Source organism: Streptomyces sp. NBC_01474 (genome assembly GCF_035918215.1).
GTDB classification, from domain to species: domain Bacteria; phylum Actinomycetota; class Actinomycetes; order Streptomycetales; family Streptomycetaceae; genus Streptomyces; species Streptomyces aureus.
This window is the reverse complement of the sequence record NZ_CP109449.1, coordinates 2,225,531-2,340,873: the sequence shown is the minus strand read 5'-3', so window position 1 is coordinate 2,340,873 and position 115,343 is coordinate 2,225,531. Positions and strand designations below refer to the sequence as shown.

Below are 115,343 nucleotides of genomic sequence, written 5' to 3'. Positions count from 1 at the left end.
CCAAGGACCTGGCGGGCTCGGCCACGCCGAGCGCCCCGGTCGTCGACGGCAACGGCTGGGCGCCCACCGCCCAGTACCCGACCGGGATCCTCGGCTCCGTGGTCGGCGTGCACGAAGGCAAGCTGTACTCGGTCGACGGCATGGACGGCGTGACCGTCGCCACCAGCGCGGGGTACGTGTACGACCCCAAGACGATGGTCTGGTCGCCGCTGCCCAAGGGGAACCAGCCGCGGCAGCAGGCCACCGGCGGGTTCATCGACGGCAAGCTCTACGTCACCGGCGGCTGGGACAACTCGGCCCGCGGGCTCACCAGCACCGAGGTGTTCGACCCGGCCGCCGGCACGTGGACCGGCGCGGCGCCCATGCCGATCCAGCGCACCGCCGCCGGCACCGCCGTGCTGCACAACAAGCTCTACCTGGTCGGTGGCATGCCGGACTCCCACTCGGAGCAGTCGACCGACGTCCAGGTCTACGACCCGAAGACCGACCGGTGGACCAAGGCCGCGCCGTACCCGGTGCCGGTCTCGCTGGAGTCCTGCGGCGCCATCGGCGACAAGCTGTACTGCGCGGGTGGCGAGTCCGACAACGCCCTGTACGACAACGCCTACGTCTACGACCCGGTGCACGACGCGTGGTCGAAGATCGCGAGTCTGCCGACGGCCACCTGGGGCGCCGCGTACGCCTCGGCCAACGGCAAGCTGATCGTCACCGGCGGCGTGACCGGCGACCTGACCTTCGGCACGGTCACCAACACCAGTTGGGCGTACGACCCGGCGACCGACTCGTGGCAGCAGCTGCCGTCCCTCAAGAACGGCGTGTACAAGGCCTCGGCCGCAGCCGGCTACTACGTGATCGGAGGCCTGAACGGCAGCTTCACCCCGCGGCGCGACGGCGAGCTGCTCGCCGGGTACGACGCGGACAGCTCCGGCAACGTCCCGTGGCTGGCGACCGACACCCCGCGGCTGACGCTCAAGCCGGGGCAGATGACCGAGATCACCGTGACCCTGGACCCCGGCGGCACCGAGCAGCCCGGCACCTACCAGGGCGCGATCGAGGTCGGCACCGACAGCCCGTACGCCGTCGACGACATCCCCGCCACGCTGACCGCCACGCCCCCGCCCAGCTGGGGCAAACTGTCCGGCACTGTCGACGGGGTGGCTTGCGACAGCACCCATGCACCGCTGTTCGGCGCCTACCTGGAGATCGACAGCGACACCACCGGCTACGCCCGGCGCACCGACGCCGACGGCCACTACTCGCTGTGGATTGACTCCGGCGTCGGAACGCTGAACGCGATCGCCAGCAAGGACGGGTGGCGGCCGGCCCACCGCACGGTCGACATCTCCGCCGGGCACACCGTCACCGCCGACTTCGGCCTGAAGCCCTCGGCGAGCTGCTCATGAAAGAGGCAACGATGAGAAAAGCGGTGCGCGGCCTGGCCGCGCTCGGCATCCTCGCGGCGACGATCGGCCTGACGGCGACGCCCGCGTCGGCCGACGGGGACGCGATCACGGTCGACCCCGGGTCGGTCGCGGTCACCCTCCAGCTGGGCCAGCCCCGGCAGGTGGCGCTGTCGCTGTCCAACCCGACCGACACGGACGCGACCGTGTCGCTGGACGGCGCCTCGAGCGCCGTCGCCCCGGCCGCGGCGCCGGCTCCGGCTTCGGCCAGAACCGCGACACCGGCCGTCACCATCCCCACCAAGACCACCGGGCACATGCTGGGCGGCAAGAAGCTGACCAGCGCCGCGCCCGCGCCCGCGCCCGCCACTGCGACGGCCGACGGCTGGAATTCGCAGGCCGCACTGCCGACCGTGAGCATGGACAGCGCGGTCGGTGTCTACAAGGGCAAGGTGTACTCGGTCGGCGGTGTGGTCGGCGGCGGGTTCTTCCCCCCGTTGACCGCGGGCGGCTATGTGTACGACCAGGCATCCGACAGCTGGTCAGCGCTGCCGGACCTGCCCGGCGACTCCCTGGGGCATCCGGGCCTCCGGGACAAGCCGGCCGGTGCCTTCATCGACGGCACGTTCTACGTCACCGGCGGATGGGTGAACGACGGCTCCACCGAGGGCTCCACCCTGGCCTACCAGCCGGGGGCCGCGAGCTGGACCAATGTGGCCACCAACGAGGTCCCGTACGCCGCCGCCGGCACCGCCGTGCTGAACGGCAAGCTCTACCAGGTGGGCGGCTGTCGTTACACTTGCGGCAGCACCGACGTGCGGGTCTTCGACCCGGTGGCCAAGAAGTGGTCGAACGCTGCGCCGTACCCGGAGCGCACCGCCTGGACCTCCTGCGGCGCCGTCGCCGGCAGGCTCTACTGTGCGGGCGGCTACGTCGACAACCCCGGCGGCACGCATGCGTCCAGCGGGGCGACCTACGCCTACGACCCGGACACCGACAGCTGGACCCGCATGGCCGACATGCCGGAATCGCTGTGGGCCTCCGCGTACACGGCGTCCGCCGGCCAACTGGTGGTCTCCGGCGGCAGCACGGGGAGCACCACCACGACCGGTGTGACCAACAGGGGCTACGCCTACAAGGTGGCCACCGACACCTGGTCGGCGATCCCTGCCGCGCCCAAGGCCCTGTACCGCAGCGGCAGCGCGTGTGGCATGTACGCCGTGGGCGGCTCCGTCTCGAAGGTCAATCCGGTGGCCGACACCTCGTTGCTGGCCGGGTACGGCACCTGCTCGGACTACGTGCCATGGCTGTCCGTCAGCCCCAAGCGGGTCACCGTACCGGCACATGGCTCGGCCACCGTCACGGTCAGCGTGGACACCTCCAAGCTCGACCAGCCGCGCAACCAGACCGCCGCGCTCGACATCACCAGTTCGCTGCCGGGCACCACGCCACCCGTACCGGTCAGCCTCGACGCGACCCCGCCACCCAGCTGGGGCCTGCTCACCGGCACCGTCTCCGGCAAGAACTGCGCCGGCACGGTGGCGCCGCTGGGCGATGCGACCGTGGAGGTGGACTGGGACACCGACGGTACGGTGCTGCACACCAACGCCTCCGGTGAGTACCGGCGCTGGATCGACACGGCGAAGAACCCGCTGACGATGCTGGCCTCCTCCGACGGCTGGCGGGCGCAGATGCGCTCCGTGAGCCTGACCGCCGGCGCGACGAGCACGCAGAACTTCACGCTCGCGGCGTATCCCGGCTGTAAGTAGCAGTCAGGTGCTTCAGGGCCGCGCCCACCAGCCAGGTGGGCGCGGCCCTCGCCTTTCCGGCGCGCAGCGGCGCCGCGCCCGAGGCAGCCTTCGCCCGGGCCGCGGAGCTTCGTCTTGCGGTTGCCCAGCCAGGTCCCGATGCGTCTCGCGCCGGCGCGCAGGATGGCGGCCGGGGCTGGTAGCCCGTCAGGAGAATTGCTGGACCCTTGTTGGTCGGATCCGGTGCGCACTCCAATGACGGGAAAAAATTCAGCAGTTGGGCACGGAGCCGGCTGATCTGCCGGGTGCGGGCACTTACCAGGTCGGTGCGACGGGTGATGAGGATGCGAAGGTCAACCGCTATCGCGTCGCCGGGTGCGCACCGTCCGCCGCGTTGTCGAACAGCTCGATGCCCAGCCTCGGCGCATCCGGCCGCGAACTCCGCACCCTCCTTGGCCTCCAATGACCCACGTCCGCAATTCCCGTCCCCGGTACGTCCTGGCATCGTCGGAGCCGGCACCGCAGCTGCCTACCGGCCCGTGATTACTGGGTGGCCAGCCAGTAATCGCCGACCGTCTCAGCCGCCCGGCTCGGCATGTGCCGGGCGTGAGTCGTCACCCGGATGAAGCCGACGCATTCACCTCATCCCGGTGACGAGCATCGGACTCGGGTAGCTTTGAGCTGCCTGCGATCTGCGCTATCTGGATCCCGAGCTGGAGACGGGTTTTGGCACCTGTGAGCTCCATCAGGCCGTGCACGCGCCGCTGTACTGTGCGCAACGACAGGCCGAGTCGGCTTGCGACCGCCTGGTCGTTGAGGCCGGCGGCGAGCAGGCCCAGGATCCGGCCATCCATATGGTCGACCTTGCCGCGGGCCGACTCCTGGGCCAGCCCTTCGGCGCTGACGGTGACGGGTGAGGCCTGCTCCCAGACCAGGTCGAACAGGGCGAGCAGTGCGTCCAGCAGTGCGCTGGGCCGCACCAGGAGAGCGCCCTCGGCGTCTGATCCGTTCGTGCTGCCGGCGATAGGGACGAGAGCCAGTTCGCGGTCGGCTATCAGTAGCTTCAGCGGGACAGCGTCGACGATACGGAACTGCTCGCCGGCGGCGATGGCGCGATCCACCGCATCCAGCATCTCCGGACCTTCGTCCAGCATCCGCCGCTCCCACACTATCCGGTAGGACACGCCACGGGCAGCGACGACTACTTCGACGTCGTTGTCGGCGATGCCGACCGTCAGCAACGGGCCCTGAACCAGGCAGCGCACCTCGCTGCGTGCGCCGAGCTGCAGCTGGGTGAAGCGCTGCCGGATGGCCGCTGAGCCCCGCACGACTTCGATCACCTCGGGCGAGGCGCGATGGGTGACACCTGTGCGGTAGAGCTCTCCGAGAGAGTCGAGCTCGATCTCTGCCCGCTTGAGCGCGCTCTGGTGCTCCATCAGCAGGGCCCCCAGAGCCAGTTCGGGCGGGGAAGCCGTCAGCTGCTCCCGGGACTCGCCGCTGTGCGCGGCAAGGCCGAGGTGTTCCAGGCGGGCGAGCAGCCGTGCCGCTTGCCCAGGTGCGACACCCAGCGATGCCGCCAACTCCGCAGAAGTACAGGAGGGGCGGCGCAGCAGCTCGCGGTAGGCATTCAATTCGTCATCCGTGAGTCCCAGCACACCGAGATCATGACGGATCCCCGCCATGGTGCAACGGTCCGCGTCTGGCGACTTTGCGCTATGTCGTAATATCGCCACGCTGTGTCCATTGCCGGTGACGCACGCCTCCTGCCAACGTGAGTGCTGACCGTCCGGGGCCAAGGGCCGGGACACGCGCGGTACGTCGGTGCTGAAGGCCGGCAGCGCCTGAGGCCTGTACCGAATCGGCGGTCGACTGGCGGTTTCGCTGGCATGACCAGTGCCGAGAGGCTTGCCGGCTGGGTCGCGGAAATCCTCACCATGCAAGTAGCCCGAGGCAAACGTGCAGTACGAGATCTGGGACACCTCACCGCCCACATCGCCGGAGCTGAGCCGGATAGCCGGCTGGGCGCGCGCTGGCCGCCCTGCTGCTGCGCGACCAGCTCGCCGGGGGGAACCGGAACTGATCGAAGCAGCCAGTGCAGCGGGCACCAGCTGGGCCGACCTCGCCGCCCCTCCGCCCGTTCCCGGACCACGCCGGGGCGGTGGGCTGTGCGTCGTGCGGGTGGACGGTCACGTCCGAACGGACCGCACCAAAGACCTGGAAAGAATCCCCCGACCCCGAGCGCGACACCAGGCTCGACTGCATCGAGCACGTCCTCGACCGCTTCCCGGACCGCGTCTTCGCGTTCGACGAGTTCGGCTCACTGGGGATCCGGCCCGACCGGGTGCCGGCGACCTACCACCGCACCCACGGCGTGCGGTACTTCCACGGCTGCTACTCGGTTGGCGACGACACCCTGTGGGGCGTCAACCGGCGCAAGAAGGGCGCCGGGAACACGCTGGCCACGCTGAAATCGATCCGCGCCACCCGGCCCGACGGCGCCCCGATCTACGTGATCCTGGACAACCTGTCCGCCCACATGGGCACCGACATCCGGCGCTGGGCGACGAAGAACAAGGTCGAGTTGTGCTTCACACCGACCTACGCCTCGTGGGCCAACCCCATCGAAGCCCACTTCGGACCGCTGAGGCAGTTCACCATCGCCAACTCGAACTACCCCAACCACACCGTGCAGACCCGGGCATTGCACGCCTACCTGCGGTGGCGCAACGCCAACGCCCGCCACCGCGACGTCCTGGCCGCCGAACGCAAGGAACGCGCCCGCATCCGCTGCGAGAAAGGCATCCGCTGAGGCGGTCGGCCCCTCGCCACGGCGCTGTGACCGCCAGCGATATGTGGCCAGGGGCGGTCGCAGGACCCCTGGTGACCAGCCTGTACTCACGGGTGGTTGGTCATTTTGCTCAGCCGTAGCTGGTCAGTACGGCAGCGATTCGTCGCATGCTGGGCTGAGGCGTGCTTCGTGGGGCGCAGCGGTCGGCTACTCGCCCGTGACGCCGTCGATGGCCTCGCGGAGGAGATCCGCATGGCCGACGTGGCGGGCGTACTCCTCGATCACGTGCTCAAGGACGAACCGCACATCGGTGTCACCGAATTCCGGGTTCGGCACGATGCGCGCGAGGTCGACGGTCACCTTCGCGAATACCTGCCGCGACTCCTCGCACGCCTTCAGGTAGTCCTCGTAGACGTCCGTGGCCGGCGTAGCGTCCGACTCGTCGTACCAGTCGCCACCGTCAGCGGTGACGGAGGTCCGATAGGGGAAGAAGCGAGGCGTCGTGCCGGCCAACGTCCGCTGGAACCAGGCACGCTCAACCCCCTGCAGATGGCGCATGAGCCCCAGCAGGGTCAACGCCGACGACCGCACAGGATGTAGCCGCAGTTGTGCATCCGAGAGGCCCTCGCACTTCCACAAGAAGGTCGCTCGGTGGTAGTCGAGATTCGAGGCGATCACCTCCAGCCACAGACCCGATACTGCGCGCTCAGGCCGGACGATCTTCTGGACCACCATGTCGCTCACGCTGGAGTCTCCTTACCGGTCATCAAGCTTGGTCGAGTCCGTACGTGCCCACGATCCGAGGACTGGGTGGCGCCTCTACTGGCACCTCGCGAGCACGTCCGCCCAAGAAGACCTCTCTTCGTATCGGAACTCATCGCTCGATGCCGCCTCGGGAGTGGCCATCCACGGCTGCGAGTGGCCAGGTATCGCCGCGAGTCACCGGCGGCCTGAACGCAACCCGGCGAACCTGTGCGGTCACAGCACTAGGCAGGCTTCGGACGCAGTTGGAACATCGCGCGCGGCACCCAGAACGCCGAGCTCCAGCACAGAGGGGGCGTCTGTCAGTCCCAGCACATCGGGAATTGTGGAGGATCCGGGCACCGTAAATATGTCCGGGCGGGGCGAGTTTGCGCTATGTCGTAAGACCGCCTCCCCCTAAGCGTTGATGATCACACAAACTCGCTGGGAACGTCGTAGCTCGCTGCCCGTTCGGGTACGCAACCACGTCTGTTGCGGCAGGAGTCGACGTCCCGATGCAAAGAATCCGCGCCCTGGACCGAAGAAGAACAACTCTGGTCCTGTCTCTCCTCGTTGCCCTCCTGGCGGGCCTCGTTCTCGGCCCGCTGGGAAGCGATCCTGCGAGAGCGGACCAGAAGATCGACGTCGGCCTGGTGGCCGACCTGAAGAAGGATCAGGGCACACCGTTCTGGGTGCGGTTCGGTATGAAGGCCGACCTGCGCAAGGCCTCCGCCATCAAGAGCAGGGACGGACGCGGTAAGGCCGTGCTGAAGGCTCTGCGTGATACCGCCCATGCGCAGCAGGCGGACGTGATCGCCAAGGTGAAGGCCGCGGGCGCTGACTACCGTGCCTTCTGGGCCTCTAACACGGTCTATGTGACCGGGGGTTCGCTGAAACTCGCCGAGGACCTCGCCAAGGGGGCCGAGGTGAGCCGCCTCCAGGGCGACCATGTCTATAAGCTGCCGGAGCCGATCAAGGCCGCCAAGGTCGCGGCCGTGAATACCGCTGCCGACGACGCCCCGGTCGAGTGGGGCCTGAAGGCCATCAAGGCCGACCGCGTGTGGAAGGACTTCAACACGCGCGGTGAGGGCGTCGTCATCGGTTCCATCGACTCCGGCGCCCAGTTCGACCACCCGGCCCTCAAGGCCTCCTACCGGGGCACCCGTGCGGACGGGACGTACGACCACAACTACAACTGGTACGACCCGACCAACACGTGCGGCACCCCCTCGCTCGAGCCTTGCGACAACGTCGGGCACGGCACGCACACCATCGGCACGATGACCGGTGGCAAGGGCACGACGAGCGATATCGGAGTCGCCCCCGGCGCCAAGTGGATCTCCGCCAAGGGCTGCGAAACACAAAAGAGCTGCACCAGTTTCGCGCTGCTCGCCTCAGGTCAGTGGATGCTCGCGCCGACCGACCTGAACGGCAACAACCCCCGGCCGGAGCTGCGTCCCGATATCATCAACAACTCCTGGGGGCTCGACAACGGCATCGCCGTCGAGCCGTTCTACCAGGACATGGTCAACGCCTGGACCGCTGCCGGGATCTTCCCGGTCTTCGCCAACGGCAACACCGGGCCCGGCTGCAACACCGCGGGCAGCCCCGGCGACTACACCTCCACCTACGCCGCGGGCGCCTTCGACGTCAACGGGAACATCGCCTCGTTCTCCTCGCGCGGACAGGGCGAGAACGGTGAGATCAAGCCGAACATCGCCGCCCCGGGCGTGAGCATCCTGTCCGCGGTGCCCGGCAGCACGTACGCCACCATGAGCGGTACGTCGATGGCCGCGCCGCACACCGCGGGCGCCGTCGCCCTGCTCTGGTCGGCCGCGCCGCGCCTGGCCCATGACATTCCTGCGACCCGGGCACTGCTGGACCGCACGGCCGTCGACGTCGACGACACCAGCTGCGGCGGCACCGCGGCGGACAATAACGTGTGGGGCGAGGGCAAACTGGACGCCCTTGCGCTGGTGGACGCCGCGCCCCGCGAGGGCACCGGAACGGTCACCGGCAAGATCACCGACGAGAGCGGCAAGCCCGTCGCCGGCGCGAGCATCCACGTCACCGGCGCCCTTGACCGCCAGCTGGTGAGCGGCAGCGACGGTTCGTACGAGCTGCGGCTGACGGCAGGCGAGTACAAATTCGCCGTGGCCGCCTTCGGCTACACCGGCACCGAGAGCACCGCCACCGTCACCGCCGGCAACACGGTCACCGCGAACATCACCCTGAAGGCGGCGCCCAAGGCGACCGTCCACGGCAAAGTCACCGACGGATCGGGTCACGGGTGGCCGCTCTACGCCAAGATCACGGCGGAAGGTGTGACGCAGGCAGGCCCGTGGTTCACCGACCCCAAGACCGGCGAGTACCAGGTGACGCTGCCGCAGACCGCGGAGCACACCCTGCACGTCGAGGCCGTCTCGACCGGCTACCAGGACAAGTCCGTCCAGGTGCCGTTCACCGGCGACGGAGCCAAGGACGTGTCCCTCGCCATCACGCCCGATCGCTGCGAGGCACCCGGCTATGGGGTGAAGGGCCTGTACGAAAACTTCGACTCCGGGAACAAGCCTGCCGGGTGGCGTGTCGTCACCCACTCCGATCTGAGCGGCTGGGCGTTCGACGACCCCACACCGCTGGGCAACCGCACCCTCAAGGGCCGAGGCGGCTTCGCCTCCGTCAGCAGCCGGATGAGCACCTTCAAACCGCGTGACTCCGAGCTGATCAGCCCCACCGTGGACCTGACCGGCGTCAGCGAACCGGAGCTTTCGTTGGAGAGCCTCTACCGAGCGAATACGGGCTACAACCCCCCGCTCCAGTCCACCATCAGCATCGATGTGTCCACCGATAACGGCGCGACCTGGACCGGCGTCTGGTCACGCGGCCTCGCACTCGCACAGGAATCGCTCAAACTGCCCCTCCCGCAGGCCGCAGACAAGTCCCAGGTGAAGGTCCGCTTCCACTACGACGCGCCAAGGAACGAAGGGTGGTGGGAGATAGACGACGTCCTGATCGGCGACGCGACCTGCACGCCCCTCGACGGCGGCCTCGTCGTCGGCCAGGTGAGCGACCGCAACACCGACGCGGGCCTGGCGGCGGCCACCGTCTCCACCCCGTCCGGGGAGTCGGCCCGCTCAGCGACGACGCCGCAGGACCCGGCGACCGGCGACGGCGTGTACGTCCTGTTCTCCCGCGCCGGAGAGCACGAACTGACCGCCACCCATGAGAATTTCACCGCCGAGAAGAAGACCGTCACGGTCCGCGAGAACGCCGTGACCGGAGCCGACTTCACCCTCGACGCCGGCCGCCTGAAGGTCGCAGAGGACTCGCTGTCCGGCGCGGTCCCCTTCCGTGAGCGCGCCATGAAGAAGCTCACGTTGACCAACACCGGCAAGGCCCCGCTCACCGTCGAGACCGGCGCGGGCGGCGACGCTGCGGCCACCAAGTCGGCGGAGCGGAGCAAGCCCAACCCAGAGGTGTCGGTCAAGGTCAAGACCAGCATGAGCTTCCTCACTCCCGACAGCAGCAGCCCGCTGTCCAGCACCGACACCGGCGCCGCAACCGGCACTCAGGCAGGAACCGCCGGCGACGATGAAGGCGGCGACTGGCGGACCCACACTTCGTACCCGGCCGGAATCTCGGACTCGGCTGTCGCCGTGGACGACGGCAAGATCTACAGCATCGGCGGCTACGAAACCATCCCCTACCCGAATGGTCCCTTCGGCTACAGCGAAAGGAAGACCGTCAGCGCTTCCTACGTCTACGACCCCATTGCCCAAAGTTGGTCGCCCATCGCCCGACCGCACATCGCACGGGTCGCTGCGATGGCGGCGTTCATCGACGGCAAGCTGTACGTGACCGGCGGCTGGAGCGCTTCGCAGACGCTGGCGACCCTCACCGAGGTGTACGACCCGAAGACCGACACCTGGACCACCGCCGCCAGCCACCCCCGTGGACTCACCGGCTCGGGAAGCGCAGTCCTCGACGGCAAGCTGTACTTGGTCGGCGGCTGCGCCGAGCCCGACAACACCCTCGTCGGCACCTGCAACCAGACCGACGTCCACGTCTACGACCCGGTCAAGGACCGCTGGACAAGAGCGGCCGACTACCCCGTGGGGGCGGCTTTTTCAGCCTGCGGCGGCATCGACGGCAAGCTCTACTGCGCGGGCGGCATGAACAAGGCAGGCGTTCTGTCCGACGCCTACGTCTACGATCCGGTCTACGACCACTGGTCGCCGATCGCGAAGATGCCCAACGGCTCCTGGTCCTCCGCCTACAGCACCAGTGGGGGCAAGCTGCTGGTCGCCGGCGGCGTCCGCGACGGCAACACCAACGGGACCATCACCAATGAGGGCGTCGCCTACGACCCCAAGACGAACACCTGGTCGGCGCTGCCGAACATGAAGTATCCGACCTACCGCGCCGGCTCGGCTTGTGGAACCCTCGTGGGCGGCCTGACCGGCGTCATGAACGGCAACGCACGAGTGCAGAACCTGCAGGGACAGGACTGCGACACCGGAAGTGTCTCGTGGGCCTCGCCCGAGCGGACGCGGATCACCCTCGCTCCCGGCGAGCGCACCACGCTCACCGTCGCTCTGGACAGCAAGGCCATGGAGCAGCCCGGCACCTATGACGGAGCCCTCCACCTGCGCACCGACTCCCCGTACGCCACCCCGGCCGTCCCCATGACGCTGCGGGTCACCCCGCCGCCCACCTGGGCCAAGGTGGCTGTGACCGTCAAGGCCGAACAGTGCGACGGGACATCGGAGCAGATTCAGGGTGCCTTCGTGAAGATCGACGGACAGGCCACCCTGGCCCGCAGGTCGGACGCCGACGGACAGGCCTCGGTCTGGCTGCCGGTCAACGACGGCGGCCACGAGGTGACCGTCATCGCCGCCAAGGACGGCTGGAGCTCGGCGAGCGAACGCCTCACAGTCAAGCAGGGCGACACGCAGAGCCCCACGCTCACCCTGAAGCCGGCGGGCGGGTGCGCGGCCCGATGAGACAACGACTGAGACAACGACTGAGACCACGACCCACCACCGCACCCACGACACCTTCGGAAGGGATCCGGGTGACCCTCATGGGCCGCAGACCCCTACTCGGCACCGCCATATCCGTCGTCGCCCTCACCGCTGGGCTGCTCACCGGCTCAGCGGCCGGCGCAGACGGACCCGACATCACCGTCAGTACCGACTCCCTGACCGCCGGCGCAGAACTAGGCGGCAGCACCCAGGAGACCTTCACGGTCACCAATCACGGCACGGATACCCGCACCGTGACGCTCGCAGAGTCCGGCGGCGGTTTCACCATCCAGGACCTGAAGGACACCGGCGCGCCACGCCGGGAGATCACAGGCACACCCGACCCGCACCGGCTCGCCACCGGTGGAGACAGGCAAGCCAAGGCCGCCCCCCAGGAGGCAAGCCCTGCCGAGGCACCATGGCAGGACATCACCGATCACCCCACGCCGGTCATGGACAACCTGGCCGCCACCGGGCCCGGCGGAAAGGTGTACTCGGTCGCCGGCATTTCCGACCGCAAAGTGATCGCCACGGCCCGGGTCTACGACCCGGTCGCGGGCACCTGGAGCACCATCGCACCCCTGTCCCAGCCGCACGAGAAGCCGGCAGGGGCGTTCATCGACGGCAAGCTGTACGTCACCGGCGGCTGGGGCGCCCCTGGCGACGTCCTCAACGTCGCCGCGACCGAGGCCTACGACCCGGCCACCGACAGCTGGGCCACCAAGGCCGCGAGCCCGAAACCGCTCGCCGGGCAGGGCGCTGCCGTCCTCGACGGACAGCTGTACACCGTGGGCGGGTGCGCCGTAGCCTGCGGTTCGACCGCCGTCCTTGCCTACAACCCGGTCACCGACGAATGGTCGAAGAAGGCGGAGTACCCGGAGCTTGTGTCCTGGGCGTCGTGCGGCACGCTCGGCGGGCGGCTGTACTGCGCGGGCGGAGAGGTCGACCAGAACGGCGTCGCCGTACCCATCAAGAACACGTACGCCTACGACCCGGCCACCGACAGCTGGACCAAGCTGGCCCCGATGCCGGAGGGCCTGTTCGGGGCTGCCTCCAGCGCCGCCAACGGCCGGTTGCTGGTCTCCGGCGGCTCCAACGGCCAGGATTCGTACACCAACGCCGGCTACCAGTACGACCCCCAGGACGACAGCTGGAGCGCGCTGCCCAACGCCAACCACATCGCCTTCCGAGGTGGCAGCGCCTGCGGCTTGTACCGCATCGGAGGCACGACCGGTGGTCTCGCAGGCATCATGGCGAATGCTGAGAAGCTCCCGGGCTACGAGGCCTGCGGCGACGGGGTGGACTGGCTGACCACCGACGACGCGGCGTTCACGGTACAGCCCGGCGCGACCCACACCGTCACCGTCAAGATGGACACCTCGGGCTTCTCCCAGCCCGGCACCTACACCGCCGCCCTCCGCCTCGGCACCGATCACGGCGACCATGTCGACCCGGTGAAGGTGACCCTCACCGTCAAGGCACCGCCGCAGTGGGGCAAGATCGCGGGCACCATCACCACCGCCGCCTGCGCACCAGGTGGTGGTGGCCCGCTGGAGAAGGCCTCGGTCACGCTCACCGCCAAGGGCGTGCACCGGGTCATCAGGACGGCGAAGGACGGCACGTACGCGCTCTGGATCGGCGAGCACGAGGGCCCGCTGACCGTCATCGTCTCCAAGGACGACTGGCAGCCGAGCAGAGCGGACGTCACCCTGCAGGCGGGTGCCACCCGGACGGTGCCACTGGCACTGGATCCGTACCCGTTCTGCCCGGTGGCATAGCGCGTGGTCGTGCGCCGCAGCCTGCGGCGCACGACCACCCTTGAGATGCACGACACTTGAGGCCGCCTGTCCGCGCACCGATCGCCGGACGGGCGGCCTCTGTGATCGTCGATGCCGCCGCAAAGCTTCCGCCGGTCAGAAACCTCTGGCCGAGCGTCCTCGGCGCAGGGTGTTGGGCCGGTGAACGCCCGGGCCTGAAGGCGTTCATCGACTCGTCACCGAGGGCAAATTGGGGGGAACGGCATCAGACGAATCGGTCTTTCGCGCTGACCATCCAGGCGTGCTTCTCCAGGGAGTCGGTGATCGCCTGCACCAGGTCAGCCGAGGAGGGATCCTCGCAGTCGGCCTGGTCAGGGGAGGGCCGGGCGCCGCTGGCCGGGCTCGCCCGACTACTACTGCCCCGGCTGCTCCACGGGCACCGGATCGTCACACCACGTACCTTGCTCGCCTGGCACCAGCGCGTGAACCAGCAGCGGTGGACCCAGCCGCCTTCCCCGGCCGCTTGCCGGTATCCAACGAGCTGCGCGACCTGATTAATCATCCGGCTCGCTGGCGAGAACCCACGGTAGGGCGCACGCCGCGTGCACGGCGAACTGTGCCGAGTCGGACACAGGACCAGCGCCGCCACCATCCGACGCGTCCTCCGCACCGCAGGAGTCGGCCCCGCGCCCCGCCGTCACCCGGTGCGCCGAGAGTGGGCCACCTTCCTCAAGTCCCAAGCGAGCGGCCTGCTCGCCGCCGACTTCCCCCACGTGGTCACTGTCGGACTGCAACGGCTGTATGCGCTGTTCGTCATGGAAGCGCGCACCCGCCCGTGCACATTCTGTACGTCACCGCCCATCCGGCGCCGCCTGGGCCACCCAGCAGGCCCATCAGGTGCTCCGGCAACTCGGGGACGGCTCTGCCGACTTCACCCACCTGATCCGGGACCGCTACGCGAAGTTCACCGCAGCCTTCAATGCCGTCTTCGCCGGCGAGGGCATGACCCTCGCCGAGATCCCCCACGCAGCCCCAACAGCAACCCGCACACGGAGGGATTCATACGCTCCGTAGGGGAGGAGTGCACTGCCCGGCTCCTGCTTTTCGACCGAGGCCACGCCGGGAAGATCCTTGATGGCTACGCCCGCCACTTCAACCGGCACCGGCCCCACCAAGAGCGAAACAACTTGAGCCCGGCCTCATCAACGAATACCACCGAGCAAAAGCGGTAAGCCCGCATTTCACACTTGATGAAGCCATTTTGGATCACTACGGGCGCGGTGGGACTGGGACCTCATTGCCCCTTTCGGTGTGATGGCCATGGTCACCGGTCAGCGACCTCTACACGGCAACCTGCGACGCTGCTCAAGTCGGCCTGCCATCCGGCCAAGTTCATGGCCGCACGGCCGGAACCAGCCGATCACCTTCGGGGTGCGGTTCCCGTCCGAGCTCCACTCCGGTCACCCATCCGTTCGCCGCAGCGTGGATGCCGAGTTGGAACCGGGTGCTCGCGCCGGCCCGTTCCATCAGCACGTGCATGCGGCGCTGGAGCGTGCGATAGCTGAGGTCGGCCTGGCGGGCTATTGCCTCGTCCGGCAGCCCCGCGGTCAGCAGACTGATCAGGAGCCGGTCCTCCTCGGAAAGGGCCTGGGAGTCGTCATCGGAGCCCTGTGGGTGGAGTGGCTGGGCGACCACCCACAGGGCCTCGAACAGCGCGGACAGCGCGTCGAGGACCGCCGAGCGGTGCAGGATGACGAAGGAGGGGCTCGGGTCAGGGCCCGCCCCGGCCCGGAGCGGCATCAGGGCCAGCCGGTCGTCGACGAGCGCCATCTTGGTAGGCACATCGGCCAGCACCCGGGCCTGCTCCCCCGCTTCCGTCCACATGCGCACCAGCTCCTGGCGCCCTGGAACGTCGATGCTGTCCGCGTCGTACACGCCCCGGATGATGACACCGTGGCTGAGCAGGTCGAGTTCGGGCTGGTTCGGATCCCGGCCGTCGAGGTAGGGCGGTTTGTCGAATACCCGCAACTGGTGTCGTACGTTGCGCATCAGCTGTTCGCTGCGTTGCAGCACCGACGCGGCCCCGGTGACGATCTCGATGACCTCGGCCGGATCGCGGGTCGCGGCGGCCCGCCGGAACCGCTCGCTGAACTCTCCGGCGCGAACCCGTGCCTTGTGCAGCTCCTCCTGCCGGCGGAGCAGCAGGCCGTCCAGGGCGACTTCGGGGTCGATGGCGACGTACGTGACCGGGCGTCCGGGCCGGCGGCCGGCGAGCCCGGACGACTGGAGCCGGCGCAGCGCCATACGCACTCGGGCCGGTGCGAGCCCGGTGATGCCCGCCAGGTCGTCGAGGCTGACCGGCCGATTGGTGAGCAGCGAGGCGTAGACGGACTCTGATTCGCTGTCGATTCCCAGCACCTGAAGCATGGCGGTCATCCTGACCTGCCGTGCGGCTTCCCACAACAGGGGCGAGCGAGTGGCAAAGACTCGCCATCGGCGACCATCCGCCGCTCTCACATGTTCCGTAAGTGTGAGCCCGTCAGCTTCACTTCCATCGAACACACACCCTGGAGTGCCGCGCCGCATCGCCCCCTGATGCTGTGGCACGTGTGGTGCTCCAGGTGCGTTCACGCCCCGTCCCTGAGAGGGAATCTATGCGCATCTCGTCCCAACGAATACGGCGAACCGCCGCCACCGGGGCGGCCGTCGCCGTAGTGCTGTCCTTGACCGGTCTTCCCGGTGCGGCCAGTGCGGCGCCGCCCACATCGCGTCCGTCCGCCGCGGGCTCGGGACTCCGGCCGTCACCGAGACCGGCGCCCTCGATGCTGACCCTGATCACCGGTGACAAGGTCGCCGTGACGACCGGAGCCGACGGCAAGCAGGCCGTGGACATCGTCAGCGCGACGGACGCATCGAAGCATTTCCAGATCTCCAGCGGGCGGGACGGGGACCTCTACGTCATCCCCGAGGACGCGCTGAACGCCGTGTCCGCCCAGATCGTGGACCGCGAACTCTTCAACGTCACCCAGGCGTTGAAGGACGGCTACGGCGACGCGAAGACCGATGCCGTGCCGGCCATCGTCGACTTCCGAGGCAAGGAGTCCGCCGCGGGTCTCCGGCAGCAGGCCAAGGCTCTGCCCGGCACCGAGGGCGAACACACCATGCCGCGCCTCGGCCTGGCGGCAGTGCACGTCAACAAAAGTGCGACCAAGAATTTCTGGCGCTCCGTCAAGCCAACGGCCGGCAAGGCCAAGAGTGGACCGGACGCCATGGTGCCCGGCGCCGCCGGAGTGACCAAGCTCTGGTACGACGGCCGGGCCAAGGCCACCCTGGACCAGAGCGTGCCTCAGATCGGCGCCCCCGAGGCCTGGGCGAAGGGCTTCGACGGCAAGGGGGTCAAGGTCGCCGTGCTGGACACCGGCGCCGACCTGAACAACGCCGACATCAAGTCCCGTATCACCGCCAGCCAGAGCTTCGTCACTGGCGAGGCGGTCCAGGACGGCCACGGTCACGGTACGCACGTCGCCTCCACCATCGCGGGCAGTGGCGCCAACTCCGGCGGCAAGTACAAGGGCGTCGCTCCCGGCGCCGACCTCCTCATCGGCAAGGTGCTCTCCAACGCGGGCAGTGGCCCGCTGTCGGGGATCCTGGAGGGCATGGACTGGGCAGTCGCCCAGGACGCCGACGTCGTCAGCATGAGCCTCGGATCCCGGGCCACCGCCCCGGGTGGGGACGTGCTCACCAACGCCGTGGACTCGCTCAGCGCCTCTTCCGGCACCCTGTTCGTCATCGCGGCAGGCAACGACGGCAGGAACGGCGCGTCGACACTCGGCACCCCGGGCATCGCCGACGCCGCGCTCACCGTAGGCGCCGTCGACAAGTCCGACGCCCTGGCCGACTTCTCCTCCCGCGGCCCGCGCCTCGGCGACATGAAGATCAAGCCGGAGATCACTGCCCCGGGCGTGAACATCGTCGCCGCCCGTGCCGCAGGTACGACCATGGGTACCCCGGTCGACGCCAACTACACGGCGGCCAGTGGTACGTCCATGGCGACCCCGCACGTCGCGGGCGCCGCGGCGATCATGGCCCAGCGCCACCCCGACTGGTCCGGGGAGCGCATCAAGGAGGAGCTCACCGCCCACTCCAAGAAGTCGGACAACTACACGCCCTACCAGCAGGGTTACGGGCGCGTGGACATCCCTGCCGCCCTGGACCCCGCGCTGGACCTGTCGGGTACGGGCGACTTCGGTCTGGTCGAGTGGCAGAAGGGCACGTACGAGAAGGAGACACGCACCGTCACCATCCACAACTCCACCTCTTCCGCGACCACCCTGGACCTCGCCGCCTCGGTCAAGGACGCCGACGGGACCGCGCTGCCCGACGGCGCGCTGACCCTGTCGGGCCCCGACGTGACCGGTGGCAAGGTCGCCGTCCCGGCCGGCGGCAGCAGCGAGGTGACTGTCACCCTCGACCCGAACGGACTGAGGGCCGGCCAGTTCAGCGGCTACATCACCGCGACCGGCACCGACGGCGAGTCGGTGCACACTCCGGTCGGCTTCGTGATGGCCGTCGAGCAGCACGATGTTACGGTCAAGTTCACCAACCGGTTCGGCAAGATCCCCGGACGGGTCCAGCTGGTCCTTCACGGCATGAACAACTCCACTTTCAGGAACATCTCCCTGGTTGATCAGGGCTCCACGACCGTCACGTTGCCCGTCGGCGCGTACTCCTTCGAGGGCATCACCTACACGGAAGCCCCCGGCGACCCGACCCGCACCTACGCGATCGACGGCTTCTCCATCCCCAACATCAACGTCACGGACCAGGACGTGACTCGCAGTGTCGACGGCACCAAGGCGACCGACTTCACCGCGAAGATCACCGGTGAGAAGCGCCCGCTGGAGAACGCTTCGTGGATGACGCTCGTCAGCCGCAGCGACGGAGCCGGCGGTCACAACAACACCCTCGGCGAAGCCGGTCTCATCAACGGTTCCGACTCGAAGATCGGCGCCGTGCCCACCGAGCAGCCCACCACCGGTGACCTGCATCTGTTCAACGCCCTCACCCAGCGCGAGCCGATCACGCAGCTCAGCGTCACCAGCCCAGGGCGCATCTCCGTCCCCGTGGTGACACCCGGGTTCGCCCAGCGCTTCGAGGGCACGAAGAACCTGCGGCTGGCCGACGCGGGCAGCGGAACCGCCGAGGACATCGCCGCTGCCGACCTCAAGGGCCGGGCCGCGCTCATCACCGTGGCCGACCCGCGCAAGATGGACGATCAGGTACGCCGCGCCTCGGCCGCCGGAGCCACCGCCGTGATCGTGTCAACCGCGAACCAGGGCCCGCTGTTCAACGGTTCGCTCGCCGCCGACCAGACCATCCCGGTCGCCATCGCGAGCCACGACAACGGCGAGAAGCTGCGCAGCCTGCTCGGCAAGGGCAACGTCTCCATCGCCCTCAAGGGTGTTCTCGAGTCCGGCTACGCCTACCACATGCCGTTCGGCACGAGCGGCATCCCGGCCGACCTGACCAAAACCGTGGACGCCGCCGACTTCGTCAAGGTCCGCAGCGCCTACCACGCCGACCGCGTGCGTCACCAGGGCGCCGAAACCCTGCACAGCTGGGCCCCGGGCCAGCCGACCTCATTCCGTGCCGCCCAACCCCTCAACATGGGCGCCACCAGGGACGACTACCAGCTGGCGGGCTCCAACCTTGTGTACCAGCGGATGGTGTACCCCAGCACCGCGTACCAGGCGTACATGACGGGCCCCCGCACCACGTACACGACTGCCGGCAAGACCTACCGGGAGAACTGGCTCGCCGCGCCGATGCACCCACCGATGGAAGACCCGTCGATCTGCGCCTTCTGCCGCAGCGACGTCTGGACCCGGGCCACGGGGACCGTCGCTGGCGACAGCGACCCGACCCACTCGCTGGTGGCCACGCCCCCCACCCTCACCAACACCTGGACGTTCTACCGCAACGGTGAGCAGATCATCGACCAGTCCAAGCTGATGGTTCCGCAGAAGGCCGAGTACCGGTTCGTCCAGGAGGTCGCCCGGGACAAGGACTATCCGGGCGTCACGCTGGGCGGCAAGGTCCGCACGGAGTGGAACTTCACCTCGGCGGCGCCAACCACCATGTCCGTCAAGGACTGCGAGAAGTACACGCCCAAGCCCACGTTCTGCGAGTCCCTGCCGGCCGTCATGCTTGGCTACGACGTCCCCCTGGACATCCTCAACCAGGCACCGGCGGGCAGCCCGTACACCTTCACCGTGAACGCGGGCCGGCCCAAGGGCTGGTCCGGGTCCACCGCGATGGCGGGCGCCAAGGTCTCCGTCTCGTACGACGACGGCGCCACCTGGGAGAACGCCAAGATCGTGCGCGAGGACAACAACTCCTTCCAGGCGTCGGTACATCACCCGAAGCTGTCGGACACCAACGGATACGTGACCCTACGGACCGAGGTGTGGGACGCCGCAGGCAACCGCACCGTCCAGACCATCTACCGGGCCTACGCCCTGAAGTAGACAGCACCGGTCGGACACCCCTTCGATCACAGGCCGCCGCGGCCCGGAGTCCGGGCCGCGGCGGCCGCATGCCCGGGCCGGACACGGACCCGTGGCGTGGATCCACGCCACACGCGTCCGCGCTCCTCGCCATCGACATGAACATCCGGGCAGCGATCGCGCACCGGGCCGCCGAGACCCTGGCCCCGATCGCTGGCCTCCGCGAACGCGCCAGAGCCGCGGGCGTACCGGCCATGACGATTCAGCACCAGGAGACAGGCCGGAGAACGCACCGAGGGCTGGGACATCGCGCCCGGAATCACGTCCCGCCGACGAGGAGGCCGTCCACAAGACCAGCGACAAAGGGCGCGGGCTTGCGGCGGCTGCCGCCGAGTGGTTGCGGCGCACAGTCACGGCAGCCGATCCGCGGCGGACGCCGACCAGTGATCTGCCCAAGCGCAGGCTGCGGTCCGCAGTGTGGTTCCCGAGACGCCGAATCGTAGGAAAGCTCCCCACAGGCGATACCGCCATCACCGTCGAGACCCGGCCGGCACCGCGGGGCTCCGAGCAAGTGACGCTTACATCCGACCGCTGCCAACCAGCGGAACTTCCCCCCATCACCTTGGTGACGGCTACTCGCCATGGCGATGAAGCGCCCCCGAAACGCCTTGTAGCCGTTACCGAGGAACGGCCCTACAGGGCCATCCCCAACTCCTATGAGGTCTCAGCTCATGCTGCGAAATATCAACCGCCGGGCCGCCGTGGTCGGCACCACGCTGGCCGCCCTGGCCGCGTTCGGCGCGGGCACGGCGAGCGCCGCCAGCACACAGACCGCCGACATGTGTGGGTTCGTGCCCGGCAACGTCTGTTACATGACTGCCGACCAGCCGGGCGCGGCGAACCTGATACCCGGCGGTGAGCCGCGTACCTTCTCGCCGGCCGTCGACATCACCAGCATTTCGAACGGCACCGGCAACACGCAGTACTGCGTCAGCGCCGACGTGAACTTCAGCATCGGCCCGGGGCAAGAAATTGATCTTCCGCACAACACGGTGATGTCCATGACCACGGTCTCCATAGACACCGTCTGCCCCACGTGACGGCGAACGTGCGGCCCGTGAGGGCCTGACAGTAGGCGGGCCGCGCGCACTTGACGACGTGCGCTCGCCTGGCGGTTCAGCTCAGCCCTCCTGCTCCGGAGGTCAAGACCTGGAGCGGGAGGGGCTGAGCCGACATGGCGCACGGACGCTTGAACACTTCGACGTCCAAGTGTTGGAGTGTGGTTGCGCCGCGGCGTGACCAGGGCCTTCTGCACGGTCCTCTCGCCGACGCCGTCCTTTCGCATGAGAGCCCGCAGCGACATGTTGGCCTTAGCTCACGGCGGATCGCCGCGTGCAGCTGGGCCTTGGGCTTCCGGTAACGCCCCGTCCCCTCGTCGTGCAGGGCACGACCACGCTCGCGAAGCAAACATGTCACACATGTGCATTGCTTGAGGCGCGGGGATAGTGGCCCATCCACGCAGGGACGACCGACCCGGCCATGCCCGTGCAGCCGAGACGGAGAACGACATGATCGATGACGAACTGGCGGCAGATGCTCATGCTCGAGTGACCCGCGGAACGTGGAAGAGGCCGGAGCCGCACCGCCGACAGTGCAGCTCCGGCCTCGCTCAAGGTGGGCCGGCCAGCCCCTACTTCAGGGCGTACGCCCTGGTGACGGTCTGGACCGTGCGGTTGCCGCCGGCGTCCCACGCCTCGGTCCTGAGGGTGACGAAGCCGTTGGTCTTCGCTAGACGAGTAGATCCAAAGTTCGGGCCCGTCGAAGGGGCGAGGGTGTCCAAGATCCGTGTGTGACGACAGACCTGAACACCCTCTTGACTGCACTGTACGTAAAGGTTGACGACGAGATCGAAGGAACTCGATGCCTCGGCAGGCCGCCGTTGCTCAGCGACTCCGAGCTCGTCTGCCTGGCCGTGGCCCAGGCCCTGTTGGGCTTCCACTCCGAGTCCCGCTGGTTGCGCTACGCGAACAAGCACCTGTCCGGCATGTTCCCGTATCTGCCACAACGCGCGGGCTACAACAAGCGGCTCCGCTCGGCCCTCGGCCTGGTCAAACGCATGATCCGGGAGCTGGCAATGGACAGCGACTTCTGGTTCGACAACCACTGGATCACCGACTCCACCCCGGTGCCGTGCGGCATGTCGCGCCCGACCGTGCAGCGGTCCAACCTGGCCGGCTGGGCCGGCTACGGTTACTGCGCCTCACACTCCCGGTTCTTCTGGGGGCTGCGGTTGTACCTGGTCTGCACTCCGATCGGAATGCCGATTATGTGGGCGCTGGCCGACCCGAAGATCGGCGAGCGCGAAGTCCTCGCCGCGATGCTGGAGGTCGACGCCAACCTGGTCGCCCGGCGCGAGGGCATCGTGCTGATCTCGGACAAGGGCTTCGCGTCCAAACCGTTCGAGAAGGCCCTCGCCGAGCAAGGCATAGAGCTACTGCGGCCCTCTCGCAAGCGGGAGAAGCAGCGATACGGGGAGCCGATCCTCAAGAAGGTCCGCCAGCTCATCGAGTCGGTCAACGACACCCTCAAAGGCCAGCTTGACCTGGAACAACACGGCGGCCGGACCATCGAGGGGGTCGCCATACGCGTCGCTCAACGCATTCTGGCGATGGCCGCTGCGATCTGGCACAACAACAACACAGGCGCACCAGTCACCCGCTCGCTGATCGCCTACGACCACTGATCTTCGGCCGCAGACCTGGTTCATCGCGTGGGCATGCCTCCATGCGGACTATTGACTACCAAGGGCAGTGATCCCTCCACCAGGTAGGGGTGCTCGGGGTAGTAGTCGATGTGGAGGTGGCTTCCGTCTTCGGCCGTGGCCATAGCATGCAGATTTTCGGCCAGGATGGCCCTGGCGTCGGCATCGCCGCTGATCACAAGAGTTTGCCGCTGGGCATCGAGGTCGATGCGGAGACCGGAACCGAGTGCCTTCCCGACCTTGATTCCCGCCAGCGTATTGCTGTCGTGCGAAGACGCGGACGCAGCACTGATGAACCCAGCACCCTCGGCGACCGCGCTTGCCAAGCAGACCAGTTCTCTCGCCGTCGCGGTGAGATCTACCTCGCCATAAACGGGATCGGACAAAAGTCTCACAGGCGTCGCTCCTTCAAAGCCAGCCTCCATGATGCCCGCGAAGATCGCCGCCCACTCACCCAGGTACATCGGAACAACTCGTCTAGTGCAGGCTGCCGCAACGCCACCTCGAAGGCGCCGCCGTGCTCCCGGTCGACCTTCGCGGGCGTCCAGGTTGCCCCGTCGTCGTAAGACGCCGAGACCTTGGCCCCGACGATCCCCGTGGAGCCGGTCCAGCCCTTGGCGCGGCCCTCGTGCACGGTGGTGTCGACGTCTTCGACGCCGTCGGCGTGGTGGGACTCGTGGTCGCGGCGCCGGGCGGGCCGGTCAAGGTCAGGGCGGCCGGCCACCGGCGGCGCGGCCGACGACCACCGCGGATCGTCGTCGCTCACGGGGTCTGTGCATGGGCGGTTCCCCTCATGAGTCGCGGAGCGGCGCCGGGTGACCGCCGCAGGATGGGCAACGGGCCTGGTGCACCGAGGCGTTGTAGTGCTACCGGGACGCTACGAAGGGAGTAGGGGGTAACACCAGAGCCGGGCGTGGCGGCTCCTGCCCCGGCGACAATTCGCCACACCGCGGGCCGGGAGACAGGTCCGGGTCACCGTCTCAGCGGTCCAGGTCACCGCCACCGTGAGCCGGGTCGGCATCCCCACGCCGTGTGACCCACCCACGCTCACTCGCGTACCAGCCGAGGTGGAGCCGGTTCTTGGAACCGCTCAGTTCCATCAGACGCTTGAGGCGCCGCTGTACGGTCCTGGCGCCGAGGCCCAGTTCACGGGCGATGCCCACATCAGTGAGTCCGATCAGGACCAGCGAGAGGATCTGCAGGTCCACGGCGGCCGGGCCGGGGTCCGGTTCCTGCTCCACATGGTCGTCCTCACCGAGCCGGAGGGGCAGCCCTTGGCGCCACAGCGACTCGAAGAGGGCCACGAGGGACACCAGCAGGCCGCTGGAGTGGGCCACCACGGCGGCCGGTTCCGGCGCGGGGCCGGAGTGCACGGGAAGCAGCGCACGGGCTCGGTCGGCGATGACGAGTTTGGTGGGGACGGTGTCCAGGACCCGGACTTGTGTGCCGCGCCGCAAGGCCGCGGTCAGGTCGGCCGTGATCGTGCCGTTCTCGGGGAACATGTCGCGCCCCATGACGACGCGGTAGTTCACGCCACGGGTCGAGGCCAGAATCTCGGCGGCCGCGTTCTCCTCGGATGACACGGCGAGCGGTCGCGTGGTGATGAGGGCGCAGATCTCCCGTTCGGCGCCCAGCTGGAGCTGGGTGAGGCGCTGGGACACCACGCCCGCCCCGGTCACGACCTCGACGAGGTCGTGTGCGAGGGGTTGGTGTTCCTGGGGCCGGTAATCCTCGACGAGCCGGACGGCGGCCAGCTCCGCGCGCTCCAGCTCGTGCCGCTGCTGGGCCAGGAGCGGCGGGAGGGCCACCGACGGGGGCTCCGCCACCCAGCGTTCGGGCGCTTCGGACAAGGCCTTGACCAAGTCCCGCTCTACGAGGCCTTGCAGCGCCACGAGCACTCTGTCCTGGGCGATACCGAGGCGCCGTGCGAGGTCGCCCGTGTCCGCCGCACCTTGCTCGACCAGTTCCCGATAGGCGTTCTCCTGAACACCATCGAGGCCTATCGCATTGAGCACCAGCGTTCCCTTGTCCTTCTCAGCTCATGGGCATGGCCCGGTGCGGTCGTGCCGCGCTCCGGGCCCTACCGCGTTCCTGCTACTTCGTCACGCCGACCGCACGGACGACCTCCTGGCGCACGGAGCCGCCCCGATCGTCAGAGGCCGAGGCCCGCAACGACAAGGAGTGCGCCCCGTCGGGCACATGCAGCGCCCCCTTCCAGGAGGCCGAGCCGCCGCTCGATCGGTCCAAGTGGACCGATGTCCAGGTCGCCCCGTCGTCGTACGAGACCTCCAGCGACCCGCCGCCGATCGTCCCCGTGCCGGCCGCGCCTTTGACGTACTCGGCGCTCAGGCCGATGTCGAGTCGCTGCCCGGCCCGTACGTCACCGTGCAGATCGGTGTCCACGTCGAAGCCGAGGTTGAGCAGCGGCAAGTACGTCCACTGGTCGTCGGGTGTCCGCGCCGACTTGAAGGTCCACTCGGAGTGGCCCTTGCTGGCGAGTCCCCACACGTCCGGGTCGAGGGTGGTGTCGGTGACCACCTTGTAGGTCTGCTCGCCCGGGTCGGCGTTCGGGTAGGTCACACCCGAACCGGTCAACCTGCTGAGCAGCGTTCCGTTCGCGTACAACGCGGTGACCTGGGTCAGCGAGTGCTGGCCCCACACGTCGCCGAAGCCGGTGTGGTCGGGGCCCGAGTCGCCCCAGCCCGGTGTGTTGAACTGGAGGCTGTTGCCGCGGCGTTGCTGGCCCCAGCCCAGGCCGGTGCCCAGCCAGGGGTGCCAGACTGGCTTGAACCAGTCGAGTTTCGTGTGGCTGCCGCCCATGTACGTCACCAGCCCGCTGCGCTCCTCGATCGCGTCCGGACCGTTGGTGACTGTTTCGTGCCAGCGGTCGTCAGGGCCGGTGCTGACGTAGTCGGTGCGCTCGACCGGGAACCGGACCTTCTCCCGGAGGCCCGTCCCGATGGGGAAGGTGTCGCTGATCAGATAGCGGAACTCACTGCCGTCGGCGGCCTTGGGAGCGTGGAACCTGGTGTTCAGTTCCGCCAGTTGACTGCTACCGGGGCGGTACGTCAGGTCGGCTGCCGGAATCGCGCCGGGGTGCGCGTCCGTAAGGTCGTAGACGTACGGGGTGTACTCCGTACCGATCAACTGGATCGGCTCGTCGTGGCGGGCGGCCGCGAGGAGGCGTCCCGCGTCCGCGGTGTCGACGGTGGCAACAGACAGGGGTCGGGCCGAGCCGTCGGCCGCCGCGAAGGAGGCCATCAGCCTGCCGGGCGTGTCGTCGGTGACGAACAGCGCCTTCGCGCCCGCGTCCTGGGCGTTCTGCGCCAGCTGCGCGGGGGTGGTCGCGTTGGTCCGGTGGACGACGACGGCCTTGCCGCGCATGTCCTTGCCCGCATAGTCGGCCGTGCCGCCGGCCCCCGCGTCGACAACGCGGAGAGTCCGCCGTCCGGTGAACAGCTCAGATCCGGGCTGGGCAACGGTTTCGCGCAGGCGCGTGCCGTCCGCCTCGGTGTCGAGGCGCGGTTTGCCGAGCCGCCACACGGTGCGGTACTCGAAGGTGCCGTCGGTGGGCCGCTGGGTGGGGGCGGCGAAGACGCTGTCGTACTTCAGGGGGACCTGCACGGAGTCGGTGTACGAGGCCCCGTTCGCCGACCGGTTGAACTTCATCACCAGCTGGCGGGTCTCGGTGCGCCGGTCCACGTCGGCCCGGACCTCGCGCAGCGTACGTCCGTCAAGGGTGACTTCACGGTCGCGGTCGAGGGTGACATCGGGGGCGCTGAGGAAGCCGAGCGCGAGTGAGTCCTTGCCGTGGCTGCCGTGCACGTCGAGGAAGCTGTCGATGCTGTACGTGCCCGGCTGCAGGCGCAGTTTGACGGTGCCCGATGCGTCGACCGCGGCGGGGAAGGGCGATGCGCCCTTGGCGAGCTTCTGCATGCCGAGACGTGCGGCGACGGGTGCACCATCGCGGTCCTTGACATGCACTGTAAGGGTGTACCGCTCGTCCTCCTTGACCAGGCCGAACGCGGTGTGCGCGACCACTGTGTCGCCGCTCTTCGCGACGATCTGCCCGGAGGTGGTGCCGACGGGTGCGCCGGAGCCGTCACTGGTGACGGTGGTCTGCGCGCTGCCGTGCGCGGGCACGGTGAGCGTCGAGTCGGCGAGCGTGACGGTACCAACGGGCGCACCCTGGGCCGAGAGGTTCAACTCGACCGGCTGGTCGGACGAGTTCGTGTAGGTGAGTGTCTTCGTCACCGGCTTGTCCGCGTCGTACGGCCAGGAGTAGAAGCCGAGGTCGGCGCTGCCGGTCGCGGTGATCTGCGCCGCGGTCGCGGACGGGACGTCGACGCGGCCCGCGCCCAGCGCGTAGGCGGAGGCGTCGAGCTGTTTGGACGTGCTCATCAGGGCGTCCTTGAGCTGGGCGCCGGTCCAGTCGGGGTGCTTCTGGGCGAGGAGCGCGGCGGCACCCGCGACGTGCGGAGTGGCCATCGACGTGCCGCTCATGGTGGTGTACAGGCCGCTGCCGCTGACCAGTTGGGAGCGGGCGGCGAGGATGTTCACGCCGGGCGCGGAGAGGTCGGGCTTGAGGGCGTTGTCGCCGGTGCGGGGGCCCTTGCTGGTGAAGGAGGCGGCCTTGTCCGCGGAGTCGACGGCGCCGACGGTAAGCGCGGCGTCGGCGGCGCCGGGCGCGCCGATGGTGCCGGCTGCACCGGAGTTGCCCGCGGCAATGACGAAGAGGGCGCCGGTGTCCTTGGAGAGGGTGTCGACCGCCTGGGACATGGGGTCGGTGCCGTCGGTGCCCTGCTGCGAGCCGAGGCTCATCGACACGATCCTGGCTTTGACGTCTTTCGCTGCCCACTCCATTCCGGCGATGATCTGCGACTCGCTGCCGGAGCCCTGGTCGCTGAGCACCTTGCCGACCGCCAGGGTGGCGTCCGGGGCGACGCCGCGTTCCTTGCCGTCGGACCCTGCGCCGCTGCCGCCCACGGTGGAGGTGACGTGGGTGCCGTGGCCGTTGCGGTCGGCTACTTCTTGACCGTCGATGAAGCTCTTGGTCTCGCCGATGCGGTCCTTGAGGTCGGGGTGCGTGGCGTCGACCCCGGTGTCGAGGACGGCGACCTTCACGCCCTTGCCGGTGAGCCCGGCCTGCCAGGCCTCGGGGGTGCCTATCTGGGCGTTGCTGTCGGCCATGTCGGCATTGACGCGGCCGTCCAGCCAGATCTTGGCGACGCCGTCGCCGAAGTGGGCGGTGCCTGAGGTGGCACTGCGCGCTCCGGGTGACGCGGCGCCGGATTCGGCCGGGGACGCGGCACCGGGCGCGATCGTGTGCCAGAACCGCCCCGACTTCCCGGCTTCGACGGCCGTGCCACGCACACTTGGCAGGTCCCGCACCCGCTCGGTTCCCCGCGGCGTCGCGGCGCGACTGCCCTTCGTATACGTGACGATCAGGGGCAGTCCGTCGGCGGACCGGTCGTCGAGTCCCTGCTTCATCAGCGCGGTGACATCGAACAGCCGGGGGTCGAGCTCGCCCGCCTGGAGGTAGGGCTGGGCCTCGTCGGGTACGACGGTGATTCGGCCGCCCGACGTCTGCGTGTGGACGGCCCCCGTCGCGTCGTCGGGACGCTCGACGGCGACGGTCTTCCGGCCACCCCCCAGGTCGGTGACGGTGACCTTGTCGCCGGTGATCAGCGTGACGGTGTGCGCGGCGTGGACCGCACGGGTAGGGGCGTGTCCGCCGGCCGACGTGCTGAGAGCGCTGGCCGCACTGGCGGGCAGCAGGGCGAGCGAGAGCCCGGCCGTCGCCAACAGCCTGGCGCCACGCCTCGCGGGTGGTCTGCTCATGACGTTCTCTCCTCGTGCGCCCGGGGAACGGATAGTTCCGGGCGCACGGAAGAGTTAACGGTCTGCCAACTCCAGTGACGACACTCCGGCTTGGCGATTCATCGCCATGACAAGTTGTCGCCAGTGTGAGCTGCGCGTGCGGGAGGGGTACGTGACGCGCGCGTACGGACGCGCACTTCACGCCCAGTCGTGGTGGCGCGTGTACCAGCCGAGCTGGATGCGGGTGGTGACGCCGGCCTGCGTCATGAGGGCCTGGATGCGGCGCTGCACTGTACGGGCCGATACTTCCAGTTGCGCGGCGACCGCAGTGTCGGTGAGGCCCGCGAGGAGCAGCCGGAGGATGCGGGTGTCGAGGGCGTCGAGGCCGTGGTGCGACTCGCCGTAGGGGCGGGCACGTTCCCACACGGCGTCGAAAAGGGACTGGGCGACGGTGGCCAGGCCGCCGCGCAGCACGATGCTCGGGTCGACCTGGCTTCCGGAGCCGTGCAGTGGCAGCATCGCGGCCTCGCCGTCGCACACGATGAGCTTGAGGGGGATGCCCTCGACGGTCCGGATGCTCATGCCCTGCGCGAGTGAGGCGTCGACGTTCTCGACGGCGCCCGGTTCGTGCAGGAACCCCTGGTCGATGACGGCGCGCGCCTGCAGCCCACGAGTGAGGACCGTCTCCTCCTGGGTGTTGTCGGGTCCGACCACCTGGGGCGCGCCGGTGACGAAGGTGTCGATACGGCTCCGTGCGGAAAGCTGGAGCTGGAGGTAGCGCTGACGCACGGCGTCCCGGCCTTCGACGACCTCCACCAGATCGCGTTGTGCTCGGCCCATGCTGCCGGTCCGGTAGGCCTCGACCAGTTCGGCGACGGCGATCTCGGCGCGGTTGAGACGGTCGCGCCGGGCGGCCAGCTCGGCGCCGAGGGCGACCGCGGGTGAGGAGGCGACATAGCGGTCGCCCGCCGGGGTGGGGCCTTCCTCGTCCCGACCGGCCATGGCGCGCGCCACCAGAGAGGTCAGCGCGGCGCCGGCCGCCGCGGGGGCTAGGCCCGACGCCTCGGCGAGCTCGGCGACGGTGGCAGAGCGCCTGCCGACCAGGACGCGGTAGACCGCCTCCTCCTCAGTGCCGAGCCCGAGATCCCTGAATACCACTGTCACCCTCCGCTATGCGTGCCGTGCCGCGGGATTCTCGCAGTTCAGGGGCCTGCCGGAAGGGGCGGGGTACTGGGTAAGTGGTCCAGACCACTGGCGTGCACGGCTGCTTTCAGCGGACCAGCGTCACCTCCGGCGAGGTCCAGGTCTCGGTTCCGGGAGCCCCGTCGGGGTCGCCGAGTGCCTTGTCGAAGACGAGCCGGAGCCGGTAGGCGCCGGCGGGCGCCGGTGTGCCGTTATCGCGGCTGCCGTCCCAGCCGTAGAAAGTGAGTCCCGTGCCGGCACCGGAGTTGCGGCCCACCCAGGCGGCGTCGTACGGCGTGGCGGTCACCGTGCCGTACGCGTCGAGGACCTGGAGGCGCAGACGGGCGAGCATCGGGTAGCCGTCCGAGAGCATCACCCACGCCTTGTCATTACCGGTGGACGTGTCGGTGAGGTCGACAGTGACGGGCACGCTCTTGCCGAAGGTGTAGTAGCCGGGCCGCAGTGCCGGGTTGTCGAGCGACGGATTGATTGCAGAGAACGTGGGGTTGACCGCGGAGACCGCGTCGAAGTCGCCGGCCATGCCCTGATAGGGCACCCGGATCTGGGGCTCTTCGTCGCCGGTCCGCGTGAGTTCGACCCAGCCGCCGAAGAGAGTGCCTGCGGCGACGCCGGAGGGCTGCTCGATGTGCACCGTCATCGAGGCCGAGCCGTGTGCCGGGACACGGAGCCGCCCCGTGCCATCGGCGCTCGCGTCACCCGCCGCGTCCGTCGCCTGCCAGGCGCTCGTGTAGGGCGGCCCGGCGGAGACGGCATTGCGCTGCCCGATCCGGTAGGTCACGGGCTCGGCAGTCGGGTTGCGGACGGTGATCCGGCGGATCCGTACCCGTCCCTCCAGGTCTCCCAGGGCTAGTTCGGACGGTGTGGCTGTGGGGCGGGTGCCGGAGACCGCGTCGAGGGCGGCGCTCACGTCGATCCGGCCGGCGCCCTGCTGTGCGACGGGCTGTGCGCCTCGCGTGTGGTCACCGGTCATGGCGAGCGGCGTCGCCGTGTTCTGCAGGGCGGTGCGTATCCGGTCGGGGCTGAGGCCGGGGTGAGTCTGGAGGAGCAGGGCGATCGCGCCCGCGGTGTGCGGTGCCGCCATCGACGTACCGGACATGACGCCGTACCAGTCGAGGGAGGGCGGCAGGGCGGAGAGGATGTAGCCACCGGGGGCGGCCAGGTCGGGCTTGAATTCCAGCTCGTTTCCCGGTCCCCAGGACGAGGACCGGTCCATCAGCCCGGCGAGGTCCGGGCCCAGCGCCGTGCCCGCGTACGCGCCCCAGGTGAGCCGGACCGCGTCGGGGGCGTTGAGGATGCGCCGCGCGTCGGTCTCCCTGACCGACACCAGCGGGATGCCCGTGGTGCCGCAACACGGCGAGAAGGGGATGCTGTCCGGCGGTTCGGCCGGATTGTGGTAGATCGCGGCAACGGCGCCCGCCGCTGCGACGGTGCGGGCCAGGTCCATCGGACGGCAGGTGCTGCCGCCGGCGCCGGCGACCGGGGCGAAGAGCGCGATCCGTCCGGTGAGACTGCCTTCCGGCAGCTGGGTACAGCTGGAGGCGACCGGCGTGATCGGAGCACCTCCGGTGGCCGGCGCCGCGGCGCCGCGGCCGGACTCCTGGTACGGGACGGGCGTGTCGGAGCCGTCATCGAGGGTGAAGCCAAGGGCGGGGACGCGGGTGTTGTACGTACTGCCGACGGCTATCGCTCCCTTGGCGACCGCGGGGGCCGACGCGTTGAACGGCCCGGCGTAACCGTTGCCGACCGACGCCACGACCGGGATTCCGGAGTCGACGAGGTGGTCCACGGCGAGCGACAGGACGCTGCTGCTGCGGTCCCCGGTCAAGCCCAGGCTCAGGTTGACGACGTCCACGCCGTCGGCGGCCGCACGGTCGAGCGCGGCGAGGATGATCTCGTCGGTGGGAGGGTTCTTGGTGCCGAAGACACGATAGGCGCGCAGGGTCGCGTCCGGGGCGACGCCTTCGATGCGGGAGTCGGAGCCCGCGACGATCCCGGCGACGTGCGTGCCGTGCCCGGCGGCAGGGCCTTGCTTGTCGTCGTACGGGTCGGCGTCGTCGTCGGCGAAGTCGTAACCGCCCAGCACCTTGGCATTGGGGAACCCTCCGCCGCCGAGCGCCGGGTGGTCGTAGGCGATGCCGCTGTCGACAATACCGACGGTGATGCCCGCGCCGGTGTGGCCGTGGCGGTGGGCCTCGGGGACGCCCGTGAGGTCGGTGCTGGTGATGACCTCCCGCCCCGACGGTGTGTCGCCGTCCGCGCCACCCGCCGACTTCGCGCCGTCGGCCGCGCGGTCGAGCGCCTTCTCCAGCACCGCCTTGGGCACGGGCGTCGGCCTCTCCGGCATCGCGTACCTGACCGGCTTCGACACGGACGCAACGCCGGGCAACTCGGCCAGCCGGGACACCTGATCGGCGGGCATGCGGACCACCACGGCGTCGACGACGTTCCGGATGCGCCGCCGCACCGCGACCGCCAGGCCTGCGTCGCGCGCCCTGTCCACCAACGCGTCCTGCACGTCGTCGACCGCCCCGCGCGCCGCGGCGCGTTCGCCCGGCCGCACCTGCTGGGCCGCGGGCGCGGAGTCGAGCGTGACGATACGCGTGACGGTGGGCCCGGACGAGCCATCCGTGGCGGCCTGCGCCACGTGCCCGGGGCTGATGAGTGCGAGCAGCAAGAGTCCGGCCGCCGCGTGAGGGGAGTATCGGTACACGGGCGCGATCAAATGCCACGGGGGCCGGAAGATCAACGCTTCGGGGGTGTCGGGATCCCGCCACGGCGACAACTCGACACAGGGCGTGGAAACCGCGCGTCGGGTACGGGCGACCCGCCAGGAGCCGACGCTGAGACGGGACACCCAGCGCGTCCAGCGTCTCAAGAAGACCGGGCGTCCGCCGACGCGACCGTGGGCCACGACGGCCGCAGTGCTAGCGACGGGTACTGATGGCTCGACAGATGCTCTACCGCGACCGTCCGCACGACGCGCTCGACCTCGTGCGGTTGGCGCAGGACGGTTCCCGCGGCCATGCCGGGCCCCGCGTCCGCGCGATGCTGCACACACGGGAAGCGTGGGCACTGGCCGCGACCGGGCGGTCGGCTGCGTTCAGTCGTGCAACAGCGCAGGCGGCCGAGGAACTCACGAATGCCGTTCCGGGTGAGGAGCCCTATTGGATCGCGTACTTCGATGAGGCCGAGCTCGCCGGGGTTACCGGCGGGCGCTTGCTCGACCTCGCCCGCAAGGACCCTCACGTCCACGCGGAATCGGCCGCCGACGAGATCCGGACGGCGATCGCCACGCGTGGGGCGGACGCGCGGCGCAGCCATGCACTGGACTGGATCGGGCTTGCCGAGCGCTCGTTCCTGCAAGGGGATCTGGCCGAGGCGGTAGGCCAGACGCACCGCGCGGTCGAGGCGGCGCAGGAGACGCAGTCAAGCCGTGTCCGTACGCAGCTCGGGAGCCTCTACCCGTACACGGTGGGGCACTCGGCGTCGCCGCAGGTACGGGAGGCGCGGGATAGGCTGCGCGGGTTGTTGGCGAGCTGACGAGAGCGAGGGACAAGCATGACGACTCTCGCCGTTACCGGGCATATGGACCTCACCGACGGGAGTGTCGGGCTCGTTCGTGAGGCACTGCGAAAACTGCTCGCCGAGCACTCCGACGACAGCCTCATCGGCGTTTCGTGCATCGCGAAGGGCTCGGATTCGATCTTCGCCGAGGAACTGTTGAACGCGGGCGGCCGCCTCGTCGTCGTGCTGCCGTCACAGGACTACCGGCAGAACAACGTCAAGCCCGACCATGCCGCACTCGACCGGCTAATCGAGGCGGCCGACGAGGTCATGGTGATGCCGCACGAGACTGCGAACCGCCAGGCGTACGAGACGGCGAACACGGCCGTGCTCGAACGCGCCGACCGGCTCCTCGCGGTATGGAACGGTGAGCCGCCGTCCGGCAAGGGCGGGGGAACGGCCGACGTCGTCGAGGACGCTCGCGCCCGCGGTCTCGCTGTCGACGTGGTGCGGCCGGATGGCGCGGCACGCAAGAGCTGACCGGAGCCCAGACGCACGAATGCGCCCCTGCCCGGCCGTGAGGCCAGACAGAGGGGCGCATGTTTCATGGGCGGCGCCGATCCGCCGGCAGCCCGAGGACGCTCGGGCCCGGTGCGGGGTTGGGGGAGGGCTCCGGCGAGGTGCACTCGTAGCGCGGATCGTCGGGGTCGAATCCCGCCGCCAGGCGGCAGGCGTACATCATTCCTCCGTACTGGAACGTCCAACTCGACGGTGGCAATACCGTCGCTGCCGTCCTTCCCGGTGGCCTTGCCCTGCGGGGCCCTTTCGCCGGGCACACCGAGTACCGCCTCGACGCGGTCCGGCAGATCCTGTGGGGCTCGAAAACTCGTCGCTGGTCAGGCTGTGTATCTGTACTCGTTGATGACGCCGCCGAACACTTGGGTGCGCAGGAGTGTGAGGCCTTCGAGGTTGTGCACGGTGGCGGGTGCTCGTGGGCGTTTGGCGGTAGCTGGTTACGGGCCCGAGTAGCGCCGCTGGTCTCGCTGAGAGCGCGGTGGGCATGGTGGTCTGATCCATTCTCCTCGCCCGACGGCGCCCACTTCGAGGCGGCAGGCGATCCACTAGATCACGATGGCCGACGTCACGCGCCGCGTGCGCTGCTGGATCGTCTATGCAGCGATCGGCGGAGTGGTCGTTGTCCTCGACGTGGCCGGGGCACCTGACGGCTACCGTCGGCTGCCCTGTTCGGTCGCCGACGGCCAAGGTGGAGACAGGCCCAACAAGCCTGAAGCGTAAGGTTCGGCGCGCGGGCACCGACCGCCTGGAGAACGAGGGCCGCCTCCTCCCGGCGTTCGTCGGGCGGACTCGCTGCGTTTCTTGCTCCGAGACCGGGACGCGAAGTACACCGAGTCCTTCGACGCGGTCTTCGCGGTCGACGACATCCAGATTGTGAGGACCGCGCCGCGGGCTCCTCGGATGAACGCCCACTGCGAAAAGGTCATCGGCACCCTGCGGCGCGAGGCCCTCGACCACCTCTTGATCTGGAACGAGTTCCACGCCCGGCACGTCCTCCATGAGTACGCCCGGCACTACAACGGTCATCGCCCCCACCAGGCTCGCCTACAGCTCCCTCCCCTCGCCCAGGAGCACCCGGCACCCATGGTCGCCCCGTCCGCTCACCGGGTTCTACACCCGAATGCTCGACGGCGTGATCAACGAGTACAGATATGCCGCCTGACCAGGGGCGATGAGTTCCCGAACGGCGCACGATGCGTACGGTCCGAGGGGCACCGAACCCGCGATGTGGGACGAGGCGATCCCGTAAATGACGGGCACGCGCCTGACGTTGTGGCGGGCCGTCGTCACGGAGATCTCGCTCCTCCGACGTCGGCGCCGATACTGACCGCTTCGCCCCGGCGCTACGGGCGTCGGCACGTTACTTGACGATCTCCAGCACCGCCATCATGCCCGCGTCCTCATGGTTGAGGATGTGGCAGTGAAGCACGGTCTTGCCGGTGTAGTTCCTGAATTGGGTCCGAAGGACGAGCTTCCCCTTGGCGGGCACGCTTGCCGTGTCCTGCAAGCCGTGGCCGTGGTGCGGTCGGCCGTTGATGCTCATCAACTGGAATTTGTTGACGTGCACGTGGAACGAGTGTTCCTCGTTGCTGTCGTTGCGCACGGTCCACTCCTCGACCGTGTTCAGCTTGGACCGGACGTCCACCCGGTTCGGATCGAACTGCTTGCCGTTGATGAAGAACTTGCTGCCGTCCTTGTTCTCGGAGAACACGAGGGTGCGCCGGGCGGCGATCGCCGAGTGGCTCAGATCCGTGACCGGCGCGAAGGCTGAGGTGGGCAGGGCCGCCGGGTGCGCGGAAGGTCCTTCGGAGACCAGGGTTGCCAGGGTCGCCTGCGGGAACTTGTTGCCGGCCGGCCCGGTGTTGTACGCGAGCGTTTGCAGCTGGGTACGGCCGGTCGGACCGCCTTGTACGAGCACGTCGAAGCGCGCGCCTGCCGCGAGCAGGAGCGAGTCGGCCGTCCAGATCCGGTCGACGGGGGTGCCGTCGTGGGCGATCACATGGAACCGCTGACCCTGCAGGTGGATGTTGTAGTAGATGTTGGCGCTGATGTTGGCCAGCCGCCACAGCTGGGTCTCACCCGGCCGGATGCGGATGGTCGGGTTCAGCTGACCGTTGACGGTGCGATTGGTGGACGCGCCGATGTGCAGGTTCTGGGTCCTGACCGCATCACCCTGGACCTGGAAGTCCTTGAGCCCGATGACGTGCTCGGTGATGTGGTGCAACTTCGCCGGAAGGTACTCCTGCAGCCCGTCGACGATCAGGACGCCCGACATGCCCCCGGCGACCTGCGGTGCCGAGATCGAGTGTGCATGTGAGTGGTACCAGTAGGTGCCGGGCCGTAGGGTGTTCGGAAACTGGTAAGCGTAGTGAAACGTCTGGCCGGGATGGATGTGGACGAAGATGTTGTCGGAGTTGCCGCTCGGCGACACATGAAGTCCATGAACATGCAGATTGGTGAACTCCTTCAGCGAGTTCTTCATCGACAGGTCCACCTTGTCCCCCGGCCGGATGCGCAGCGTGGGAGGCATGTAACTGCCGTTGTAGGTGAGGGCCCACAGCTTGCGGCCGCCCACCTCGACCTTTCGCCTCTCCACGACGAGTTCCACCCGTAGGACCCCGTTGCGGCTCACCATCTGCGCCGGCTCCTTCAGCGGCGCGCCCTGCGCAACCGCCGGCGACTGCAGGGGGACAGCCACCGGCTGCGCCTGCGCCGGTTCCCGCTCCGGCGGCTGCTCGCCGGAACAGCCACCGACCAGGAGGGCGATGACGACAACGACGGCAGCGGCCAGTTCGGGCAGCTTGAACCGAGACCTCATTACCTCTCCACTCCTGGGACTCCCACATCGCACGTAGCTCACTCCCAGCAAGCACGTGGTCCCGCCTGTGCGCTACCCCGGTGGAGCGTTCGCGCGACACAGCCACCCCCGATGTACGGACGTCGCCCGGGGCAGCGGGCGCGGACGACGGTCCACTGAGGTGTGGGCATTCCTGTGGTTGGGATCCGCCGAACCCGGAGGATGCGGAGACCGCGGGCCTGATCAACCGCGGATGCCGGGCAAACCGAGTGCATCCGCAAGATCCGTCCACGCCACAGGGTTGTTCTCGCCGCCGCGCGCTCGACGGGCCGCGACCCCAGCGCGAGGTCGGTCGTGAGAGAGACTGATCAAACGCCTCTCTCCAAATGGCGCGAGCCTGATCGTCCAATATATTCGTTTTGCGGAACAGTTAGACCGTGGCCTGGGTGGGGGCAACCGATGCCGAGGAGGCACGGGCCAACCTCCGGGCGTCCCTGCGGGGACCGCTCCCCTCCGTGTTGGAGCGGGACGACCTGCCCGAGCGGGCGACCGCGCTCCTGACGTACGTCTGGGAGGAGACCGTCCAGCCGGACTGGGAGCGTCGGCGGCGCGTCATGGAGGCCGACATGGCCGCGCGGACCGCACGAGTCAATCAGGGCGGCTGGGCGGCCGTCCTCGACTCGCTGAAGCCGGGGACGCGGTGGCTCGGGGAGAGCCGCTTCCAGGTCAACCGCAACGCCTACCCGCCGCGGGAACTCGCCGCCGGGGCCCAGCTGCTGTTCATGCCGGTCACGCCAAGAACCAGTTGGGTGTCAGGGGAGGGACGGGAGCGGTATGCAGTCGTCTACCCGTGTCTCGGGGCGCTCTCCGAAGACTATGACCGGCGACCCGCCCCGGACGGGCTCGGCGCGCTCATCGTGACCGTGCGAGCCGGGTTACTGACGCTGCTGGGGACGCCCATGAGCACGACCCAGCTGGTCGCCGTGACCGGGCGGGCGCTGGGTTCGGTGGGCGGACATCTGCGGGTGCTGCTCGACGCGGGGATGGTGGAGCGGCGGCGGGCGGGGCGATCGGTGCTGTACGTCCGGACGGCGGCAGGGGAAGTGCTCATGGATGCATCCGGATCCGGTACCGGTGATCAGGAGCCGGAACCGGGGATCCACGAGGTGTCCGACAGATCACGATGATTCGAGCGACCACGGCTGGCGCCCTGGGAAACCGCTCCCACCTGCACGGATGAGGTATTCGGCAAGGCAGGGCACGGTTCCGCGCTCTCGTTGCGGAAGCGCACCCGTACCGTCTCTTCACTCCGGCCTCGGCCTGCGAGGCGCTCGTCGTCAGCGTCGGCGGTGCGGGCGTCTGGGTGTCCCGGGCTGTGTAGACGCAGGCATGTCCGAGGGTCAACCAACCGTCGGCATGAACGCCTTGGCGTGTGCGAGATGGGCTTCCAGGAGCTGGGCCGCATCCTCGCCTTTCGCCTGACGGAGCAGCTCCACGATCGCCCGGTGCTGCTCGACCTGTGCGGGCAGATCGTCGCTGGTGCGGTCTGTGGTGGCCACCGCCAGCTTGATCTCCGACATGAGATCGCGGGCCGTCGTCGTCAGGCGGGGGCTGCCCAGGAGCCCGACGATCGCCACGTGCACGGCGAGATGCGCCTCCGTGACGACGCTGGCAGCGGCCGACGAGGCGACAGCCTCTTCGAAGTCGCGCTGGACCGCGATGAGCGTCATGAGGTCGGTGCGAGTTGCCTGCACCACCGAGCGCGCCGCGGCCGTCTCCAGGACGCGCCGAGCCTTGAAGACGTCCTCGATCTCCGCCTCGGTGAGCTGCCGCACCTCCACCCCGCGATTCGGCCGCCGTACCAACAGGCCCTCGCTGGTGAGGATTTGCAGGGCCTCGCGCACGGTGCTGCGCGAGACACCGAGGCTCTCGGCGACATTGCTCTCGCGCAGCGAGGTGCCCCCTGTGAGGGTTCCCCGGTACATCTCCTCGCGCAGTGCGTGAGCCACGCGGTCCACGGTGCTGGAGCGATCGATCTCTATGGGTCCTAGGGCCATGACGTACTTCCTCAGGGTCTTGGTCGGACAGCCGGACAATCTGGGACGACAGCCTACTGGCCAACAGGAGTGGGGAGTTGGAAGGCCCTATTCCCTCCCGAGCTCTTGACGATCACTGTGCTTGCTGAAATTGTCCGACAAGCGGGCAGTCCGACGAAGTGTGTCGGTGGTCCGCTCTGCCCACCTCCTTCCGCGCCCTCTCCATGTGATCGAAACCTCCCGGCCACGGCCGTCGAGCCGCCCTCTCACACCAGGGAGACCTGTTCATGACCGATACCGCTGACACCACACGCCTGTGGGGCGGGCGCTTCCGCAGCGCTCCGGATGAAGCGCTGACAACGCTGTCCCGCTCCGATCCCAGCTACTTTGCTATGGCGCCCTACGATCTCGCCGGTTCCCGCTCCCATGCCCGCGAGCTGCACCGGGCCGGTCTCCTGGACGACGCCGAGCTGGCGACGCTGCTCGACGCCATCGACGTACTCGACGGCGAGTACCGGCGCGGGGAGATCCACCCGAACCTTGAGGACGAGGACGTCCACACGTTCCTGGAGCGGGTGCTCAGCGAGCGGCTCGGCGCGGTCGGCGGCAAGCTGCGCGCCGGACGCTCCCGCAACGACCAGGCCGCCAACGACCTGCGGCTCTACCTGCGCGACCAGGTGCGCAGGCTCGCCGAGGCCACGGCGGACCTGATGGACGCCCTGCTGGCCCAGACCCGGCGGCACCGCGCGACCCCGGCCCCCGGCTTCACGCACCTGCAGCCCGCCCAGCCGATCACCTTCGGGCATCAACTCCTGGCGCACGCCCACGCGTTGGGCCGTGACATCGATCGGCTGTGTGACTGGGACCGCCGCAGCGCGCGGTCCCCGCTGGGCGCCGCGGCCCTCGCCGGATCGGCCATCGCCCTGACCCCGGAGCACTCCGCACGCGAGCTGGGATACGAGCGCACCTGCGCCAACTCCATCGACGCGGTGGCCAGTCGGGACCACGTCGCCGAGTTCCTCTTCGTCGGCTCCATGCTCGCCGTCGACGTGTCCCGGCTCGCCGAGGAGATCTGCCTCTGGGCCAGCCGCCAGTTCCGCTGGATCGCGCTCGACGACCGCTTCGCCACCGGCTCGTCGATTATGCCGCAGAAGAAGAACCCGGACATCGCCGAGCTGGCCCGCGGCAAGGCAGGCCGTCTCACCGGCAATCTGACGGGCGTCCTCGGCGCGCTCAAGGGCCTTCCGCTCGCCTACAACCGGGATCTTGCCGAGGACAAGCGCGCCGCCTTCGACACGGTGGAGACGCTGCTCATGGTGCTGCCCGCGATGTCCGGGCTCGTCCGCACCTTCGTCGTCGACGAGAAGGAACTGCGCGCGCAGGCCACCGCCGGATTCACCCTCGCCACCGAGATCGCCGACTGGCTGGCGCGCCGCGGCGTCCCGTTCAGCGAGGCCCACGAGATCACCGGGGCCGTCGTGCGGCTCTGTGAGGAGCGCGGGGTCGACCTGGAGGAGCTGAGCGACGAGGACTACGCGGGCGTCGACGCCCGGCTCACGCCCGAGGTGCGCTCCGTCCTCGCCGTGGAAGTGGCCCTTGCCGCGCGCAGCGGACAGGGCGGAACCGCGCCTGCCCGAGTCGACGATCAGATCCGGGAGTTGGTGGCACTCGTCGCCGAGCAGCGCGCATGGGCCGCCGAGTACACGGGCCCCCGCACATGAGTACAGGCCGGTCCCTGCCTCCCACGCCTTCCCCTCCTGTTTGCCCACCGACACCGGGACACCCGGAGAAGAGAGCCAGGCCATGTCCGAAGCAGTAGCGGCGGGCTCCGAAGCCGTGGACACGAGCGAGCTCGTCGCGGTGCCGCGCACCCACTACGGCCGGTGGATCGGCGCCCTCGGGGTCGTGGCATTCCTGTGCTGGCTGGGCTACGCCCTCGCCCACGCGGCGATCGACTGGGGCGTCGTCAAGGAGTACTTCACGATGGGCGTGCTCCTCAAGGGGCTCCTCATCAGCCTCGTCCTCACGGTCGTCGGCATGGTCATCGGCATCGTCCTCGGCGTCCTCGCCGCGGTGATGCGCCTATCCCGCAACCCGGTCACCTCCGGCGTCGGCTGGCTGTACGTATGGGTGTTCCGAGGTACCCCGGTCTACCTGCAGCTGCTCGCCTGGTTCAACATCGGGCTTCTCTTCCCCTACGTGTCCCTGCCCGGCATCGGCGGCGCCCGTACCGTCGACCTGGTCACCCCGTTCGTCGCCGCCGCCATCGGTCTCGGCCTCAACCAGGGCGCGTACACCTCCGAAGTGGTGCGAGCCGGCATGCTCTCCATCGACGAAGGGCAGACCGAGGCGGCTCAGGCGCTCGGAATGTCACGCCTGCGCACCCTGGGACAGATCGTGCTGCCGCAGGCGATGCGGGTGATCCTGCCGCCGATCGGCAACGAGACCATCGGCATGCTCAAGACGACCTCGCTCGCCTCGGCCATCGGTGTCAGCGAGATCCTCTCGGAAGCGCAGCACATCTACTTCGTCAACAACCGGATCATGGAACTGCTGATCGTGTGTGCCGTGTGGTATCTGGCCGCGGTCTCGGTCCTCTCGGTCGTCCAGTACTACCTGGAACGGCACTTCGCCAAGGGCAGCAGCAGTCGCGCGCTGCCCGCGACGCCTCTGCAGCGGCTGCGCACGGCCCTGAACCAGAAGAAGGCGGTTTCGTGATGAGCGTCACCACGACCACCGAACGCGCCCTGGTGCGGGCCGAGTCGGTGCACAAGAGCTACGGCGACCTCCAAGTCCTCAGGGGCATCGACCTCGAGGTGCACCAGGGTGAGGTGGTGTGCCTGCTCGGCCCGTCCGGCTCGGGCAAGAGCACCTTCCTGCGCTGCATCAACCATCTCGAGCAGGTCAACTCGGGGCGGATCTGGGTCGGTGACGAAGTCATCGGCTACCGGCAGCAGGGCAACAAGCTGCACGAGCTGAACGAGCGGGCCATCGCCCGGCAGCGCCGCCGCATCGGCATGGTCTTCCAGCGGTTCAACCTCTTCCCGCACATGACGGCCCTGGAGAACGTGATGGCGGCGCCCGTCGGCGTCAAGCGGGTGGCCCGCGAGGCCGCCCGCGAACGCGCCGTCGCCCTGCTCGGCAAGGTCGGGCTCAAGGACAAGGCGGACGCCTACCCGCGCCAGCTCTCCGGCGGGCAGCAGCAGCGGGTCGCCATCGCGCGTGCCCTCGCCATGGAACCCGACCTGATGCTCTTCGACGAGCCGACCTCCGCGCTCGACCCCGAGCTGGTCGGTGAAGTCCTCGACGTCATGAAGGACTTGGCGCGCAGCGGCCTGACGATGATGGTCGTCACCCATGAGATCGCCTTCGCCCGCGAGGTCGCCGACCGGGTGGCGTTCATGGACGGCGGCAAGGTCCTGGAGATCGGCCCGCCATCCGAGATCCTCGGGAACCCTCAGCACCCGCGCACCCAGTCGTTCCTGGCGCGCGTCCTGTGAGCCGCACGTCGGCAGGAGAAGTCATGTCCCGTCCGATCCGCGCGCTCGTGTCCGTCGCCGTCTGCCTCGGTGCGACGGCCGCCCTGACTGGCTGCGTCAGCACCACCCTGCCCGCGTCCGCCGACGGCAAAGGCGGCCTCCCGCCCTCCGTCGTCGACGGCAAGAAGCTCAAAGTCGGCCTGTCGCCCGACTTCCCGCCCATGGAGTACCGCGACGGGAAGACCAATCGCCTGGTGGGCGTCGACGTCGACCTGGCGCGGGCGCTCGGCGACGAACTCGGCCTCAAGGTCACGTTCGTGGAGCAGCGCTTCGACCAGCTGATGAACTCGGTCGCGACCTCCCGCGTCGACCTGGTGATGTCCGGCATCTCGGACACGGTGCAGCGTCAGGAGACCGTGGACTTCGTCGACTACTTCGACACGGTCGGCCGCCTCTACACCCTGCCCTCGCGGGCCGGCGACTTTCGCACCGCCGCAGACGTGTGCGGCCGCAAGCTGGCCGTCAGCAAGACCACCGACTACTACGGTCAGGCCCTCGCCTTCAACAAGAAGTACTGCACCGGCAAGGGGAAGCCGGCCGTGCAGATCCTGCCGACCGACTCCGGCGCCGCGGCCCGCCTCCAACTGGAGCAGAAGCGCGCGGACATCGCCATCCAGGGCGGCGAGAACTTGGCCTTCTTCGACCGCACCGAACCCGGCCGGTTCCGCGCGGTGCTCGACCCGATGCCCGCAAAACCGTTCGCCGCCGTGGTCAAGAAGGACGACAAACCCATGGCGGCGCTGGTGATGAAGGGGCTGCGCAAGCTGCGGGCCGACGGAACGTACCAGCGCATCCTCAAGAAGGCCGGCCTGTCCTACGGGTCAACCGCGCCGAAGTTCAACGGAGTTGAGGGCTGACTCATGCACACCCCCGCAGACCCGCGCCCGCCGCGCTGGCCGCACGGGCGCCGCAGCGCGGTCGCCCTCGCCTTCGACCTGGACGGCCCCACAGGCGGAGCCATGCTCGACGGTTCCCTGTGGGACCGGCCCGGCTACTTCGCCCTGGGCGGCTACGGCCCGCACCGGGCGCTGCCCCGCCTGCTCGACCTTCTCGATGACGGCGGTGTCCCTGCCACGTTCTTCACTCCCGCCTGGGTGGTGGAGCACTGGCCGCAGGCTTGCCGTCAGATCGTCGAGCGCGGTCACGAGGTCGCCCACCACGGCTACCGCCACGAGTGCTACTACGACCTGACGGCCGACGAGCAGGCGGACGTCATCACCCGCAGCCAGCGCGTGTTCCGCGACGTCCTGGGCACCGAGGCCACCGGCTTCCGCTCCCCGTCCGGCGACTGGCACCCCGAGACCCCGCGCATCCTGCGCGACCACGGGTTCCGCTATTCGAGCTCGATGCGCGGCGACGACCGCCCCTACCGGCACACCGTCGACGGCGTCACCACCGACCTGGTGGAGATCCCGGCGCGCTGGGACCTCGACGACTATGCCTTCCTCGCCTACCACCGCAACCCCGACTACCCCAGTGGCCAGGACCGGATCGCCAGTTACGCGTTGACGCTCGACAACTGGAAGCGCGAGTTCGACGGATACCGCGCCGAAGGGCTCTGCCTGACCACTCTCTTCCACCCGAAGGTCTCGGGCAGGCCGGGCCGGCTGCTGATCCTGGAGGAACTGATCGCCCACATGCGGGCACACGACGACGTCTGGTTCGCGCGCTGTGACGACGTGGCCGACTGGTGGATCGAGAGCGGGCAGGGAGCGCAGGTGGCGGCCGCATGAAGGACATCCGAGGCCGTTGGCCGAACGGCGCCCGCGCCGCCGTCATGATCAGCGTCGACCACGACGCCGATCTCGCCATCCTCAGCGGCTCGCCCGCCACCGCGGACCGGGGCAAGACCCTGTCCGTCGGCAGGTACGGAACCGACCGCGGCATCGACCGGCTGCTCGGCCTCTTCGCCGAACTCGCCGTCCCCGCCACGTGGTTCGTGCCGGGACGCAACGCCGAGCGGCACCCAGAGGCAGTGCGACGCATCGCCGCGGCCGGACACGAACTCGCCTGTCACGGCGACAATCACGAGGACTTCCAGGACCTGACGCTCGACGAACAGACCCGCGCCGCCCGCGACGGAGCCGACCGGCTGCGCCAGGCGACCGGCTCGAACGTGCGCGGATTCCGCACCCCGGCGGGGGAGTGGAAGCCGGGTCTCGGCAGCCGGCTCGCCGGATTCGGCATCGACTGGTCCTCGTCCTCGCCCGGCGACGACCTGCCCTACCTCCACCCCGGCACGCACGGGGTCGTCGAGATCCCGGTCCAGTACGAACTCGAGGACCACCAGTACTTCTTCTTCAACCTCGAACCGCCCTTCCCGACAGGTCAGTCGCGCATCGCGTCGTACGCACACGTCCTCGGCAACTGGACCCAGGAGTTCACCGCGTACCACCGCTTCGGGCTCTGCTACGTGCTGCGCCTGCACCCCGAGGTGACGGGCACGCCGGGCAGGATCGGACTCGTCCGGGAGCTCATCACCCACATCCAAGGCCACCCGGACGTCTGGCTCGCGACCGGATCGCAGATCGCCGACCGGTGGCGAGCGCAGCACCCGGCCAACGACCCCGGACACCCGGCCGACCTGTTCGCACGGCTGACGGCGGACCGGGAGGGCACCGCATGACCGCCGCGCCGTTGCACCATCTCGCGGACCTGATTGCCGACACCACGTACGAAGATCTGCCGGACGCCGTCGTGCGCAAGGCGACCGTTCACCTCCTGGACACGCTGGGCGCCGGGCTCGCCGGGGCGCACAGCGAGGAGACCCGGATCGCACTGTCGGGTCTCGGTGACGAGCGGGGCGACTGCCCGGCGTGGGGGACGGGAGAGCGGCTCACCCCCCGAGCGGCCGCTCTGGTGAACGGCATCTCCAGCCACGCCTACGAGGTCGACGACACCGGCGGCTGCGACCACTCGGGCGCGGTCGTCGTACCCGCCGCGCTCGCGGCTGCCGACGCCAGTACCTCCCCGGTGAACGGCGCCCGCCTGCTCACCGCGATCGTCCTCGGCTACGACGTGGGCCGCCGGATACTCGAAGCACTCGGCGGCTACGAGGCGCACAACGGGGCCGGCTGGCACTCCACCGGAACCTGCGGTCCCTTCGGTGCGGCAGCCGCGGCGGCACACGTCCTCGGCCTCCCCGCCCGAGAGGCGCAGGCGGCACTCGGCCTGGCCTCCAGCGGCAGCGCGGGACTGTGGGCCTTCATCCGCGACGGAACCATGGCCAAACGCCTGCACGCGGGCCGTGCCGCTGAGAGCGGTCTGCTCGCGGCACGCCTCGCGGCCGCCGGGATGACGGGCCCTTCGGCGCTGCTCGACGACACCTGGGGCGGTCTGCTCACCACTTACGCCGGCCAGGAGGCCGAACCAGCTGCGCTGACCGAGGAGTTGGGCCGCAACTGGAAGATCATGCGCAGTTCTCTCAAGCCGTACGCCTCGTGCCGCGGCACCCACTCGTCCGTCGACGCGCTGCTCGCGATCATGGCCGAGCAGCGGCTGGACGCGGCCGACATCGCCTCCGTCCACGTGCGCCTCAGCCCGTTCCTGCACGGCATGTGCGGGGGCCGGTCGACCGCGACGCTGGCCGCGGCGCAGCTGAGCCTTCCCTACGCGGTGGCCGCCGTACTCACCCATGGGCATGCGGGACTCGACGCGTACGCGCAGGAGTGCAGGACCGGATCTGAGCTGCGCGCCGCCATGGAGCGGATCGCACTCGAGGTCGACGAGGAGATGCCGGCCACCGAGGAACCGGTCGTCACCGTGACCGGTACCGCCGGGCGACGCTGGGCGCGACGGATCACCCAGGCCAGCGGCTCGCCGGGGAACCCGCTCACCGAACCGGCCGTCCGCGAGAAGTTCCGTTCACTGGCCGGGCGAGTCCTCGCACCGGAACGGACACGGGTGCTGGAGGACGCCGTGTTCGGCCTGGCCGCGACGGGCGATGTGCGCGAGTTCGCGGGGCTGTTGGCAGGCGCGTAACGGCGCGCGAATCAGGCTCAGAGGATGACAGGTGGCCTTCAGCGAGAAGACCTCACTGAAGCAGGGCAGCCAAGCCGTCCGTGTGCGTTGTGGCCCCTACGTGAGCTGCGGCATGATCGTTCGGCATGTACGCAACGAGGTTCGATGGCCTGTTTGAACGCGGCCGGGATGCGGTGCTGGCAGGTGCGGTTCAGTGCCAGGTGCCGCCTGTGGACGGCGGGAATCGCTGGGTCATGTCCGTCGTCATGCGACCTGACGCCGCGACCGCCCGCAGGATGGGGGAGATCACCCGCGAGGCGATGACCGTTGCCGGGGAAGAACACTGGCCGACCGGGACTGCTGACTCCTCGCACTTCACCCTTCGCGCGCTGGAAGAGCACCGCGTATCGGTCCCGGACGGCGACGCACGGGTATCCCGCTACATGGCGGCACTGCGGACGGCGGCGACAGCAGTCGGCCCCGTTCGGATGACTCTGTCGGGTCTGACCCTGACGCCAGGCTGCGTCATGCTGTGCGCCGAGCCGTCGGGCGACGCTATGGAGCGCCTGTATGACGCCTACGAAGACGCGTTGGGCGAAGACGGCTGGCTGGAGGCCGACTTCGACCGGAACATCTGGTACTCGACGCTGGTGCATTTCACGCGTCCATTGACCAATCCGCAGGCCGTCGTGGATTGGGTGGGTGAGCGCCGGGATCTCGCCCTCGGGCAGGTCGAATGCCGTCATGTCGAGCTCGTCGTCTACAGGTTCAACGGGAGCCGCATTGTCATGGAGGCGTTGGACGCCGTCTCCCTCAGCCATCGACCATGATCACGCGCTAGGCGAATACCTCATCCACGCTGGTCAGGCCGCATATTGGTACTCGCGGAGGGTGCCGCCGAGCCGCGCTCGTCGGCGTATGTTCAGATGGGCGATCCTGTCCGGGTCTTCGATCGGGGCGGGCAGAGAGTGGAGGGGGCGGGCATTCGCAAGGCTCTGGTGTGGCCTGTGCTCGTCGTAGAGCGTCTCGAACTCGCCTAAAGGCTGTCCCACTTACGGGGTCCGGCAATATCCCCACGAGCTGTTCTCGCGGGCCAGGCGCACCAACAGGGCGCGGACCGAACGGACGATGGGCCCGCGCCCACGACGCCTTGGCGCGCAGGTCGCAGCATGGCGTCGGCTGAGCAGGTCACGGCGCCAGCGCAGAAGCGTGTCCGGGCGCACCAGCAGCAGGAGATGCTCCACGAGGCGCGTCCGGGTTCTGGGCGCCACCGCACACCCGACCGCGGAGTGGATCGTGCAGTTCGGCCGCAATCTCCTCATGGACTCGGAGGACGCGGGCGGCACCGTCAAGTTCCGGATCCGGGACCGGGACTCGAAGTTCACCGCTGCCTTCGATGCCTTGGTGGCCGACGCCGGGCTGAAGGTCGTCACCAGCGGTGTCCGGATGCCGTGGATGAACTCCCTCATGGAGCGTTGGATGCAGACCTGCCGGCATGAACTCCTCGACCGCACTTTGATCTGGAACTAGAGCCACCTTCTGCATAGGCCTGGCCGTGACGCTGGGAGAGGAGCGGATCTACCCAACCGTGGCCACGCCGTGGCCGTGTATCAGGAGGCGACCCGGCCCTGGCGCCGCCTCAGCGGGTGCGCAGCACGAGCTTGCCGACCCGGCGGCCCTCCTCCAGGTCCCGGTGGGCGTCCCGCGCCCGCTCCAGCGGGTACACCTGAACGGGGCCGAGGCTGAGCTCTCCTGCTGCCATCCGGTCCAGGAACCGCTGCAGCACCTCGGCCGGCAGGTCGGCCGCGTCGCCGGAGTAGGCGGTGAGGCGGACGCCCGTGGGCAGGTAGCCGATGGGGTAGAAGTCCCGCACGATCCACTGGTTGGAGAGCATGCCGGTGAAGCAGACCGTGCCGTGGACGCGGGCCGCCCGCAGCGTGTCCGGCAGGGTCGGCGTGCCGACCAGCTCCAGTGCCGCATCGACGCCGGCCGGAATGAGCGCACGCACCTGGTCGGCGACCGCGCCGTCGTCGACGAGCGGGTGGTCGACGCCGTGGTCCTTCAGTGCCGCGAGCCGCTCGGGGCTGCGGGTCGTAGCGAGAACGGTGACGCCCAGTTCCTTCGCAAGGGCCGTGACGGCGAACCCGAGTGCGGACGTGCCGCCGCGGATCAGCAGCGACTGGCCGGACCGCAGGTCCAGACCGGTCGTCACCGATCCGTAGGCGGTCTGCAGCGTCTCCGGCACCGCGCCGAGCGTTTCCCACGGCAGCGCGGAGCGGAACGGGACGACCTGCGCGCGCGGCACCACTGTGTACTCGGCGTATCCGCCGTCGAAGGTCCGGCCCATCCCGCCCATCATGGCCACGACCTGCTGCCCCGGCGCCAGCACGCCCTCCGGGTCCAGGTCAACGGTGCCGGTGGCCTCGATGCCAGGGACCCGCGGGAAGGTCACCCCCTCGGCGAAACCGAGCCGGGTGTGCAACTCGGAGCGGTTCAGCCCGGCCGCCTCAACTCGGACGCGCACCCAGCCGGGCGCCGGCTCGGGCAGCGGCAGCCGCCTGACGTCAAGATTCTCTACCGGGCCCGGGCCGCTCAATACCACGGCCCGCATTGTCGCGTCGTCGCTCACGTCCATGCCTGCCATTGTGCCGTTGCTCAGAGCCTCAGTAGCTCTCAGCATTCCGGCCTCACAGTCGTTCGTACAGTGGCGCGCTCCACCTTGACGCCCTGAATCAGGCCCGCTCCACGGTGTGTGGGTCGACGGCGGACGGGATGGGAGCTGGGGTGAGTGGTGGGCGTGAACCGCGGACCGCCGACGACGTGGGCCGACATGCCGCGCTTGGCGTAATGAGCCGATCGGGCGGGCGTTCGCGGTCACGTTGTACGAAGACGGTGACCGGGGCGGTGGCGGGAAGGAGGTGGCATACCAGCCATGGGCGAGGAGAGCGTGGACCGGTCGGAGGGTTTTGGCGAGCGGCTGCTCGGTGTGCTGCTGGACAGGGCGCGGCTGCTGCCGCCGCAGCTGATCGCCCCGCTGATCGCGGAGGAGGTGGCCAGGATCGGAGGTCGCGACGTCTCCATCCTGCTTCAGGACTACGCGCAGGAGGTGCTGGTGCCGCTGCCGGGCAAGAAGCTGCACGTCGGCCAGCCCGAGTCGATCATCGATTCCCCCGCCGGCCGGGCTTTCCTGAGCGGGCACGCCGTCGAGGTGCCGAAGACCCCCTCGGGCGTCCGGATGTACCTGCCGCTGCTGGACGGCAGCGACACGGTGGGCGTGATGGCCCTCACCTTGAACGCCGTCGGCCGCGACGACCGGCGGCTGCTGAGTCGGCTATCCGGCCTGGTGGCCGACATGCTGGTCACCAAGGGCGCCTACACCGACCAGTTCTTCCAGGCCCGGCGCCGTGAGCCGATGAGCGTGTCCGCGGAGATCCAATGGAGCCTGCTGCCTCCGACGTCGATGTCCGTGCCGCAGGTCGAGGTGGCCGGCATCCTGGAGCCCGCCTACCGTGTCGCCGGCGACAGCTTCGACTACGCCCTCAACGACAACATCCTGCACGCGGCCGTGATCGACGCGATGGGCCACGGCCTGGACGCCGCCACGATGGCGACCGTGGCCATCGGCGCCTACCGTCATGCCCGGCGCGTCTTTGTCAGCCTGGCCGAGAAGTACGCGCTCATGGACGATGCCATCTCTCGGCAGTTCGGGCCCGACCACTTCGTCACGGCGCAACTGATGCATGTGAACATCGCCACCGGTGAGATGGAACTGGTCAACGCGGGCCACCCCGCGCCTCTGTTGATCCGCGACGGCCGGGTCGTGAGGCAGCTGGAGAGCGCGACGACGCTGCCCGTCGGCTTCGGCGGTGAGGAGCCCCGGATCAGAGAGCACACACTCCAGCAAGGCGACCGGGTGCTGTGCTACACCGACGGCATCATCGAGGAACACGTCAACGGCGGGGAGCAGTTCGGCGAGGAACGCCTCATCCGCTGCGTGAACCGCCTGAGGGATGAGCCGTCGCTCGGGCTGAGGGCGGATCTGCGCCGGCTCTCCCACACGCTGAAGAGGGAACGGAGCGGGCGCACCACCGACGACGCCACCCTCTTCATGATCGAGTGGCACGGAGGCGCCGCCGACCACCTCGCGGTCCTTGACTGAGCGCCCACGCGTCATGCCCTGGCTGCGGCTGAGAGGGGGGATGGCCAGAGCGGCTCCACCGTCGGCGCCCGCAGTTGATGCCCGTCCTCGACCGCGTCGGGGCTAAACGGCCCGATGGTGGAGCCGCCCTGGCCGTCAGCGCCCCTCAACCTCTCCCGAGCAACCGGAATGACCCAAAGCATCCGTTACGCGCAGAGCGGATCAGCAGGCCTCTGACATCCACGGCTGACATCAACGACGCTGGACGGAGGCGTACACCAGCATCTCAGTCCGGTTGTCGCACCAGTCGGCGGCAGCAGCAGGAGCGGGCTCGGCAACGGGATGTGTGGCTTGACCCGTCCACGTTCGAGAACCTGGACCACATCTTCCACACGCTCTTCGACGACTTCTGCGACGCCGACGAACCCGAGCGCTACCTCGGCACAAGTCTGCGAACAGAGGAGGAGGTCGCCCTCATGCGGGAGCTTGGTGCAGCGCTCAACGCGGCCGCGAACGAGGCGCCCAACGACACCGATGCGGAGTACCTCCAGGCAGCCTCGTGGCCCGTGGTCGTAGCCGTCGCCGGACGACTCGCTCAAGTAATGGTCCGATAACGACCTGGGAGAACTGAACCGTTCCGGGTTCCTCGACGGGCAGGTCGGCCAGGACGTGGGCAAGGCGGGTCACGTCGTAGCCGGTGTCCATGACGACGAGGATGTCCGCGTCGCCGGGCCGCCACTGCCCGGCCCGCACGAGCCGGACGGCGACGTCGCGGAGCTGGGCGGCGGTCACCGCGGTGGCGTCGTCGGCCGGGCCCAGACGGACGGCGTCCAGCACGGCGGTCCACGATGTGCGTCCCGCTTCCATGGCGGCAACGAAGGAGTAGGGCCGGCCGGGGATGAACTGATCCGCGCTGCGGCCTCGCCCGTAGAAGTGGCAGAACAGCAGGTCCGGGCTGGTGGGGGCGTCGGGTCGCAGCCAGTTGCTCACATCGACCGCGAGGACGGTTCGCCCGTCGGCCGCCCTCGGCAGCGGAGTGGAGGCAAGCGGCCGCCGCAGACGGCGCGGCTCCAGCCGGCCATGGTTGACCGCGTCGCGGACCGGGCTGGATGCGTGACGTGGGTAACGCGGAGGGGGTCGGGCCTGTGAAGCACCCCATAGGAGCCAGATCACATACTAGCGGTGGTAGTAGCCGGTGGGGCCGCTCGGCGGTGCATAGAAGGCACCACATCGGTTCATTTCGGACATTCCTCCGTAGTGGGGTAGTACGTCACATCCTTGCGCCCCCTCTCGGCCATCGCTAACTATGGCTGTCGTCCCGGAGAGCGGGTCGGAGCACGAGCGAAGCGGCTCGCTCCACACCCCCGGGTCAGGACGCGGATCCCCATTCCGCTCCAGGCGCCACCACACCGGCCGGCGCCACACGATGTCCCCGAACATGAAGAGGTACTCCCGTATGACCTTCTCCACCCCGATCGCCGCTGCCGCCCGCCCCACCACCCGCTTCAAGCGCGCCACCGTCACGGTCCTGGCCGCCGCCGGTCTCGCGGGCGCAGCGCTGACGTTCGCCCCGTCTCCCGCGCAGGCCGCCGAGCCCGCCGCGGCGCCGAAGGCCGCGTCCGCGGTGTCGGCCCAGAAGGGCACCGGCGGAGGCAATGTCGACGCGTGGATCAACGAGGCCCTGTCGATCATGAAGGCCAAGGGCATCCCCGGCTCCTACGAGGGTCTGCACCGCAACATCATGCGTGAGTCCTCCGGCAACCCGAACGCCGTGAACGGCTACGACGTCAACGCGGTCAAGGGCACCCCGTCCAAGGGTCTGCTGCAGGTCATCCAGCCGACCTTCGACGCCTACCACGTCGCCGGCACCTCCAACAGCCTGACGGACCCGGTCGCCAACATCACCGCGGCCGCCAACTACGCCGCCGACCGCTACGGCTCCATCGACAACGTCAACTCCGCGTACTGAGCCCCCGCAACCGCACGCCGTGACTGATCCACGGCACATCTCCACCACGGCACATCTCCACCCTCGATATGGAGGGCAGCCCCTATGCCGCACACCAGCGGAGACGAAGGGCACGCGCCCTCAGCCGACGCCCTTGACCACCCCGGCTACGGGTCCGCGAACCTGCACCGCTCACGCGGCAGGTCACGCAGGAAACGACTGCGCGTCATCACATACACCGCACTCGGCGCCGTCCTCGTCGGCGCAGGCGGTGCGGCCTACGCGTGGTCGCACCTGAACGGGAACCTCAAGGGCACGGACATCAACGCCGTACTGGGCAAGAACCGCCCGGGCGCGGGCCACGACGGGGCGATGAACATCCTCCTCCTCGGCTCCGACTCACGCGCCGGCACACACGGCCGATACGGCCGTGGCGTCACCGGCGCCCGCTCGGACACGGCGATGGTGCTGCACGTCGACAAGAGCCACAAAATGGCCTCCGTCGTCAGCATCCCCCGCGACACGATGGTCGACCGGCCGCAGTGCGCGAAGCCGTCGGGCGGCACAGCGCCGGGCGAGCACCAGGCGATGTTCAACGCGGCCTACCAGGTGGGCGGCCCCGCCTGCACCGTGAAGACGGTGGAAAAAATGTCGGGCGTGCGCATGGACCACTACCTCGAGGTCGACTTCAAGGGCTTCGAGAAGTTCGTCGACGAGCTCGGCGGTGTCGACGTCACCACCCACCGGGCCATCAAGGACACCAGCAGCCACCTCTCCCTGACCGCCGGCAAGCACACCCTCAAGGGCGAACAGGCTCTGGCGCTCGTGCGCACCAGGCACGGCGTCGGCGACGGCAGCGACCTGGGCCGCATCCAGCTCCAGCAGACGTTCATCAAGGCACTGATCCACCGCGCCGAGTCGATCGGCGTGGTCAGCAACCCCGCCCGGGCCTACGCGCTCGCCGACACCGCGACCAAGACCGTGAGCGCCGACTCCAATCTCGCGTCCGCGGACAAACTGCTCGGCCTGGCCAAGGACCTCAAGGGCATCAGCCCCGACCACATGAACATGATCACGCTGCCCGTCCGCTACGACACCCAGGACACCGGCCGCGTCCTGCCACTGACCAAGCCATCCCACCAGGTCTGGCAAGCCCTGCGCCACGACCGCCCGATCCCCAAATCCGCGACCGCCAACTCGGTCGCCGCACGCACCGACTCACCCGTGTCCACCGACACCTAGGGGCATCGGGCCGCAGCCAGTTGCTCACATCGACCGCGAGGACGATTCGCCCGTCGGCCGCCCTCGGCAGCGGAGTGGAGGCAAGCAGCCGCCGCAGACGGCGCGGCTCCAGCCAGCCATGTACATCGCTCCGTGCCCGCGCCGGTGCTCGGCTGTCAGCGTCAGCTCGGCCAGCGACGTGACCGGCGACCGTGGGGGGCTCGGAAAGTCGTCGCTGCAGGTCAAGCGGCATAGCGGTACTCGTTAATGACGCTGCCAAGGACGCGGGTGCGCAGGAGTCTGCGGCCTTCGAGTGCGTGAACGGCGATGGGCTGTTGGTCGGCGCGCCTGGCGGTAGTTGGTTGCGGGCCCGGTGGGGGCGGTGCTTGTTGCAGCGGCGTTCGTAGGCGGCCAGGACCTGTCGGGCGTGGGCCTCGTTCATGTCACATCGACTGCGCGGTCACCCTGCGGCGGCTGTACGTGTTCTCGCAATGGAGGTCGGCACCAGGTACGTGCATATCCTCGGAGTGACCAGCCATACGGACGTACCCTGGACCACGCAGCAGGCCCGCAGTCTCCTGATGAAACTCGACCACCGAGCATCCGAGTTCACCTTCCTCGTACGCGACCGGGCCGGCCAGTTCAGCAGGTCGTTCGGCGCGGTCCTCGCCAGCCAGGACATCCAAGTCGTGAAGATCCCTCCGCGCTGTCCGCAAGCGAATGTGTACGCGGAGCAGTTCGTGCACACCGTCCGCTCGGAGGTCACCGACCGGATGCTCATCTTCGGTCAGCGCCGCCTGCGCACCGTGCTGGACGAGTACCCCTCGCTGCAACTGGCCGTCCATGCAGGCCGAACGGGCCCGGCTTCCCGCGGTGCGCGCCTACACCTCGATCTGTGAGCCCATGATGACCGTGCGGTCGCGGGGCAGGCTGAAGTGCTCGGCGGCGTCGGACGTGATGTAGGAGGTGGCGATGAACAGCCGCTTGCGCCACGGCGCCATCGTCGGTGCCTTCCCGCGCCGGAGCTCGATCTTCGACAGGAAGTAGGACGCCTGGCCGAGCTGCAACGGCCCTTCGGTTTCGGCCGGGTCGAGCGTGGCCAGTAGACCGGGCACGTCCGGTGTCTCCATGTAGCCGAACCGGGCGGTGACGTGGACGATCCCGTCGTCGGCGTAGCCGAGGTCGTCCACGACGACCCGCTGGTCGGCCGGGACACGGGGCACCGGCTCGGTCTGCAGGGCGAGGATCACGACCTGCTCGTGCCGGACATGGTTGTGCACGACGTTGGCCCGCATGGCCAGCGGCGTGGTCTCCTTGCCCCGGTTCAGGAAGACGGCCGTGCCGGGGACCTGGAGCGTGGAAGCCTTGCCGCTGCGGAGGTCGTCGACGAACTCGGGCAACGGCCCCTCGGCGCGGGCTCGTTCCTCGGTGACCAGCGCGCGGCCCCGCTGCCAGGTCGTCATGACGGTGAACGCCGTGAGGCCGATCAGCAGCGGCAGCCACGCGCCGTGGACGAGCTTGGTCATGTTGGCCGCCACGAACAGCAGGTCCACGAAGAGGAGCACGCCCGCGCCGATGCCGAGCAGCCACCGGGGTGTGCCCCACTTGGCGCGGGCGATGTAGAAGAAGAGCAGGGTGGTGATGGTGATGGTGCCGGTGACCGCCATGCCGAACGCGTAGGCCAGCGCCGCGGAGCTGCGGAAGGCGAAGACCAGGGTGAGGACCGAGACCATCAGGAGCCAGTTGATCCAGGGGACGTAGATCTGACCGATGGTGGATTCGGAAGTGTGGGCGATGCGCAGCCTCGGCAGGTAGCCCAGCTGGGCCGCCTGGGAGGCGACCGAGTACGCGCCGGTGATCACTGCCTGGGAGGCGATCACGGTCGCCGCCGTCGCCAGTAGGACCATCGGCCAGCGTCCCCAGCCGGGCACGAGCAGGAAGAACGGGCTGCTGATGTTGGCCGGATCGTCGAGGATCAGCGCGCCCTGGCCCAGGTAGCTCAGGACGCAGGCGGGCAGTACGAGGAACAGCCAGCCTCGGGTGATCGCCCGGCGGCCGAAGTGACCCATGTCGGCGTAGAGCGCCTCGGCGCCGGTGACCGAGAGCACGATCGCCGCCAGGGCGAAGAAGGCCGTACCCCAGTGGCCGAACAGGAAGCCCAACGCGTACGTCGGTGACAGGGCCTTGAGAATGTCCGGGTGGTCGGCGATGCCGACGACGCCGCACGCACCGATGGCCACGAACCAGGCGATCATGACCGGCCCGAACACCCGGCCCACGGCCGCGGTTCCCCTGCGCTGCACCAGGAACAGGATGACGATGATCACCGCGGTGATGGGTACGACCGCGTCCTCCAGGGACGGCTCGACGACCTTGAGTCCTTCGACCGCGGACAGTACCGAGATCGCCGGGGTGATCATGCTGTCGCCGAAGAAGAGGGACGCGCCGAAGATGCCGAGGGCGGCCAGGATGGCGGCGGCCCGGCGCCCGCGCTGTGAACTCAACCGTCGCAGCAGGGTGATGAGCGCCATGATGCCGCCCTCGCCGTCGTTGTCGGCGCGCATCGCGAGCAGCACGTAGGTGATCGTGACGATGATCATCACCGACCAGAACACCAGTGACACCACCCCGTAGACGTTGTCCGTGCTGACCGGGACGGGGTGCGGGTCGTCGGGGTTGAACACCGTTTGAAGCGTGTAGATCGGGCTGGTCCCGATGTCGCCGAAGACCACACCCAGAGCACCGATGACCACCGCGAGGCGCACCGTGTCGCGCGCGCTCGCCCGACGCGCGCTCAGTGTCCCCGATGGGGATCCGTCATCCGACGCGGGTTCCTGTCGGCGATCGGCCATGGTGCTCCTCCTCGTGCGGGCCGCTGAGCCGCGGACCGGGGCGTCGGGGCGGACGATACCGATCCCATGGCGCAATCGTCGGTAGGGGCGCCACTTCGCCTCGGTGACCGTCGCCGGCGCGAATCCGGGGCCGGCAGGGAGCACGTCGCGACATGGCCGCGTCGTATCTGAGGCGTTGCAGGCCGAAGTCCTCCCGATCGAGGAGGGGGTGGGGCGTGGCACAGGTGAGGTTGGGTGGCGCCGGTCAGAGCATCGGCGCGATCAATCGAGACCCGGTCCTCTAGGGCCGGGTCAAGTTGACTGGAAACGCCCTGCTGTTCGCTGGGCTGCTCCTGATTGCCCTCAGCCAGCTGCTGCCGCTTCGCCGAAACCCGAATCACGCCGATCCCTCAGGTGTCTGAAGGGTGTGGTGTCGGCGGACCACGGCCGGAGCCATAGGCGGATCGCAGCCACGGCTGCCCGCCCGATGCCGGACCACGCGGCAGGCCGCAAGATCGAACTGTGCACCCAGGGCAATGGACACCACCTTTGCCGCCTCATGCTCACTACCGGTGATGGTTCCGTGCCCTCGCTGCAGGCTCGCCTCGCCGCAGTCACTTCTGACGTTCAGACCGGTTCGGCCCTCGGAACGGCGGGGCCCGCGCGCGAACTCTGACGTTCTCCCGAGGTCGCCCTCAGGCGTCGGGCGGTGTCGCCTCCTTGGTGAAGTGCCGGGTGTCCAGGCGCAGCCGCCACACATTGCGGAGGTGTGCTGCCGCGAGGTCGGCCTCCAGTGGGGACGGCGGGACGGCGAGGACCGGGCAGCGGGCATGGGCGAGGCAGTACCGGCTCACCGACGGGTGCAGTGCGCGGTGGAGGTGGCTGCGGTGCCCGGCGCCGACGATCAGGAGGTCGTCCTCACGGTCGGCGGCTCCGCCAGTGCCCGGCCGGGGGTGCCGCGGGTCAGGACGGCGTGCAGGGGGACGCCGGGGCCATCGGGGAGCACTTCGCGGATCGTCGTGACGAGCGTGGTGCGGGCGAGGTTCTCCCAGTCCTCGTCCGTGAGCGGCGCGGCCGAGGCCCGGCGAGCGTGGAGTTCGCCGCCGGGTGACTGCCACGCCAGCACCGCCCAGAGCTCGGCCTGCCGATGGTGGGCTTCGGCCGCGGCGCGGCGCAGGGCCGTGCGGCTTCCCGGAGACCCGCTCACCCCGACCACGACACGGGCGACACGCGCGTCTGGGGTCGCGTCGGAACCGGACATTGCTTCACCGTCCGTCAACTGCCGCCGCAGGAGGAGGCCCGTCGGCGGTTCTCATCAACACCGGCACCATCACACTCCCGAGCCGGAGCCCGTGAACAGCCCCTTCGTCGCTTCTTGGCACACCTCTGACGGCGCCGTCCCACTGTTGAAGCGGTGCCCATCACCAACGCGTCAGCATTGCCGCTCTCCGCGTCAGCAATCCGTCAGGACGGTTCCGGGGGCCCGGGTGGGCGGGCATAGCGTCCTTGGCGAGCCCCGGTCGCCCGTCCCGTGACCTGGGCCCCATCACCTTCGAACTGAAGCGAACGTCCCAGGCGAACCGCCTCGGGATATCGCGTACGACCCCGGATCCTCCAGGAGACATCCCATGGCAGAACTTCTGTACGGCGAAGACCCGGAACCTTCTGAACGGTTCCCGGCCGGACCCCTGTACGTGCCCGTCCGGCCGGGCCCGCTCGGGCACGTCGCCCGGCTGTTCCGCACGCCGCTCGGTGACCGCACAGCGGTCGGCTTCACCTCCGAGCGCGCCCTGACCGCCACCCTCGGCACCGACCAGCCGTGGATCCGGCTCGCCGAGCCCGCCCTGCGGGCCATGACCGCGCCACTCGGCGCAGCCACCGTCACGGTGGACCCGCAGCTCACCGCCCCGGCACCCACCTCCGGCAAGAGGGCCGTGCGCCGCAGCACCTGGGACCCGCAGGCGGTCGGCGCACTCCGGGTCACCGGGACCGCCGCGCCCGTCTCGGCGCCTTCGCACCGGATCGGCTGAGGAGGGCGCCACCATGACCACCGTTCACGAACCCGCCGTCCCCGCCACGGCCTCTGCCGAAGAGCTGTCAGTGTGGCCGGCCTCCACTGCCGAGCCCCGCCCCGGTGACCTGACCGTCGGCGGCGTGGCCCTCGCCGAGATCGCGGCCCGCTTCGACACTCCGGTGTACGTCCTCGACGAGAGTGAGGTCCGCCGCCGCTGCCAGAATTACCGGGACGCCTTCCCGGAGGCCGAGATCCACTACGCCGCCAAGGCGTTCCTGTGCCGGGCCATGGCCCACTGGGTGGAGGAGGAGGGCCTCGGCCTCGACGTCTGCTCCGCCGGTGAACTGGAACTCGCGGTCGCCGCAGGATTCCCACCCGACAAGATCGTCCTGCACGGCAACGCCAAGACACCGCACGACCTGAAGAAGGCCCTGTGGTACGGCGTCGGCCGCATCGTCATTGACAGCCCCTCCGAGATCGCCCGGATCGCCGCGGCGGTGGGCCCGGACGGACACCAGAAGGTGATGGTCCGCGTGGTGCCCGGCATCAGCGCGGGCGGCCACGAGAAGATCCGCACCGGCACCGAGGACCAGAAGTTCGGCCTGTCCATCTCCGACGGTTACGCGCAGCACGCCATCTCCCGCATCCTCGACCAGCCGCAGCTCGAACTGACAGGTCTGCATTGTCACTTGGGCTCACAGATCACCGACGTCAAGCCGTACTTGTCGGCGGTGCGCCGCATGGTGGGCCTGATGGCGCGTCTGCGCGAACAACACGGTGTAGTCCTGGAGGAGTTGGACCTCGGCGGTGGTCACGGCGTCGCCTATCGCCCCGGAGAGCAGACCATGGACCTCACCCGCCTGGCGCGCAAGGTATGCGCCGAGCTGACCGAGGCGTGCGCGGCGGCCGGTCTCACCGTGCCGCGCCTGATCATCGAACCGGGCCGGGCCATCGCCGGACCCGCCGGGATCGCGCTGTACCGCGTCGTGTCCGTCAAGCACACCGGAGGGCACACGTTCGTCGCCGTCGACGGCGGCATGAGCGACAACCCCAGGCCCGCCCTGTACGGGGTGTGCTACGCGCCCCGTATGGTCGGCCGGCGCGGCAGTACGACGCTCGCGCCGGTGACGGTCGTCGGACGGCACTGCGAGGCCGGTGACGTGGTCGCCGCCGACGTGCAACTCCCCGACGATGTGGGCGCCGGCGACCTGATCGCCGTACCCGTCGCCGGTGCCTACCACCTGTCGATGGCCTCCGGTTACAACCTGGTCGGACGCCCGCCGGTGGCCGCCGTACGCGACGGCCGCGCCCGCCTCCTCGTGCGCCGCGAGTCCCTGGAGGACATCCGCAGCCGCGACGTGGGTCTGTAGCCCGCGCCGCCCACCGAACCACCTCCGGGCGATACGCGCACCTTTGCCCGGCCGCCTCGCCCGGAGGTGTCCAACCCCTCTGTCCGACAAGCCATCTGAAAACTGTGAGGTCCCTGTGACGGCCGAGAGCGTCGTCGGGCTGATCGTCGCGATCGCTCTGCTCGCCTACCTGGTGGTGGCCCTGATCAAGCCGGAGCGCTTCTGATGGCCGCGCCCGCACCCGTACGCGAGAAGCCCGCAGACGCGGCGCACCCGCCCGAGGGAACTCCGACCCGGCGGATCGGCGCCGGTCTGCTCGACCCGCAGCAGCTGTGGCGTGCCCTGCCTGCCGCGCTGCGCAAGCTCAACCCCGTAACGCTGGCACGCAATCCGGTCATGTTCGTCACCGAGATCGGCGTCGCGATGAACGATGAACACGGGACGTCGGCCGCCAACGAGGCCGGCAGGTGTGGGTGCTCGGCGACGACATGGGCCGCCATGGTCTTGACCTCGTCCAGGCGGGTGAAGTCGGCGCCCACGGTGCACAGTCGGTCTGCGTCGATGCCGGCCGTCGTGACGAGGCAGTCGGCGGCGGCGCGGGCTTCCTCGGAGATGCGGCCGTGCAGAAGCACGGTCGTACCGCGATCGCCGAGCTGCCGGGCGGTCTCCAGGCCGATGCAGGAAGTGGCGCCCGTGACGAGGACGGTACGGGACGAGGGGGTGGTGTCAGGCATGGTGATCAGTGGGTGTTGTTCCGCCGTCCTTACGCTGCGTATGCCGTCCCCTTGGTCCTGAGAATGTGCCCCTGTGGCCCCCTGCCGACCGGACTTCCCGGTATGTCTCCCTCACCCCGGCGGACCAGGTTTCGTCAATGTGGTGTCAATGTCCACGTGACCGGCGCCAAGGATGCGTCAAGGGCCGCGCCCATTCACTCTCACAGCGCTTCGGTAGAGAGAAGTAACCCTTCCGGGGAGTCCACCGGGGAGTTGATCGCCAGTGAGCGGAGCGCATCGGCTGCGATGAGTGACGTACGGACCGAAACGAGCGACGTACGGACTGGCGGGGGTGTGACACGGACCGGCGCTGGTCACGTACGCCCCGGACGCCTGAAGATCTACCTCGGAGCCGCCCCGGGAGTCGGCAAGACCTACCGCATGCTCGACGAAGCGCGGCGCAGAGCGGCGCGCGGTGCCGATGTGGTGGTGGGGTTCGTGGAATGCCACGGGCGCCCCGGCACGGAGGCGATGCTCGACGGCCTGGAAGTGGTCGATCGGACCTCGTGCACCTACCGCGGAGGCGAGTTCACCGAGATGGACCTCGCCGCGGTCCTCGCCCGGCGTCCGAAGGTCGCGATCGTCGACGAGTTCGCCCACAGCAACGTTCCAGGTGCCGGCCGCAACCCCAAGCGCTGGCAGGACATCGAGGAGCTGCTCGCGGCAGGGATCGATGTCATCAGCGCACTCAACATCCAGCATCTCGAATCCCTCAACGACGTCGTCGAGAAGATCACCCGGGTCCCGCAGCACGAGACGGTCCCCGATGAGGTCGTCCGCCGGGCGCGTCAGATCGAGCTGGTGGACATGCCGCCCGAGGGGCTGCGCCGCCGGATGGCGCACGGCAACATCTACACCCCCGAAAAGGTCGACGCGGCCCTCGCCAACTACTTCCGCCCCGGCAATCTGACCGCCCTGCGCCAGCTCGCCCTGCTGTGGGTCGCCGACCGAGTCGACGAGGCACTGCAGACCTACCGCGTCGAGCACGGTATCGGCGGCGTGTGGGAGACCCGGGAGCGGGTGGTCGTGGCTCTGACAGGCGGGCCCGAGGGCGACACTCTCATCCGGCGGGCCGCCCGCATCGCCGACCGGTCGGCCGGCGGTGACCTGCTCGCCGTGCACATCACGCGCAGCGACGGACTCGCCGCCGGCACCTCGCACGCCTCCCTGGCCCGGCAACGGCGGCTCGTCGAGGACCTCGGTGGCAGCTACCACTCCGTGGTCGGCGACGACGTCGCCACCGCCCTGGTCGAGTTCGCGCGCGCCGAGAACGCCACCCAGCTCGTGCTGGGCACCAGCCGCCGTGACCGTCTGGAGCGGTTCGTCACCGGACGGGGCACCGGCGAGACGGTGGTCAAGTTCTCCAGCGACATCGACGTCCACATGGTCACGCACGAACGCGCCGGGCGTGGCACGCTGCTGCCCTCCCGCCGCCGCACTCTGTCGACCGTCCGCAGGATCGCCGGTCCGGTCGCCGGTCTGCTGCTGCCGGTGGCGCTGACCTTCCTGCTGGATCTGGATGTGGCCAGGGACAGACTCAACCTCACCAGCGAGGCCCTGCTCTTCCTGCTCGCTGTGGTGGCGGTGGCCTGTATAGGTGGGGTCGTGTCGGCGGTGATCGCGTCGGTGACGGCGTCCCTGCTGCTCAACTACTGGTTCATCCCGCCCGTAGGGCATTTCACGTTGAACGATCCGAATGCGTTGCTGGCGCTCGCCGTCTTCGTCGTGGTGGCCGCCATAGTGGCTGCTGTCGTCGACCGCTCCCTGCGCCTGTCGCGGCGCTCGGCGCGCGCCACCGCGGAGGCGGAGACCATGTCGTCCCTCGCGGGCACCATCGTGCGCGGCGGTGCGACCATCCCCGCTCTGGTGGAACGCACCCGTGAGACCTTCGGCATGGACTCGGCGGAACTGGTGGACGAGCCGCCGGGGGAGGAGGGTGCAACAGTCGTGCCCGCGGGACCCGGCGCCTTCCTGGTGCTTCGCGGCCGCCCCCTCCCGTCCTCCGAGCGACGCGTGCTGGCCGCCTTCGCGGCACACGTGGGCGCCGCCGTCGAACGGGCAAGGCTCGCCGAGGCCGCCGCCGAGGTCGAGCCGGTCAAGGCCGCCGACCGAATGCGTACGGCGCTGCTGCGGGCGGTCGGACACGACCTGCGCACCCCGCTCGCCGCCGGATGGGCCGCCGTCTCCTCTCTGCGCAGCAGCGATGTGGAGTTCTCCGACGCGGACCGCGACGAGCTCCTCGCCACCGCCGACGCATCCATGGCCAAACTGAACCGGCTGATCGAGAACCTCCTCGACCTCAGCCGCCTCCAGGCAGGGGCGCTCACACTGAACCTGCGCCCCACCACGCTGGACGAGGTCCTGCCGACGGCGCTGGCAGACACCCCCGAGGTCGAGGTGGGGGACCTGGACGAGGTCCCGGCCGTCCTGGCCGACCCGCCGTTGCTGGAGCGGGTGGTCGCCAACCTCGCCGGCAACGCAGCCCGCCACAGTCCCGCGGGCCGCAAGGTGCTGCTGACCGCCAGCGCCCACGCGGGACGCGTCGAACTGCGCGTCGTCGACCGAGGTCCCGGCCTCCCGCCTACCGACCGCGACCGCCTCTTCGAACCCTTCCAACGTCTCGGCGACACCGACAACACCACAGGACTCGGCCTCGGTCTGGCCCTATCCAGAGGTCTGGCCGAGGCGATGGACGGCACCCTCGTCCCGGAGGACACTCCCGGCGGGGGCCTGACCATGGTGCTGTCCCTGCCCTTCGCCGAGCGGGCGGAGCACCCCAGCGGTACGCAGAGCGTAGGAGGAGCACATGAGCTCTGACATCGGCGTACGAGGGCCCAGGCCCGCACTCGCCGCAACGAACGCAAGAGGTGTCGGCATGATGACCGGCTACCGGCTCCGCGACCGGCTCGCACTGCTCGCGGGCCTCGCGGGACCGTTCCTGGTGGCGCTCGCGCTCGTGCCCTTCCGTACCGACCTGTCGCAGACGAACGCCGCGCTGATCCTGGTCGTGGTCGTCGTCGCGATCGCCGCCATCGGCAGCCGTGCGGCGGGCGCGCTCGCGGCGTTGTCGGCGGCCGCCTGGTTCGACTTCTTCCTCACCCGGCCTTACCGGACCTTCGACATCAACGCTTCCGACGACATCGAAACGGCGGTCCTGCTTCTGGTCGTCGGCGTGATCGTGTCCCAGCTCGCGGCACGCGCCCGCCGTCTCGAAGTCATCACCGTGACGGACGCGGGGTACCTCGCTCGCATCCACGAGACGGCCGATCTCGCTCACTCCGCGAATTCCTCGGACACCGTGGTCGACCATGTCCGCCACCAGCTCACCGAACTGCTCGGCCTGCGTGCCTGCCGCTTCGAATACGGCACCCTCATGGGACAGCCGCCCCGCCTGCAGCCGGACGGCAGTGTCGTGGTCAGCCGCAAGCGCTGGGACGTCGACAGCAAAGGCTGGCCGAAGGGCGAGACAGAACTACGCACGTACGGCAACGGCCACTACCTCGGCCGGTTCATGCTCACTCCCGGCCCGGGTCCTGTCCCGCCGCTCCAGGCCCGCCTCGTGGCGGTGACCCTCGCCGACCAGACCGGCGCGGCCCTCGACACGGCGGGCCCGCTGAAGGACGGCTGACACCCGGCAGGCCCGGGGCGGCCGGCCAGCGGGACGCCTGGTACGCCCCGCAGTGCGGACGTATGCATACGGAACCTTGACGCTGAACCCTCGGTGATCCGGGACCGGGCCCCTTTGCTCTGCCGTTCTTGACTGATGTGACGTCAACTCTCTATTTCCGTACGGAACTTGGCCACCGCTCCCAGCACATGGTGATCTGTGGCGACGACGGGCTCGCGCACCGGCTCGCCGTCGAACTGGACGCCGTGTGCGGCGAGGCCGTCACCGTCGTACTGCCCTCACGACGCGACGAGCACGGCGCCGAGATCGCCGCGCTGCACCGCGACCCGCACTCGTCCATCGAGCTCCTGGTGGCGGCACACCCCGACGAACAGATCCTGCGTGCAGCGGGCGTGCAGCGGGCCGCAGCCCTCGCGCTGACCTACGCCGACGACCAGATCAACATGACCGCGGCGCTGCTGGCCCGGGCCTCAACCCGTCCATCCGCCTCGTCATCCGCATGTTCAACCGCGAGCGCGGACGCCACCTCGAGCGCCTCCTGGACCGTGCAGCCGCCGAGGTCATGGGCGGAGGCGACGACGATCCCCGGCCTGACATGTCGACCACGGTTCTGTCCGACGCCGACACGGCCGTGCCCGAGCTCGTGGCCGCCGCCGCAGTCGGCCACGGCCACACCCTCCAGGTCGAGGGCAAGGTCTTCCGCGGAGTCGTGCGGCCCGCCGGATCGCCACCCCGGTCGACCGATCTGGCCACACTCGCGGTGCTCTCCGGCGCCCACCAGGACGATCCGGCGAGCGACGACAGCCCCGAGACACCGGGAGAGGACGGCACCCAGCTGCTGCCCGACACCCGCACCGCCTACCACCGGCAGTTCACACACGGCCGGCTGATGCTCGAGGAGGTCACCCACCACCACGCCCCCGAGCCGGCCGCCGGAGAGCGGGGCGGCCCCGTCGGCGGCTGGCTGAGGGCGCGGCTCGCGCATCTGCCGTGGCGGGTCTTCCTCTCCCGCGAGGTCATCGCCGTCTTCGGTGTACTGGCGGCGATCGTCGTCGCGCTCGCCGTCGCCACCGCGTTGTTCGCGCACGAGCACCCTTGGTGGAAGAACGTCTACCTTCCCCTGCTGGACATCTTCGCCATGGGCGACCCTGCCACCGACGAGGCGGTGGCCCGCCGGGTGCTGCAACTGGTCGCGGGCTTCGTCGGGCTCGCTGTCCTGCCCCTCGTCGTGGCCGCCACCATGAACGCCACCGAGGCGTTCCGCAGCGCATCCGTCGGCCTTCCGCCCTCCGACGACCTCACCGACCACATCGTCGTGGTCGGTCTAGGGAAGATCGGTACCCGTGTGCTGGCGCAGCTGCGCACCACCGACCACAAGGTCGTTGCCGTCGAACGGAATCCGCACGCGCGCGGCGTCGCCCTCGCCCGTGAACTCGACGTTCCGCTGGTCCTTGAGGACGCCGGAACGCCGGGTGTCCTCGACCGCGCGCGCATCCGGCACAGCAGGTCGCTGCTGGTTCTCACCCGGGACGACGGCGAGAACCTCGACATCGTGATGGCCGCACGTGAGACCACCCCGAATGTGCGCGTGGTGATGCGGCTGTACGACGACGACTTCGCGGCCACGGTCCAGCGCACCCTGCGCGCCTCCTACCCCCAGGCCCCGACCCGCAGCCGCAGTGTTTCCGCGCTCGCCGCACCGTCCTTCGCCGCCGCGATGATGGGCCGCCACGTGCTGGGGGTGATGCCGGTCGAGCGGGGCTCGCTGTTGTTCACGGTGGTGGATGTGGCGGGGCATCCCGAGCTCGAGGGACGCTCGGTCCACGAGGCGTTCCGGGAGCACGAGTGGCGGGTGCTGGCCGTGGGATCTGCCGCAGACAGGCCCGCTCATTCGTCGATGGACACCCTCGCCGGGATCCGGTTCCGCCAACCCGGGTTCGACTGGCGCCCCTCGCAGGGGAAGGTCCTGCGTGCGGGCGACCGCGTGGTGCTGGCGACGACGCGGCGCGGCCTGGACATCCTCATGACCGGGGTACAGCCGCACCCGGCGGACAGACGGGGCTGAGAGCTGGTCGGTTTCGCCGACGTCGGTGTGGCTGCGGCCACTGGGCTGGACCAGCGTGCGGGACTTCCGGTGACGGGCGCGAACGGCTCAGTCCAGGCCGGAGTCCTTGAACACCGTCAGGGCCGTCTCGCGGTCGATCCGCGCGGAGATCCGCCGCAGGGCGGTTGCTCCGCATGTCAGGTGTCCGCGGGCGGCGGCTGCGTTGGCGTCCTTGGCGAAGCGGTGCCACAGTTCCGGGTTGCTGTGGAGGACCTGGGGGTTGATCTCGAGCCGTCCGCCCGACGCGTCCCGCAGGCGGAGGCGCTGGGAGACGCCGCCCAGGCAGCGCGCCGACACCAACGCGTCGGTGCGGACCCGCCGCTCCCGCACGAGTCCGCGTGAGGCCAGCCAGCCTTCGCCCGCGGTGACCCGGGCGGGGTAGAGGATCACGAACAGCAGCACCCCGAGAGCGACCCACAGTGTGGCCCGCGCGGCCGTGAAACTGCCGGCCCACCAGTCGATCAGCTGCAGAAGGCAGAGAACCACGGCCGAGCACCGAATCGCGCTGCGCAGATCCTTTGGCCAGCGGCTGTCGTACGTCACGCCGGAGGAGGTCTGCTTGTGGCTGCTGACCGCGTCGTATCGAGTGTCGTCGGGGCGTTCCATAGCGCCGACGGTAGAACTCCGGGGAGCAAAGTCCCCGTACCTTGACGCGGCTCTGATGACTGCCGTGTTCGACCTTGACGTCCGGTCCGGGTGTGGGCCGCAGAGAGGGGAGGCGGGCGGGTGATATTGCACGCGAGAGCGGACAGCGTTTCGACAGCGCGTGAAGTGGCACCCGAGGGCAACCCCGGTGCGAATGTGCACGCGATGGCATCGGTGGCGTCAGGCCCGGAGGCGATCGCCTTGGTGCTGGCCGCCGCGGCGGGGTGGCCGCCCTGGCCTCGGCCTTTCCCGAGCCGTACGACGACAGGCTGTGGATGTGCCTCGCCGTGCGCGTGCTGATCACGGGCGTGAACCTGCGTGGCATCGTCGAGTCGGCGCGGGCCGTCATCGTGCCGACGGCCTTCTTCGGCGTCTCGATCCTGGGCTCATCGCCGTCGGTCTCTTCCGGTCCGCCCGTCAGCACGGCGGCCGCTGCGGTTCAAGCTTCCGCGCTCGTGGACAAGGTCATTACCGTCGGCGCCCTGCTTCCGCTCAAGGCCTTCGCGTCCGGGTGCAGCGCCCTAACCGGCGTTGAGGCCCTCGCCGACACCGTGCCGTCCTTCCGCGTCCCACGTGTGCGCCGGGCTCAGCGCGCGGAGGTCGGCCTCGGGCTCACCGGTGTGGGCCACGGAGTATTCACGCGGATGGAGGGTTGGTTCTGCAGATGGATGCGCCGACCGTAAGAGTTCCGTCAAAGGCGTACACGTCTCCGTATGGGAGGCGTCAACGGCGCTCAAATTCGGCCAGCGAGGCGGTTTCCTCTAATCGTCCGTTCAATCCGAACCTCATCTAGGAGCTCGCGATGGCCGACCTGGCCTTCGTTGTCACCACGATCGCGGTGTTCGCGCTGGTGGCGCTCGTCGCCAAGGGGGTGACGAAGCTGTGACTGCCGAAAACATCGTCGGCCTGATCGTGGCCGTCGCCCTCCTTGGCTATCTGGTCCTCGCCCTGATCTTCCCGGAGAGGTTCTGAGCACCGATATGAGCCCCGTCCTCGCTGGTGTGCTCCAGCTCCTCGCCCTGATAGCGGCACTGGCACTTGCCTACCGTCCTCTGGGTGACTACATGGCCCGGGTCTACTCCTCCGACAAGCACCTGCGTGTCGAGAAGTGGATCTACAAGGGCATCGGCGCCAATCCGAACACCGAGATGCGCTGGATGGCGTATCTGCGCGGTGTGCTGGCCTTCTCGGCGGTCAGCGTCCTCTTCCTGTACCTGTTGCAGCGTTTTCAGGGCAGCCTGCCGGGTTCGCTCGGCTTCCGGTCCATCGACCCGGACCAGGCGTTCAACACGGCCGCGTCGTTCGTGTCGAACACCAACTGGCAGTCGTATTACGGCGAGCAGGCCATGGGTCACGTCGTGCAGACGGCCGGCCTGGCGGTGCAGAACTTCGTCTCGGCGGCCGTCGGTATCGCGGTGGCCGTCGCCCTGGTGAGGGGCTTCGCGCGGTCCCGCACCGGTGAGCTCGGCAACTTCTGGTCGGACCTGGTGCGCGGCACGGTCCGCATTTTGATCCCGATCTCGGTGGTCGGTGCGATCGTTCTGGTGGCGTGTGGTGCGATCCAGAACTTCGCCGGGATCCACGAGGTCGGCCAGTTCATGGGCGGCTCGCAGCAGTGGAACGGCGGCGCGGTCGCGTCGCAGGAGGCCATCAAGGAGCTGGGCACGAACGGCGGCGGTTACTTCAACGCCAACAGCGCCCATCCCTTCGAGAACCCCAACGGCTTCACGAACCTCTTCGAGATCTTCCTGATCCTGGTCATCCCGTTCGCGATCACCCGCACCTTCGGGCGCATGGTCGGTTCCCTCAGGCAGGGCTACGCGATCCTCGCGACGATGGTCACGATCTGGATCGGGTTCACGGCTTTGATGATGTGGACCGAGTTCCACCACGGCGGCCCGGCGTTCGACATCGCGGGCGGTGCGATGGAGGGCAAGGAGAACCGCTTCGGTGTCGGCGGTTCGTCGATCTTCGCGGTGGCGACCACGCTGACGTCGACGGGTGCGGTGGACTCTTTCCACTCCTCGTTCACGGGGTTCGGCGGTGGTATCACGATGCTTGGTATGCAGCTGGGTGAGATCGCGCCCGGTGGTACCGGTTCGGGGCTGTACGGCATGCTGATCATGGCGATCATCGCGGTGTTCATCGCAGGCCTGATGGTCGGCCGTACGCCGGAGTATTTGGGCAAGAAGATCGGCACCCGCGAGATCAAGTTCGCGGCCTGCTACATCCTCATCACGCCGGCCCTGGTCCTGGTGTTCACGGCGGTGGCGATGGCTCTGCCCACGCCGCCGAACTCGATGCTCAACTCCGGCGCGCACGGGTTCTCGGAGATCCTTTACGCGTACACGTCGGGTGCCAACAACAACGGCTCGGCGTTCGCCGGTCTGAGCGCGGACACGCAGTGGTTCAACACCACGATCGGGCTCGCGATGCTGCTGGGCCGGTTCCTGCCGATGGTGTTCGTCCTGGCACTCGCCGGGTCGCTCGCCGAGCAGAAGCCCGTCCCCGCCACGGCCGGCACCCTGCGCACCGAGAAGCCGCTGTTCACCGGGCTGCTCGTCGGCACGATCCTGATCATCACCGGTCTGACGTACTTCCCCGCCCTGGCCCTCGGCCCGCTCGCGGAAGGCCTGGCGTCATGACCGCTCGTATAGCGAAGACCCGTACAGAAAACGACGAGGACGCGATGTCCACAGCCACTCCGACCCGGGCGCCGCACAGCGACGTGCCTTCAGGTCACAAGGACGACGGACGTGTCGGCGCGGGTCTTTTCGACCCGAAGCAACTGCTCAAGTCGCTGCCGGACGCCTGCCGCAAGCTCGACCCGCGCGTCATGGTCAAGTCGCCCGTGATGTTCGTGGTGCTCGTCGGCTCGGTCCTGACGACCGCGTTCTCCTTCAAGGACCCGTCCGACTGGTTCGGCTGGGCGATCAGCGCGTGGCTGTGGCTGACGGTGATCTTCGCGAACCTGGCGGAGGCTGTGGCCGAAGGCCGCGGCAAGGCCCAGGCGGACACCCTGCGCAAGGCCAAGACCGACACCGTCGCGCGCCGGCTGTCGAAGGACGGCACCGGCGAGGAGCAGGTGCCGGGCACCGAACTGCGCATCGGCGACCTGGTGGTGTGCGAGGCGGGCGACATCATCCCCGGCGACGGTGACGTCGTCGAAGGCGTCGCGAGTGTCGACGAGTCGGCCATCACCGGTGAGTCCGCGCCCGTCATCCGCGAGTCCGGCGGCGACCGGTCCGCGGTCACGGGCGGTACGAAGGTTCTCTCCGACCGCATCGTCATCAAGATCACGACGAAGCCCGGCGAGACGTTCATCGACCGCATGATCGCACTGGTCGAGGGCGCGGCCCGCCAGAAGACGCCCAACGAGATCGCCCTCAACATCCTCCTCGCGTCGCTCACCATCGTGTTTCTCCTCGCGTGCGCCACACTGCCGCCGTTCGCGGACTACGCGGGCAAGCACCTCACGATGGTCGTCCTGGTGGCCCTGCTGGTGTGTCTGATTCCGACGACGATCGGCGCGCTGCTGTCCGCGATCGGCATCGCGGGCATGGACCGCCTCGTTCAGCGCAACGTGCTGGCGATGTCCGGCCGGGCGGTCGAGGCCGCCGGCGACGTCTCCACGCTGCTGCTCGACAAGACGGGCACCATCACGCTCGGCAACCGTCAGGCCTCCGAGTTCGTGCCGGTGACCGGCACTCGCGAGGCCGAGGTCGCGGACGCCGCGCAGCTGTCCTCGCTGGCCGACGAGACCCCCGAGGGGCGGTCGATCGTGGTCCTGGCGAAGGAGAAGTACGGACTGCGTGAGCGGCAGCGTGGCGAGCTGGCCGGTGCCGAGTGGATCGCCTTCACTGCCCAGACCCGCATGTCGGGCGTCGACGTCGACGGGCGCAAGATCCGCAAGGGCGCTGCCGGTTCGGTCATCACCTGGGTCAAGGAGCAGGGCGGCCGGGTCTCCGACGACGCGGACACCCTGGCCAACCGAATCTCCGAGGCAGGCGGCACTCCTCTACTGGTCGCCGTCAAGGACGACAAGGGTGCCCGCGTACTGGGTGTCATCCACCTCAAGGACGTCGTCAAGGAGGGCATGCGCGAGCGGTTCGACGAGCTGCGCCGCATGGGCATCAAGACCGTCATGATCACGGGCGACAACCCGCTGACGGCGAAGGCGATCGCCGACGAGGCGGGTGTGGACGACTTCCTCGCGGAGGCCACTCCCGAGGACAAGATGGCCCTGATCAAGCGGGAGCAGGCGGGCGGCAAGCTGGTCGCGATGACCGGCGACGGCACCAACGACGCCCCCGCGCTCGCGCAGGCGGACGTCGGCGTGGCGATGAACACGGGCACGTCGGCCGCCAAGGAGGCCGGCAACATGGTCGACCTCGACTCCAACCCGACCAAGCTCATCGAGATCGTCGAGATCGGCAAGCAACTCCTCATCACCCGGGGCGCGTTGACGACGTTCTCCATCGCCAACGACGTCGCGAAGTACTTCGCGATCATCCCGGCCCTGTTCGCGGCGGTCTATCCGGGCCTGGACAAGCTCAACATCATGCACCTGTCCTCGCCCGACTCCGCGATCCTGTCCGCGGTCATCTTCAACGCGCTCATCATCATCGCGCTCGTACCCCTCGCCCTGCGCGGCGTGCAGTACCGGCCGGTGAGCGCCGACAAGCTACTCCGCCGCAACCTCGGGATCTACGGGCTCGGGGGTCTCGTCGCCCCATTCATCGGCATCAAGATCATCGACCTCCTCATCTCACTCATCCCCGGGATCGGCTGATCACCATGAACAACTCGGTTAAGAACACCGGCCGGTTGCTGTGGGCCGGCCTGCGGGCCCTGCTCGTCCTGACCGTCGTGTGCGGCGTCATCTACCCCCTCGCCGTCACCGGGGTCGCCCAGGCCCTCTTCCACAACAAGGCCAACGGCTCCGAGATCAAGTCCGAGGGCAAGGTGGTGGGCTCGTCCCTCATCGGCCAGCGCTACGACCTGCCGCTGAAGAAGGGCCAGGAGACCGCGGAACCCGACCTCAAGTGGTTCCAGCCGCGCCCCTCCAACGGCCTGGGCACCAACAGCGTCAACACCCAGTACAAGCTGATCCTGTCCGGCGCCACCAACCTGGCCGGCGACAACAAGGACCTCATCGGCCAGGTGGAGGCCGCGCAGAAGGCCGTCATCAAGGACAACTCCACGGCCACGTACAAGGTCAAGAAGTCGGATGTGCCGGCCGACGCCGTCACCTCCTCCGGCTCCGGCCTCGACCCGGACATCTCCCCGGACTACGCCGACCTCCAGGTCCACCGCATCGCGGAGAAGAACCACCTCTCCGTCGCCCAGGTGCAGAAGCTGGTGGACGAGCACACCGAAGGCCGTGTCGCCGGCTTCATGGGTGAGCCCCGCGTGAACGTCCTCGAACTCAACATCGCGCTCAAGGGACTCGTGGCGAAGAGCTGATGGCCTTATGCGCACCGAGCGGGAGTTGGCGGACGGGGCCCGACCCCGATCCGTCAACTCCCGTAACCATGAAGCCGGTTCCGCAGGCTCCGGCCTTCCGTGCAACAGGAGAGGCGCACACCGATGACCCGGGTGCTGGTGGTGGAGGACGATCCTCAGCTCGTCCGGGCTCTTGTGATCAACCTGCAGGCCCGCCGATACGGAGTGGACCCGGCGCCCGACGGAGCCACCGCACTCCGCCTCGCCGCCGCGCGCCAGCCCGACGCGGTCGTACTCGACCTGGGCCTGCCCGACATGGACGGCACGGACGTCATCAAGGCCCTGCGCAGCTGGACCCGGGTACCGATCCTGGTGCTCTCCGCCTGCCGCGCATCTGACGAGAAGGTCGCCGCGCTCGACGCGGGTGCTGACGACTACATCACCAAACCGTTCAGCATGGACGAACTGCTGGCCCGTCTGCGGGCGGCCGTCCGCCGCACCGAGGCCGCTCCGCTCGCCCCGGACATCGTTCTCGTCACGACCGACGAGTTCACCATCGACCTGCTGGCCAAGAAGGTCAGCCGTGGCGGACACGACGTACGCCTCACTCCGACCGAATGGCACCTACTGGAGATCCTGGTCACCAACCCCGGGCGGCTCATCACGCAGAAGTACCTGGTCCAGGAGGTCTGGGGTGCGTCCCAGAGCAGCAAGACCAACTATCTGCGCGTCTATATGGCCCAGTTGCGGCGCAAGCTGGAGACGGACCCCGCCCATCCGCGCTACCTCATCACCGAGCCCGGCATGGGGTACCGCTTCGAGAGCTGAGCCGGGCTTTCGTGAACCGGCCCCAGCACTCCCACAGCCTCCGCCCGTAGAGACGAAGAGACGAGAAGATGGCACGCGGCAAGCTTCGGATATACCTCGGTGCGGCGCCTGGCGTCGGGAAGACGTACGCGATGCTCTCCGAGGCGCACCGTCGCGTCGAGCGGGGGACCGACTGCGTGATCGGCTTCGTGGAGCACCACGACCGGCCGCGCACCGAGGTGATGCTGCACGGCCTGGAGCAGGTCGTGCGCAAGGAGCTGGAATACCGCGGCAGCGTCTTCACCGAGATGGATGTCGACGCGGTACTCGCCAGGCGGCCTCAGGTGGCCCTGGTCGATGAGCTCGCGCACGCCAACATCCCCGGCTCGCGCAACGACAAGCGCTGGCAGGACGTCGAGGAACTGCTGGCGGCCGGCATCGACGTCATCTCGACCGTCAACATCCAGCACCTGGAGTCGCTCGGCGACGTCGTCGAGTCCATCACCGGTATCCGGCAGCGTGAGACCGTCCCGGACGAGGTCGTGCGACGGGCCGACCAGATCGAGCTGGTCGACATGTCGCCGCCCGCCCTGCGCCGAAGGATGGCGCACGGCAACATCTACCTTTGATCTTGGCCAGTGCTCCGCCGTTTGCGGCGGGGGTGAAGGTCATCTCAGGGCTGTTCTGACCCGCACGTTCGCACGGGTCCGCAGTGTTGTCCTCAGCTGGTGGGGCGCTGCTGGTTTTCGATGTACTGCTTGACGACGGTCAGCGGTGCGCCGCGGCAGGATCCGGCGAAGTAGGAGCCGGACCAGAAGTGTCCGCCCCACAGGTAACGGTGGACGTGCGTGCTGTATTCCTGGCGGAGCCTGCGGGAGCTGACGCCCTTGAGGGAGTTGACCAGTTTGGAGAGCTGGACCTTGGGCGGATAGTGCACGAGCAGATGCACATGGTCCTGCTCGCCGTTGAACTGCTTGAGTTCGGCCTCGAAGTCGGTGCAGACGTCGTGCATGATCTCCTCGGTGCGCGTCAGCATGGCGTCGGTGAATGCCTTACGCCGATACTTGGTGACGAATACCAAGTGGACGTGAAGGTTATAGACGACGTGGCGTCCGGTGCGTACGTCAGGATTCGGGTTCCATCGTGGTGACATAAGCCAACTGTAGTAGGGTGATGGTCATGGGTGAACTGGTGTGGGAGAAGCGGCAGTTCGGGCACCGCGCCCGGCTGGCGCTGACGCCTGCACAGGTCCGGCTCATGGATGACCAGGCGCACGCGGCACGCGCGATGTGGAATCAGCTCCACGACCTGTGGCAGATGACGCCGAAGTGTCAGCGCGCTCTGACGCGCATGGATCAGGCGTTGCGGCAGGCCCGCAAGGAGATCGACTGGTATGGGGTGCTGCCCGCGCAGGCCGCGCAGGCGGTACTCAAGACGTACTTCCAGGCGTGGCGGAACTGCTGGGACGGGCGTGCGGACGAGCCGAACTTCAAGGCCCGCTTCCGCACGGCATTGTCGGTGGACATCCCGCAGGGCCGGGACTTGCAGATCAAGCGAGTACACCGACGGTGGGGCATGGTCAACATCCCCAAGGTGGGCCGTGTCTGGTTCCGCTGGACCAAGGATCTCCCCGTCGGCAAGCTCGCCAACAAGGAGAACCGGATCACCGGGGCACGGCTGGTCAAAGACGGGCTCGGATGGCACATCGCCTTCCGTATCCAGACCCTTGAGCCCAAGCCGGAGCCCCACCAGGGTCCCGAGGTCGGTATCGACGCCGGGGTGAACCTGCCGCTTGCGCTGTCCGACGGCAACCACCAGGACCACGACCGGCCGCCCCGACTCCCGGACGGCACCGCCGACCGGGACAAGTGGCTGAACCCGGATGAGAAGGCCAAACTGCTCCGCCTGGAACAGCGCGCCGCGCACCGCAAGAGCTTCCGCAAGTCGAAAGAGCGCAGCTCCAACCGGCTGCACGCCACCTACGACCAGATCAAGCAGCTCCGCGCAAGAGCCACGCGCCGAGCAACCGACTGGCAGCACAAGACCACCACCGCCATCGCCAAGCAGTACGGCACGGTCGTGGTGGAGCAGTTGCAGATCACGAACATGGTCAAGTCCGCCAAGGGAACCATCGAGAACCCGGGGAAGAACGTCGCGCAGAAGTCCGGCCTGAACCGTTCCATCAGCCAAGAGGCGTGGGGCCGCACCGTGACATTGCTGACGTACAAAACCGCCCGAAACGGCGGAACCCTGGTCAAGGTCCCCGCCCCGAACACCTCCCTGCGCTGCTCCGCGTGCGGATTCATCACGCCCGGCAGCCGCGAAGACCAGGCCACGTTCGTATGCAAGAACCCGGACTGCGGATGGTCGGCGAATGCCGACTGGAACGCGGCCCGGAACGTCTTGCACCTGTACCGGATCGGCCTCGTGACGATCCCGGCTGCCGGGAGGGCAGTCGTCAGGCGCACCCGTGGCGTCAAGCCCGCTGCCGCAAGGTAAGCAGGAATCTCCTTCCTGAGCCTGCGAAGGGAGGAGAGCACTTCAAAAGCCCGACAAGGTCGACGCGGCGCTGTCGAACTACTTCCGCCCCGGGAACCTGACCGCGCTGCGCGAGCTGGCTCTGCTGTGGGTGGCGGACCGGGTCGATGCCTATCTGACCGAGTACCGCAGCGCGCACCAGGTCTCGAAGATCTGGGGCTCGCGCGAGCGGATCGTCGTGGGTCTGACCGGTGGCCCCGAGGGCCGTACGCTGATCCGCCGAGCCGCGCGGCTCGCGGAGAAGGGCGCGGGCGGTGAAGTGCTGGCCGCCTACATCGCCCGCAGCGACGGGCTGACCTCCGCGTCACCGAAGGAGCTGGTGGTCCAGCGGACCCTCGTGGAGGACCTGGGCGGAACCTTCCACCACGTCATCGGGGACAACATCCCGACCGCGCTCCTGGACTTCGCGCGCGGCGTCAACGCCACTCAGATCGTCCTCGGTGTGTCCCGCCGCAAGGGCTGGCAGTACGTCTTCGGACCGGGCGTCGGCGCCACCGTCGCCCGGGACTCGGGTCCCGACCTGGACGTCCACCTGATCACGCACGACGAGGCGGGCAAGGGGCGTGGTCTGCCGATCGCCCGGAGCGCGCGCCTCGGACGGTCCCGGGTCATCTGGGGATGGCTGGCGGGTGTGGCCGGCCCCGCCCTCCTCACGCTGCTGCTCACCAGCGTCGCCCCCGAAGTCGGCCTGGCCAACGACATGCTGCTGTACCTCGCACTGACGGTGGCCGCGGCCCTGCTGGGCGGGCTCTACCCGGCGCTCGCGTCCGCGCTCGTGGGTTCCCTGCTGCTGAACTGGTTCTTCACCCCACCCGTACACACCCTGACCATCGCCGATCCCAAGAACATCGTCGCCATCGCGATCTTCGTCGGCGTCGCCGTGTCGGTGGCCTCCGTGGTGGACCTCGCCGCCCGGCGCACTCACCAGGCGGCCCGGCTGCGCGCCGAGTCGGAGATCCTCTCCTTCCTCGCGGGCAGTGTGCTGCGCGGCGAGACCAGCCTGGAGGCCCTGCTCGAACGGGTCCGGGAGACCTTCGGGATGGAGTCGGTGGCGCTGCTCGAGCGAGCCGGCGACGTGGATCCGTGGACCTGCGCGGGCAGCGTGGGTACAGGAACGGTGGTCGAACGCCCGGAGGACGCGGATGTCGACATGCCGGTCGGTGACCGCATGGCGCTGGCGCTATCCGGACGAGTGCTGCCGGCAGAGGACCGGCGGGTCCTGGCCGCTTTCGCCGCCCAGGCCGCGGTGGTCCTGGACCGTCAGCGGCTGCAGTTCCAGGCCGAACAGTCCCGCACGCTGGCCGAGGGCAATCGCATCCGCACCGCGCTGCTGGCCGCCGTCAGCCACGACCTTCGCACGCCACTGGCCGGAATCAAGGCAGCGGTCTCTTCGCTGAGGTCCGACGACGTGGCATGGTCCGAGGAGGACCAATCGGAACTGCTCGAGGGCATCGAGGAGGGCGCGGACCGCCTCGACAACCTGGTGGGGAACTTGCTGGACATGTCACGGCTGCAGACCGGCACGGTCAGCCCGCTGATCCGTGAGATCGACCTCGACGAGGTGGTGCCGATGGCGCTCGGCGGGATCCCCGAGAACAGCGTCGAGCTGGAGATCCCGGAGAGCCTGCCGATGGTGAATGTCGATCCGGGCCTGCTCGAGCGGTCGGTCGCCAACCTGGTGGAGAACGCCGTGAAGTACAGCCCCTCCGGCGAGCGGGTCCTGGTGTCCGCGAGCGCCATCGCCGACCGGGTGGAGGTGCGGGTGGTGGACCGCGGACCCGGCGTCCCCGACGAGGCCAAGGACCGTATCTTCGAGCCCTTCCAGCGCTACGGCGACGCCCCGGGCGGCGCGGGCGTGGGCCTCGGCCTCGCGGTCGCCCGCGGCTTCGCCGAGGCGATGGGCGGGACACTGAGCGCGGAGGACACCCCGGCGGTGGCCTCACCATGGTCCTCTCCCTGCCGACCGCGCCAAGCCTTCAGCCGGCCCGCCCCGACCTTCCGGCGACCGCCACCTCGTAGCCGCCAAGGGCCCGGTCGCGCGGCAGTAATGAGCCTGCTCGCCAGGGACTCCTGGCTGCCGGATCTCTTCGGGCTGCGCACGGAGCGCCCCGTGTACCGCTGGGAAGTTGTGGCCGTCGCCGTGCTGCTGCTGATAGCCGTGAACGCGGACACGCACCGCATGATCCCGCTGTTCGCGATCGGTGTGTTCATCGGCTTCACCATCAGCCAGAGCGGGCTCGATCGGCACGGGGCTGCGCAGCGGCCGCCCGGCTGGCTCCGGCGTGCGGCGCTCGACGGGGCCGGCGCGGTGCTCACCGCCGTGGTGGGCATCGTCCTGCTGGCCACCAAGTTCCTCGAGGGAGCTTGGGTGGTGGTTGTCGCGGTGCCGCTGCTGATGCTGTTGTTCGCCCGAGTCCAGCGTTACTACATCCTCCAGAACCCGCGTGGCCTCCTGCTCGCGGCCGCACTGAGGGCCCGTACCGACGTTGTCGTGTGCGTCGTGCCGTACCGGCTGAGCCTTTGAAGCGGTCTCCGCCGCGAGGGAGCTTAGGCGGAGACCGTAACCACGTGCAGGGCGGAGGCACTTGGGGCTACAGGCCGACGTCCCGACGCCGCGCAGGGCTGCGCGCCGACCTCCGGCGCGCACGGGAGTATCCGTACCGGCTGTCGTGTCCGCTTGCCAGCCCGGGGGAGGCAGCAGCGGCTTGATGGCCTCGGTCCGGCTGGCCGGCCGGACCGCCACGACCGCCAGCCCGGTGACGATCACACCTCGGTCGTCAGCGCCTCAGGTACCGACGACCACCCGGTGGTCGGCGGTGAACGGCTTGCCCGCGACGAGTTCGGACTCCTGCCCGTCGGGGCCGACCGGGAGTTCACCGATCAACGTGACGCGGTGCAGACGGCGCTCGACGTTCAGGTGCTCGATGTCGCGCGGGGCGAGGTGGGCGGTGGCCCGGTTGTCCCAGAAGGCGACACTGCCCGGCTCCCAGCGGAAGCGGACGGTGTACTCGGGGCGAGTGATCTCCTCGTAGAGCAGATTGAGGATGGCGCGGCTCTCGCTCGGTGTCACGTCCACGATGTGGCTGGTGAAGCCGGGGTTGACGAAGAGCGCGCGCTCCCCGGTCTCGGGGTGGACGCGGACCACCGGGTGGACGGCGACCAGCAGGTTGTCGTTCACGCGGCGGGCGTAGGCGCTGTCGCCTGTGGGCTTCTCGGCGCCGCCGTAGCGGTGCTCGGCGCGCAGCGTGTCGACGAAGGCGCGTACCGGGGCGGACAGGCCTTCGTACGCGGCGACCAGGTTGGTCCACTGGGTGTCGCCGCCGAACTCGGGGACGGTCTCGGCGCGCAGGATCGATCCGGCGGGCGGGTTGACGGAAGCGGTGACATCGGTGTGCCAGCCGGAGAAGTAGCTGTAGCGGCGCTTCTTCGTGGCCTCGCGGAACCCCTTGCCGTAGCGCTCCTCGTAGCGGCGCGGGTCGATGGTGAAGATCTCGGGGTGGTCCTCCGGCGGGGTGTCGTCGTGCGGGTGGGCATAGGTCAGCTCGCCGAACTGCCGGGCGAAGGCGATCTGCGAGGCGTGGTCGAGGTCCTGGCCGCGGAAGAAGACGACCTTCCAGCGGTGCAGCGCCTCCTTGATGACGGCCAGGTCGCCGTCGGAGAGGGGCTTGGAGAGGTCGACGCCGGAGATGTCGGCGCCGGTGTGCCCGGAGGCGGGGCGTGCGGTCGCGGTGGAGGTCGTCGGCTTCGACGAGATGGTCGAGGTCATGGTGGTCAGCCCTTCTGTGCTGCGGCGAGCGCCGCGTTGAAGTCGTTGGTGACGGAGGGGTCGAACTGCTTGGAGGCGTCGGCCTTCTGCGGTATCCGGCCGATCTCGGTGTAGAGGTCGGCGTGCTTCTTCTGGGGCTCGACGACGCCGTCGTCGATGGGGACGGAGGCGGTCGTGTCCGTGGTCTGGAAGGCCTGGTGGCCCAGGGGGTGTCTGCTTGCGGATCTCGACGTAGTAGGCGTCGACCCACGCGTCCGGGGGAGTGGACCTACGCGTTGCCTTCACCAGAGGTGCGGTGAAGTCCAACAGCGCCTCGCACTTGGTCGGGTCGGCGTCGACCGTCCCGGACTCGAGAACGTTGCCGGCCCACTGTCGATGTAGAACAGCACCATGTACGGCAGGTTCTTCAGCTGCCGCGCTCGCCGCCGGACACCTCGAGAGTGGTCAGCGGACTCTTCCGTTGGTCGCCGACCGAAGCGTTACCTTGCCCCGGCTGCCGCCGCCGTCCGACGACGTAGCCGCGGTGGAGTCCCCTCCACCGGCCGTGGCGACCGGCAGGAACAGCCCGAGCACCAGGGGGCGACGAGCTCTCTCACAGGCCTATGCATGACCGCCCCCGTCATCGGGCAGGGCGAGGGCGGTGTTGTACGTGGTGTCGTCACCGGTGACGACCCTGCTGTGGGTGCCGTTCACCGACACCGGGACATCACCGGCGAGCGTGATCCGCTGCACGCGGCGGGGGAGAGCGCCGTAGTCGGCCACCGCGTAGTGCTGCGTGGCGCGGTTGTCCCAGAAGGCGACATCGCCAGGGGCCCAGCGCCACCGTACGGTGTTCTCCAGCTCGGTCACGTACGACTGGAACAGCCTCAGCAACTCGCGCGAGTCCTCCGCGGACCAGCCCACGAACCGGCGCGCGAAACCGCCGAGGACCAGCACCCGTTCACCGCTCTCGGGGTGCACACGTACCACCGGGTGCTCGGTCTCGTACGCGACCGACGTGAAGACGGCACGGTGGCGCTTGGCCGCCTCGGTGTCGTCCGCCGGCTTGTAGGCCGCGTAGTCGTACTGGTTGGAGTGCACCACCCACAGCTGGTCGGCGAGCGCGCGCAGCTCCTCCGGCAGATTTGCGTACGCCGTGGCCGTGTTGGCCCACACGGTGTCGCCGCCATAGGGCGGGATTGTCACCGCGCGCAGGATGGATCCCAGCGGCGGGCGCTGCACGAATGTGACGTCCGTGTGCCAGTGGTTGGCCCGGGATGTGGTCTTTCCGTAGTCCAGGTCGAGAACGGCCGGGGCGCCCTCCAGGGCGGGGACAGTCGGGTGCGCGGTGGTGGGGGTGCCGAAGCCGCGGGCGAAGCGCTCATGGCTGGCCTCGTCGAGGTCCTGACCGCGGAAGAAGACGACCTTGTGCTCCAGGAGGGCGGCGCGAATTGCCGTGACGGTGTCGTCGGGCAGGTCGGAGGCGAGGTCGACGCCGTGTATCTCGGCGCCGATGTTCCCGGCGACCTTGACGATGTCGAGGACGGTCTGGGCGGGTGCAGACATGGCAGGGCAGCTCCAATGGGCGCATACGCGGATGCGCTGACCGGTGAAGGTGTACCGAGGCGTACGAGGAAGGCAGCCCCCTACGGGGCGGGAAAGGGGAACAGCAACCAGGAGACGGACAACGCGCCCGTGGCGCTCGGCTCAGCGCGTGTGGCAGGCGGGCCGACTACAGCCCAGACCGGCGAAGTGATGGGCGCGGAAGGCGTTGACCGTCTCCCGTCCGGCGGCGTCACGCGCCGTGGCCATCACTGTCGCATCCATAGGGCGATTCTCCGCGCTGCCTGACGGGGCGACAATAATTTGCGACACCGTGGAAGAAACGGCTTTCGGGTGCGGCGGGCCGCACCGTTCCGCAGATCTGCCCGCCACTGCGAAAGCACGGGCCGTCGCGGGCGAGCGGCATGCGGCGACCGGGCGCAGGCACAGCGCGCCGTCCTACGCGGAGCGCGCTGTGCGCAGCTCCATCGGCCTCCGGTACACCGCGTCGAGCACGACCGATCCGGCCGCGACCGCCAGCACGTGCGGCCCGAAACTGCTGGGGACGACGGCCCGTTCGGGGTCGCCGCACAGATGCGACTGCGCGGCAATCTCCTCGTACAGGTCCGGCAGCAGCTCGGGGAAGGTCAGCGCCGTGCGCTCAACGACCACCAGCAGTTCCGGATTGAGGACATCGAGCAGCAGCGCTGCCGCACGCCCGACGGTGCGCAGCCTCTCGCGCAGCACCCGCAGCGCTTCGTGGTGGCCTTGACGGGCCCTATCCAGGAGCAGAGTGAAGTCCGGCGCGGGGATGGTCCCGGACTCGAAGGCACGCTCGGCCACGGCGAGTTCCGACACCGCAGTCTGCAGACAGCCGGTACGACCACACCCGCAAGCCTGACCGATGTGGCCCAGCGGCAGATGAGCCACATCGCCCGCCCCGGACCGGCGCCCGCGCAGCACGCTGCCACCGGCCGCGATCGCGGCGTCCACCACATTGCCGACGAAGAGCTGTACAAGGTCTGAGCGCCCTGCCCCGGCGCCGAAGAGCAACTCGGCGTGCGCCAGCGCCCGCGCGTGCCCGTCCACATGCACCGGCAACCTGGTCGTGGCGCCAAGCACGCGCCGAACCGGCACATCCCGCCAACCGAGGGGCGCATGCTCGATCACCGTTCCCTGCTCGGCGTCGACCCAACCACCGGTCACGACGCCGAGGCCGAGCACCGAGCGCCCCGCCGCGTGCCGGCCGAGGAAGCCGGGCAGGAGCCTGCCGATCTCCTCCAGCACCTGCCGCGGCCCGCCCGGATGCGGCAGCCGCTGCTGCGCCGTGACCCGGCCCAGCAGATCCACCACGGCGAAGGTCACGTGTTCGAGGGCGATATGCACCCCGCAGGCGACGTGGTGGCCGGGGTCGATCGCCACCGGCACCTGCGGCCGCCCGGCGCGCGGCGGGCTGACACGCGGCGGCAGTTCGCGCAGCAGCCCGAGCCCGATCAGCTCCGCCGTGTGCCGCGACACCGCGGCCGGGCTGAGCCGGGCTCTGGCCACGAGTTCCGTGCGCGCCGCGGGTCCGTCGCGCAGCAGCGTACGCAGCAGGGCGCCCGGGCCGCCGCCTTCGACGGACAGCGGTTCCGGCCGCGCGGGCAGAGCAACGAGCAGCGGCGGCCGGGCATGATAGGAGATGGCAGTCATCGGCTCCCTCGCTCAACGGTAGGACGGCAGAGAGCCGCGGAGCGAGGCACGCTCAGCGGCGGTGGGAGTCCGTACAGCACGGGAGCGGGAGCGGAGAGACGACCATGCGCCGATGCTCGCAATTCCGCCCTTGGCGGTCAACGGCGCTCCGTTACGGGCGTACGGCAGTCCTGTGAATCCGGTCGGCCGTCCAGAACACGCGGCGTGATGGCGGCCGGTCTTCGAGGTCGTGCGTGAGCCGCTTGACGAACGGCTGCTTCCACACTGGCGTCACCGGCGAGTTCTCCTCAGTCGCCGCAGTTGGCGGTTCGAGTCCTCGCCCTCGGCGCAAGAGATCAGGCGAAGTTGGGTGGAGTCGGCATCTCCGTTCTGTCCCTGTCCATGATGCGGTCAGTGGTTTGACCGGGTAATAGCGTTCCGGCTACGTTCCGGGCCATGCAGCGATCCGCACACCTGACGACTCGAGGTCATGTCGACCTGAAGCGTGTGTGCTCCGCGGCGTGTCACCGGGCCTGAACGCCGTGCCCGCGCGGGCCTGCCACCCGGGACCTCTCCCGGGTCGGCTCTTCGCGGGGCGCCCTTTCCACGGGAGAAGCGACATTCTGCCGGCCGTGAGTCCGGCAGGTTCTGTCCTCAAGGCTCCGTAGAGGAGCACGCACCCGCATCGCCCGCTGCCACCGAGCCTGGAAGACATCCGTGAAGAGTCTCTCTGCGCCTGCCCGTCGTGGTCCCACGTCGCTGCGTCGCTCGGACATCCCCGCCGTCGCACCGGCCCGTCGTGTCTCCGGCGCCGGGTCCGTTCTGAGCGCCATTCTCGACCACGGACCGGTCGCCCGTTCCACCGTCGCCCGGCTCACCGGCCTTTCACCTGCATCCGTGACCGGACACACCGGCCGGCTGGTGGCCCGTGGTCTCATCCGCGAGAGTGCGCAGGCCACCGGGCCGAAGGGATTGGGGCGGCCCCACATACCGCTGGAGATCGACACCAGCCGCCATCTGGTGGCTGGCGCACATATTGCCGTCGCCCACTCGACCGTGTCCCTCATGGACCTGCGCGGCCGGATCCTGGCTGTGGACCGCCAGCCGCACCGAGGCACCGAACCGCAGCGGATCCTCGGTGACGTGGCAGCTCGCCTTCCCCGGCTGCTGGCGGCCCATGCGGCTGGACGGACGGTGTTCGCTTTGGGGGTGGCCACCGGACACCGGGTGGACCCGGAGGCCGGACTGGTCATCGAGCATCCGCAACTCGGCTGGCGCAATGTGCCGGTACGTGATGTTCTCGCTGCGGCGACCGGACTGCAGGTCCAAGTGGACAGCCATGCACGGGCGTTGGCGCGCGCCGAGCAGATGCTGGGCGAGGCCACCACCCGGGCCAGCGCGGTGCTCCTGTTTGTCGGTGCGGTCGTGGACGCGGCGTTCGCCACTGCGGGGGCCATACACCTCGGACCGCGTTCGGGGGCGGGCAGTGTGGCTCACCTGCCGCTCGGGTCGGCCGGCGGAGCGGAGCCGTGCCCGTGCGGGCGGACGGGGTGTTTGCAGTCCGAGGTGTCGGAGCACGCCATGGTGCGGCGTGCGGCCGAACAGGGTCTGCCGGCCGCATCGTTCACGGAGCTGCTGGATCAGGCGCTGGCCGGTGAGGCGCGGGCGGTGGCGCTCTTCCGCCGTCGGGCGCGGCTCGTCGGCAGAGCAGCGGCACTGCTCCTGGACATGTTCGACCCCGAGGTCCTGGTGGTCGTCGAGCCTGGTGCGGGCCGACTGCCACAGTGCCTCGCCGATCTGCGGGCGGAAGTGGCCGAGCGCTCCTGGGTCTGCGACGACCCCGAACGGGCTGTGGTGCCCAGCAGTTTCACCGGATCGGTGTTGGCCACCGCCGGTGGCGCGGTGGCGCTGGGGGTGCTGTACGCGGACCCGCTGGGCTCGTGGCCCGCGCTGCCCACGGTCTCCTGAGCGGTATTTTCTGTCCTCGACTTAATTCAGAATGTTGCATTATTGACCGCCTCCTGGACCGAACGGGAAGATGGATTCATGACCGGCCGACAGCGGATTCCCCAGCGCCTGCCCTCGGCGGCATGCCGCTGCTGGGTGGATGTGTCGGTCGGCTTCTTCGCCCGGCGTTCCTGTTGTCGCCCCTGTCCGGGCCTCCGATAAACAGCGACTGATTTACACGGGTGCTCCGCATCGTCATGCGTACCTCTCTACGCCTGCGCGCCCCGTCTCCTCGGCCTGCCCGCTCCGGCTTTGCCGGTCGCGTGCCGATTCCATTTTTCAACCTTCCATCTCGGGAGAGAAGTTGACTGTCGCCGTGCCTTCGCAGTCCGCGACATCCTCCGCTACGGGTATTGCGCCGGAGCGGTTCAGACAGGCATTCCGTAGGTATCCCGCCGGTGTCGTCGTCGTCACCGCGGACGCCGGCCTCGGGCCGGTCGGCTTCACCGCCACCTCGCTCACCTCTTTGTCGCTCGATCCGCCGCTGGTCTCCTTCGCCATCGGGACCGCCACTTCCTCCTGGCCTCATATCGAGCGGTCCGCCACCGCCGTGGTCAACTTCCTCGGCGCCGACCAGCAGGCACTGGCCACCACGTTCGCCACCAGCGGTATCGACCGGTTCGCGGCGCCGACCAACTGGCGGCGACTGCCGCAGGGTGAGCCGGTCCTCGACGATGTTGCCGGCTGGATGCGGCTTGACATCGAGCAGCTCGTCCCGGCGGGTGACCACCGGATCGTCATCGCCAGGGTCGTGGACTCCTGGCTCGACGAGGGGCGCAGCCCACTCCTGTTCCACGACGGCTCCTACCTCGCCGTCTGAGCATTCCCTTCAGCTGCCCATCGATCAGGAATCCGCCATGTCACGTAATTTCGCGCACGCATCCGTCGGGCGCAGGTCATTCATGGCCCTCGCCGGCGGGACCATACTCAGCCTTGCCGCCTGCGCTCCGCAGACCAGAACAGCCGCCGAGGCGAAACCTGCCGGAAAGTTGCCTACGGGGTCACCGCCGTCCGGCACCAAGCTGTCGATCGCGGTCCATTCCACACAACTTCAGCTGGAACCTGCCGGGCTGAACAAGGAATTGACGTTCACTGTCTCGCAGTGGCCCAATCTGAGCGCCGGCCCCGACGTAATCCAGGGATTCCGTGCGCATTCCATCGATCTGGCGACCAATGCCGGAATCCCGCCGATCCAGGCTCACGCCATCGGTGTCGATGCGAAGATCGTCGCGGTACAGGTGCGGAAAAACCCCTCTTACGTCTTCGCCACCGCCACGGGTTCCGACATCAGGACGGTCGGCGACTTCCGCGGCAAGAAGATCGGCTTCTCCCAGGGCCAGGCGCAGGGTGTCGTCGTACTGCGGGCCCTGAAGAAGGCAGGGCTGCGCAACAGCGATGTCGAGCTGGTCGCACTGCCCAGCACTCAGTTCCTGACCGCTCTGCAGTCCAAGCAGGTCGATGTGGCCCCGCTCGGCGAGCCGACTCTCACCAAGTACCTCGGCCAGTACGGCAAGGACGGCGCCCGCGGTGTGAAGGCCGATGTCGTGGACCTGCTGACCGTGCTGTGGGCGCCGACCGAGGTGCTGGACGACCCGGCGAAGGTCGCGGCCGTCCGCAACTTCATCCCGCTGTGGTCCCGCGGACTGGTGTGGGCGTGGGAGAACACCGACGAATGGATCGACACGTACTACGTGAAGGACCAGGGCGTCTCCAAGGAGGACGGCAAGCGCATCGTCGCCTCCCTCCGCAAGCCGCAGTTCCCCGTGAGCTGGGACAAGGCGATCGAGTGGGAGCAGGAGACCGCCGATCTGCTGGCCGATGGAGGGTTCGTGCCCAAGCAGGACGCCTCCGAGCTGTTCGACCGCCGCTTCGAGGGGCTGGCGGCGAAGGCCGTACCGGCCACGTACCGGGTGGCGTCATGACTGAGATGCTGTCGAACGCTCGCCTGGAGAGCCCGGTGGCAACGACCGCCGGAGCGACGAGTCGTCTCAAGCCGGCAAAAGGCACGGTCCCGCAAGCCGCCCGTGGTACCCGGAGGCGGCTGGGCCCAGGCCGGTCCGTGCCCTTCGGCCGGCTGATCGGCCCGGCACTGCTGATCGCCGTGTGGTGGGCGGCCTCGGCCTTCGGCTATCTCGACCCCCGGATTCTGTCCGGACCCGGGACCGTGCTGTCCACCGCGGCGGACCTGGTCTCCACCGGCCGGCTCCAGGACAACGTGCTCGTCTCGTTGCAGCGCGCCGGGCTCGGCCTGTTCTTCGGTGTGGCAGCAGGGGTGATCCTGGCCGTGGCGGCCGGGCTGAACCGCACGGGGGAGTACCTCCTCGACGGCACGCTCCAGGTCAAGCGGGCCATTCCGTCCCTGGCGATGCTCCCGCTGCTCATCCTCTGGCTGGGCATCGGCGAGCAGATGAAGGTCACCGTGATCGCGCTCGGCGTCGCGGTGAACATGTACATCAACACCTACGCCTCGTTGACCGGCATCGACAGCAGGTATGTGGAGCTTGCCGAGGGACTCGACCTGAGCCGATGGCAGTTCATCCGCAAGGTCGTCGTCCCGGGCTCGTTGCCGGGCTTCTTCGTCGGCCTGCGCCTCGGCGTCACGGCGTCCTGGCTCGGCCTGATCGTGGTCGAGCAGATCAACGCCACCCAGGGCATCGGCTACATGATGTTCCAGGCCCAGCAGTACGCCCAGTCCGACGTGATCATCGTGGGGCTGGTGGCCTACGGGATCTTCGGCTTCGCCTCGGACGCGGCGGTACGCGCGATCGAGAGGAGGGTCCTGTCATGGCGACGCACTCTGGCGGGCTGACCGAGATCCGGCCCGGGACCGGATCGGGGAGCGAGGAAGGCGGCGGCGAACGGCCCGCGGTACGGACGACCGGCCTGGTGCGGAAGTTCGGAGACCGGATCGTACTGAAGGAACTCGATCTCACCCTGGCACCGGGCGAGTTCACGGCACTTCTCGGCCGCAGCGGCTCGGGCAAGTCCACGCTGCTGCGGGCCGTCGCCCGCCTCGACCATACGGTGGAAGGCTCCGGCGAACTCATCGTCCCCGAGCGGGTCTCGCTCTCCTTCCAGGACTCCAGGCTGCTGCCCTGGCTCCGGGTACTGGACAACGTCGTCCTGGGCCTGCGCGGTCCCGGGTCCCGAGAGCGCGGTCTGACAGCCCTGGCCGAAGTCGGCCTGGAGGGCCGCGAGCGCTCCTGGCCGCATGAACTGTCCGGTGGTGAACAGCAGCGCGCCGCGCTCGCCCGCGCCCTGGTCCGCGATCCCGAACTGCTGCTGGCCGACGAGCCGTTCGGCGCCCTGGATGCCCTCACGCGGATCAAGATGCACGGACTGCTGCGCGAGCTGTACGAGCGACACCGCCCCGCCGTGCTGCTGGTCACCCATGACGTCGACGAGGCAGTGGAACTCGCCGACCGGGTGCTGGTCCTGGATGACGGCCGCATCTCCGTGGACCTCGCCGTCGACCTGCCCACCCCGCGGTCCCCGCGCGAACCCCGCTTCCAGGAATACCGCGACACGCTGCTCGCCGCCCTCGGTGTGGCACAGCACCAGCCCACCACCTCTTGAGGAGACGACGCCCCATGGCACGCAGAACAGAAGACCGGACGGAAGCCGAGAGCAGGCCGCCCACGGGACGCGAGTCCGGCCGCAAGCCGCTGCACCTGAACGCGTTCCTGATGTCCACCGGTCACCACGAGGCCTCCTGGCGGCTTCCCGGGAGTCCGGCAGAGGCGAACGCGGACATCGAGCACTACAAGAACCTGGCCCGGATCGCCGAACGCGGCAAGCTGGACTCGCTGTTCCTGGCTGACAGCCCCGTCCTGATGGGTGACCCCGGCCGACGGCCGGCGGCCAAGCTGGAGCCCACCGTCCTGCTCACCGCGCTGGCGGGGGCCACCCGGCACATCGGCCTCATCGCCACCGCCTCCACCAGCTACAACGAGCCGTACAACCTGGCCCGCCGGTTCGCCTCGCTGGACCATGTCTCGGGCGGCCGGGCCGGCTGGAACATCGTCACCACCGCGGGCGCCGACGCGGCCCGCAACTTCGGCCTCGACGACACGCCCCTGCACGCGGACCGCTACCGGCGGGCCGGAGAGTTCGTCGAGGTCTCCACCAAGCTGTGGGACAGCTGGGCGGACGACGCAGTGATCGCCGACAAGGAAAGCGGCGTACATGCCCTGGCCGAGCGGGTCCGACGCATCGACCACACCGGCGAGTTCTTCCGGGTCGACGGACCCCTGAACGTACAACGTCCGCCACAGGGCTACCCGTTGCTCGTCCAGGCAGGTTCCAGTGAGGACGGCAAGGACTTCGCCGCCCGGTACGCGGAAGCAGTGTTCACCGCGCAGCAGACCCTGGAGGAGGGCATCACCTTCTACAAGGACGTCAAGCAGCGAGCACAGACACTCGGCCGCAACCCGGACGGCATCAAGATCCTCCCCGGCATAGTCCCCGTGATCGGCGACACCGAGGCGCAGGCACTGGAGCTGGACGCCGAGCTCGACCGGCTGATCGTCCCCGAGTACGCGAAGCGGCAGCTCGCCCAGCGGTTGAAGATCGCCCCCGACGATCTGGACCTCGATGCGGAACTCCCCGACAACATTCCCACCGAGGAGGAGATCGAGGGCGCCAAGAGCCGCTACACACTCATCGTGGAGCTCGCACGGCGCGAGCGGCTGACCGTGCGTCAGCTCATCGGGCGGCTCGGCGGCGGCCGCGGCCACCGTACCTTCGCCGGTACGGCGGAGCAGGTCGCGAACACCATCGAGCACTGGTACGACAGCGGTGCCGCGGACGGCTTCAACATCATGCCCGCCGTGCTCCCGTCCGGCCTGGAGGTCTTCGTGGACCGGGTGGTGCCGATCCTCCAGGAACGGGGCCTGTTCCGTACCGAGTACACCGGCTCCACACTGCGTGAGCACTACGGGCTCCCGCGCCCCGCCAACCGGCTGTTCGACACCGTCGACGCAGGCGAGGGGCACACCGGCATCGCCCTGGCGGCGGCCCGGTGACGGACTGTCCGTCCCAGGCAACCAGTACACCTCAGCAGCCCTCCGCCCGGTGGGCCCGGCGGCTGCTGGGGTACTGCCTGCGCCACCGCGCCGACCTCCTGCTCGCCTTCGGCGCCGCCGCCGTGGCTGCCGTCGCCACCGCCACACTGCCCCTCGTCCTGCGCCATGTGGTGGACGGGGTGGCGGCGGGCACCACCGCTTCGCTCGCCCCCTGGATCATCCTGCTCGCCGGACTCGGCGCGGTCCGCTTCGCGGCGGCTTTCACCCGCCGCTACCGCTCCGGCAGGCTCTCCCTCGGTGTGCAGTACGACCTCCGTAACGACGCCTTCGCGGCTCTGCTGCGCCTCGGCGGCGCGCAGCAGGACGATCTGCGCACCGGGCAGGTGGTGAGCCGGTCCATCTCCGACATCACTCTGATCCAGACCCTGCTGCAGTTCCTGCCCAACCTCACGGGCAACGCCCTGATGTTCCTCTTCTCGCTGGTCTTCATGGCGTTGCTGTCCCCGCCGCTGACCGTGGTGGCGCTGATCGTCGGCCCGTTGCTCTGGCTGATCGCCCTGCGCGGCCGCCGCGACCTCTTCCCCGCCAACTGGCATGCCCAGACGGAGGCCGCCGAGGTCGCCTCGAGGGTCGAGGCGACGGTGACCGGCGTCCGCGTGGTGAAGGGTTTCGGCCAGGAGGCGCGGGAACTGACCGGCCTTGAGGAACGCGCCCGCCGGCTGTTCTCCTCCCGGCTGCGGGTGGTCCGCTTCACCAGCCGCTACAACCCGGCGCTCCAGGCGGTCCCCGCCCTCGGCCAGGTCGCCGTACTGGCCCTCGGTGGCTGGATGGCCCTGCACGGCCGGATCTCGCTGGGCACCTTCCTTGCCTTCACCACCTATCTCGGCTCCTTCGTCACGCCCGTACGCCAGGTGGCGACGCTGCTCACCGTCTGGCAACAGGCACGGGCCGGGGCCGAACGGGTCCTGGAGGTCGTCGACGAGGCCCCGCTGATCACCGACGCGCCAGGCGCGCAGGAACTGCCCGACCGCCCTGCGGCACTGTCCTGGCAGAACGTCACTTTCGGATACGGGGACGGCGAACCGCTGCTGCACGGCTTCACCCTCGATGTGCGCCCCGGCGAGACGGTCGCCCTGATCGGTCCGGCCGGCTCCGGGAAGTCGACCGCCGGGGCTCTGCTGCCCCGCTTCTACGACGTGCCATCCGGTTCGGTACGGGTGGGAGGCGTCGACGTACGCGACCTCACTCTGGAGTCACTGCGTTCCCGTATCGGCTTCGTCTTCGAAGAGAGCCTGCTGCTCTCGGACACGGTGCGGGCGAACATCGCCTACGGCATCCCGAACGCCACCGAAGAGCAGATACGGGCCGCCGCCACGATCGCCAGGGCCGACGAGTTCATCGAACAGATGCCCGACGGGTACGACACCGTCGTCGGCGAACAGGGCCTCACGCTCTCCGGCGGTCAGCGGCAGCGGCTGGCACTCGCCCGAGCCCTGGTCGGCGACCCTGCCGTGCTCGTCCTCGACAACGCCACATCGGCCATCGACGCCCGAGTGGAAGCCGAGATCCACACCAGGCTGCGAGAGGAGACCCGCCGCCGCACCACCCTCATCGTCGCGCACCGCAGATCGACCCTGGAGCTCGCCGACCGGATCGCCGTCCTGGACGGCGGAAGGATCACAGACACCGGCACGCTGGACGAACTCCTTCACCGGTCGGCCCTGTTGCGCAACCTGCTCACGACCGGTACGGCGACGGGTGCGGCCGAGGCGGCCGAGGCGGCACTCGCCGCACCACCGCCCGGCGAAGTCACCGCCCACCTGTGGCAGCGGCCCGCTCACTGCGGCCGCAACACCGACGAAGGCGCAGCGGTCCGGGCCGCCCAAGCCCTGGCCGAGGCGGCGGCCACCTCGGGTCCCGGACGAGGTGGACCCGGTGGCGGAGTGCTCAGCTCCGCGCCACCCAGCCCCGAACTGATCGCCGCCCTCGCCCGGCTTCCGCTGCCCGCGGCCGACCCGAGGGTGCCCACCGAGGACGCCGTGGCCGCCGACCCGGCCTTCCACCTCGGCACCCTGCTACGGCCGTTCCGTCTCCCGCTTCTCCTCGGCCTGCTCCTGGTCGCCCTGGACGCGGTCGCACAGATCGCGGTGCCCGTCCTCGTACGCCACGGAGTGGACCACGGCGTCGCCCGGCACGCCGGAAACATCCTGCTGGCCGCAGCCGCGGCCGCCGGTCTCGTCGTCGCCGGGAACTGGCTGATCGGAGTGGCCCAAGTCCGTACGACGGGACGCACCGGTGAACGGCTGCTGTACACCCTGCGCGTGAAGACCTTCGCGCAACTCCAGCGCCTCGGCCTCGACTACTACGAGCGCGAGCTCGGCGGCCGCATCATGACCCGAATGACCACCGATGTGGACGCCCTGTCGAACTTCCTGCAGACCGGTCTGATCACCGCCGTCGTCAGCCTGCTGACCATCCTCGGTGTCCTTCTCACCCTGCTGATCATCGACGTGGGCCTCGCCGTGGTCCTGCTCGCCGTCCTGCCCCTGCTGGCCGGCGCCACCGCCCTCTTCCGCCACTACTCGGTGCCTGCCTACCGGGAGGCCAGGGAACGTATCAGCGCCGTCAACGCCTGCCTCCAGGAGAACGTTACTGCCATCCGCGTCACCCAGGCCTTCCGCCGCGAGTAGCGCAACGCCCGCGACTTCGCCCGACTGGCCAGGGCCTTCAAGGACTCACGGCTGCGCGCCCAGCGCTACATGGGCACGTTCTTCCCGTTCGTGGAGTTCCTGGGCACACTGTCGACCGCGGCCGTGCTGGTCGTCGGAGCCGGTCAGGTCCGCTCGGGAGAGCTGAGCGGGGGCACCCTGATCGCCTTCCTGCTCTACGCCGAGCTGTTCTTCTCGCCGATCCAGCAGCTCTCCCAGGTGTTTGACGGCTACCAGCAGGCCGTCGTCGGCCTCGGCAGGCTACGGGCGCTGATGCAGACCCCGGCCGGCACCCCACTCGCTGAACACCCCCTGCCGGTGGAGAAGTTGCGCGGGGAGTTCGAGTTCGACGGAGTGTCCTTCGGCTACCCGGGCGGTGGTGGCCGGGAAGTACTGCACGGACTCTGCCTGCGCATCACACCGGGCGAAACCGTTGCCCTGGTCGGTGCCACCGGCGCGGGCAAGTCGACCGTCGTCAAGCTGCTCGCCCGGTTCTACGACCCGACAGCGGGCACGGTCCGGGTGGACGGCCACGATCTGCGCGACCTCGACCTGACCGGTCTGCGCCGAAGGCTGGGGGTGGTGCCGCAGGAGCCGCACCTGTTCAGCGGTACGGTCCGGGACGCCATCGCCTACGGGCGGCCGGAAGCGACCGGCGCCGAGGTGGAGGCCGCGGCTCGCGCGGTCGGTGCCCACGAGATGGTCGCGGGGCTGCCGCTGGGCTACCTGCAGCCCGTGGGGGAGCGGGGCCGCAATCTGTCCGCCGGGCAACGTCAGCTCCTGGCGCTTGCCCGGGCCGAACTCGTCGACCCGGACGTTCTGTTGCTCGACGAGGCCACCGCCTCGCTCGACCTGGCCACGGAACGCAGGGTCGCCGCGGCCACCGAGGCCCTGGCCCGTCGGCGTACGACCATCGTGGTCGCCCACCGCCTGACCACCGCCGCCCGCGCCGACCGGGTGGTGGTCCTCGACGCGGGAGCCGTCGTGGAAGACGGCCCCCATGCCGGACTCCTCGCCGCACGGGGCCCGTACCACCAACTGTGGCAGGCCTTCCAGCAGGGCGGGCGCCCCGCCTCGGCGGATCACCCGAAGATCAATGAACTCGTCAAGGAGAACGCACTATGACGGAGTACCGCAATCTCGGACGCACCGGCGTCAAGGTGAGCCCGCTGTGCCTGGGCACCATGATGTTCGGAGCACGGGGCAACACGGACCATGCCGACAGCGTCCGGATCATCCACCATGCCCTGGACTCGGGCATCAACTTCGTCGACACCGCAGACGTGTACTCCGCGGGCGAGTCCGAGAGCATCGTCGGCAAGGCCCTGTCCGGCGGGCGGCGTGACAACGTCGTGCTCGCCACCAAGTTCCACGGAAGCCTCGGCAGCGACCCCAACGAACAGGGAAACAGCCGCCGTTGGATCATTCGTGAGGTGGAGAACAGCCTGCGGCGGCTGGGCACCGACTGGATCGACCTCTACCAGGTGCACCGCCCCGAGCCCGACACCGATTTCGACGAGACGCTCGGCGCGCTGTCCCACCTGGTGCAGCAGGGCAAGATCCGCTACATCGGCACCTCCACCTTCGAACCCTCCTCCATCGTCGAGGGTCAGTGGCTCGCCGAGCGTCGGGGCCGGGAACGCGTCGTGGCCGAGCAGCCCCCGTACTCCCTGCTGGCGCGCGGTATCGAACGCGAGGTCCTGCCCGTGGCGCAGCGCTACGGTCTCGCCGTGCTGTCCTGGAGCCCCCTCGCGGGCGGCTGGCTCTCGGGGCGCTACCGCAAGGGCGCCGAGCAGCCCGCGTCCAGCCGTGCCGAACGCCAGGCGGCCCGCTTCGACATCACCTCACCGGAGAACGCCGCCAAGCTGGAGGCCACCGAGGCCCTCGCCCTGCTGGCCGAGGAAGTCGGCCACACCCTCGTGCAGCTGGCCCTGGCTTTCGTCCTGGAACACCCCGCGATCACCTCGGCGATTGTCGGGCCGCGTACCTTCGAACAGCTGGAGAGCCAGCTGGGCGCGGACAAGATCCGGCTGAGCCAGGACGTACTCGACCGGATCGACGAGATCGTCCCGCCCGGCTCCAACCTCTCGGCCCGCGACGGCGGTTACACCCCGCCCTCGCTCACCGACTCCGCGCTGCGCCGCCGTTCACCGAACTGACGCAGAACCGGAGAGGCGCAGTCCGTCGACTGGACCGGGCGTCGTCGGATCCGCAGCACCTCGGCGCTGTCGGGCGCGCCCACTGGACGCGCCGTCGCACTGACGGCCCTCTCAGGCGGTCGGGGCGGGGTGCGGGTGACCGAGGTAGGGGAAGTCGGGCAGGAGGTCGGTGTGTGGAGGGATGCCCGCGTTGGGGACCTTGCCGCGCGAGAGCATGTCGATGCGGGCGGTCTCGACGTCGTCGGTGAGGGTGCGGCCGTTGGGGTAGGAGGCGGGCTCGGAGCGGTCGTAGCGTAGGACGTCCGGGAGGATGGTGCGCAGGGTCTCCTCGGCGGCCTCGGCGTCGTACTGGCCGGTGTGGGCGAGGACGGCGGTCCAGGGCTGGAGGTAGGTGTCCCAGTCGTTCGCGGGTTCGCCCTCGTTGTAGGCGTCCTTGACGTCCTCTGAGTTGAAGTATGCGGTGACGGAGGGGTGGGCGCCGCGGTCGACGGACTTGAGCCGGCCGTTCTGGCGGACGCTGACGCGGCCCCAGAGGCCGATGACAGGGGCGGGGCCGAGTTCGTCCGAGGGCAGTTCCAGGGCGATGCCGAAGATGTTCTTGTCGATGCCCCAGTCCTTGCCGGTCCACTGGAATTCTTTGGTGATGCCCTCCAGGTCGGCGAAGAACGGGTCACTGCGCAGCCCGGTGCTGATGCGGTAGTCGCCGGCGATGATGATTTCGGGGTCGGGGCCGAAGGCGACCGGTTGGTCGGTGACGATCTTCTGTCCGTCGGCGTCGTGGGAGCGGGCCTGCTCTCCCTCGGCGCGGTGGACGGTGACGGTCTGCTGCCCGTCCTGGGGCTGGGAGAAGACGAAGCTGAAGGCGATGTCGGCCTGATTGTCGCCGTCGGTGTCGACGTTGATGCGGTAGACGGCGTCGGGGTGGAAGGCGTTGCCGCCGGTGGGCGCGACGGGGTTGACGTTCATGATCAGCACGGTGCGGTTGCCCGCTGCTGTGGTGAAGGCGAACAGGTCGGTCATGTCCAACCGGGCGTCATCCATGGGGGAGCGCAGGTTCGGTCCGCTGAGGTGATGAGACATGTGCCTCAGCCTGCGGCCCGCGCACGACCCCCGCGATGTGACACAACTGCCCGGCCACGATTTCACTCACTTCGCTCTACGCCGCTCGCGCCCGGCCAGTGTGGTGCCGGGGCCGCGCGTCCCCCAGGTAGCCGCACGCGTACCGGGACTGCTCGCCGTCGGGTGACGGAATCTTCACGCGGCACAGGTGCACTTCACGTCCAGCCCTGTGTCCTGACCAGCGGCGCAAAAAAGTGGGCACCCCACCGCGAGAGGAGACTGTGGAGAGTCACTGGCCGAGATCCTCGTACTCCCTCGCGGGCACGCCTATGTCCGCGAAAATGTCCCGTGCCTGCTGCCTCATCAGTTCAGCGGCAGTGCCGTCGGTTTTCCGGTGAGCGCGGGCGAGTGCCAAGAGGGTGCGGGCTTCGCCTGAGCGGTGGCCGGTCTCGCGATGGATGGTCAGGGCCTCTCGGCCCAACTCAGCTGCTGTGGCGTGGGCTTGGTCGGCTGCTGCCACGTCGCACAGGGCGGTGAGCGCCTGGCCCTCGACGACGCGGAGGGAATGGGCGCGTGCCAGGGCCAGGGCCTGTTCGGCATGGGTACGGGCCTCGTCGTTCCGGCCCGCTTCCTTGTGGGTGAGGGAGAGGCATACCAGGCTGTCCACCTCGGCCCGTCTGAATCCCGCCTCGCGGGCCAGGGCGAGAGCATGCTCGCCGGCCTCAAGAGCCCGGTCCAGCCGTACCAGTCGTCGGTGGGCTGCCGCGACCGTGTTGAGGATGCCGGACTGAACCCAGTGTCGCTTCGTGTCCTCGACCAGCGCGAACGCTCGCTCGGCCTGCTCCAGCCCTTCGTGGTGGCGGCCCAGTTCGACATTGATCTTCGCGAGGGCGTCGAGCATCATCGCTTGGCCGTCGCGGAAACCGGCCCGCCTGTCGGAGGCCACCTCCGGGCCGAGGAGGTCGAGTCCGTCGGTGAGACGGCCGAGTTCCCAGTACACGCCACCCAGGATCTGCAAGGCCGAGCCGGCATCCCACCAGCTGACCTCTGCCTCAAGGTCGACAGCACGTTCGAGGTGATCGGCGGCCTCGTGCAGCCGGCCCAGATCCCGACAGGCCATACCGAGGCCGACCACCCCGAAGCCTTCGAAGTAGCGATGCCCGGCCTCACGGAAGATGCGCAGGCCGACGGTGAAATCGTCGTGCGCACTGTCGAGGCGCGCCATGCTCCAATACGCGAAGCCTCTGAGGCCCAGACCCGCCGCCTCGCCCATCGCCCAACCGACCTCCCGGCTGATGCCCAGTGCACGTGTGGCGTGTTCCATCGCCTGTCGGACATGCCCCCGGTCCCACCGCGCCGCTGCCAGGCTGGAGTGCATCGCTGACTGGCCGAACAGATCACTCTCGGTCTCGGCGGCGTCCAGTGCCGTCTGCGCGGTGGTCTGCCAGGTCTTCCGCGGCAGATGGACCCAGAAGTCGCTGAACAGCGCGGAGGCCAGGTGCCAGGCGACGGGGCGCGGGCCGTGGTGGGCGGCATGGTTGATGACGGCGAGCAGATTCGCCCGTTCCGCGTCCAGCCATGGTCCGGCGGCGATGGCCGACGGCATGCCCGGGTGCCCGCCGGGACGGAGGCTGCTGGGCAACTCCGGGAAGAGTCCCGGCCCCGCGGTGGTACGGGTGGCGTTCAGGTACCAGATCAGGAGCCGTTCGAGGGCGGCTTCACGGTCAGGCGCCGCCTCCTCCACCTGCGCACGCTCCTGTGCGTACTCGCGAAGGAGGTCATGGAACCGGTAACGCGCCGCCGTCGCGGGTTCGATCAGGTGGGCCGCGGTCAGCGCACCGATCAGACGTCGGGCCTGCGACAGTGGCGCATCCAAGAGCGCCGCGGCGGCCTCGGTGGTGAACTCGGCTCCCGGGAACAGGCCGAGCAGGCGGAACAGCCGGCGTGCGCCCGGAGCCAGGACCTGGTACGACACCGAAAAGGCGGTACGCAAAGGGGAGTTGGCGTCACCGTCCGGCGCCAGTGCCTCCAGCTTGTTGCCCTCGGTCATCTCGGCGACGAGGTCGGCCGTCCGCAGGGCCGGGTCGCCCGCGAGCCTCGCGGCGGCCACACGCAGGGCCAGGGGGAGCCTGCCACAGAGACGGATCAGCTCGTCGCCCGCGTATTTGTCGTCGTCGACCCGGTCCGCGCCGAGGGTCCGGCTCAGCAGTGCGCGGGCCTCGTCCGGCTGGAGGAGGTCCAGGGGCAGGGTGTGGGCCCCGTCGTGGGCGACGAGGTCGCCGAGCCGGTTGCGGCTGGTGACGACGACACAGCAGGCCGGGCTCGACGGCAGCAGCGGACGTACCTGCTCGGCCGAGGCCGCGTTGTCCAGCAGGACGAGCATGCGCCGGTCGGCCAGCAGAGTCCGGAACACGCGGCCCTGGGCCTCGTGGTGCGGGGGGATCTCCGACGCCGCGAGCCCAAGGCTGCGGAGCAGTAGTTCAAGGGCCTCGCCGGGTTCGAGGGGCTGCCGGTCGTGGTCGAAGCCGTGCAGGTTGACGTAGAGCTGGCCGTCCGGGAAGCGGTCGCGCACCTGGTGCGCCCAGTGCACGGCCAGCGCGGTCTTGCCGATGCCGGCGGCGCCGCCGATGGCCGAGATGACCACGGTGTTTGCTGCCCCCAGCTCCTGCTCGGACGGAAGCAGTGCGTGGAGTCGGGCGAGTTCGCCGGTACGGCCGGCAAAACCTGGGGCGTCGTGCGGGAGTTCGGCGGGCACGGCGCTCTCGCGCGGTTTGGAGAGCGTCGGCGGGGAAGGAGTCGGCCGATGCAGGAGGAAGGCGCCGTCGTGGCGCAGCACCGCTTCGTGCACCCGGCGCAAATCCTCACCGGGATCGGCTCCGAGTTCGTTCCGCAGTCGTACGCGCATGTCGTCGTAGGCGCCCAGGGCTTCCGCTTGTCGTCCGCTGCCGTACAAGGCCCGCATGCGCAAGGCCGTCAGTGACTCGTCGTAGCGGTCAGCCACCGAAGACGCCGACAGCCCGTCGAGGGCCTCGCCGAATCTGCCCAGCACAACCAGGCACTTGAGCCGCTCCAGCCGGAGCGTCCGTCGGCGTTCCTCCAACCGTTGCCGCTCGTCCTGCGCGAACGGTCCCGGCAGCCCGGCCAGCGGCTCTCCCCGGAACAGTCCCATGGTCGCGGACAGTTGGTCCGCGGCGGTGGTCAGGTCTCCGGCCGCGACGGTCCGCATCGCTTCGCCGCCCCGCTCCTCGAGATCCGCCGTGTCGAGCCGAACCTCCTCGACGGCGAAGCGGTACCAGCCCTTGCCGCTGCGGATCACCGACTCCGCGGGCGGAGTGCCCTCAGGATCGAGCACCCTGCGCAGCGAGTTGACATGTGTGGGCAGCACCTTGCCGCCGCCCGCGGGCGGCTGTGGCCCCCACACGGCGTCGAGCAGCCGCTCGTGACTCACCATGGCGCCTTTACGCAGCAGAAGGGCGGACAGCACGGCCTGTCGCTTGAGCGGCCCCAGCTCCAGTGGCGTCCTGTCGCGCCATGCCCGCAGCGGCCCGAGCACCTCGATCCGAAGCCGTTGACGAGATCCGCCGTCCACCGCGAAGCCTCCGTTTGCCACGTCGTCCACGTCATCGAGATTTCATCGATATTGCAGCACGCCCGGCCACCGTGATGGGCACGGCATTGCACAACCCGCACAACCAAAGGGAGCCGGAGTGACCGAAGTGGAGTTGGTGGTCACCGCGTTGGCCTCCGGAGCACCGGCCGGAGTCACCGACACCGCACGCGGAGTCGTCCATGACCTCCGCGCTGCGCTGGGGGAGATGACTCGCGGGCGGCCGGCCGGTCTCGGCGTGCGGGGCGGAAACGGCGTACGGGTTCCGGACGCCTACAAGACGGACCCTGACGTGTGGCGGACCCGGTTGCTGCAGGTCCTGGCCTCCGGCATGGAGATGGACGAAGAGCTCCTCGAGCCGGCCCGGCCAGTGCTCCGCGCAGATTGCCGGGCAGAGCACATCACCGTAGGGATGGCCGGCTCATGACGCCGTGGGCGACACTTCTGGTCACACCGTGGGGTGCAAGCGTTGGTAGAGAGAACGTGCAAGTCCTCAGGGATCTTGTCGGCCCGATGAACACGCAGTTCACCGTGCGACAGGCCGCTGCTACGGGGCACCACCGAGTTCGAACATCGCGAACCCGGCGAACCAGCCGGAGGCAAGAGCGCAGGTGCCGAGGACAGTTACCAGAGCAGGTCGGCGAAGCCTGCTCAGGGCAATCGCCAGCGGGATGAACAACGGGAAGGCGGGCAACAGAAAGCGCGCGACGTTGCAGAACATCTGCTGGCTGCCGAGCACGGTAACGACGGTGAGCAGCGTGTGCACCATCAGAACGGCGGGCGGACGCAGCCGCACCAACAGGACGATCAGGATCGGCAACGCCATGACGATCAGTGCCGCCAGCAGATCAGGGACGAGCGCGGCGAAAAGATCATCGTCGCGACCAAGCAGGATGCCCCGCATCACGGTGGCATTGTGCTGGCCCCAGTCGAAGAAGTGCAGCCAGGCTCCCCTCTGGAGCTTGAAGTAGCCGCCCCAGTCGCCCATACGCCAGCTCACCCAGCCCACATACCCGAACAGCCCGAGCGGAGCCAGCGCCATCGCGGCCAGAGGGCGCCTCGTTCCGTCAGTACGCCGCAGAAGTGCGACGAGCGCCGCCAGGCACACCGCTGCGATCAGGGTCGCCGAGGTCGGCCGGTTGAGCCCGGCCACCAGGGCGAGCAGTCCGGCAGCGATCCACCGTCGGGTCATCACGGCGTAGCAGGACCACGCGGCGAGCGCGGCGAAGGTGGAGTCCGAGTAGACCGCCCACTCCGCGCCGGATCCCGGGATGACCGCCCAGAGGCCCGCCGCGATCACACCGGCCCGGACCCCGCCGAGCCTCTCCGCGACGGCGAAGATACCGGCCGCGGCGAACAGCGAAGCGACCACCGATACCAGCATCCCGGCGCCGTACAGGCCGAGACCGGTGAACTCCGAGACCATGCGCATCAGGCCCGGATAGAGCGGGAAGAACGCGGCCGAGTTCGCCTGGAACGTGTACCAGGAGGAACCGGTGATCGGCACCAGTTGGGGGTTGTACCCGAACTCCGCGACCTGTTGGTACCACCAGCCGTCAAAGGAAGCGAGCACGTCCCACGGGTGGGCGCCGCCGCCCAAGCGCGGTTCCTTCGTGAGGTGGTAGCCGGAGTAGTCGACCAGCCACATGAAGACCGCGAAGCCGGCCAGCTTCAGTACCGCGTAGCACCCGACCGCCGGCCCATAGCGCCGTACCAACCTGCTCGACTGCTCGTGCAGGTCGACCGGCGGGGCCGAGAGTGTGCTGTCGTGTTGTGCGGGCTCGGCAGGGACAACAGTCGGCATCGCGTTCATCGGTCGGAGTCACCCCGTCGTCATGGACGATCGTTCGCCGAACCCTTACACCCGGGCAGGTCAGGGATACGCAGACACGCCACACCGCTGTGCCATGGTCCTCGGAACACCCTCCGCCGCAGTAGCACGACCCGTCTGTCGGCGGCGGTGGACAAGCAGCGCCAACTCCACAGGAAACAGGGGCAACCCTTCGAGCCTCCGAACTTCCCACCACCTCCACGAACCCGTCAGGACGTCGCCCACGCCGACTCCGTCACCTTGCTCGGGCTACCTCAAAAAGGCACAAGAAATAAGCAAGGACTACGCCCAAGTGCTACGCCCGCATCGGCACCTACCGGTTTCGCACCGTCAGGGCTACTCACAAGGCGAACCTGATGATGACCCTGGACGACCTGCCCGGGTGGGAAGCGGCAATGGGCGGCGAGCTGCAGCACAAGCCCTACCGGAGCGGCAAGTTCGTCTGCTGCCACGACGCCGGGACTTCCGCAGCCCGAAGTACATCCACGCCTGGCTTCGCATCATGCAGTCGGCATCCGACGTCACATCGGCTCGATCAAAGGCCCATTGATGGGCGCGGTACAGGGGCCCAACTGGCAGCCGTACCTTCAAGATTCTGAGTCCCGGTCTGTTGATCCGCAAAGAGTGCCGCGGGCGCCAACGCGGGCGGCGCGAGCCGCTCACCGTTCTCGAGGAGCCCTGGGGCCCGCTGGCCGGCCGCTTCTCCTCGCCGCTGACCTGCCGGCCTTCCGCCCTTGACGCAACCCCCCACCCACCCCCGCGACCATGTCCAACTCCGCCTGGGTCAGGACGGGTTGTGGTACGCGTACGTGTCGGAACCGGGCCACGACGACTGGTGGTCCCGCGGCACCCCCGACCTCGATCCGATCGGAGCCCTGACCGGCCTCGGCGCTTCGCCGGAGCGCTGACGGGTATGCACCTATGTGGCGTGACGGGCAAGGCGGCGCGACCGGCAACGAGCCTGGCCTCTGTCACCCGATGTGCCATTACACTGCGCCGTGGCACCACAGGACACACAGTAACTGGCCGAAAGCGAACGGGGAGCGGCATGGCTACGGGGGGATGGGGACCGGGAAACGGCCCGGGTCAGCCTGGCGGCAACGGACCGGGAGGCCAGGGCGGCTGGGGCGCTCCCTACGGACCACCGCAGGGCGGCCCGTACGGTCCGCCACCACCGAATCCGGGCCCGTACCCGAACCAGCCTCCGTACCCGAACCCGAACCCGTACCCCTACGGCCCCCAGCCCACGAGGCCCGCCGCCCGGCGCCGTCGCGGCTGCCTGTCGTTCGGCTCTCCCTTCGGGCTCATCGGCGCGATCCTGCGCTCCGCGCACCGTGTTGCCACCAGGCTCTTCGCGCAGGAGGGTCAGGGCCGGATCGAGGACCGCACCGTGGACCGCGTCCAGCTGGCCCGCACAGTGCTCGGTGCCGCCGCCACCATCGCCCTGATCCTCGCCTACAACGTGGACCCGGACCGCTGGGAGAACGCGGCGACCGGCGGTGCCGCCCAACTCATCCTCGCTCCGTTCGTGCTGATCATCGCCGCGCCCCTGGTCATCCTCGGATTCATCTACTATGCGCCCCCGCACCTGCGGCCGCATCTGCGTTCCCGGCTGCGCGCTCCGCTCAAGGCGGTCGGCTGGTACGTGCTGACATTGGTCGTCATCGGCGGAATCCTCGTCCCGACGGCCCTGACCGTCAACGCCGACGACGGGAAGGACTGGTGGGAATATGTACTGGCCGTTGCCTCGCTGATCGTGATCGTGTGGGGCTTTCCCTTCTTCTTCATGGCGTCGCTGTACTCGGCTCGCAGTGCCTTCAACAGCGCCCAGGTCCACCCGATGCTGCCACCCGTCCTCACCCTGGCGCTGGTGTGGGTGTTCGCGGTCCTGAACCTGACCAGCGACGGCATGCCGGGGGGCCCGCCCATCGTCCAGATCGGCTCCACGCTGGGCGGGCCACTGTCGGTGACCGCCGTCTCGCTGTGGGAACTGCGGCGAATGAGGACCCGTTTCGGCGTCACCCTGCGCGCCTGATCAGGCTTCGACGGGCCCCGCTCCCAGGCGGACGCCCTGCTGGCCTGAGACTTCTTCGAGACAGTGACCCCAACGGGGACGCGGATATACGCGCTCGCGGTGATCGAACACGCCAGCCGCCGAATCAGGATCCTGGGCGCCACCGCCCATCCGTCGGCGTTCTGGGTCGTGCAGGCCGCGAAAAACCTCGTCTGGGGAGAGCTTGTCCCAGCGGCCGCGGTTGGGAACACGGACGACCTCGGTCTCGTCGACGAACCGGTAGGCGGTGGTGATGCCCACGCCGACCCGGCGCTCAGTTGGGCGTAGGCGTGACCGCAACGCAGATGGGCCAGGGCCAGCAGCGCTTGCCGCCCACGACCTTCCCCACGCCGAGCACGGCAAGAAGTCGGCGGCGAAGCTGGCCCGGCACCAGCGGATGATGTCCCGGCGTAAGCCGCAGCGTGGACACGCCGGATCGAAGGGCTACCGCGAGGCGAAGTGGCAGACGGCGAAGGTGCACAAGAAGGTCGCACGCCAGCGTCAGGACACCGCCCGCAAGTGGGCCAAGAAGGTCGTCCGCGACCATGACGCCCTGGCCGTGGAGGACTTCCGACCGAAGTTCCTCGCGAAGTCCACCATGGCCAAGAAGGCCGCCGACGCGGCTATCAGCGCGACGAAGCAGGCCCTGGTCGAGATGGGACGCAAGCACGGACGTGCCGTGCACCTGGTACACCCCGCGCACACCACGATGGACTGCGCGCAGTGCGGAGCGAGAACCAAGCACGCACTACCTCTTTCGATGCGAACGTATGCCTGCACCGCATGCGGAGCCGTATCCCCCAGGGATAAGAACTCCGCACGCGTGATGCTGGTCCGGGCTGGTCTTCCACCCGGCTAGTGGTGATCGTGGAAGACCAGACCAGGCGCTGCCTGGTCTGGCAGCGTGAGCTAGAAATCCCCACATCAGCCCTGGAGGGTGAGGAATCCCCCTCCCTTCGGCGCATTCCATAGATCGTTGCAACACGTGATGCTTTCCGTGCCGCTCTTCTATTCGAACGGCGGTGGACTTAGACGTTCAGTCTTGGCTTCTCATCGAGACATGACGGTGGAGCATGCTACCGCGCCACCGCGTGTCAGCTCGCGGCTAGAAGAGCGGCCATCCGGTCAGCCGGCGTCGCCCAATCCAGCACTTCGCGGGGTCGTTCGTTGAGTTCAGCAGAAACGGAATCGAGGTCGATGCGAGTGAAGACGGATAGGTCGGTGCTCTTCGGAAAGTACTGCCTCAGAAGGCCGTTGGTGTTCTCATTGGTGCCTCGCTGCCAAGGGCTGGCAGGGTCGCAGAAGAAGACCGGAACTCCAGTGGCCTTGGTGAACTGCTGATGATGCGCCATCTCCCCACCTTGGTCCCATGTGACCGATCGCCGCAATTGCGCGGGAAATTCCATCATGGCGGACGTCAGAGCCTCCCTCACGGCGACCGCACCCTTGCCGGGCAGATGCAGGAGTTTTGTGTAGCGAGTCGTTCGTTCCACCAGCGTGCCGATGGCAGAGCCCCCAAGGTTCGGCCCGGTGATCAGGTCGCCTTCCCAATGTCCCGCAACAAGGCGGTCATCAGCTTCCGTCGGACGCTGCTTGATCATGACCATCCCGGTGATGGAGACGGAGGCCCGATGGTGGCGTGCCATCGAGCGAGGCCGGCGGCGGTGTCGACGCGTCCGCAGCACCCTCTTCGCTTCGCGCTCGAGCAGGTTCCCGCGGGCATAGAGGGACCGATAGATGGTCTCCACGCCGATGCACATATCTTCTCTGTCTGGATACTTGAGGCGCAGCCACTGCACGATCTGTCGAGGGCTCCACTTCTTGTCCAGGAGGGACTGGATGACAGTCCTCAGTTCCCCATAGCTCTCAATCTTCCGAGCTTTGGGGCGTGGTCGACGCGCAGCCGCACGCCTTTGTGCCGAGTGGGGCCGGTAGGTGCCATTCGCATTCCTGTTACGTCGGATCTCCCGGCTGACGGTCGATGGGCTCCGACCGAGCGCAGCAGCGATGGCACGGACGGAACGGCCCTCTCGCAGCAAATCACTGATGTGGCCACGTTCCTCCTCGTTCAGATAGCGAGAATTCCCGGACGCAAGGTCACATGTGACGGGTTCCCTGAACTCGGGCAGCGGGAGCCGGGCCCCATTACTGCTGCTGGCTGCCCTGCCATTGACCCAGACCTTCCCCGTTCTGTAGCTGACCCCGACAGTGTGACTAGCTTCTTTGATTCCCATGCCCTCTCGAACGAGCTCGACGAACTTTCGTCGCGCTTGTACACGGGCTGTCCCCCCTGGCTTGCTGCCACGGTGGTACTCGAACATGCAACACACCTATCTACCTGTGGTGTTGCTACGACGGTGGGAATGCGCCTTCAGGGAGGGGAGGATTCAAGTCCGGACACCACTCACCCCGACTACCCGCCCAACTGGCCAGGTTGGAGCTCGCTGGCACTGTTCGGTCCGAGGATGCCTATTCCTGGACCTGCCTCGGATCGATCGGAATCTCTCGTGCCGAACTCTCGGCGCGCTGCTCGGCGATCGACCGCCGCTCCGAGGTCCCGCAGCAGCGGTCGTACTGGCTTTGCCAGTCCGTCATGAACGTGTCGTAGCTGGAGCCGCCGGTCAGCTTCAGGTCCGTCTCGTCGTTGTGCCAGATGCCGTTGCTCGTCCAGTTCGAGGAGCCGACGAACACAAGCTCGGAGTTGGCGGCCCCCGCGTAATTGCCGCTGACCATCATGTACTTGTTGTGCGTGTAGTGCAGGGCGTTGCCGTTCGCGTCGGTGCCGCGGGTGGTGTCGTGCACGTCGATATTCGGCCGGTTCTTCAAGTAGTTCTGCACGCTGTCATCGACCTGGGCGGCGGTGATAAGAATGTGGATCTTGACTCCGGTTCCTGCCAGGCTTACCAGCTTCTTCGGCAGCTCCAGATAGTTCTGGTCGCCCGGCTCCCCGTGAGAGGTCCACTGGAACATGGCGATGTTGATCGTGGCCGGGGCCTTGATGTTGTTCAAGAAGTCGACCCAGGTATCGCTCTTGGCGCGCGCCTTGGGCCACTGATAGGAGGGCGGGGACAGTTTCCTGGCCGCCGTGGCGCTGGTGGCGCTGTAGTAGTCGGGCGCCAGCGGGCCCGGGCCGTTGAGCGCCCCCTTGGCCATGGCGGTGAAGTAGCTGACGTAGGAGTTGTACAGGGCGACGTTGCCCTTGACGGTGGCGCTGCTGTTCCACGCCGTGCTGGCCTGGGCGGCGGTGGGGTTGGCGCTGCTGACGGTCACTGTTCTGTTCGCGTCGCTCCCGCCGCTGAGCATGTAGTACTTCGCGTGCAGGGAGGAGCCGGCGTAGTGGGTCAGGCAGCCGCCCGGGCACAGCGCGGCGAAGCTGGAGGCTCGCGGGTCGTTGCCCAACTCGGTGACCATCGACTGCCAGATCGCATTGTCGCTGTGGGCGTCCATCAGCGCCTTGACGATGACGCCGCGCTGGTGCGCGGCGATCAGGGCGTTGGCGAAGTCGGGGCCCGGCTGTGCGTTGCTGATCGAGTACATGGAGACGCGAATGGTCTGCCCGCAGCTGGCGCTGTTGATCGATTCGATGATCGGGCCCATGATCTTCATCTGGGCGGCGGGGTCCTCCGGGTCGTTGAAGCGCGGGCCCGGGCTGGAGGTGAACGTCCGAGACTCGCAACTGAGCGGCGACTTGGCCTTCTTGACCGCGGCCTGCGCCGTTGTCAGCGACAGTGCAGTGACGACCAGTGCGGTGATTAACGTGAACATTCGCTTCATGGGCGGCCTTTCGCTGGGCTGTTGAGGTGGAGAGTCGGCTTGCCGCAAGGGGCTCGCGGGAGCGATGCCGCCATCAGCGGAATCTACTACTGTTCCACCGATTGTTCCGATAAATACTTGAAGTCCGCGCGCTGCGCGTCGCAAGATTCCTTGAGCAGGGGAGCAGCCGCGAGGTGTTGCTCTGCTGATCGACCAATGAGTGGTCACCGTGGGGAGCGACAATCGTCTGGCGTAGCGACCCGTCCGTGCCGTCGGGCCGGCGCTCGCGCCCCTGTCGCCACCTGCGTCTGACGTGTCCGCTGCCACGAGTTTGCGCACGCCCTGGATGGTGTAGGTCAGGTGGAAGTGCTGGCTGATCACCGTCTTCACGCGGCTCAGGGTCCAGCGTTGATCCTCCCAGCCGTGCGCGGCCGGCCCCTTGGCCAGCTCCGCCTCCAGCTGGGTGAACTGCTTCTCGCTCAGCCTCGGCAGTGATGCCGGCCCTTGTGATCGCGGAGCCCGCGGACCGCCCTCGTCCCACATCTGCCGCCACCGCTGCACCGAGCGGACGCTGACCCGCAGGTTCTCGGCAGTCACCGAGCTCGACTCGCCCCGGGCGAACCCTCGGCCCTGAGCCCTAACTCCTTGCGGAACTGCTGTCGTTCGGTGGTTAGCCCGCCCCCTTGTGGATGCCGCATGTCCTGGTGATTCCGCACAGGCGACGAACCGTCAGCTAGCCCCTACGGCCCCACGATTTCAACCTCAGTAGCCCCCGGGTCTTCGGGAAGTTGGTGAAACAACTGCTCCGAGAGGACGCCGACGCCCCGGCCCGGGGCGGCGATGGAAGCTGCCGCTGGAGGATCGCCTGCTGCTGATGGCCACGTACTGGCGCGCCAACTTCACGCTGCGACAATTGGTCTCGCTGTTCGGGGAGTCGAAGTCCTCCGCCGGCCGGGTCATCGACCGCCTCGGCCCGAAACTTGCCCTGCGGCAGCGCGAGCGGTTCGCCAAGGACGCCGCCCTCATCGTGGATGGCACTCTGGTCCCCACCCGCGACCACATAGTCGCCGAGCAGTCAAAGAACTATCGATATTCCACCAACCACCAAGTCGTCATCGACGCCGACAGCCGGTTCGTCGTCGTGGCCGGCCGCTTCCCGGCAACCGCGATGACTGCAAGGCATGGGTCGTCAGGGCTAGGTACGGCAGTCGCAGCAGCAACAGCACGGCAGCACCGGACCATCCTGGCGTCGGCCGGAGCCAGCCAGCAATCACCGAGCAGGTCCCTGCCGTCACTCCCGACTGTCAGGGACTCATGACAGTGCTCACAGGCAGCATGGCCAGCACGGACGAGACTATTGGCGCCTACAGGGTTCCTTCTGGCAAATCGTCACCATCCCGACACTGAGAGCGGCCTGTCGGGTCTGCGGCCTGTGCCTTTACGTCACATGCGCACGTATTCCTCGGTGTCCTGAGCGAAGTCCTTCAGTGCCTGGTCGGTGAGTGTGGGACGGGTCTGGGCGATGGCCTGCAGGTAGTCCTCTGTGCCGATGGGGATGCCTTTGCCCTGGGCGACTTCGCGTTCGAAGGCGGTTTGGGCACCCTTGCGAGCGGCGAACTCGATATCGGCCGGCGTGAACATTGCGCTTGCCTCCACCAAACGGTGCAGGTCGACATGGAGGGCTGCGGGTCCGAGGTAGCGTCGCCAGACTGCCGAACGGGCCTTTGGATCCGGCGGGCCGACGGGGATGACGTAGTCGAAACGGCCAGGGCGAAGGAACGCCGGGTCGAGGGATCGGACGGAGTTCGTGGCGCAGATCAGGAGGCGGTCGTCGTGGTCGCGGAAGCCGGGGATCAGCTTGAGCAGTTCGTTGGTGACTCCGTGACTGGGGTCGACAGCCGTACCGGACCGGACAGAGGCGATCTCCTCGACCTCGTCGATGAAGAGCACCACCGTCTGCAGCTCGGCCAGCTCGGTGAATGTCTCCCGCAGCGAGGTCGCCAGGCCTCCCTCCTGGAACGAGGCCAGCCGCGAGGGGAAGAGTTCCACGAAAGGCCACTGCAGCCGGGAGGCGACCGCTCGGGCGAAGCTGGTCTTGCCGGTGCCCGGCGGCCCGAAGAGGATGACCGCCTTTGGCGGCCTCACTCCGTACTGCTCGGCCAGCACGGGCTGGGCCAGCGGCAGTACGATCCGCCGCTCGATGGCTTCTTTCTCCCGTTCCATTCCCGCGAGGCTGTCCCACAGCCCCTTGGGAAGCATCCTTCCCCCGAGTTCCGCAAGGAGACCGGCGTCGCTCGCGCCGAGGTGCTCGACCTTCTGGTAGAAGACGAGCCCGGACCGGGCGCGGTAGCCGGCATTCTCCAAGGCTGCGGTACCCGTCGCCCCCGGCGTGAGGAGCGCGCCGATCCTGCGGACTCCCTGTGACCGCAGGCGTCGCTCAAGCTCGGCGATCAAGGAGCTCCCGATGCCGCGGTTGCGCCACGTCGCGGCCAGGGCCACCACGGTGATCCAGGCGCGCTCGCCATAGGCCTGCGCCACGGCGACGCCCACCAGCTCGTCGCCGACCACCGCCACCACGGCCGGTCCTCTGGCCCTGGCCGTGGTCACGACCTCCGACACGGGGAAAACGGCAGGTGCCTCGTCCGCCTGCTGGTTCTGGTCCCAGATCTGGATGGCGCGGTCCAGGTCGTCATCGTGGAAGTCCCGCAATCGCCACGTCGGCATCGCCACCACCTCCGCGAAGGGGCCACCGCCGCTCTGCGGGGCAGAGGGCGTGGTGCTCCTGGCAACAGATCCTTGCTTCATTCTCCGCGTACGTGCCACCCGTGCGCGCGTCGAACGATCCGGCATGGGGCGATGTGGAAAACCGCCGGGCCGCCCAGGCGGCATCACGGGGTCGCACAGACCGGCACTACGGGACGTATGACTATTCATATGCGATGGCCATCACTGGCTTCGTTGATTTCTTGGAGCAGTGTTTGCCGATGGGTCTGGGCGACACTTCTTGATCTTGAGACGCTGACATGTCGATGAGTGCTTGTGACGGCGCGTGGAGCCGGGAGCTGATGACTGGGGCACCGGCCCCGGGCTTCTGCTCCTGGTTTCAGCCGGTAGCGACTTCGCGGTGTGATGCGAACGTCCGGCGGCCTGGCGAAGCATCTGCTCGGACAGGTCGATGCTGATCACGGTGTCGAATGCTGCCGAGAGGTTGGGGGTGAACAGGCCGGTGCCGGAGCCGATTTCCAGGCAGGTGCTTCGAGGGAAGGGGCCGCCGCGAGCGAGTGCGTCGTGCAGGGGATCGTCACGGCCGGTGACCTGGTCGCTGTCCCGGGAGCCGGCGAGCTGGTCGGACAGGTCGGAGAGGTAGCCCGCCGCTTGGGTGGTCCAGGGGCGCCGGCCTGTTGCCAGGTCACGGTCGAAGGCCCGGAATGCCGCTGCGGTGTTGTTCTGCGGTGACGGTTTGCCGTCGGGGCCGGGCAGGATGCGGGGCAGCAGAGGGCTCATGGGACCGGTCGAGCATTGGCTGGGCAGCGCCGGAATCGGCCTGGGGGTGGACACGGTTTCCCGCCCTCAGGTGGATGTTGCGCTCAGCCTTGGTCGCCGTGGTCGTGGCGCGTACTGGGTGCGCCGCCCGTCATGCGGAGCATGTCCCGCCCGCCGGTGCGGAAGAACCGGAAGAGGAGGGCGGCGGCCAGGGTGAGGAAGGCGATGTTGAGCCAGGTGGTGTAGTTCCAAGTGATGCCTTCCATGGGGACCTTGGCGTCTGCCTGATCGGGGATGAGACCGAGGCCGCCGAACGAGAACTCCACGATGTAGCCGGCGATGACCATGGCGAGATAGAAGGTGCCGAGCAGGAAGAGGGTCATTCTCGCGCCGTAGTACTTCCGGTAGATGTTGAGGATGGGCAGGATCAGCAGGTCGGCGAAGATGAACGCGACGACGCCGCCGAAGCTGATGCCGCCCTTCCACAGCACCACCGCCAGCGGCACATTCCCGATGGAGCAGACGAACGACGCGATCGCGACGAGCGGGCCGATGATGGGCCCCCATAGTTTGGCTGCCAGTGGGTGGCCGTCGAAGAAGAACGTGCGCCAGAACGAGTCCGGCACCCAGGCGGCGATGGCCCCGGCGATGAGCAGGCCGATCACCAGGTCGCGCAGGATCGCGGCCCACTCCATGACGAACACGTGGCTGGTGGAGGTGAAGCCCTCGGGGGAGAGCAGGCGTCGGGCGAAGGACCCTTCGCGCTGCACGGACATGTCCATCGCCGCGTGCCCTTCCATCGAGCCGGCGATTCCGCGTTCGGCCTGCTCGCGGGCCTGACGCAGGAGCTTGTCGCGCAGGAACAGCCGGAACAGGACCGCCAGCACGACGATCATGATGGGGCCGCCGATGAACTCGGCCGCGGTGAACTGCCAGCCCATCAACAGGGCGAGGATCACGCCGAGCTCGACGACGAGGTTGGTGGAGGCGATCTCGAAGGCCATGGCGGCGGTGAAGTTCGCGCCTTTGCGGAACAGGGAGCGGGCCAGGGCGACGGCGGCGTAGGAACACGAGGAGGAGGCCGCGCCGAGGCCTGCGGCGATGGTGAGGGTGCGGGGGCGGTCGTCGCCCAGCAGCGTGACAACGGTGGATTTGCGGACGACGGCCTGGACGAGGGCGGACAGGGTGAAGCCGAGGATCAGGGCCCAGGTGATCTCCCAGGTCATGGAACCAGCGATCGACAGTGCGTGCAGTACGGCGTGGATCATCTCTGCAGCGTTCCGGGGCGAGTACGACTTGGACCCTGCGACACGTCGCACCGCGGGGAGCCGTCGTGTGGCGGCGGGGGTGGCGCGCGGGGCGCCACCCGGATGGGGGCGCCCCGCCAGGGTCAGCCGACGTTCAGGGTCAGCGCCGCGGTGTGGAGTGTTCCGCCGGTCTGGAACTGCAGGAACAGCCGCCAGTTCCCCGAGGTGGGCAGCTCGGCGTCGAAGGACAGCTCCGGGCCGCCGTGGTCACCGTTGACCTTGGTGGTCGGGTGAAGGTGGGCGAACGCGGTGTCGCCCTCATGGAACGCGGTCAGGTGGGCGTAGGTGTCGAGGTAGGGCTCAAGGCCGGTGACCGGCTTGCCACCCTTGGTGATGGTGACGCTCATGGGGTGGGCCATACCGGCCATCGGCTCGCCGTTGACGGTGACGGGGTGTACCCGTCGACCTCAGCGGTCTTGGCGGCAGCCGGCAGGGGGGTCTTGGTCCCGGTGCCGGGCACGGTAAGGGCGCGCGACAGGACGAACGCCGTGCCCTTGCCGGCCCCGCTGGCAGGGGTGAAGGAGGCGAACACGCGCCACGAGCCGGGCGCGAGGGAGGCCAGGTCCGCGTTCCACGTACCGTCGGCGGCCATGGTCGGGTGGATGTGCTGGAAGCCGGTCAGGTCGGAGCGGATGGCGTAGAAGTGCATCCGCTTGATCTGGTCGACAGCGAAGGCGGTGACGGGCTTGCCGTCCGGGCCGGTGACCGTGAACTGGTAGGGGGTCTGCTTGCCCGCAGCCAAGGCCGTGTCCTTGCTGGTCAGGCGGTAGCCGTCCTTGTTGTCGCTGAGGCCGTTTCCCGCGGCCATGTGATCCATGCCGGGCATGTCACGCATCGAGGGCGACGCGCTCGCCGAGGACGCCTTGGCACTGTGGTCGAGGTCCGGCATCGAGGAGGACCTGCTGGAGGAGCCGCAGGCCGCCAGGGTCAGCGTCAGGACGACGGCGGTGCCGGCCGCCGCGAGGGCGCGACGACGCGCTGTGGGACGGGCAGAAGTGAGCATGCGAGTGGTCTTTCCGGGTGGGCGCACCACGCCGGGTGGGCGCGCGGAAGTGAGCAGGGCACGTCGCCGGGCCACGGAGAATTCCGGGGTTTCGGCGTGGGCCTGTCAGGTCCGCGCGATACACACCTGGAGCAGCAGACTTCGCCCGCCTGGAGTGGGCGGCCCGCGCCGCCCGGTGCGGCCCAGGGCCACCGGCCGCCCGACTGCGGGGAGCACCGCCAGCACGGCGACGACGGCCATGAGGCCGGCCACCGGCAACGTCGTGAGATCGCGGGCCGGCGTGGAGACGCACATCGCCCCGCCCATCGCCGACATGGCTGACGCCTGCTGCGCAGCGGCATGGGTCGCCGACGATGACGTGGACGCCATCGCGGTGCCTGCGTGCTTGGCCGGGAGGGCAGCCGGTGCGGGCATAGCGCCGTGGCAGCCTTCGGCGGCGTTTGCCGGTGCACCGTGCATGAGGAGCAGGCCGAGCAGGACCGCGCAGAGCGTCAGCAGCCGGGCGACGCCCTGCCGCCTGTCTCTCTGCCTGGTGCTGTCCGTCACGCTCGTTCCCTACGTCATGTCATGGCGCGCGTCTGCGAAACGCGCCTGTCCGACGATACCCGGGCCGGGTACTTCGCGCCGTGTTCCTGGCTGCGGAGGGCCGGGACAGTAGGACCAGCCACGCGAAGATCCACGTGGTAAGCGGGCAGAGCATTCGCACGAGCGCAAGGAACGATGGTGCCCCATCGCCTCTGGGAAGCATCGCCCCAGGGCAAGGGCTGTGCAGCGATCCTGGAGCGGTACGGGCCTGCGCGCCGGGCCTGAGGACAACCACGGCTCACAACCGCTCGCCCCATTCGAGGTCCGGGACGCCGATCACCGCGCATGAGCGGCGGCGGGATCCTGCGCGAGGGTGTTCTCCACCTCGGCGGAGTACACGTTCTCCGCACCGGTGATGTCACGCTTTTGAGGCGGTCGGTGATGTAGAGGCGGCTGTCATCGTCGATGTAGCCGAGGTCGCTGGTGTGCATCCGGCCGCCGCGGAGCGCCCCGGCGTGCGAGGTGCGCTTCAGCGTGCTCTTGCGAGGAACCCCGGGGGTTCACCCCCGGGAGGAATCGCATCCTGTGACGGCGATGCGGAGCATCGCCGCGGCAACGGGCGCGGAGCGCACGCAAGAAACCGGGCCGCAGCGCCCGGCGAGGAATGTGCGCTGTTCGAATGCCGGTACGTCAGGCGGCAGGTAGCGTCACGGTCGTGAAGTTAACCGTGCAGGTGAAACTGCTGCCGACGCCCGTGCAGGCGGCGGCACTTGAGGAGACCCTGCAAGCCTGCAATCAGGCCGCGACCTGGGCTTCACAGGTGGCGTTCGAGAAGGACATCAAGCGCAACTTCGCCCTGCGTGAGCACACCTACACGGCGGTCAAGGGTCGGTGGGGGCTCGGCGCGCAGGCGGCCCAGCATGTCATCAAGAAGACCTGCGACGCGTACACCACGCTCAAGGCGAACCTGACGGCAGGAAACCTAGGCAAGCCCTCCTCCAAGCGCTACCGGCGGGCCACCGAAAAGCCGATCGCTTTCCGGCCGGAGGGTGCGCAGCCGTATGACGACCGGATGCTGTCCTGGCAGTACACGGAGCGCACGGTGTCGATCTGGACGCTGTCCGGCCGGATGAAGCAAGTGGCGTTCACCGCCGCCCCCGAACATTTGGCGCGTCTGGCCCTGTATCGCAAGGGCGAGTCCGACCTGCTGTACCGCGACGGCATGTGGTTCCTGAGCGCGACCTGCGAGGTCCCCGAGGCCGAACTCGACACCAGCGTCACGGAGTTTCTGGGGGTCGATCTGGGGATCGTGAACATCGCGACCACCTCGGACGGTCAGATCATGGCCGGGCGCCGACTGAACCGCGGGCGTCTGCGCGAGCGCACCCTGCGGCAGAAACTCCAGAAGAAGAACACTCCCTCCGCCAAACGCCGGTTGAAGAGGCGGCGTCGCAAGGAGGCGCGGCGGGCGCGGGACATCAACCACAAGATCGCGAAGCATGTGGTGGCCGAGGCAGAACGCACCGGTCGCGGTATCGCTCTTGAAGACCTCACGGGCATCCGCGCACGGGTACGGCTTCGCAAGCCCCAACGGGCCACCCTTCACTCCTGGGCCTTTGCTCAGCTCGGAGAGTTCATCGCGTACAAGGCCCGCAAGGCAGGGGTACCGGTGGTGCACGTCGATCCGGCGTACACCTCCCGCACCTGCGCCGAATGCGGGCACATCGACAAAGCGAACCGGGTCTCCCAGGCCCGATTTGCATGCCGGTCCTGCGGATTCGTTGATCACGCAGACCGCAACGGCTCCCGCAACATCCGCCACCGTGCGGAAGAGTTGTGGCGACGCGGGGCGCAGTCAACCGCCCCAGACCCACCCCCGAAAACCGGGCGTGGGACAGGACGCAAACGCAGCACCACAGCCAGTGGCGCCCGTTGTGCAAGCCCGGGACTTTGAGTCCCGGGTGATTGACGCGGACACGTTCCAGGAACATCTTCACCCGGTTGCGGAAGACGCGGCTCCGGCCTCAGGGGCGACAACTCGTCACTCTGCCAAGCCAATTGCGCCGCCTCGTGTCTGTTGTGGCGTACGTCACCACGCACCAAACTGACGCATCCCCGGCGCAAACTCACCCGGAAATTCACCTTGGGTAGGTGTGTTCCTCGGGGTGAATTTGTCTCCGAGTCAGGTTCCCTGAGGGCAGTGACACTCTGGCGCCCGGCTGCGCTGTGACAGATGGCTGTTCATGTAATGGATGCGCCGCGTGT

Annotated in this window: 79 protein-coding genes and 18 pseudogenes (1 of these 97 cut by a window edge); 60 read left to right on the top strand and 37 right to left on the bottom strand. The window is 68.8% G+C overall.

The features are described from left to right. Positions 1-1,403: the end of a Kelch repeat-containing protein gene (locus tag OG758_RS11065; RefSeq protein WP_326709829.1), read on the top strand. Its footprint begins 2,587 nt before the window's first position; 1,403 of the gene's 3,990 nt are visible here — the last part of the coding sequence; its start codon lies beyond the left edge, outside the window; its stop codon occupies positions 1,401-1,403. A gap of 11 nt (positions 1,404-1,414) precedes the next feature. After that, positions 1,415-3,169, top strand: a complete 1,755-nt coding sequence (locus OG758_RS11060) for a kelch repeat-containing protein (protein ID WP_326709828.1) — start codon at positions 1,415-1,417, stop codon at positions 3,167-3,169. Between the two features lie 593 nt (positions 3,170-3,762). Here OG758_RS11060 and OG758_RS11055 read toward each other — a convergent pair. Next, positions 3,763-4,830 (bottom strand): helix-turn-helix transcriptional regulator, encoded by a 1,068-nt coding sequence (locus OG758_RS11055; protein ID WP_326709827.1) that lies wholly within the window; start codon positions 4,828-4,830, stop codon positions 3,763-3,765. A gap of 503 nt (positions 4,831-5,333) precedes the next feature. Here OG758_RS11055 and OG758_RS11050 point away from each other — a divergent pair. After that, positions 5,334-5,957 (top strand): annotated as a pseudogene (locus tag OG758_RS11050) (transposase); the annotation flags it as partial. A gap of 186 nt (positions 5,958-6,143) precedes the next feature. On the opposite strand, the gene OG758_RS11045 reads toward OG758_RS11050, so the two are convergent. Then, positions 6,144-6,680, bottom strand: coding sequence for a DinB family protein (locus tag OG758_RS11045; RefSeq protein WP_406428262.1), 537 nt, complete (start codon positions 6,678-6,680; stop codon positions 6,144-6,146). Positions 6,681-7,192: 512 nt separating this feature from the next. Between OG758_RS11045 and OG758_RS11040 the strand changes: the two genes are divergently transcribed. The 3 genes from OG758_RS11040 (at position 7,193) to OG758_RS48965 (ending at position 14,690) form a co-directional block, all read left to right on the top strand. Beyond that, positions 7,193-11,680, top strand: coding sequence for a S8 family serine peptidase (locus OG758_RS11040; protein ID WP_326709825.1), 4,488 nt, complete (start codon positions 7,193-7,195; stop codon positions 11,678-11,680). An 80-nt stretch (positions 11,681-11,760) separates the two neighbouring features. Then, on the top strand, positions 11,761-13,479 hold the full coding sequence (locus OG758_RS11035; protein ID WP_326709824.1) for a kelch repeat-containing protein: 1,719 nt from the start codon (positions 11,761-11,763) through the stop codon (positions 13,477-13,479). 794 nt (positions 13,480-14,273) lie between these two features. Continuing rightward, positions 14,274-14,690, top strand: coding sequence for an integrase core domain-containing protein (locus tag OG758_RS48965; RefSeq protein WP_406429116.1), 417 nt, complete (start codon positions 14,274-14,276; stop codon positions 14,688-14,690). Between the two features lie 160 nt (positions 14,691-14,850). On the opposite strand, the gene OG758_RS11030 is transcribed toward OG758_RS48965, so the two are convergent. After that, complete coding sequence (locus tag OG758_RS11030) at positions 14,851-15,885, bottom strand: helix-turn-helix domain-containing protein (protein ID WP_326709823.1); 1,035 nt, start codon at positions 15,883-15,885, stop codon at positions 14,851-14,853. Between the two features lie 395 nt (positions 15,886-16,280). Between OG758_RS11030 and OG758_RS11025 the strand changes: the two genes are divergently transcribed. The 3 genes from OG758_RS11025 to OG758_RS11015 all read left to right on the top strand — a co-directional run bounded on the left by OG758_RS11025 (position 16,281) and on the right by OG758_RS11015 (position 22,707). Continuing rightward, the gene (locus OG758_RS11025; protein ID WP_326709822.1) at positions 16,281-19,985 is read left to right on the top strand and encodes a S8 family peptidase; all 3,705 of its coding nucleotides are present in this window, start codon (positions 16,281-16,283) and stop codon (positions 19,983-19,985) included. A gap of 710 nt (positions 19,986-20,695) precedes the next feature. Continuing rightward, positions 20,696-21,064, top strand: coding sequence for a hypothetical protein (locus OG758_RS11020; RefSeq protein WP_326709821.1), 369 nt, complete (start codon positions 20,696-20,698; stop codon positions 21,062-21,064). Positions 21,065-21,813: 749 nt separating this feature from the next. Then, the gene (locus OG758_RS11015; protein ID WP_326709820.1) at positions 21,814-22,707 is read left to right on the top strand and encodes an IS982 family transposase; all 894 of its coding nucleotides are present in this window, start codon (positions 21,814-21,816) and stop codon (positions 22,705-22,707) included. 20 nt (positions 22,708-22,727) lie between these two features. Here the strand turns inward: OG758_RS11015 and OG758_RS11010 are convergent, their stop codons facing one another. From OG758_RS11010 to OG758_RS10985, 6 genes are all read right to left on the bottom strand, one after another. Next, complete coding sequence (locus OG758_RS11010) at positions 22,728-23,120, bottom strand: Imm32 family immunity protein (RefSeq protein WP_326709819.1); 393 nt, start codon at positions 23,118-23,120, stop codon at positions 22,728-22,730. Next, complete coding sequence (locus OG758_RS11005; protein WP_326709818.1) at positions 23,117-23,491, bottom strand: hypothetical protein; 375 nt, start codon at positions 23,489-23,491, stop codon at positions 23,117-23,119. The genes OG758_RS11010 and OG758_RS11005 overlap by 4 nt, the downstream gene beginning before the upstream one ends. A 214-nt stretch (positions 23,492-23,705) precedes the next feature. Beyond that, positions 23,706-24,740, bottom strand: coding sequence for a helix-turn-helix domain-containing protein (locus tag OG758_RS11000; RefSeq protein ID WP_326709817.1), 1,035 nt, complete (start codon positions 24,738-24,740; stop codon positions 23,706-23,708). Between the two features lie 79 nt (positions 24,741-24,819). After that, positions 24,820-28,566 (bottom strand): S8 family serine peptidase, encoded by a 3,747-nt coding sequence (locus tag OG758_RS10995; RefSeq protein WP_326709816.1) that lies wholly within the window; start codon positions 28,564-28,566, stop codon positions 24,820-24,822. Between the two features lie 177 nt (positions 28,567-28,743). Beyond that, positions 28,744-29,703, bottom strand: a complete 960-nt coding sequence (locus OG758_RS10990) for a LuxR C-terminal-related transcriptional regulator (RefSeq protein ID WP_326709815.1) — start codon at positions 29,701-29,703, stop codon at positions 28,744-28,746. A 112-nt stretch (positions 29,704-29,815) separates the two neighbouring features. Next, the gene (locus OG758_RS10985) at positions 29,816-32,458 is read right to left on the bottom strand and encodes a S8 family serine peptidase (protein ID WP_326709814.1); all 2,643 of its coding nucleotides are present in this window, start codon (positions 32,456-32,458) and stop codon (positions 29,816-29,818) included. A 242-nt stretch (positions 32,459-32,700) separates the two neighbouring features. On the opposite strand from OG758_RS10985, the gene OG758_RS10980 reads away from it, so the two are divergent. The 3 genes and pseudogenes from OG758_RS10980 to OG758_RS48960 form a co-directional block, all read left to right on the top strand. Then, the gene (locus OG758_RS10980) at positions 32,701-33,288 is read left to right on the top strand and encodes a hypothetical protein (protein ID WP_326709813.1); all 588 of its coding nucleotides are present in this window, start codon (positions 32,701-32,703) and stop codon (positions 33,286-33,288) included. 18 nt (positions 33,289-33,306) lie between these two features. Further along, positions 33,307-33,792: a hypothetical protein gene (locus OG758_RS10975; protein WP_326709812.1), complete on the top strand. Its 486-nt coding sequence runs from the start codon at positions 33,307-33,309 to the stop codon at positions 33,790-33,792. Positions 33,793-34,608: 816 nt separating this feature from the next. Next, a pseudogene (locus OG758_RS48960) lies at positions 34,609-34,990 on the top strand (integrase core domain-containing protein); the annotation flags it as partial. 198 nt (positions 34,991-35,188) lie between these two features. Here OG758_RS48960 and OG758_RS10965 read toward each other — a convergent pair. Continuing rightward, positions 35,189-36,646 carry a multicopper oxidase family protein gene (locus tag OG758_RS10965; RefSeq protein ID WP_326709811.1) on the bottom strand — a complete coding sequence of 486 codons (1,458 nt, stop codon included), beginning with the start codon at positions 36,644-36,646 and terminating at the stop codon, positions 35,189-35,191. Between the two features lie 416 nt (positions 36,647-37,062). Between OG758_RS10965 and OG758_RS10960 the strand changes: the two are divergent. Further along, a pseudogene (locus tag OG758_RS10960) lies at positions 37,063-37,812 on the top strand (helix-turn-helix domain-containing protein); the annotation flags it as partial. A 213-nt stretch (positions 37,813-38,025) separates the two neighbouring features. Here the strand turns inward: OG758_RS10960 and OG758_RS10955 are convergent. Next, entirely contained in the window at positions 38,026-38,634 is a 609-nt protein-coding gene (locus OG758_RS10955; protein ID WP_326709810.1) for a GntR family transcriptional regulator, read from the bottom strand. A gap of 314 nt (positions 38,635-38,948) precedes the next feature. Here OG758_RS10955 and argH point away from each other — a divergent pair, with 314 nt between their 5' ends. The 9 genes and pseudogenes from argH to OG758_RS10910 form a co-directional block, all read left to right on the top strand. Further along, a complete protein-coding gene (gene argH, locus OG758_RS10950; protein WP_326709809.1) occupies positions 38,949-40,382 on the top strand; it encodes an argininosuccinate lyase in 1,434 nt (477 codons plus the stop codon). An 82-nt stretch (positions 40,383-40,464) separates the two neighbouring features. Beyond that, positions 40,465-41,379 (top strand): amino acid ABC transporter permease, encoded by a 915-nt coding sequence (locus OG758_RS10945; protein ID WP_326709808.1) that lies wholly within the window; start codon positions 40,465-40,467, stop codon positions 41,377-41,379. Continuing rightward, a complete protein-coding gene (locus OG758_RS10940) occupies positions 41,379-42,161 on the top strand; it encodes an amino acid ABC transporter ATP-binding protein (protein WP_326709807.1) in 783 nt (260 codons plus the stop codon). Before OG758_RS10945 ends, OG758_RS10940 begins: the two co-directional genes overlap by 1 nt. A gap of 23 nt (positions 42,162-42,184) precedes the next feature. Beyond that, positions 42,185-43,057, top strand: a complete 873-nt coding sequence (locus OG758_RS10935) for an ABC transporter substrate-binding protein (RefSeq protein ID WP_326709806.1) — start codon at positions 42,185-42,187, stop codon at positions 43,055-43,057. A 3-nt stretch (positions 43,058-43,060) separates the two neighbouring features. Continuing rightward, complete coding sequence (locus OG758_RS10930; RefSeq protein ID WP_326709805.1) at positions 43,061-43,933, top strand: polysaccharide deacetylase family protein; 873 nt, start codon at positions 43,061-43,063, stop codon at positions 43,931-43,933. Then, positions 43,930-44,826, top strand: a complete 897-nt coding sequence (locus OG758_RS10925) for a polysaccharide deacetylase family protein (RefSeq protein ID WP_326709804.1) — start codon at positions 43,930-43,932, stop codon at positions 44,824-44,826. Before OG758_RS10930 ends, OG758_RS10925 begins: the two co-directional genes overlap by 4 nt. After that, the gene (locus tag OG758_RS10920) at positions 44,823-46,181 is read left to right on the top strand and encodes an MmgE/PrpD family protein (protein WP_326709803.1); all 1,359 of its coding nucleotides are present in this window, start codon (positions 44,823-44,825) and stop codon (positions 46,179-46,181) included. Before OG758_RS10925 ends, OG758_RS10920 begins: the two co-directional genes overlap by 4 nt. A gap of 125 nt (positions 46,182-46,306) precedes the next feature. Next, positions 46,307-46,990 carry a 2'-5' RNA ligase family protein gene (locus tag OG758_RS10915; protein ID WP_326709802.1) on the top strand — a complete coding sequence of 228 codons (684 nt, stop codon included), beginning with the start codon at positions 46,307-46,309 and terminating at the stop codon, positions 46,988-46,990. Between the two features lie 409 nt (positions 46,991-47,399). Next, positions 47,400-47,687 (top strand): annotated as a pseudogene (locus tag OG758_RS10910) (integrase); the annotation flags it as partial. Between the two features lie 112 nt (positions 47,688-47,799). Here OG758_RS10910 and OG758_RS10905 read toward each other — a convergent pair. Continuing rightward, positions 47,800-48,795 (bottom strand): zinc-binding dehydrogenase, encoded by a 996-nt coding sequence (locus OG758_RS10905; protein ID WP_326709801.1) that lies wholly within the window; start codon positions 48,793-48,795, stop codon positions 47,800-47,802. Between the two features lie 297 nt (positions 48,796-49,092). On the opposite strand from OG758_RS10905, the gene OG758_RS10900 reads away from it, so the two are divergent. Together OG758_RS10900 and OG758_RS48955 are read left to right on the top strand one after the other, a co-directional pair. After that, positions 49,093-50,319 carry a PP2C family protein-serine/threonine phosphatase gene (locus OG758_RS10900; protein ID WP_326709800.1) on the top strand — a complete coding sequence of 409 codons (1,227 nt, stop codon included), beginning with the start codon at positions 49,093-49,095 and terminating at the stop codon, positions 50,317-50,319. A gap of 77 nt (positions 50,320-50,396) precedes the next feature. Beyond that, positions 50,397-50,912: an SCO4402 family protein gene (locus OG758_RS48955; RefSeq protein WP_409000223.1), complete on the top strand. Its 516-nt coding sequence runs from the start codon at positions 50,397-50,399 to the stop codon at positions 50,910-50,912. Here OG758_RS48955 and OG758_RS10890 read toward each other — a convergent pair. Continuing rightward, a pseudogene (locus tag OG758_RS10890) lies at positions 50,902-51,390 on the bottom strand (transposase); the annotation flags it as partial. The gene OG758_RS48955 and the pseudogene OG758_RS10890 overlap by 11 nt on opposite strands. Positions 51,391-51,754: 364 nt before the next feature. Between OG758_RS10890 and OG758_RS10885 the strand changes: the two are divergent. Next, positions 51,755-52,267, top strand: a complete 513-nt coding sequence (locus OG758_RS10885) for a transglycosylase SLT domain-containing protein (protein ID WP_326709799.1) — start codon at positions 51,755-51,757, stop codon at positions 52,265-52,267. 84 nt (positions 52,268-52,351) lie between these two features. Further along, on the top strand, positions 52,352-53,488 hold the full coding sequence (locus tag OG758_RS10880; protein WP_326709798.1) for an LCP family protein: 1,137 nt from the start codon (positions 52,352-52,354) through the stop codon (positions 53,486-53,488). 1 nt (position 53,489) lies between these two features. On the opposite strand, the pseudogene OG758_RS10875 reads toward OG758_RS10880, so the two are convergent. Next, a pseudogene (locus OG758_RS10875) lies at positions 53,490-53,674 on the bottom strand (transposase); the annotation flags it as partial. 320 nt (positions 53,675-53,994) lie between these two features. Here OG758_RS10875 and OG758_RS10870 point away from each other — a divergent pair. Continuing rightward, positions 53,995-54,366, top strand: a complete 372-nt coding sequence (locus OG758_RS10870; protein WP_326709797.1) for a hypothetical protein — start codon at positions 53,995-53,997, stop codon at positions 54,364-54,366. Here the strand turns inward: OG758_RS10870 and OG758_RS10865 are convergent. The 4 genes and pseudogenes from OG758_RS10865 to OG758_RS10850 all read right to left on the bottom strand — a co-directional run bounded on the left by OG758_RS10865 (position 54,349) and on the right by OG758_RS10850 (position 57,559). Further along, on the bottom strand, positions 54,349-56,319 hold the full coding sequence (locus OG758_RS10865) for a potassium transporter Kup (RefSeq protein ID WP_326709796.1): 1,971 nt from the start codon (positions 56,317-56,319) through the stop codon (positions 54,349-54,351). The genes OG758_RS10870 and OG758_RS10865 overlap by 18 nt on opposite strands. A 674-nt stretch (positions 56,320-56,993) precedes the next feature. Further along, positions 56,994-57,152, bottom strand: a complete 159-nt coding sequence (locus tag OG758_RS10860) for a hypothetical protein (protein ID WP_326716295.1) — start codon at positions 57,150-57,152, stop codon at positions 56,994-56,996. A 6-nt stretch (positions 57,153-57,158) separates the two neighbouring features. Continuing rightward, positions 57,159-57,203: pseudogene (locus OG758_RS10855) on the bottom strand (hypothetical protein); the annotation flags it as partial. Beyond that, positions 57,203-57,559, bottom strand: a complete 357-nt coding sequence (locus tag OG758_RS10850) for a universal stress protein (protein WP_326709795.1) — start codon at positions 57,557-57,559, stop codon at positions 57,203-57,205. The pseudogene OG758_RS10855 and the gene OG758_RS10850, both read right to left, overlap by 1 nt. Before the next feature lie 367 nt (positions 57,560-57,926). On the opposite strand from OG758_RS10850, the gene OG758_RS10845 reads away from it, so the two are divergent. From OG758_RS10845 to kdpF (OG758_RS10835), 3 genes are all read left to right on the top strand, one after another. Beyond that, positions 57,927-58,328, top strand: a complete 402-nt coding sequence (locus OG758_RS10845) for an SAV_915 family protein (RefSeq protein ID WP_326709794.1) — start codon at positions 57,927-57,929, stop codon at positions 58,326-58,328. 13 nt (positions 58,329-58,341) lie between these two features. Then, a complete protein-coding gene (gene lysA / locus OG758_RS10840; RefSeq protein ID WP_326709793.1) occupies positions 58,342-59,682 on the top strand; it encodes a diaminopimelate decarboxylase in 1,341 nt (446 codons plus the stop codon). A 115-nt stretch (positions 59,683-59,797) separates the two neighbouring features. Continuing rightward, on the top strand, positions 59,798-59,887 hold the full coding sequence (gene kdpF, locus OG758_RS10835; RefSeq protein ID WP_326709792.1) for a K(+)-transporting ATPase subunit F: 90 nt from the start codon (positions 59,798-59,800) through the stop codon (positions 59,885-59,887). On the opposite strand, the gene OG758_RS10830 is transcribed toward kdpF (OG758_RS10835), so the two are convergent. Further along, positions 59,868-60,395 carry an SDR family NAD(P)-dependent oxidoreductase gene (locus OG758_RS10830; protein ID WP_326709791.1) on the bottom strand — a complete coding sequence of 176 codons (528 nt, stop codon included), beginning with the start codon at positions 60,393-60,395 and terminating at the stop codon, positions 59,868-59,870. The genes kdpF (OG758_RS10835) and OG758_RS10830 overlap by 20 nt on opposite strands. A 285-nt stretch (positions 60,396-60,680) precedes the next feature. Here OG758_RS10830 and OG758_RS10825 point away from each other — a divergent pair, with 285 nt between their 5' ends. The 4 genes and pseudogenes from OG758_RS10825 to OG758_RS10810 all read left to right on the top strand — a co-directional run bounded on the left by OG758_RS10825 (position 60,681) and on the right by OG758_RS10810 (position 66,127). Beyond that, on the top strand, positions 60,681-63,251 hold the full coding sequence (locus OG758_RS10825) for an ATP-binding protein (RefSeq protein ID WP_442810288.1): 2,571 nt from the start codon (positions 60,681-60,683) through the stop codon (positions 63,249-63,251). Continuing rightward, positions 63,241-64,062, top strand: a complete 822-nt coding sequence (locus tag OG758_RS10820) for a DUF4118 domain-containing protein (protein WP_326709789.1) — start codon at positions 63,241-63,243, stop codon at positions 64,060-64,062. The genes OG758_RS10825 and OG758_RS10820 overlap by 11 nt, the downstream gene beginning before the upstream one ends. Before the next feature lie 188 nt (positions 64,063-64,250). Continuing rightward, positions 64,251-64,472 (top strand): annotated as a pseudogene (locus tag OG758_RS10815) (NAD-binding protein); the annotation flags it as partial. Positions 64,473-64,561: 89 nt separating this feature from the next. Further along, positions 64,562-66,127, top strand: a complete 1,566-nt coding sequence (locus OG758_RS10810; RefSeq protein WP_326709788.1) for a potassium channel family protein — start codon at positions 64,562-64,564, stop codon at positions 66,125-66,127. Between the two features lie 87 nt (positions 66,128-66,214). On the opposite strand, the gene OG758_RS10805 is transcribed toward OG758_RS10810, so the two are convergent. Further along, complete coding sequence (locus OG758_RS10805; RefSeq protein ID WP_326709787.1) at positions 66,215-66,772, bottom strand: hypothetical protein; 558 nt, start codon at positions 66,770-66,772, stop codon at positions 66,215-66,217. Between the two features lie 260 nt (positions 66,773-67,032). Here OG758_RS10805 and OG758_RS10800 point away from each other — a divergent pair. From OG758_RS10800 to OG758_RS10770, 7 genes and pseudogenes are all read left to right on the top strand, one after another. Further along, positions 67,033-67,422 (top strand): annotated as a pseudogene (locus OG758_RS10800) (amino acid permease); the annotation flags it as partial. Positions 67,423-67,693: 271 nt separating this feature from the next. Continuing rightward, complete coding sequence (gene kdpF / locus OG758_RS10795; RefSeq protein WP_037659531.1) at positions 67,694-67,783, top strand: K(+)-transporting ATPase subunit F; 90 nt, start codon at positions 67,694-67,696, stop codon at positions 67,781-67,783. An 8-nt stretch (positions 67,784-67,791) separates the two neighbouring features. After that, the gene (kdpA, locus tag OG758_RS10790) at positions 67,792-69,456 is read left to right on the top strand and encodes a potassium-transporting ATPase subunit KdpA (protein ID WP_326709786.1); all 1,665 of its coding nucleotides are present in this window, start codon (positions 67,792-67,794) and stop codon (positions 69,454-69,456) included. Then, complete coding sequence (gene kdpB / locus OG758_RS10785) at positions 69,453-71,603, top strand: potassium-transporting ATPase subunit KdpB (RefSeq protein ID WP_326709785.1); 2,151 nt, start codon at positions 69,453-69,455, stop codon at positions 71,601-71,603. Before kdpA ends, kdpB begins: the two co-directional genes overlap by 4 nt. A gap of 5 nt (positions 71,604-71,608) precedes the next feature. Then, entirely contained in the window at positions 71,609-72,277 is a 669-nt protein-coding gene (locus OG758_RS10780; RefSeq protein WP_326709784.1) for a potassium-transporting ATPase subunit C, read from the top strand. A gap of 123 nt (positions 72,278-72,400) precedes the next feature. Next, the gene (locus OG758_RS10775) at positions 72,401-73,084 is read left to right on the top strand and encodes a response regulator (RefSeq protein ID WP_326709783.1); all 684 of its coding nucleotides are present in this window, start codon (positions 72,401-72,403) and stop codon (positions 73,082-73,084) included. Positions 73,085-73,152: 68 nt separating this feature from the next. Further along, positions 73,153-73,686, top strand: a pseudogene (locus tag OG758_RS10770) (histidine kinase); the annotation flags it as partial. A gap of 98 nt (positions 73,687-73,784) precedes the next feature. On the opposite strand, the gene tnpA reads toward OG758_RS10770, so the two are convergent. Continuing rightward, entirely contained in the window at positions 73,785-74,216 is a 432-nt protein-coding gene (gene tnpA / locus OG758_RS10765) for an IS200/IS605 family transposase (protein WP_326709782.1), read from the bottom strand. Between the two features lie 26 nt (positions 74,217-74,242). Between tnpA and OG758_RS10760 the strand changes: the two genes are divergently transcribed. The 3 genes and pseudogenes from OG758_RS10760 (at position 74,243) to OG758_RS10750 (ending at position 78,125) form a co-directional block, all read left to right on the top strand. Beyond that, positions 74,243-75,562, top strand: a complete 1,320-nt coding sequence (locus OG758_RS10760) for an RNA-guided endonuclease InsQ/TnpB family protein (protein WP_326709781.1) — start codon at positions 74,243-74,245, stop codon at positions 75,560-75,562. 40 nt (positions 75,563-75,602) lie between these two features. Then, positions 75,603-77,620 (top strand): annotated as a pseudogene (locus OG758_RS10755) (ATP-binding protein); the annotation flags it as partial. A gap of 28 nt (positions 77,621-77,648) precedes the next feature. Continuing rightward, positions 77,649-78,125, top strand: coding sequence for a hypothetical protein (locus tag OG758_RS10750; RefSeq protein ID WP_326709780.1), 477 nt, complete (start codon positions 77,649-77,651; stop codon positions 78,123-78,125). Positions 78,126-78,386: 261 nt separating this feature from the next. On the opposite strand, the gene OG758_RS10745 is transcribed toward OG758_RS10750, so the two are convergent. The 3 genes from OG758_RS10745 to OG758_RS10735 all read right to left on the bottom strand — a co-directional run bounded on the left by OG758_RS10745 (position 78,387) and on the right by OG758_RS10735 (position 82,580). Next, positions 78,387-79,367 carry a TauD/TfdA dioxygenase family protein gene (locus OG758_RS10745; RefSeq protein WP_326709779.1) on the bottom strand — a complete coding sequence of 327 codons (981 nt, stop codon included), beginning with the start codon at positions 79,365-79,367 and terminating at the stop codon, positions 78,387-78,389. 600 nt (positions 79,368-79,967) lie between these two features. Then, positions 79,968-80,912 (bottom strand): TauD/TfdA dioxygenase family protein, encoded by a 945-nt coding sequence (locus OG758_RS10740; RefSeq protein WP_326709778.1) that lies wholly within the window; start codon positions 80,910-80,912, stop codon positions 79,968-79,970. Positions 80,913-81,347: 435 nt separating this feature from the next. Next, positions 81,348-82,580, bottom strand: a complete 1,233-nt coding sequence (locus tag OG758_RS10735) for an ROK family protein (protein ID WP_326709777.1) — start codon at positions 82,578-82,580, stop codon at positions 81,348-81,350. A 696-nt stretch (positions 82,581-83,276) separates the two neighbouring features. On the opposite strand from OG758_RS10735, the gene OG758_RS10730 reads away from it, so the two are divergent. The 8 genes and pseudogenes from OG758_RS10730 (at position 83,277) to OG758_RS10695 (ending at position 94,457) form a co-directional block, all read left to right on the top strand. Next, a complete protein-coding gene (locus OG758_RS10730) occupies positions 83,277-84,527 on the top strand; it encodes an ROK family transcriptional regulator (RefSeq protein WP_326709776.1) in 1,251 nt (416 codons plus the stop codon). 355 nt (positions 84,528-84,882) lie between these two features. Beyond that, on the top strand, positions 84,883-85,386 hold the full coding sequence (locus tag OG758_RS10725; RefSeq protein WP_326709775.1) for a flavin reductase family protein: 504 nt from the start codon (positions 84,883-84,885) through the stop codon (positions 85,384-85,386). Between the two features lie 37 nt (positions 85,387-85,423). Then, positions 85,424-86,488 carry an ABC transporter substrate-binding protein gene (locus OG758_RS10720; protein ID WP_326709774.1) on the top strand — a complete coding sequence of 355 codons (1,065 nt, stop codon included), beginning with the start codon at positions 85,424-85,426 and terminating at the stop codon, positions 86,486-86,488. Beyond that, the gene (locus OG758_RS10715) at positions 86,485-87,375 is read left to right on the top strand and encodes an ABC transporter permease (protein ID WP_326709773.1); all 891 of its coding nucleotides are present in this window, start codon (positions 86,485-86,487) and stop codon (positions 87,373-87,375) included. The genes OG758_RS10720 and OG758_RS10715 overlap by 4 nt, the downstream gene beginning before the upstream one ends. Next, a complete protein-coding gene (locus tag OG758_RS10710; protein WP_326709772.1) occupies positions 87,351-88,142 on the top strand; it encodes an ABC transporter ATP-binding protein in 792 nt (263 codons plus the stop codon). Before OG758_RS10715 ends, OG758_RS10710 begins: the two co-directional genes overlap by 25 nt. 14 nt (positions 88,143-88,156) lie before the next feature. After that, on the top strand, positions 88,157-89,590 hold the full coding sequence (locus OG758_RS10705) for an LLM class flavin-dependent oxidoreductase (RefSeq protein ID WP_326709771.1): 1,434 nt from the start codon (positions 88,157-88,159) through the stop codon (positions 89,588-89,590). Further along, positions 89,587-93,423: pseudogene (locus OG758_RS10700) on the top strand (ABC transporter ATP-binding protein). The gene OG758_RS10705 and the pseudogene OG758_RS10700 overlap by 4 nt, the downstream one beginning before the upstream one ends. Beyond that, entirely contained in the window at positions 93,420-94,457 is a 1,038-nt protein-coding gene (locus OG758_RS10695; RefSeq protein WP_326709770.1) for an aldo/keto reductase, read from the top strand. The pseudogene OG758_RS10700 and the gene OG758_RS10695 overlap by 4 nt, the downstream one beginning before the upstream one ends. A 111-nt stretch (positions 94,458-94,568) precedes the next feature. On the opposite strand, the gene OG758_RS10690 is transcribed toward OG758_RS10695, so the two are convergent. Both OG758_RS10690 and OG758_RS10685 read right to left on the bottom strand, forming a co-directional pair. Further along, a complete protein-coding gene (locus tag OG758_RS10690) occupies positions 94,569-95,537 on the bottom strand; it encodes a DUF4331 family protein (protein WP_326709769.1) in 969 nt (322 codons plus the stop codon). 268 nt (positions 95,538-95,805) lie between these two features. After that, positions 95,806-99,135, bottom strand: a complete 3,330-nt coding sequence (locus OG758_RS10685; protein ID WP_326709768.1) for an AfsR/SARP family transcriptional regulator — start codon at positions 99,133-99,135, stop codon at positions 95,806-95,808. 88 nt (positions 99,136-99,223) lie between these two features. Here OG758_RS10685 and OG758_RS10680 point away from each other — a divergent pair, with 88 nt between their 5' ends. Further along, a complete protein-coding gene (locus tag OG758_RS10680) occupies positions 99,224-99,550 on the top strand; it encodes a hypothetical protein (protein WP_326709767.1) in 327 nt (108 codons plus the stop codon). A 120-nt stretch (positions 99,551-99,670) separates the two neighbouring features. Here the strand turns inward: OG758_RS10680 and OG758_RS10675 are convergent, their stop codons facing one another. After that, positions 99,671-100,927 (bottom strand): hypothetical protein, encoded by a 1,257-nt coding sequence (locus tag OG758_RS10675; RefSeq protein WP_326709766.1) that lies wholly within the window; start codon positions 100,925-100,927, stop codon positions 99,671-99,673. Between the two features lie 314 nt (positions 100,928-101,241). On the opposite strand from OG758_RS10675, the pseudogene OG758_RS48950 reads away from it, so the two are divergent. The 4 genes and pseudogenes from OG758_RS48950 to OG758_RS48945 form a co-directional block, all read left to right on the top strand. Continuing rightward, positions 101,242-101,477: pseudogene (locus OG758_RS48950) on the top strand (GP88 family protein); the annotation flags it as partial. A gap of 211 nt (positions 101,478-101,688) precedes the next feature. Continuing rightward, positions 101,689-101,862 (top strand): hypothetical protein, encoded by a 174-nt coding sequence (locus OG758_RS10670; RefSeq protein WP_326709765.1) that lies wholly within the window; start codon positions 101,689-101,691, stop codon positions 101,860-101,862. A 140-nt stretch (positions 101,863-102,002) separates the two neighbouring features. Then, complete coding sequence (locus tag OG758_RS10665; RefSeq protein WP_326709764.1) at positions 102,003-102,989, top strand: hypothetical protein; 987 nt, start codon at positions 102,003-102,005, stop codon at positions 102,987-102,989. A gap of 18 nt (positions 102,990-103,007) precedes the next feature. Further along, positions 103,008-103,181, top strand: a pseudogene (locus OG758_RS48945) (integrase); the annotation flags it as partial. A 51-nt stretch (positions 103,182-103,232) separates the two neighbouring features. Here OG758_RS48945 and OG758_RS48940 read toward each other — a convergent pair. Then, a pseudogene (locus OG758_RS48940) lies at positions 103,233-103,339 on the bottom strand (IS5/IS1182 family transposase); the annotation flags it as partial. A 2-nt stretch (positions 103,340-103,341) separates the two neighbouring features. Here OG758_RS48940 and OG758_RS10655 point away from each other — a divergent pair. Then, positions 103,342-103,915 (top strand): annotated as a pseudogene (locus OG758_RS10655) (RNA-guided endonuclease InsQ/TnpB family protein); the annotation flags it as partial. A gap of 186 nt (positions 103,916-104,101) precedes the next feature. On the opposite strand, the gene OG758_RS10650 reads toward OG758_RS10655, so the two are convergent. From OG758_RS10650 to OG758_RS48935, 3 genes and pseudogenes are all read right to left on the bottom strand, one after another. Next, the gene (locus OG758_RS10650) at positions 104,102-105,328 is read right to left on the bottom strand and encodes an IS30 family transposase (protein ID WP_326708625.1); all 1,227 of its coding nucleotides are present in this window, start codon (positions 105,326-105,328) and stop codon (positions 104,102-104,104) included. A gap of 148 nt (positions 105,329-105,476) precedes the next feature. Continuing rightward, positions 105,477-106,988: a phospholipase D-like domain-containing protein gene (locus OG758_RS10645; protein WP_442810418.1), complete on the bottom strand. Its 1,512-nt coding sequence runs from the start codon at positions 106,986-106,988 to the stop codon at positions 105,477-105,479. 96 nt (positions 106,989-107,084) lie between these two features. After that, a pseudogene (locus OG758_RS48935) lies at positions 107,085-107,458 on the bottom strand (helix-turn-helix domain-containing protein); the annotation flags it as partial. 57 nt (positions 107,459-107,515) lie between these two features. On the opposite strand from OG758_RS48935, the pseudogene OG758_RS10640 reads away from it, so the two are divergent. Beyond that, positions 107,516-107,949 (top strand): annotated as a pseudogene (locus OG758_RS10640) (helix-turn-helix domain-containing protein); the annotation flags it as partial. Positions 107,950-108,203: 254 nt separating this feature from the next. Here the strand turns inward: OG758_RS10640 and OG758_RS10635 are convergent. From OG758_RS10635 to OG758_RS10610, 6 genes are all read right to left on the bottom strand, one after another. Then, a complete protein-coding gene (locus tag OG758_RS10635; RefSeq protein ID WP_326709761.1) occupies positions 108,204-109,484 on the bottom strand; it encodes an ATP-binding protein in 1,281 nt (426 codons plus the stop codon). A 222-nt stretch (positions 109,485-109,706) separates the two neighbouring features. Then, complete coding sequence (locus OG758_RS10630; RefSeq protein ID WP_326709760.1) at positions 109,707-110,264, bottom strand: class I SAM-dependent methyltransferase; 558 nt, start codon at positions 110,262-110,264, stop codon at positions 109,707-109,709. A gap of 83 nt (positions 110,265-110,347) precedes the next feature. Then, the gene (locus OG758_RS10625) at positions 110,348-111,508 is read right to left on the bottom strand and encodes a permease (RefSeq protein WP_326715868.1); all 1,161 of its coding nucleotides are present in this window, start codon (positions 111,506-111,508) and stop codon (positions 110,348-110,350) included. Positions 111,509-111,633: 125 nt separating this feature from the next. Next, on the bottom strand, positions 111,634-111,897 hold the full coding sequence (locus tag OG758_RS10620; RefSeq protein WP_326709759.1) for a hypothetical protein: 264 nt from the start codon (positions 111,895-111,897) through the stop codon (positions 111,634-111,636). Beyond that, positions 111,894-112,553: a hypothetical protein gene (locus OG758_RS10615; protein ID WP_326709758.1), complete on the bottom strand. Its 660-nt coding sequence runs from the start codon at positions 112,551-112,553 to the stop codon at positions 111,894-111,896. The genes OG758_RS10620 and OG758_RS10615 overlap by 4 nt, the downstream gene beginning before the upstream one ends. Positions 112,554-112,658: 105 nt before the next feature. Next, positions 112,659-113,099 carry a hypothetical protein gene (locus tag OG758_RS10610; RefSeq protein WP_326709757.1) on the bottom strand — a complete coding sequence of 147 codons (441 nt, stop codon included), beginning with the start codon at positions 113,097-113,099 and terminating at the stop codon, positions 112,659-112,661. A 658-nt stretch (positions 113,100-113,757) separates the two neighbouring features. Here OG758_RS10610 and OG758_RS10605 point away from each other — a divergent pair. Then, on the top strand, positions 113,758-115,032 hold the full coding sequence (locus tag OG758_RS10605) for an RNA-guided endonuclease InsQ/TnpB family protein (RefSeq protein WP_326709756.1): 1,275 nt from the start codon (positions 113,758-113,760) through the stop codon (positions 115,030-115,032). Positions 115,033-115,343: the final 311 nt, after the last annotated feature.

Excerpts from the sequence above, each read along its gene's own strand:
- OG758_RS11060 (WP_326709828.1), top strand. The coding sequence starts at position 1,415 with ATGAGAAAAGCGGTGCGCGGCCTGGCCGCGCTCGGCATCCTCGCGGCG.
- OG758_RS11055 (WP_326709827.1), bottom strand. The coding sequence starts at position 4,830 with ATGGCGGGGATCCGTCATGATCTCGGTGTGCTGGGACTCACGGATGAC.
- OG758_RS11040 (WP_326709825.1), top strand. The coding sequence starts at position 7,193 with ATGCAAAGAATCCGCGCCCTGGACCGAAGAAGAACAACTCTGGTCCTG.
- OG758_RS11035 (WP_326709824.1), top strand. The coding sequence starts at position 11,761 with ATGGGCCGCAGACCCCTACTCGGCACCGCCATATCCGTCGTCGCCCTC.
- OG758_RS48965 (WP_406429116.1), top strand. The coding sequence starts at position 14,274 with ATGGAAGCGCGCACCCGCCCGTGCACATTCTGTACGTCACCGCCCATC.
- OG758_RS11030 (WP_326709823.1), bottom strand. The coding sequence starts at position 15,885 with ATGCTTCAGGTGCTGGGAATCGACAGCGAATCAGAGTCCGTCTACGCC.
- OG758_RS11025 (WP_326709822.1), top strand. The coding sequence starts at position 16,281 with ATGCTGACCCTGATCACCGGTGACAAGGTCGCCGTGACGACCGGAGCC.
- OG758_RS11020 (WP_326709821.1), top strand. The coding sequence starts at position 20,696 with ATGCTGCGAAATATCAACCGCCGGGCCGCCGTGGTCGGCACCACGCTG.
- OG758_RS10995 (WP_326709816.1), bottom strand. The coding sequence starts at position 28,566 with ATGAGCAGACCACCCGCGAGGCGTGGCGCCAGGCTGTTGGCGACGGCC.
- OG758_RS10980 (WP_326709813.1), top strand. The coding sequence starts at position 32,701 with ATGCTCTACCGCGACCGTCCGCACGACGCGCTCGACCTCGTGCGGTTG.
- OG758_RS10975 (WP_326709812.1), top strand. The coding sequence starts at position 33,307 with ATGACGACTCTCGCCGTTACCGGGCATATGGACCTCACCGACGGGAGT.
- OG758_RS10965 (WP_326709811.1), bottom strand. The coding sequence starts at position 36,646 with ATGAGGTCTCGGTTCAAGCTGCCCGAACTGGCCGCTGCCGTCGTTGTC.
- argH (WP_326709809.1), top strand. The coding sequence starts at position 38,949 with ATGACCGATACCGCTGACACCACACGCCTGTGGGGCGGGCGCTTCCGC.
- OG758_RS10945 (WP_326709808.1), top strand. The coding sequence starts at position 40,465 with ATGTCCGAAGCAGTAGCGGCGGGCTCCGAAGCCGTGGACACGAGCGAG.
- OG758_RS10940 (WP_326709807.1), top strand. The coding sequence starts at position 41,379 with ATGAGCGTCACCACGACCACCGAACGCGCCCTGGTGCGGGCCGAGTCG.
- OG758_RS10935 (WP_326709806.1), top strand. The coding sequence starts at position 42,185 with ATGTCCCGTCCGATCCGCGCGCTCGTGTCCGTCGCCGTCTGCCTCGGT.
- OG758_RS10930 (WP_326709805.1), top strand. The coding sequence starts at position 43,061 with ATGCACACCCCCGCAGACCCGCGCCCGCCGCGCTGGCCGCACGGGCGC.
- OG758_RS10925 (WP_326709804.1), top strand. The coding sequence starts at position 43,930 with ATGAAGGACATCCGAGGCCGTTGGCCGAACGGCGCCCGCGCCGCCGTC.
- OG758_RS10920 (WP_326709803.1), top strand. The coding sequence starts at position 44,823 with ATGACCGCCGCGCCGTTGCACCATCTCGCGGACCTGATTGCCGACACC.
- OG758_RS10915 (WP_326709802.1), top strand. The coding sequence starts at position 46,307 with ATGTACGCAACGAGGTTCGATGGCCTGTTTGAACGCGGCCGGGATGCG.
- OG758_RS10905 (WP_326709801.1), bottom strand. The coding sequence starts at position 48,795 with ATGGACGTGAGCGACGACGCGACAATGCGGGCCGTGGTATTGAGCGGC.
- OG758_RS10900 (WP_326709800.1), top strand. The coding sequence starts at position 49,093 with ATGGGCGAGGAGAGCGTGGACCGGTCGGAGGGTTTTGGCGAGCGGCTG.
- OG758_RS48955 (WP_409000223.1), top strand. The coding sequence starts at position 50,397 with ATGCCCGTCCTCGACCGCGTCGGGGCTAAACGGCCCGATGGTGGAGCC.
- OG758_RS10885 (WP_326709799.1), top strand. The coding sequence starts at position 51,755 with ATGACCTTCTCCACCCCGATCGCCGCTGCCGCCCGCCCCACCACCCGC.
- OG758_RS10880 (WP_326709798.1), top strand. The coding sequence starts at position 52,352 with ATGCCGCACACCAGCGGAGACGAAGGGCACGCGCCCTCAGCCGACGCC.
- OG758_RS10865 (WP_326709796.1), bottom strand. The coding sequence starts at position 56,319 with ATGGCCGATCGCCGACAGGAACCCGCGTCGGATGACGGATCCCCATCG.
- OG758_RS10850 (WP_326709795.1), bottom strand. The coding sequence starts at position 57,559 with ATGTCCGGTTCCGACGCGACCCCAGACGCGCGTGTCGCCCGTGTCGTG.
- OG758_RS10845 (WP_326709794.1), top strand. The coding sequence starts at position 57,927 with ATGGCAGAACTTCTGTACGGCGAAGACCCGGAACCTTCTGAACGGTTC.
- lysA (WP_326709793.1), top strand. The coding sequence starts at position 58,342 with ATGACCACCGTTCACGAACCCGCCGTCCCCGCCACGGCCTCTGCCGAA.
- OG758_RS10830 (WP_326709791.1), bottom strand. The coding sequence starts at position 60,395 with ATGCCTGACACCACCCCCTCGTCCCGTACCGTCCTCGTCACGGGCGCC.
- OG758_RS10825 (WP_442810288.1), top strand. The coding sequence starts at position 60,681 with ATGAGTGACGTACGGACCGAAACGAGCGACGTACGGACTGGCGGGGGT.
- OG758_RS10820 (WP_326709789.1), top strand. The coding sequence starts at position 63,241 with ATGAGCTCTGACATCGGCGTACGAGGGCCCAGGCCCGCACTCGCCGCA.
- OG758_RS10810 (WP_326709788.1), top strand. The coding sequence starts at position 64,562 with ATGTTCAACCGCGAGCGCGGACGCCACCTCGAGCGCCTCCTGGACCGT.
- OG758_RS10805 (WP_326709787.1), bottom strand. The coding sequence starts at position 66,772 with ATGGAACGCCCCGACGACACTCGATACGACGCGGTCAGCAGCCACAAG.
- kdpA (WP_326709786.1), top strand. The coding sequence starts at position 67,792 with ATGAGCCCCGTCCTCGCTGGTGTGCTCCAGCTCCTCGCCCTGATAGCG.
- kdpB (WP_326709785.1), top strand. The coding sequence starts at position 69,453 with ATGACCGCTCGTATAGCGAAGACCCGTACAGAAAACGACGAGGACGCG.
- OG758_RS10780 (WP_326709784.1), top strand. The coding sequence starts at position 71,609 with ATGAACAACTCGGTTAAGAACACCGGCCGGTTGCTGTGGGCCGGCCTG.
- OG758_RS10775 (WP_326709783.1), top strand. The coding sequence starts at position 72,401 with ATGACCCGGGTGCTGGTGGTGGAGGACGATCCTCAGCTCGTCCGGGCT.
- tnpA (WP_326709782.1), bottom strand. The coding sequence starts at position 74,216 with ATGTCACCACGATGGAACCCGAATCCTGACGTACGCACCGGACGCCAC.
- OG758_RS10760 (WP_326709781.1), top strand. The coding sequence starts at position 74,243 with ATGGGTGAACTGGTGTGGGAGAAGCGGCAGTTCGGGCACCGCGCCCGG.
- OG758_RS10750 (WP_326709780.1), top strand. The coding sequence starts at position 77,649 with ATGAGCCTGCTCGCCAGGGACTCCTGGCTGCCGGATCTCTTCGGGCTG.
- OG758_RS10745 (WP_326709779.1), bottom strand. The coding sequence starts at position 79,367 with ATGACCTCGACCATCTCGTCGAAGCCGACGACCTCCACCGCGACCGCA.
- OG758_RS10740 (WP_326709778.1), bottom strand. The coding sequence starts at position 80,912 with ATGTCTGCACCCGCCCAGACCGTCCTCGACATCGTCAAGGTCGCCGGG.
- OG758_RS10735 (WP_326709777.1), bottom strand. The coding sequence starts at position 82,580 with ATGACTGCCATCTCCTATCATGCCCGGCCGCCGCTGCTCGTTGCTCTG.
- OG758_RS10720 (WP_326709774.1), top strand. The coding sequence starts at position 85,424 with ATGTCACGTAATTTCGCGCACGCATCCGTCGGGCGCAGGTCATTCATG.
- OG758_RS10715 (WP_326709773.1), top strand. The coding sequence starts at position 86,485 with ATGACTGAGATGCTGTCGAACGCTCGCCTGGAGAGCCCGGTGGCAACG.
- OG758_RS10710 (WP_326709772.1), top strand. The coding sequence starts at position 87,351 with ATGGCGACGCACTCTGGCGGGCTGACCGAGATCCGGCCCGGGACCGGA.
- OG758_RS10705 (WP_326709771.1), top strand. The coding sequence starts at position 88,157 with ATGGCACGCAGAACAGAAGACCGGACGGAAGCCGAGAGCAGGCCGCCC.
- OG758_RS10695 (WP_326709770.1), top strand. The coding sequence starts at position 93,420 with ATGACGGAGTACCGCAATCTCGGACGCACCGGCGTCAAGGTGAGCCCG.
- OG758_RS10690 (WP_326709769.1), bottom strand. The coding sequence starts at position 95,537 with ATGTCTCATCACCTCAGCGGACCGAACCTGCGCTCCCCCATGGATGAC.
- OG758_RS10675 (WP_326709766.1), bottom strand. The coding sequence starts at position 100,927 with ATGCCGACTGTTGTCCCTGCCGAGCCCGCACAACACGACAGCACACTC.
- OG758_RS10665 (WP_326709764.1), top strand. The coding sequence starts at position 102,003 with ATGGCTACGGGGGGATGGGGACCGGGAAACGGCCCGGGTCAGCCTGGC.
- OG758_RS10650 (WP_326708625.1), bottom strand. The coding sequence starts at position 105,328 with ATGTTCGAGTACCACCGTGGCAGCAAGCCAGGGGGGACAGCCCGTGTA.
- OG758_RS10635 (WP_326709761.1), bottom strand. The coding sequence starts at position 109,484 with ATGCCGACGTGGCGATTGCGGGACTTCCACGATGACGACCTGGACCGC.
- OG758_RS10630 (WP_326709760.1), bottom strand. The coding sequence starts at position 110,264 with ATGAGCCCTCTGCTGCCCCGCATCCTGCCCGGCCCCGACGGCAAACCG.
- OG758_RS10620 (WP_326709759.1), bottom strand. The coding sequence starts at position 111,897 with ATGAGCGTCACCATCACCAAGGGTGGCAAGCCGGTCACCGGCCTTGAG.
- OG758_RS10615 (WP_326709758.1), bottom strand. The coding sequence starts at position 112,553 with ATGCTCACTTCTGCCCGTCCCACAGCGCGTCGTCGCGCCCTCGCGGCG.
- OG758_RS10605 (WP_326709756.1), top strand. The coding sequence starts at position 113,758 with ATGCCGGTACGTCAGGCGGCAGGTAGCGTCACGGTCGTGAAGTTAACC.